Source organism: Shewanella canadensis (genome assembly GCF_003966225.1).
GTDB classification, from domain to species: Bacteria; Pseudomonadota; Gammaproteobacteria; order Enterobacterales; family Shewanellaceae; genus Shewanella; species Shewanella canadensis.
On sequence record NZ_RXNU01000013.1, the window covers coordinates 1 to 115343 of the forward strand.

The 115343-nt window shown below is 47.4% G+C and carries 110 protein-coding genes, 1 tRNA gene, 1 rRNA gene and 2 riboswitches; of the genes, 75 read left to right on the forward strand and 37 right to left on the reverse strand.

Features of this window, described 5'->3' with window-relative positions:
- Nucleotides 1-4 precede the first annotated feature (4 nt).
- From rrf to EKG38_RS18870, 4 genes are all read left to right on the forward strand, one after another.
- Nucleotides 5-120: ribosomal RNA gene (gene rrf, locus EKG38_RS18855) — 5S ribosomal RNA — on the forward strand.
- 105 nt (nt 121-225) lie between these two features.
- Nucleotides 226-302, forward strand: a tRNA-Asp gene (locus EKG38_RS18860).
- A 395-nt stretch (nt 303-697) separates the two neighbouring features.
- On the forward strand, nt 698-949 hold the full coding sequence (locus EKG38_RS18865) for a YkgJ family cysteine cluster protein (RefSeq protein ID WP_012144804.1): 252 nt from the start codon (nt 698-700) through the stop codon (nt 947-949).
- A gap of 22 nt (nt 950-971) precedes the next feature.
- A complete protein-coding gene (locus EKG38_RS18870; RefSeq protein ID WP_126521965.1) occupies nt 972-1427 on the forward strand; it encodes an Rrf2 family transcriptional regulator in 456 nt (151 codons plus the stop codon).
- A gap of 70 nt (nt 1428-1497) precedes the next feature.
- On the opposite strand, the gene EKG38_RS18875 is transcribed toward EKG38_RS18870, so the two are convergent.
- The 4 genes from EKG38_RS18875 to gpmM are packed head-to-tail and all read right to left on the reverse strand — an operon-like array spanning nt 1498 to nt 6220.
- A complete protein-coding gene (locus EKG38_RS18875) occupies nt 1498-2259 on the reverse strand; it encodes a divergent polysaccharide deacetylase family protein (RefSeq protein ID WP_126521967.1) in 762 nt (253 codons plus the stop codon).
- Between the two features lie 33 nt (nt 2260-2292).
- Nucleotides 2293-3498, reverse strand: a complete 1206-nt coding sequence (locus tag EKG38_RS18880; RefSeq protein WP_126521969.1) for a S41 family peptidase — start codon at nt 3496-3498, stop codon at nt 2293-2295.
- 33 nt (nt 3499-3531) lie between these two features.
- Nucleotides 3532-4665 (reverse strand): murein hydrolase activator EnvC family protein, encoded by a 1134-nt coding sequence (locus EKG38_RS18885; protein ID WP_126521971.1) that lies wholly within the window; start codon nt 4663-4665, stop codon nt 3532-3534.
- 10 nt (nt 4666-4675) lie between these two features.
- A complete protein-coding gene (gene gpmM / locus EKG38_RS18890; protein WP_126521973.1) occupies nt 4676-6220 on the reverse strand; it encodes a 2,3-bisphosphoglycerate-independent phosphoglycerate mutase in 1545 nt (514 codons plus the stop codon).
- A gap of 240 nt (nt 6221-6460) precedes the next feature.
- On the opposite strand from gpmM, the gene EKG38_RS18895 reads away from it, so the two are divergent.
- The 7 genes from EKG38_RS18895 (at nt 6461) to EKG38_RS18935 (ending at nt 12957) form a co-directional block, all read left to right on the forward strand.
- A complete protein-coding gene (locus tag EKG38_RS18895; protein WP_126521975.1) occupies nt 6461-6895 on the forward strand; it encodes a rhodanese-like domain-containing protein in 435 nt (144 codons plus the stop codon).
- Nucleotides 6896-7119: 224 nt separating this feature from the next.
- Nucleotides 7120-7608 carry a protein-export chaperone SecB gene (gene secB / locus EKG38_RS18900; protein ID WP_126521976.1) on the forward strand — a complete coding sequence of 163 codons (489 nt, stop codon included), beginning with the start codon at nt 7120-7122 and terminating at the stop codon, nt 7606-7608.
- A gap of 120 nt (nt 7609-7728) precedes the next feature.
- On the forward strand, nt 7729-8736 hold the full coding sequence (gpsA, locus tag EKG38_RS18905; RefSeq protein WP_126521978.1) for an NAD(P)H-dependent glycerol-3-phosphate dehydrogenase: 1008 nt from the start codon (nt 7729-7731) through the stop codon (nt 8734-8736).
- Between the two features lie 137 nt (nt 8737-8873).
- Nucleotides 8874-10058 (forward strand): BaiN/RdsA family NAD(P)/FAD-dependent oxidoreductase, encoded by a 1185-nt coding sequence (locus EKG38_RS18910; RefSeq protein WP_126521980.1) that lies wholly within the window; start codon nt 8874-8876, stop codon nt 10056-10058.
- Nucleotides 10059-10062: 4 nt separating this feature from the next.
- Entirely contained in the window at nt 10063-10515 is a 453-nt protein-coding gene (locus tag EKG38_RS18915) for an NlpC/P60 family protein (protein ID WP_126521982.1), read from the forward strand.
- 479 nt (nt 10516-10994) lie between these two features.
- Nucleotides 10995-11528, forward strand: a complete 534-nt coding sequence (gene mog, locus EKG38_RS18925; protein WP_126521984.1) for a molybdopterin adenylyltransferase — start codon at nt 10995-10997, stop codon at nt 11526-11528.
- A 415-nt stretch (nt 11529-11943) separates the two neighbouring features.
- Nucleotides 11944-12957 carry a GlxA family transcriptional regulator gene (locus tag EKG38_RS18935; RefSeq protein WP_126521988.1) on the forward strand — a complete coding sequence of 338 codons (1014 nt, stop codon included), beginning with the start codon at nt 11944-11946 and terminating at the stop codon, nt 12955-12957.
- 147 nt (nt 12958-13104) lie between these two features.
- Here EKG38_RS18935 and EKG38_RS18940 read toward each other — a convergent pair whose 3' ends face one another.
- From EKG38_RS18940 to EKG38_RS18950, 3 genes are all read right to left on the reverse strand, one after another.
- On the reverse strand, nt 13105-14253 hold the full coding sequence (locus EKG38_RS18940; RefSeq protein ID WP_126521990.1) for an ABC transporter permease: 1149 nt from the start codon (nt 14251-14253) through the stop codon (nt 13105-13107).
- 76 nt (nt 14254-14329) lie between these two features.
- Nucleotides 14330-15064 carry an ABC transporter ATP-binding protein gene (locus tag EKG38_RS18945; RefSeq protein WP_126521992.1) on the reverse strand — a complete coding sequence of 245 codons (735 nt, stop codon included), beginning with the start codon at nt 15062-15064 and terminating at the stop codon, nt 14330-14332.
- Nucleotides 15057-16583 (reverse strand): alpha/beta hydrolase, encoded by a 1527-nt coding sequence (locus EKG38_RS18950; RefSeq protein WP_439332669.1) that lies wholly within the window; start codon nt 16581-16583, stop codon nt 15057-15059. The genes EKG38_RS18945 and EKG38_RS18950 overlap by 8 nt, the downstream gene beginning before the upstream one ends.
- Nucleotides 16584-17379: 796 nt before the next feature.
- Here EKG38_RS18950 and EKG38_RS18960 point away from each other — a divergent pair.
- Entirely contained in the window at nt 17380-19176 is a 1797-nt protein-coding gene (locus tag EKG38_RS18960) for an AMP-dependent synthetase/ligase (protein WP_126521996.1), read from the forward strand.
- A 198-nt stretch (nt 19177-19374) separates the two neighbouring features.
- A complete protein-coding gene (locus EKG38_RS18965) occupies nt 19375-19779 on the forward strand; it encodes an acyl-CoA thioesterase (RefSeq protein WP_126521998.1) in 405 nt (134 codons plus the stop codon).
- 53 nt (nt 19780-19832) lie between these two features.
- On the opposite strand, the gene EKG38_RS18970 is transcribed toward EKG38_RS18965, so the two are convergent.
- Complete coding sequence (locus EKG38_RS18970; RefSeq protein WP_126522000.1) at nt 19833-20090, reverse strand: GNAT family N-acetyltransferase; 258 nt, start codon at nt 20088-20090, stop codon at nt 19833-19835.
- A gap of 38 nt (nt 20091-20128) precedes the next feature.
- Nucleotides 20129-20548, reverse strand: coding sequence for an acyl-CoA thioesterase (locus tag EKG38_RS18975; RefSeq protein ID WP_126522002.1), 420 nt, complete (start codon nt 20546-20548; stop codon nt 20129-20131).
- 105 nt (nt 20549-20653) lie between these two features.
- Here EKG38_RS18975 and EKG38_RS18980 point away from each other — a divergent pair, with 105 nt between their 5' ends.
- Nucleotides 20654-21424: a DUF4344 domain-containing metallopeptidase gene (locus tag EKG38_RS18980; RefSeq protein ID WP_126522004.1), complete on the forward strand. Its 771-nt coding sequence runs from the start codon at nt 20654-20656 to the stop codon at nt 21422-21424.
- Between the two features lie 163 nt (nt 21425-21587).
- Here EKG38_RS18980 and mtnC read toward each other — a convergent pair whose 3' ends face one another.
- The gene (gene mtnC / locus EKG38_RS18985; protein WP_126522006.1) at nt 21588-22265 is read right to left on the reverse strand and encodes an acireductone synthase; all 678 of its coding nucleotides are present in this window, start codon (nt 22263-22265) and stop codon (nt 21588-21590) included.
- 260 nt (nt 22266-22525) lie between these two features.
- On the opposite strand from mtnC, the gene EKG38_RS25250 reads away from it, so the two are divergent.
- From EKG38_RS25250 to EKG38_RS19005, 5 genes are all read left to right on the forward strand, one after another.
- A complete protein-coding gene (locus tag EKG38_RS25250) occupies nt 22526-23020 on the forward strand; it encodes a tetratricopeptide repeat protein (protein ID WP_246033220.1) in 495 nt (164 codons plus the stop codon).
- Nucleotides 23021-23101: 81 nt separating this feature from the next.
- Complete coding sequence (locus EKG38_RS25255; RefSeq protein ID WP_246033221.1) at nt 23102-23326, forward strand: hypothetical protein; 225 nt, start codon at nt 23102-23104, stop codon at nt 23324-23326.
- Between the two features lie 247 nt (nt 23327-23573).
- On the forward strand, nt 23574-24755 hold the full coding sequence (locus tag EKG38_RS18995; RefSeq protein WP_126522008.1) for an alpha/beta hydrolase-fold protein: 1182 nt from the start codon (nt 23574-23576) through the stop codon (nt 24753-24755).
- 219 nt (nt 24756-24974) lie between these two features.
- A complete protein-coding gene (locus EKG38_RS19000; RefSeq protein ID WP_126522010.1) occupies nt 24975-25523 on the forward strand; it encodes a porin family protein in 549 nt (182 codons plus the stop codon).
- 459 nt (nt 25524-25982) lie between these two features.
- Nucleotides 25983-27080 (forward strand): FRG domain-containing protein, encoded by a 1098-nt coding sequence (locus tag EKG38_RS19005; protein WP_126522012.1) that lies wholly within the window; start codon nt 25983-25985, stop codon nt 27078-27080.
- A 253-nt stretch (nt 27081-27333) separates the two neighbouring features.
- Here EKG38_RS19005 and hutI read toward each other — a convergent pair whose 3' ends face one another.
- Entirely contained in the window at nt 27334-28560 is a 1227-nt protein-coding gene (gene hutI / locus EKG38_RS19010; protein ID WP_126522014.1) for an imidazolonepropionase, read from the reverse strand.
- Nucleotides 28561-28755: 195 nt separating this feature from the next.
- Here hutI and hutC point away from each other — a divergent pair, with 195 nt between their 5' ends.
- The 4 genes from hutC (at nt 28756) to EKG38_RS19030 (ending at nt 33681) form a co-directional block, all read left to right on the forward strand.
- Complete coding sequence (hutC, locus tag EKG38_RS19015; RefSeq protein WP_126522016.1) at nt 28756-29457, forward strand: histidine utilization transcriptional repressor HutC; 702 nt, start codon at nt 28756-28758, stop codon at nt 29455-29457.
- A gap of 162 nt (nt 29458-29619) precedes the next feature.
- Nucleotides 29620-31290, forward strand: a complete 1671-nt coding sequence (hutU, locus tag EKG38_RS19020) for a urocanate hydratase (RefSeq protein WP_126522018.1) — start codon at nt 29620-29622, stop codon at nt 31288-31290.
- A gap of 3 nt (nt 31291-31293) precedes the next feature.
- The gene (hutH, locus tag EKG38_RS19025; RefSeq protein WP_126522020.1) at nt 31294-32826 is read left to right on the forward strand and encodes a histidine ammonia-lyase; all 1533 of its coding nucleotides are present in this window, start codon (nt 31294-31296) and stop codon (nt 32824-32826) included.
- Between the two features lie 351 nt (nt 32827-33177).
- Nucleotides 33178-33681: a PaaI family thioesterase gene (locus tag EKG38_RS19030; RefSeq protein WP_126522022.1), complete on the forward strand. Its 504-nt coding sequence runs from the start codon at nt 33178-33180 to the stop codon at nt 33679-33681.
- 146 nt (nt 33682-33827) lie between these two features.
- On the opposite strand, the gene EKG38_RS19035 is transcribed toward EKG38_RS19030, so the two are convergent.
- Nucleotides 33828-34454 carry a DUF3157 family protein gene (locus tag EKG38_RS19035; RefSeq protein WP_126522023.1) on the reverse strand — a complete coding sequence of 209 codons (627 nt, stop codon included), beginning with the start codon at nt 34452-34454 and terminating at the stop codon, nt 33828-33830.
- A 92-nt stretch (nt 34455-34546) separates the two neighbouring features.
- On the reverse strand, nt 34547-35083 hold the full coding sequence (locus EKG38_RS19040) for an outer membrane beta-barrel protein (protein WP_126522025.1): 537 nt from the start codon (nt 35081-35083) through the stop codon (nt 34547-34549).
- 195 nt (nt 35084-35278) lie between these two features.
- Between EKG38_RS19040 and EKG38_RS19045 the strand changes: the two genes are divergently transcribed.
- The gene (locus EKG38_RS19045; protein ID WP_126522027.1) at nt 35279-36538 is read left to right on the forward strand and encodes a mechanosensitive ion channel family protein; all 1260 of its coding nucleotides are present in this window, start codon (nt 35279-35281) and stop codon (nt 36536-36538) included.
- Nucleotides 36539-36796: 258 nt separating this feature from the next.
- On the opposite strand, the gene EKG38_RS19050 is transcribed toward EKG38_RS19045, so the two are convergent.
- Complete coding sequence (locus EKG38_RS19050; RefSeq protein WP_126522029.1) at nt 36797-37423, reverse strand: LysE family translocator; 627 nt, start codon at nt 37421-37423, stop codon at nt 36797-36799.
- An 85-nt stretch (nt 37424-37508) separates the two neighbouring features.
- Nucleotides 37509-38060, reverse strand: a complete 552-nt coding sequence (locus tag EKG38_RS19055; RefSeq protein ID WP_126522031.1) for a lysophospholipid acyltransferase family protein — start codon at nt 38058-38060, stop codon at nt 37509-37511.
- Between the two features lie 193 nt (nt 38061-38253).
- On the opposite strand from EKG38_RS19055, the gene EKG38_RS19060 reads away from it, so the two are divergent.
- Nucleotides 38254-38676: a YybH family protein gene (locus tag EKG38_RS19060; protein ID WP_126522033.1), complete on the forward strand. Its 423-nt coding sequence runs from the start codon at nt 38254-38256 to the stop codon at nt 38674-38676.
- Nucleotides 38677-39226: 550 nt separating this feature from the next.
- A complete protein-coding gene (locus EKG38_RS19075) occupies nt 39227-39640 on the forward strand; it encodes a Tll0287-like domain-containing protein (RefSeq protein WP_126522035.1) in 414 nt (137 codons plus the stop codon).
- Here EKG38_RS19075 and EKG38_RS19080 read toward each other — a convergent pair.
- Nucleotides 39624-40382, reverse strand: a complete 759-nt coding sequence (locus EKG38_RS19080; protein WP_126522037.1) for an NRDE family protein — start codon at nt 40380-40382, stop codon at nt 39624-39626. The two genes, EKG38_RS19075 and EKG38_RS19080, sit on opposite strands and share 17 nt — an antisense overlap.
- A gap of 389 nt (nt 40383-40771) precedes the next feature.
- Complete coding sequence (locus EKG38_RS19085) at nt 40772-42301, reverse strand: ZIP family transporter (RefSeq protein ID WP_126522039.1); 1530 nt, start codon at nt 42299-42301, stop codon at nt 40772-40774.
- A gap of 238 nt (nt 42302-42539) precedes the next feature.
- On the opposite strand from EKG38_RS19085, the gene EKG38_RS19090 reads away from it, so the two are divergent.
- The 4 genes from EKG38_RS19090 to EKG38_RS19105 all read left to right on the forward strand — a co-directional run bounded on the left by EKG38_RS19090 (nt 42540) and on the right by EKG38_RS19105 (nt 49117).
- Nucleotides 42540-43145, forward strand: coding sequence for a YhgN family NAAT transporter (locus tag EKG38_RS19090; RefSeq protein WP_012144764.1), 606 nt, complete (start codon nt 42540-42542; stop codon nt 43143-43145).
- Between the two features lie 408 nt (nt 43146-43553).
- A complete protein-coding gene (locus tag EKG38_RS19095; RefSeq protein ID WP_126522041.1) occupies nt 43554-45710 on the forward strand; it encodes an MGH1-like glycoside hydrolase domain-containing protein in 2157 nt (718 codons plus the stop codon).
- 183 nt (nt 45711-45893) lie between these two features.
- Entirely contained in the window at nt 45894-46217 is a 324-nt protein-coding gene (locus EKG38_RS19100) for a hypothetical protein (RefSeq protein WP_126522043.1), read from the forward strand.
- Nucleotides 46218-46231: 14 nt separating this feature from the next.
- The gene (locus tag EKG38_RS19105) at nt 46232-49117 is read left to right on the forward strand and encodes an immune inhibitor A domain-containing protein (RefSeq protein ID WP_126522045.1); all 2886 of its coding nucleotides are present in this window, start codon (nt 46232-46234) and stop codon (nt 49115-49117) included.
- A gap of 70 nt (nt 49118-49187) precedes the next feature.
- Here the strand turns inward: EKG38_RS19105 and EKG38_RS19110 are convergent, their stop codons facing one another.
- Nucleotides 49188-49751 carry a chorismate--pyruvate lyase family protein gene (locus EKG38_RS19110; RefSeq protein WP_126522047.1) on the reverse strand — a complete coding sequence of 188 codons (564 nt, stop codon included), beginning with the start codon at nt 49749-49751 and terminating at the stop codon, nt 49188-49190.
- A 108-nt stretch (nt 49752-49859) separates the two neighbouring features.
- Between EKG38_RS19110 and EKG38_RS19115 the strand changes: the two genes are divergently transcribed.
- Both EKG38_RS19115 and rlmF read left to right on the forward strand, forming a co-directional pair.
- Complete coding sequence (locus EKG38_RS19115; RefSeq protein WP_439332670.1) at nt 49860-50273, forward strand: flagellar basal body-associated protein FliL; 414 nt, start codon at nt 49860-49862, stop codon at nt 50271-50273.
- A 59-nt stretch (nt 50274-50332) separates the two neighbouring features.
- Complete coding sequence (gene rlmF / locus EKG38_RS19120; RefSeq protein ID WP_126522049.1) at nt 50333-51514, forward strand: 23S rRNA (adenine(1618)-N(6))-methyltransferase RlmF; 1182 nt, start codon at nt 50333-50335, stop codon at nt 51512-51514.
- A 56-nt stretch (nt 51515-51570) separates the two neighbouring features.
- On the opposite strand, the gene EKG38_RS19125 is transcribed toward rlmF, so the two are convergent.
- Complete coding sequence (locus EKG38_RS19125) at nt 51571-51792, reverse strand: hypothetical protein (protein ID WP_126522051.1); 222 nt, start codon at nt 51790-51792, stop codon at nt 51571-51573.
- A 244-nt stretch (nt 51793-52036) separates the two neighbouring features.
- Between EKG38_RS19125 and EKG38_RS19130 the strand changes: the two genes are divergently transcribed.
- Nucleotides 52037-52384: a hypothetical protein gene (locus tag EKG38_RS19130; protein WP_126522053.1), complete on the forward strand. Its 348-nt coding sequence runs from the start codon at nt 52037-52039 to the stop codon at nt 52382-52384.
- Nucleotides 52385-52871: 487 nt separating this feature from the next.
- Here the strand turns inward: EKG38_RS19130 and EKG38_RS19135 are convergent, their stop codons facing one another.
- Nucleotides 52872-53777: a substrate-binding domain-containing protein gene (locus EKG38_RS19135; protein WP_126522055.1), complete on the reverse strand. Its 906-nt coding sequence runs from the start codon at nt 53775-53777 to the stop codon at nt 52872-52874.
- Nucleotides 53778-53864: 87 nt separating this feature from the next.
- Entirely contained in the window at nt 53865-54752 is an 888-nt protein-coding gene (locus EKG38_RS19140) for a formate dehydrogenase accessory sulfurtransferase FdhD (RefSeq protein WP_126522057.1), read from the reverse strand.
- A 253-nt stretch (nt 54753-55005) separates the two neighbouring features.
- Here EKG38_RS19140 and EKG38_RS19145 point away from each other — a divergent pair, with 253 nt between their 5' ends.
- The 13 genes from EKG38_RS19145 (at nt 55006) to EKG38_RS19205 (ending at nt 71042) form a co-directional block, all read left to right on the forward strand.
- The gene (locus tag EKG38_RS19145) at nt 55006-55476 is read left to right on the forward strand and encodes a DUF3305 domain-containing protein (protein ID WP_126522059.1); all 471 of its coding nucleotides are present in this window, start codon (nt 55006-55008) and stop codon (nt 55474-55476) included.
- The gene (locus EKG38_RS19150) at nt 55476-56099 is read left to right on the forward strand and encodes a DUF3306 domain-containing protein (RefSeq protein WP_126522061.1); all 624 of its coding nucleotides are present in this window, start codon (nt 55476-55478) and stop codon (nt 56097-56099) included. Before EKG38_RS19145 ends, EKG38_RS19150 begins: the two co-directional genes overlap by 1 nt.
- Nucleotides 56100-56338: 239 nt before the next feature.
- Nucleotides 56339-58018, forward strand: coding sequence for a 4Fe-4S binding protein (locus tag EKG38_RS19155; RefSeq protein ID WP_185826910.1), 1680 nt, complete (start codon nt 56339-56341; stop codon nt 58016-58018).
- Nucleotides 58019-58028: 10 nt separating this feature from the next.
- Nucleotides 58029-58709 carry a TorD/DmsD family molecular chaperone gene (locus EKG38_RS19160; RefSeq protein WP_126522065.1) on the forward strand — a complete coding sequence of 227 codons (681 nt, stop codon included), beginning with the start codon at nt 58029-58031 and terminating at the stop codon, nt 58707-58709.
- 184 nt (nt 58710-58893) lie between these two features.
- Nucleotides 58894-59094 carry a twin-arginine translocation signal domain-containing protein gene (locus EKG38_RS19165; protein ID WP_012144751.1) on the forward strand — a complete coding sequence of 67 codons (201 nt, stop codon included), beginning with the start codon at nt 58894-58896 and terminating at the stop codon, nt 59092-59094.
- Between the two features lie 36 nt (nt 59095-59130).
- Entirely contained in the window at nt 59131-61980 is a 2850-nt protein-coding gene (locus EKG38_RS19170; protein ID WP_126522221.1) for a formate dehydrogenase subunit alpha, read from the forward strand.
- A 27-nt stretch (nt 61981-62007) separates the two neighbouring features.
- Entirely contained in the window at nt 62008-62598 is a 591-nt protein-coding gene (gene fdh3B, locus EKG38_RS19175) for a formate dehydrogenase FDH3 subunit beta (protein ID WP_126522067.1), read from the forward strand.
- Between the two features lie 60 nt (nt 62599-62658).
- Nucleotides 62659-63666: a formate dehydrogenase subunit gamma gene (locus tag EKG38_RS19180; protein WP_126522069.1), complete on the forward strand. Its 1008-nt coding sequence runs from the start codon at nt 62659-62661 to the stop codon at nt 63664-63666.
- Nucleotides 63667-64575: 909 nt separating this feature from the next.
- Entirely contained in the window at nt 64576-64773 is a 198-nt protein-coding gene (locus EKG38_RS19185) for a twin-arginine translocation signal domain-containing protein (RefSeq protein ID WP_012144747.1), read from the forward strand.
- A gap of 18 nt (nt 64774-64791) precedes the next feature.
- Nucleotides 64792-67647: a molybdopterin-dependent oxidoreductase gene (locus EKG38_RS19190; protein ID WP_126522071.1), complete on the forward strand. Its 2856-nt coding sequence runs from the start codon at nt 64792-64794 to the stop codon at nt 67645-67647.
- A 29-nt stretch (nt 67648-67676) separates the two neighbouring features.
- Nucleotides 67677-68246: a formate dehydrogenase FDH3 subunit beta gene (gene fdh3B, locus EKG38_RS19195; protein WP_126522073.1), complete on the forward strand. Its 570-nt coding sequence runs from the start codon at nt 67677-67679 to the stop codon at nt 68244-68246.
- 67 nt (nt 68247-68313) lie between these two features.
- Nucleotides 68314-69300 (forward strand): formate dehydrogenase subunit gamma, encoded by a 987-nt coding sequence (locus EKG38_RS19200; protein ID WP_126522082.1) that lies wholly within the window; start codon nt 68314-68316, stop codon nt 69298-69300.
- Nucleotides 69301-69704: 404 nt separating this feature from the next.
- Nucleotides 69705-71042, forward strand: coding sequence for a coproporphyrinogen III oxidase family protein (locus EKG38_RS19205; RefSeq protein WP_126522084.1), 1338 nt, complete (start codon nt 69705-69707; stop codon nt 71040-71042).
- A 177-nt stretch (nt 71043-71219) separates the two neighbouring features.
- Here the strand turns inward: EKG38_RS19205 and EKG38_RS19210 are convergent, their stop codons facing one another.
- On the reverse strand, nt 71220-71570 hold the full coding sequence (locus EKG38_RS19210) for a hypothetical protein (protein ID WP_246033222.1): 351 nt from the start codon (nt 71568-71570) through the stop codon (nt 71220-71222).
- A 124-nt stretch (nt 71571-71694) separates the two neighbouring features.
- Here EKG38_RS19210 and EKG38_RS19215 point away from each other — a divergent pair, with 124 nt between their 5' ends.
- Entirely contained in the window at nt 71695-72567 is an 873-nt protein-coding gene (locus tag EKG38_RS19215) for a LysR family transcriptional regulator (protein ID WP_126522085.1), read from the forward strand.
- 45 nt (nt 72568-72612) lie between these two features.
- On the opposite strand, the gene EKG38_RS19220 is transcribed toward EKG38_RS19215, so the two are convergent.
- Nucleotides 72613-72822 (reverse strand): hypothetical protein, encoded by a 210-nt coding sequence (locus EKG38_RS19220; RefSeq protein ID WP_126522087.1) that lies wholly within the window; start codon nt 72820-72822, stop codon nt 72613-72615.
- A gap of 313 nt (nt 72823-73135) precedes the next feature.
- Between EKG38_RS19220 and EKG38_RS19225 the strand changes: the two genes are divergently transcribed.
- The 3 genes from EKG38_RS19225 to EKG38_RS19235 all read left to right on the forward strand — a co-directional run bounded on the left by EKG38_RS19225 (nt 73136) and on the right by EKG38_RS19235 (nt 76400).
- Entirely contained in the window at nt 73136-73693 is a 558-nt protein-coding gene (locus EKG38_RS19225; RefSeq protein WP_126522089.1) for a GNAT family N-acetyltransferase, read from the forward strand.
- A gap of 91 nt (nt 73694-73784) precedes the next feature.
- On the forward strand, nt 73785-74624 hold the full coding sequence (locus tag EKG38_RS19230) for a PfkB family carbohydrate kinase (RefSeq protein ID WP_126522091.1): 840 nt from the start codon (nt 73785-73787) through the stop codon (nt 74622-74624).
- Nucleotides 74625-74942: 318 nt separating this feature from the next.
- Nucleotides 74943-76400 (forward strand): sensor domain-containing diguanylate cyclase, encoded by a 1458-nt coding sequence (locus EKG38_RS19235; RefSeq protein ID WP_126522094.1) that lies wholly within the window; start codon nt 74943-74945, stop codon nt 76398-76400.
- A gap of 19 nt (nt 76401-76419) precedes the next feature.
- Here the strand turns inward: EKG38_RS19235 and EKG38_RS19240 are convergent, their stop codons facing one another.
- The 4 genes from EKG38_RS19240 to EKG38_RS19255 form a co-directional block, all read right to left on the reverse strand.
- On the reverse strand, nt 76420-76971 hold the full coding sequence (locus EKG38_RS19240) for a hypothetical protein (RefSeq protein WP_126522096.1): 552 nt from the start codon (nt 76969-76971) through the stop codon (nt 76420-76422).
- 202 nt (nt 76972-77173) lie between these two features.
- Nucleotides 77174-78457, reverse strand: a complete 1284-nt coding sequence (locus EKG38_RS19245) for an ATP-binding protein (protein WP_126522098.1) — start codon at nt 78455-78457, stop codon at nt 77174-77176.
- A 34-nt stretch (nt 78458-78491) separates the two neighbouring features.
- Nucleotides 78492-79220, reverse strand: a complete 729-nt coding sequence (locus tag EKG38_RS19250) for a response regulator (RefSeq protein ID WP_281277010.1) — start codon at nt 79218-79220, stop codon at nt 78492-78494.
- Nucleotides 79221-79292: 72 nt separating this feature from the next.
- Complete coding sequence (locus EKG38_RS19255; protein WP_012144736.1) at nt 79293-79745, reverse strand: CC0125/CC1285 family lipoprotein; 453 nt, start codon at nt 79743-79745, stop codon at nt 79293-79295.
- Between the two features lie 484 nt (nt 79746-80229).
- On the opposite strand from EKG38_RS19255, the gene EKG38_RS19265 reads away from it, so the two are divergent.
- Complete coding sequence (locus EKG38_RS19265) at nt 80230-80928, forward strand: MOSC domain-containing protein (RefSeq protein ID WP_126522100.1); 699 nt, start codon at nt 80230-80232, stop codon at nt 80926-80928.
- A gap of 67 nt (nt 80929-80995) precedes the next feature.
- Entirely contained in the window at nt 80996-81319 is a 324-nt protein-coding gene (locus tag EKG38_RS19270; protein ID WP_126522227.1) for a DUF4870 domain-containing protein, read from the forward strand.
- A gap of 84 nt (nt 81320-81403) precedes the next feature.
- On the opposite strand, the gene EKG38_RS19275 is transcribed toward EKG38_RS19270, so the two are convergent.
- A complete protein-coding gene (locus EKG38_RS19275) occupies nt 81404-83320 on the reverse strand; it encodes a methyl-accepting chemotaxis protein (protein ID WP_126522102.1) in 1917 nt (638 codons plus the stop codon).
- A 297-nt stretch (nt 83321-83617) separates the two neighbouring features.
- Nucleotides 83618-85267, reverse strand: a complete 1650-nt coding sequence (locus EKG38_RS19280) for an electron transfer flavoprotein-ubiquinone oxidoreductase (RefSeq protein WP_126522104.1) — start codon at nt 85265-85267, stop codon at nt 83618-83620.
- A 227-nt stretch (nt 85268-85494) separates the two neighbouring features.
- Nucleotides 85495-85629: riboswitch (molybdenum cofactor riboswitch) on the forward strand.
- Here EKG38_RS19280 and moaA point away from each other — a divergent pair.
- From moaA to EKG38_RS19350, 14 genes are all read left to right on the forward strand, one after another.
- Nucleotides 85617-86597: a GTP 3',8-cyclase MoaA gene (moaA, locus tag EKG38_RS19285; RefSeq protein ID WP_126522107.1), complete on the forward strand. Its 981-nt coding sequence runs from the start codon at nt 85617-85619 to the stop codon at nt 86595-86597. Its footprint overlaps the riboswitch before it by 13 nt.
- A 181-nt stretch (nt 86598-86778) precedes the next feature.
- Nucleotides 86779-87303: a molybdenum cofactor biosynthesis protein B gene (moaB, locus tag EKG38_RS19290; protein ID WP_126522109.1), complete on the forward strand. Its 525-nt coding sequence runs from the start codon at nt 86779-86781 to the stop codon at nt 87301-87303.
- Nucleotides 87304-87383: 80 nt separating this feature from the next.
- Entirely contained in the window at nt 87384-87860 is a 477-nt protein-coding gene (gene moaC, locus EKG38_RS19295) for a cyclic pyranopterin monophosphate synthase MoaC (RefSeq protein ID WP_012144729.1), read from the forward strand.
- A 9-nt stretch (nt 87861-87869) separates the two neighbouring features.
- The gene (gene moaD, locus EKG38_RS19300) at nt 87870-88121 is read left to right on the forward strand and encodes a molybdopterin synthase sulfur carrier subunit (RefSeq protein ID WP_012144728.1); all 252 of its coding nucleotides are present in this window, start codon (nt 87870-87872) and stop codon (nt 88119-88121) included.
- A 2-nt stretch (nt 88122-88123) separates the two neighbouring features.
- Complete coding sequence (gene moaE, locus EKG38_RS19305; RefSeq protein WP_185826906.1) at nt 88124-88588, forward strand: molybdopterin synthase catalytic subunit MoaE; 465 nt, start codon at nt 88124-88126, stop codon at nt 88586-88588.
- Between the two features lie 49 nt (nt 88589-88637).
- Nucleotides 88638-89453 (forward strand): molybdate ABC transporter substrate-binding protein, encoded by an 816-nt coding sequence (gene modA / locus EKG38_RS19310; RefSeq protein WP_126522231.1) that lies wholly within the window; start codon nt 88638-88640, stop codon nt 89451-89453.
- 3 nt (nt 89454-89456) lie between these two features.
- The gene (gene modB / locus EKG38_RS19315; RefSeq protein ID WP_126522111.1) at nt 89457-90137 is read left to right on the forward strand and encodes a molybdate ABC transporter permease subunit; all 681 of its coding nucleotides are present in this window, start codon (nt 89457-89459) and stop codon (nt 90135-90137) included.
- Nucleotides 90118-91227 carry an ABC transporter ATP-binding protein gene (locus EKG38_RS19320; protein ID WP_126522113.1) on the forward strand — a complete coding sequence of 370 codons (1110 nt, stop codon included), beginning with the start codon at nt 90118-90120 and terminating at the stop codon, nt 91225-91227. Before modB ends, EKG38_RS19320 begins: the two co-directional genes overlap by 20 nt.
- Before the next feature lie 137 nt (nt 91228-91364).
- Nucleotides 91365-91724, forward strand: coding sequence for a NirD/YgiW/YdeI family stress tolerance protein (locus tag EKG38_RS19325; RefSeq protein WP_126522115.1), 360 nt, complete (start codon nt 91365-91367; stop codon nt 91722-91724).
- Nucleotides 91725-91879: 155 nt separating this feature from the next.
- Entirely contained in the window at nt 91880-92416 is a 537-nt protein-coding gene (locus tag EKG38_RS19330; RefSeq protein ID WP_126522117.1) for a PepSY domain-containing protein, read from the forward strand.
- 9 nt (nt 92417-92425) lie between these two features.
- Nucleotides 92426-93103: a response regulator transcription factor gene (locus EKG38_RS19335; protein ID WP_126522119.1), complete on the forward strand. Its 678-nt coding sequence runs from the start codon at nt 92426-92428 to the stop codon at nt 93101-93103.
- Between the two features lie 82 nt (nt 93104-93185).
- On the forward strand, nt 93186-94409 hold the full coding sequence (locus EKG38_RS19340; RefSeq protein WP_185826912.1) for a sensor histidine kinase: 1224 nt from the start codon (nt 93186-93188) through the stop codon (nt 94407-94409).
- A 45-nt stretch (nt 94410-94454) separates the two neighbouring features.
- Nucleotides 94455-95129, forward strand: coding sequence for a TIGR01621 family pseudouridine synthase (locus tag EKG38_RS19345; protein WP_126522121.1), 675 nt, complete (start codon nt 94455-94457; stop codon nt 95127-95129).
- Between the two features lie 23 nt (nt 95130-95152).
- Nucleotides 95153-95317 (forward strand): YqaE/Pmp3 family membrane protein, encoded by a 165-nt coding sequence (locus tag EKG38_RS19350; protein WP_012144718.1) that lies wholly within the window; start codon nt 95153-95155, stop codon nt 95315-95317.
- A gap of 102 nt (nt 95318-95419) precedes the next feature.
- Here EKG38_RS19350 and EKG38_RS19355 read toward each other — a convergent pair whose 3' ends face one another.
- A complete protein-coding gene (locus EKG38_RS19355) occupies nt 95420-96199 on the reverse strand; it encodes a substrate-binding periplasmic protein (RefSeq protein WP_126522123.1) in 780 nt (259 codons plus the stop codon).
- Between the two features lie 146 nt (nt 96200-96345).
- Between EKG38_RS19355 and EKG38_RS19360 the strand changes: the two genes are divergently transcribed.
- The 7 genes from EKG38_RS19360 (at nt 96346) to EKG38_RS19390 (ending at nt 101439) form a co-directional block, all read left to right on the forward strand.
- Nucleotides 96346-96504, forward strand: coding sequence for a DUF2986 domain-containing protein (locus EKG38_RS19360; protein ID WP_126522125.1), 159 nt, complete (start codon nt 96346-96348; stop codon nt 96502-96504).
- A 336-nt stretch (nt 96505-96840) separates the two neighbouring features.
- Nucleotides 96841-98064 carry a sodium/glutamate symporter gene (gltS, locus tag EKG38_RS19365; protein ID WP_126522128.1) on the forward strand — a complete coding sequence of 408 codons (1224 nt, stop codon included), beginning with the start codon at nt 96841-96843 and terminating at the stop codon, nt 98062-98064.
- A 261-nt stretch (nt 98065-98325) separates the two neighbouring features.
- Entirely contained in the window at nt 98326-98610 is a 285-nt protein-coding gene (locus tag EKG38_RS19370) for a BufA1 family periplasmic bufferin-type metallophore (protein ID WP_126522130.1), read from the forward strand.
- Nucleotides 98610-99512, forward strand: coding sequence for an MNIO family bufferin maturase (gene bufB, locus EKG38_RS19375; protein ID WP_126522132.1), 903 nt, complete (start codon nt 98610-98612; stop codon nt 99510-99512). The genes EKG38_RS19370 and bufB overlap by 1 nt, the downstream gene beginning before the upstream one ends.
- Complete coding sequence (locus tag EKG38_RS19380) at nt 99503-100282, forward strand: HvfC/BufC N-terminal domain-containing protein (protein ID WP_126522134.1); 780 nt, start codon at nt 99503-99505, stop codon at nt 100280-100282. The genes bufB and EKG38_RS19380 overlap by 10 nt, the downstream gene beginning before the upstream one ends.
- Complete coding sequence (locus EKG38_RS19385) at nt 100283-100768, forward strand: RNA polymerase sigma factor (protein WP_185826907.1); 486 nt, start codon at nt 100283-100285, stop codon at nt 100766-100768.
- The gene (locus EKG38_RS19390; protein WP_126522136.1) at nt 100765-101439 is read left to right on the forward strand and encodes a DUF3379 family protein; all 675 of its coding nucleotides are present in this window, start codon (nt 100765-100767) and stop codon (nt 101437-101439) included. Before EKG38_RS19385 ends, EKG38_RS19390 begins: the two co-directional genes overlap by 4 nt.
- A 34-nt stretch (nt 101440-101473) precedes the next feature.
- Here the strand turns inward: EKG38_RS19390 and EKG38_RS19395 are convergent, their stop codons facing one another.
- The gene (locus EKG38_RS19395) at nt 101474-102472 is read right to left on the reverse strand and encodes a phosphotransferase family protein (RefSeq protein WP_126522138.1); all 999 of its coding nucleotides are present in this window, start codon (nt 102470-102472) and stop codon (nt 101474-101476) included.
- Nucleotides 102473-102679: 207 nt separating this feature from the next.
- Between EKG38_RS19395 and yecR the strand changes: the two genes are divergently transcribed.
- Nucleotides 102680-102985, forward strand: coding sequence for a YecR family lipoprotein (yecR, locus tag EKG38_RS19400; RefSeq protein ID WP_126522140.1), 306 nt, complete (start codon nt 102680-102682; stop codon nt 102983-102985).
- Between the two features lie 94 nt (nt 102986-103079).
- Here yecR and moeB read toward each other — a convergent pair whose 3' ends face one another.
- The 4 genes from moeB to EKG38_RS19420 all read right to left on the reverse strand — a co-directional run bounded on the left by moeB (nt 103080) and on the right by EKG38_RS19420 (nt 109788).
- Nucleotides 103080-103865 carry a molybdopterin-synthase adenylyltransferase MoeB gene (gene moeB / locus EKG38_RS19405; RefSeq protein ID WP_126522142.1) on the reverse strand — a complete coding sequence of 262 codons (786 nt, stop codon included), beginning with the start codon at nt 103863-103865 and terminating at the stop codon, nt 103080-103082.
- A gap of 82 nt (nt 103866-103947) precedes the next feature.
- Entirely contained in the window at nt 103948-105192 is a 1245-nt protein-coding gene (gene moeA / locus EKG38_RS19410; RefSeq protein WP_126522144.1) for a molybdopterin molybdotransferase MoeA, read from the reverse strand.
- A 367-nt stretch (nt 105193-105559) separates the two neighbouring features.
- Nucleotides 105560-106672 (reverse strand): efflux RND transporter periplasmic adaptor subunit, encoded by a 1113-nt coding sequence (locus tag EKG38_RS19415; RefSeq protein WP_126522146.1) that lies wholly within the window; start codon nt 106670-106672, stop codon nt 105560-105562.
- Entirely contained in the window at nt 106672-109788 is a 3117-nt protein-coding gene (locus tag EKG38_RS19420; protein ID WP_126522148.1) for an efflux RND transporter permease subunit, read from the reverse strand. The genes EKG38_RS19415 and EKG38_RS19420 overlap by 1 nt, the downstream gene beginning before the upstream one ends.
- 264 nt (nt 109789-110052) lie before the next feature.
- Between EKG38_RS19420 and ftnA the strand changes: the two genes are divergently transcribed.
- Nucleotides 110053-110580 (forward strand): non-heme ferritin, encoded by a 528-nt coding sequence (gene ftnA, locus EKG38_RS19425; RefSeq protein ID WP_126522150.1) that lies wholly within the window; start codon nt 110053-110055, stop codon nt 110578-110580.
- Between the two features lie 100 nt (nt 110581-110680).
- Here ftnA and EKG38_RS19430 read toward each other — a convergent pair whose 3' ends face one another.
- Both EKG38_RS19430 and ribB read right to left on the reverse strand, forming a co-directional pair.
- Nucleotides 110681-113911, reverse strand: a complete 3231-nt coding sequence (locus tag EKG38_RS19430) for an EAL domain-containing protein (protein ID WP_126522152.1) — start codon at nt 113909-113911, stop codon at nt 110681-110683.
- A 324-nt stretch (nt 113912-114235) separates the two neighbouring features.
- Nucleotides 114236-114889 (reverse strand): 3,4-dihydroxy-2-butanone-4-phosphate synthase, encoded by a 654-nt coding sequence (ribB, locus tag EKG38_RS19435; RefSeq protein ID WP_126522154.1) that lies wholly within the window; start codon nt 114887-114889, stop codon nt 114236-114238.
- 178 nt (nt 114890-115067) lie between these two features.
- Nucleotides 115068-115331: riboswitch (FMN riboswitch) on the reverse strand.
- Nucleotides 115332-115343 lie beyond the last annotated feature (12 nt).

Genomic DNA, 115343 nt, shown 5'->3' on the forward strand with positions numbered 1-115343 from the left:
TTAGTCTGGAAACCATAGCATTGTGGCCCCACCTGATCCCATCTCGAACTCAGAAGTGAAACGCAATCGCGCCGATGGTAGTGTGGGGTCTCCCCATGTGAGAGTAGGTCATTTCCAGGCGCCTAATTAGCTTTAATCTTGTATAAAGAGTAAAGCGAGTCCCCTAACTTTGACACGTTAGCGACTTAAAAAGAATTTAGTGAAATGCTTCGGCAATTTACTAAAGGAGCGGTAGTTCAGTTGGTTAGAATACCGGCCTGTCACGCCGGGGGTCGCGGGTTCGAGTCCCGTCCGCTCCGCCAACATTACGATAAGCCCTAACAGAAATGTTAGGGCTTTTTCGTGTCTGGATTTTGGCTAGAACAAAGATACGAGCAGAGCGGTCATTCTCGACCATCCATGGTCTTCATGACATTAGTGCCTCCATGCACGTCGTAGTTCAGTTGGTTAGGGCTTTTTATTAGAGATAGTCGGCCTGTCATGCGCGCCGAAGGCACATGGGTTCGGCTTTTGATAAGAGCTAGTCCGCTCAGCCAACATTACGATATGCCCTGGCACTCTCTATTTATGTTCGAGCTAATTTAGTGTGTGTTTTTATTGCAACACCTTGTTTTGTTGTTAATAAATAAGCTTGTTCGCTTTGCTTCTAGTTTCATACCTATAAAAGAGTATAATGCTCTTTTATAGGAGTGGTTTTATGGATTGTCGTCTTGGCTGTGGAGCGTGTTGTATCGCCCCCTCAATAACTAGCCCTATTCCTGGTATGCCTGAAGGAAAGGCCGCTGGTGAACGTTGTGTTCAGTTATCCGAAGACAATCTGTGCAAAATCTTTGGCAGCAAGGAACGCCCGGATGTATGTAGCTCTTTTTCTGCTACTTTTGACGTCTGTGGTAATAGCAACAATGAAGCGCTTAGGCTGATTGCTTTTTTAGAGTCACAAACCAGCTAAATGAAATTTGAGTAGGTGAATCATGCAGTTAACTCGTTATACAGACTTTGGTATTCGCACCTTAATGTATCTGGCTATTCAACCGGATAGAGAAGAGTTGTTTCGCATCTCTGAAATCACTGAAGTATTTGAGCTGTCGCCTAATCATGTCTCCAAGATAGTTCATCATCTTGGTAAGCTTGGATATCTTGAAACTATTCGCGGTAAGAGTGGTGGTTTTCGTTTAGGTATGTCGCCTAAAGATATCAATGTGGGTAAGTTAGTGCGTGTACTGGAGAACTCTTTAGCTCCAATCGACTGCAGTAAGCCATATTGCCGCTTTACTCCATCTTGTCAGCTCAAAGGTGTGCTTGCCGATGCTGTAGCCGCGTATTTAGCCGTTATCGACGGGTATACTTTAGATGATATAGTCAGTAATCGAGATGAGCTTAAGCAGTTACTACCAGAGCTTTCTATTCCGGTATTGCAAATAGCGTAATCTGAGGTTTTATCATTTGCCAGGCGAAATCTTCTCGTTTGGCATTCTTTATTAGATAAGAAAAATACGGTTACTTCAGCCGTATAGCAGAGTCTCCTCCCTTCTTCTCTTTATTTGCAAGTTTGTATGGTAATAAAGATGATGTTTTAACCAGCTCGATACCAGCCTTATCTAACCTGTGAAGGTTACGTTTTAAAAATTTTATTGTTTCAGGGTAAGGGTGCGCTATAGCGACTGCCTGACCTTGCTTATGAGCCAGTGATATCAGGTGTTCGAATCGTTCTTCCAGTGCTGACTGTGACACGTCATTATCTAAAAAAACTTGCCGCCTGAGTAAAGGGATCCCCAGTTGTTCAGCCTTACTGCTGGCCTTTGTGAAACGGGTTGTCATGCTGTCTACGAAATATAGCTCTCTGTGTTTGAGACTCTCCATTACCCACTGCATAGGCTCATCCAGCTGGGTCAATAAGCTTCCCATATGATTGTTAGCCCCTTTTGCATAAGGGATATTATCGAATGCGTTATCCAGGGTATGTTTTAATTCAGCCTCATCCATTACATTTGTTAGCCCACCCGGCCCCATCGTTTTACCATTCAATGCCTGCATAGGAAGGTGTAACATGATTTCGTGTCCCATATTATGGGCTTTTTGGGCAACTTCGGAACCTAAGGGAGTGTGAGGAAGAACTGAGAAGGTGACAGCGTTTGGTAAAGACAGTACGGCTTCATCGGATTGACGATAACCTATATCGTCAATAATGATCGCGACTTGAGAAGCTTCTACATAACCACCTGAAAAACATGCAATAAATAAAACTAAAAGAAAGCGCACAAATATTATTATCTTTTTATACCTTAACGGTATTTATGTATTGGTTTTAATCCATGTGATTGCAGAATCCAGAATCAGATCATCTCTAATTTCATCATGAACCGTATTTTTGTCGATTATAGGCACACTTTCACCGATTGTTACAGTTTCTGCTTCAAGTTTTATATCCGGTTCGATTCCTTTCTTGTTGATATCGTGGCCCTTTGGTGTCGTATATTTTGCTATTGTGAGTTTGATAGCATTACCTTCGACGAGGGTGGGGATCAAGCTTTGGACTGTGCCTTTACCAAAGCTGGTTTCTCCTATAAGTGTTGCTCTGTCGTTTTCTTGTAAGGCTGCGGCGAGAACTTCGGAGGCGGAAGCCGAGCCCTTGTTGATCAGAACTATGATGGGGACCGATGAAAGCATAGTTTGAGGTGAGGCAAAGTAATCGGAGTTCGCATCAAAAAATCGACCCTCTGTTGATACTATTCGTCCTTTGGCTAGGAAGATATCGGCAATTTTAATGGCTTGGTCTAGTAGGCCGCCCGGGTTGTTCCTTAGATCTAATATTAAGCCTTCAAGCCCTATAGGTTGCCATCGAGTCAGCTGCCTTATCATCTCCTCGGTTGAGTTATCTTGAAAACTTGCGAGTCTTATATAGCCTATCTTGTCTTCGTATAGCTTTGCTGTAACAGACTGTACGGAAATAATGCTTGGAACGAGTGTGACTTCAAACACTGAATTCATATTGGAATGAGTTAACGCGAGATTTATCGATTGGTTGTTCTGGCTGTGGTGTTTTATCTCTTTAAGTAATGTCTCCAGTTGTTCCGGGTTAACCTTTTTATCGTTCAGCTTAACTATCTGATCGCCTGCTCTGATCCCTGCAAGTTCAGCAGGTGAACTTGGAAAGGGGGTTATTATCGTTATCTTGTCGTCTTCGGCCGCGATCTCAATACCAAATCCGAAGTACTCTCCCTTGTTAGCATCCCTGATATTAGAAAATGCCTGTTTATCCAGGAAACCAGAATAGGGATCTAACTTGTCAAAAATCCCCTCAATTGCAGCAGAGATTAACTCATCCTGAGTCAGTTCTTTCACGTAATAAGTTTCTATGGTATCGATAACATCGAGTAACAGCGGATAGTTGAGGCGAGGGTGATACTGATCTGCATTTTCCTGACCGGATAAGGTCACCGATAGGCCGAGCGCTAAACCTAAAAGAATGCATGTGATATAACGAATAAACTGTGACATGGCGGCCCCTGTATTTGAGGGCTTATGTCACTCCTAGCGTTTACAATATCTCGCTGGATCGACCGCTTGCCCTTTATGCCTTACCTCAAAGTATAGGCCAGCCTCAGTCTGTCCACCCGAACGTCCGACGAGTGCAATCGTTTCCCCTTTGTTTACAGTGTCTCCGGCATTCTTTAAAAGTGTTTGTGCATGACCATATAAGCTCATATACCCCTTGCCGTGATTGACAACCAACACCATACCAAAGCCTCTTAACCAATCGGCATAAATGATTTTTCCGGCAGCGATGGAGGATATTTGTTGCCCTTCTGGCGCTGCAAGGGTTACCCCCTTCCACTTTACCTGGCCGGAACGCTTGCTACCAAACCCGGATCTTATGCGTCCCTTTGTCGGCCATTTGAGTTTGTTTTTACTCTTTAGCCCTTCCATGCTGGGACTGTTGTTTGTGGCTAATAAGGCTTGTTCCACTACGCGCTTGAGACTCGCCTCCTCAATCTGCAGTTGTTCGAGCTTGGCGCCTCGGCTATTGACCGTTCTTTGGAGCTGAGTAAGCGTGCTCTGGCGTTGGCTCTGTTCAAGGTTGAGCTGTTTCGAATGCTGTTGCTGATTGAGGACTAATTCATTGAGTTTATTTTTCTGCTTTACCTGTTGGTCTTGTATCTCATCGAGCTCCGACATCGTGCCCTGAAGTTCATTGATAGACTTCATTCGGGCATTATTCAGGTATTGATAGTAGGCAAGGAGGCGTTCAATGGTTGCTGGACTCTGCTGGTTTAGCAGCATCTTACTATAATCGTGATTACCTGCTAAGTATGCACTCGCCAGCTGGTTAGACAGTGTATCTTGTTGAGTTTGTTTCAATGCATCCAATTTATCTTGGCGTTGCTTTAGTGCATTTAAACTTTTATCTGTTTCGGCTAACGCGACTTGGGTTTCATTAACTTTTCGAGCTGCTGTGGCAATTGCTTTTTCATCTTGTTTTAGCAATGAGACGAGCTGTTCACGCTGTTTGTTGGTGTCTTGGAGTGCAGACTCTTGTTTACTTATCTGAGATTGAAGTGATTTCAGATCGGATTGACGTTGCTGCAGATCAGATGCCTGAACATAAGATGAAAGTATGATAAAGCCAGCAATAATGCTGGCTTTAATAAAAAAGCGAATATTCACTAGTTAAGAGTTACTCTTCGAGTTTAATTATTGAGCGCCCTGTCATCTCAGACGGCACTTCTTCTCCCATCAAGGTTAACATGGTTGGGGCAAGATCGCTTAATCGTCCATCTTTTTCTATGCTGCCGTTACGTCCGACATAGATCAAAGGGACCAGTTCACTGGTATGAGCCGTGTGTGCCTGACCCGTTTGTTCATCGGTCATCTGCTCGGCATTGCCATGATCTGCGGTGATTAAGCATTCACCATCAACTTTTGCTAATGCCTCGACGACACGGCCGATACAGGTATCCACGGCTTCACAGGCTTTAACTGCCGCATCGAAGCTACCAGTATGGCCAACCATATCGCCATTAGGGTAGTTACAGATAATGACATCATATTTTGTCGACTCAATCGCTTCAACCAACTTGTCGGTCAACTCCGCGGAGCTCATCTCCGGCTGAAGGTCATAAGTAGCCACTTTGGGTGATTGTATCAATATTCGATCTTCACCTTTAAATGGCTCTTCCTTACCGCCGTTAAAGAAGAAGGTCACATGAGCGTATTTTTCAGTTTCAGAGATACGAAGCTGAGTCTTATTGCAGTCTTGAAGCGCCTCACCTAAGGTATTAACCAAATTGGTCGATGGGTAGGCGATGGCGGCCTTAATGTTAGCGGCATATTCAGTCAGCATGACAAAATGAGCTTTTGGAGTAACGTTACGCTCGAAGCCGTCGAAGTCAGCATCAACAAAGCTGCGAGTGATTTGACGGGCTCTGTCTGCGCGGAAGTTCATAAAGATCAGCGCATCGCCATCTGCTAGCTGAGCACTACTTCCTTGATCGTCAAGGATGGCAGAGCTGCCGACGAACTCGTCGTTCTCGTCACGGGCGTAGGCGGCATCGAGGGCTTCTACGGCGTTAGAGTACTGATGTAGTGATTTACCTTCGGTGATAAGTTCATAGGCTTGAGACACACGATCCCAGCGGTTATCACGATCCATGGCATAGTAACGGCCTATGACCGAGGCTACGCGACCAGTGCCTAATGTAGTAAACAGATCATCAAAATGAGCTAAGCTGCCCTTCGCACTGCGGGGAGGAGTGTCACGTCCATCGAGAAATGCATGCAAGTAAACCTGCTTGGCTCCACGTGCTACAGCGAGTCGACACATGGCTTCGATGTGGCTTTCGTGACTATGTACACCACCCGGGGAAAGTAGCCCCATAATGTGTACCGCACCTTGGTTAGCGATGGCCTTATCTATCGACTCGAGCAAGGCCTGATTTTTATCAAACTCACCGTCTTCAATCGCTTTACCAATACGGGTAAGTTCTTGATAGACAATGCGACCTGAGCCGATATTGATATGACCTACTTCTGAGTTGCCCATCTGACCATCGGGTAAACCGACATCTAAGCCAGAGCCGGAAATTAAGCTGTTTGGATATTGGGCGTTGAGTCGATCCAATACTGGAGTGTTAGCGTGGTATACCGCATTTTTTTGCGTATTTTCACGGTAACCCCAGCCATCGAGGATCAGCAATGCCAAGGGGCGTTTGCGTGTAGTCATGGTGGTACCTTTAAGTTTAAAAGAATAAGGTTTAAAAATTTAATTGGCTAAATATTACTACGTAACCCGTAGTTGAAAAAGAAATTTACCTCGATTGCGTTAAGCGTTTTTTATGAGATCTTGATACTTGTCCGCATTCTAGGGTGTTTTGTGGACTAACAACTTGCTGCAATCTACTACTGCGATGGTATACTCTGTGCCCTAATTTTAGTTTCAGCCCCCAGAAGTAGGCATTTTACCATGCAAGAATATATTGAATTTTTGAAAGCTAACCCTATGTTGAGCTTAGCTTGGATTGGTCTATTTGTTGGCCTAATCGTCAGTGTTTTCAAATCTAGTTTCTCGAAAGTGTCTACTGTTGATCATCAACAAGCCACTTTGCTGATAAACAAGCAAGATGCGAAAGTGATCGATGTAAGGGAGAAAGCGGAGTTCAAAAAAGGTCATATTATTGATGCTTTAAATGTTCCGTTATCAGAAATTAAAAATAATCAACTTTCGGCCCTTGAAAAGTCTAAAGCCAGTCCCATTATAATGGTATGCAACGCGGGAATGGTTTCATCTCAAGCGGCACAATTGATGGTTAAGGCAGGCTTCGAATCTGTTTATAACCTTAAAGGTGGAATGGGTGACTGGCAGTCAAATAATTTGCCGGTATCTAAGAGTAAGAAGTAGCGAGTACCGCCGAATATTGCTTTTTGAAGATGTTTTTGATTAGAGTGTCTTCTCTTAAAGATTACTCAGGCATTTAGAGTTAGGTTATAAAACCGTTTTACATGCCTTTTATATAGAAATAACTAAAACCTGGGATGGTGGCTGAGCGCATAAGCCTCAAGTAACAAAAGCCCTATAGATTGGTTTCAATTTTGAAGCCCAATAACTTGGATAGGTAGGAAATTATGGCTGAAGTAGCAAACAACGAACAACAAGAACCGCAGTTCAACATTCAACGTGTTTACACGAAAGATATCTCTTTCGAAACGCCAAACAGCCCAGCAGTATTCCAGAAAGAGTGGAACCCAGAAGTTAAGCTAGATCTTGATACTCGTAGCGCTAAGCTAGCTGACAACGTATTTGAAGTTGTATTGTCTCTGACAGTAACAGCTAAAAACGGTGAAGAAACTGCTTTCCTATGTGAAGTTCAGCAGGCTGGTATCTTCGCTATCAATGGTCTTACTGAGCAGCAACTTGCTCACTCTTTAGGTGCATACTGCCCTAACATTCTTTTCCCATATGCTCGTGAAACTGTAGGCAGCTTAGTTGGACGTGGTACTTTCCCACAACTAAACCTAGCTCCAGTAAACTTCGATGCATTGTTCGCTCAATATGTTAACCAGCGTCAAGAAGGTGCGGAAGAAGCTGCTAAAACTGAAGAAGCAAGCGCTTAATAAGTCATTAAGTAGCAATTCAAAGGTATCTGTTCAGTAGTTCTTTCTACTGCTCAGATAACGGCCATTTCATTTGAATGCTAAGCTCGAATGAAATGGCAATATGTGATGAGTAGTTATATGAAAAACACTGCCGACATTACGGTACTGGGGGCGGGGTCTTATGGCACCGCCCTTGCTATTTCTCTAGCCAGTAACGGACATAGAACACTTCTTTGGGGGCATGAGCCCGAGCACATTGCGAACCTAAAGAAAGATAAGTGTAACAATGAGTTTTTGCCCGGTATTGCACTCCCCGATCTTCTCATTCCGGAAGCTGATTTAGCGACTGCGCTCGCGGCATCTAATAATGTATTAGTCGTCGTACCCAGCCATGTATTTGGTTCTGTTCTATCGCAAGCTAAGCCGCTATTGCGTGATGATGCTCGAATTATCTGGGCAACCAAGGGGCTTGAACCCGAAACCGGACGCCTGCTCCAGGAAGTCGCTCGGGATATTCTAGGTGAGCACTATCCACTCGCCGTATTATCCGGACCCACTTTTGCCAAAGAGCTTGCCGCTGGTTTGCCTACCGCAATTTCTATTGCCGGCACCGACGTGAACTTTATCAAAGACTTGGTCGAGTTGCTTCACAGTCCTAAACGTTTACGTGTTTATGAAAATGATGACTTTACTGGCTTACAATTAGGTGGCGCGGTTAAGAATGTGATTGCCATCAGTGCGGGAATGTCAGACGGCATCGGATTTGGGGCTAATGCAAGAACGGCTCTGATCACCCGTGGATTGGTCGAACTGACACGTCTAGGCGAAGCTATTGGTGCTCAAGGTGCAACCTTTATGGGGATGGCCGGACTCGGCGATCTCGTTCTGACCTGTACCGATAACCAATCTCGCAACCGTCGTTTCGGATTAGCGTTGGGGAAAGGCCTCGATGTTGAAACCGCGCAACAAGAGATTGGTCAGGTAGTTGAAGGTTATCGTAATACCAAAGAAGTTTACACATTAGCTAAACGCCTTGGTGTTGAGATGCCAATTACCGAACAGGTCTACAAAGTGCTTTATCAGGGGGGAACTCCTCATGAAGCGGCTAAAGCCTTGTTAGGACGTGATCAGAAGTCTGAAACTTAAGACCGCTAAGGTCATCGCCATTCATGGCGAAGATGGAATCTTTGCAACGATAAAGATTCCATGTACAGATAAGGGTGCTAAAATAGCGCCCTTTTTTATGGCTGGTTTTTGGCCGATTGTCGTTTGGGAGTGAGTGAGTGAAACATCATGATGTCATCATTATCGGTGCGGGGGCTGCGGGTCTTATGTGCGCAGCAACGGCGGGCTATCGTGGCCGTGATGTATTAGTTCTCGACAATGCCAAACAGGCTGGACGTAAGATATTGATCAGCGGTGGTGGGCGTTGTAACTTCACCAACCAAAAAGTTGAACCGAATAATTTTATCTGTAGTAACGCTCACTTCGTCAAATCTGCTCTGGCCAGATATCGAAGCAGTGACTTTATAGAGCTCGTCGAGCGTCATGGTATCGAATATCACGAACGTGATCATGGTCAGCTGTTCTGTGATGACTCGGCCAAAGAGATAGTGACCATGCTCCTGACTGAATGCGAGTGGGCGGGAGTTCAGATCAAGTTACGCACTGAAATTAGTGAGATTGGTCAAAATGAACAGGGGCAGTTCGAGCTGATCACAGACAAAGAGCACTACACATGTGATTCCCTCGTCATGGCTACCGGTGGACTATCAATGCCGAAGCTTGGGGCAAGCCCATATGGCTATCATATTGCTAAGCAGTTTGGCTTAAAGCTGCTACCGACACACGCAGGCTTGGTCCCTTTTACCTGGCATAGCGAACAAAAGCTGAAGTTCGAACCCCTATCCGGCATCGCCGTTCCTAGTACCATCACAGCTAAAGATGGCACTCAGTTTAGTGAAGCACTGCTGTTTACCCACAGAGGCTTATCCGGGCCGGCTATTTTACAGATCTCCAACTTCTGGAAGGCGGGTGAAACTATCAGTATCAACTTGCTGCCGGGTGTCGATGCCAGAGCCGCAATAGAGCTTGTGTTGGCTAACCACTCCAAACAGAGTCTTCGTAATACATTAAGCCATTGGTTGCCTAAGCGTCTGGTTGAAGCGCTGTTTGATGAAACGCTGCTCAACAAGGCTATGAATCAACTGATCCACAGTGAACTCGAACAGCTTGCTGTCGATCTTGAGTCTTGGGAAATTCTCATGAACGGTACGGAAGGTTACCGAACTGCCGAAGTAACACTTGGCGGCGTGGATACCGACGAGCTGTCGTCGAAAACCATGGAAGCTAAGTCCGTATCCGGCCTCTATTTTATCGGCGAGGTCATGGACGTTAGCGGCTGGTTGGGAGGATTCAACTTCCAGTGGGCCTGGTCATCGGGCGTTGCAGCCGGACAAGCGGTTTAATACTTTGCTAAAACCCTTACTCATCCTCTTGTCTATCTTGCTGTTGAGTGCCTGTGGGAGTCTTCCTTCCGAACCTGATATTAAAGCGTCGAATCAGTTAGAACGTCAGTTAATGGCATTTCATCAAGAGTGGCGCGGTACACCATATCGACTGGGAGGAATGAGCAAACGAGGCGTCGATTGCTCCGGTTTCGTCTCTTTGGCCTATAGAGAGTTGTTGGGACAAGCGATACCCAGAACCACTTCTGAGCAATTAAACTCGGGTGCAAAAGTGTCTAAGGACAGGCTCAAGGCTGGGGACCTGGTGTTCTTTAAAACGGGTTGGACTACACGTCATGTGGGCATCTATTTGAGTGATTCTAAATTCCTGCATGCATCGACGAGCCAGGGGGTGATGATCTCGACACTGGAAAATAGCTACTGGAAACGAAAATATTGGTTGTCCAGACGTTTATAACTCAGCTGTTTTTATAAATACCAGTCGGTATAAAGATATGATCGCTCAGCGAGAATTTAGCGCTTCTGAGGCAAGGTCATTAATTGCTCCTGCATAAATGACATTTGCAACATCCATGTTGCTCGCAACGAGTGAAGAACATAGTTATTCTACGTTTAAGCTCGTTAACACGGCATCAGAAGTGCTAAAACTCGCCTTTCAGGAGTGTTTTTGGCTGCCTACTTCAGTGTTGAATGACTTCAGAAGGGAGCACCATTCCCTTATCCATTCGCCTCGAATTAGTTTGCCAAAAAAACTCTGAGCAGATCACTTTCTTATGCCGATTGGTATAAATATCGGATTAGCTCCCACTTTCAATACGCTTAAAGATATAATAGGCATTAATTATGCTAGTTTAGACTCAACTAATATCCTCCGCTTCGATGCCGTATTATGAATGAGCATCAGTAGGGGGATCTGCTTATTCGATAGGACTGAAGATGACTAAAGCAAAAATCGGTATTGTGACTGTAAGTGATAGAGCCAGCGCCGGAATCTATGAAGATCTTTCCGGTAAAGCGATTATCGACGTATTAAATGAATATCTCACCTCTGAGTGGGAACCGGTTTATGAAGTCATTCCTGATGAGCAAGATGTTATCGCCGCGACCCTGATTAAGATGGCCGATGAGCAAAACTGTAGTCTTATCGTAACGACTGGTGGTACCGGCCCTGCAAAGCGCGACGTGACTCCTGAAGCTACCGAAGAGGTCTGTGACCGCATGATGCCAGGTTTTGGTGAGTTGATGCGCACCGAGTCTTTGAAGTTTGTACCGACAGCTATTCTGTCTCGTCAGACTGCGGGTCTTCGTGGTGATTCGTTGATCGTGAACCTTCCGGGAAAACCTAAGTCGATTCGTGAATGTCTCGATGCTGTGTTCCCTGCAATTCCATACTGTATCGACCTGATGGACGGACCATTCCTGGAATGTGACGAGTCGGTAATAAAGCCGTTCAGACCCAAGGCTAAGTAATAACTTAACTGCTTGTTCGAGAGTCACTTAAAACCTAGGCATTTGCCTAGGTTTTTGTTTTTAGGGAATTAGCCTTTAACAACATGCGTTCTTTCTGTGTGCTAAGTGATAGGCGCTAAAACCTGTGAACATAAGCAGGCTAGGGATAGCGACTAAGTGAGCGAAAACATTTGGCTCAGTGTTAAAGTTTAACCAGAGAAGTAGCGTCCAACTTAAGGCTAGATAACTTAGGCTTAGTAGATAATTTTGTGTTTTTCTCATACATCCTCCGACTCTGACAACTAAAAAGCTAACCTCTTCAACCTACATTCAGTATAAAAACTAGACAAATCACTTGAAAGTGTCATTATTGACAAAATAGAGGCGATTAGTGACATTGTGTCGTCTAGTTTGTTTAAACCTGTAGGGGCATGCAATGAAGAAGATCGTTATCTTGGCTGCGGGTAATGTGGTTGCTGGTGGTATTGTCAGCTTTCTCGATGTGTTCAGCTTCTGTAATACTTATTGGAGAAGAGTGAATCCGGAGGCGAAGGAAGATCTATTTCATTGCCATGTGGTGTCACCCGATGGTCTGGCTGTTAATACCAATCAACAGATACAGATCCCTGCCGTTGGCCTGGATAAACCGGAAGATATTCTGGAGGCCGACGCAGTTATCTTAGCATCGGCCTTTGTGACCAACGCAGAGGAGTTTCAGCAGTACCTTACAGAGTTCAAGCCTCTGTTTGAGCCATTAACTAAGTTTGCCGGCAGCGGTAAACCTGTGGCGGCTTATTGCTCCGGGACTCTGATGTTAGCCGCATCGGGATTACTCGATGGTCGAACCGCCACAACGGTTTGGTGGTTAAAGGAGATGTTTGAACGTAATTTCCCAAACGTTAAGCTCTGCATGGATAAGCTGGTGATCTCCGATGAACATATTCATACCGCAGGGGCGACGACGTCGAACTTGAGCCTGGCACTTCACCTGATTGGACTGCTTGTCGGTGAGCAGGTCGCACATCAGATGGCCAAAATCTTATTGATCGACCCAAATCGAAGTTCACAGCAGCCATTTATGTCCATGGGTCTCTCTATTGGAGTCAATAATCATAAGGATGAGTTAGTCAGAAATATCCAGACCTGGATGCAGCAACACCTACGACAAAATTTTCTGCTCGATGATATTGCCGATAAATTTGCCGTCGGTAAGCGCACCATGATCCGCCGCTTTAAGAAGGCGCTAAACGAGACGCCCGCCAGCTATATGCAGCGTCTCAGAGTCGATGAGGCAAAACGTTTGCTGGAAACGACAGAGCTCGCCTTAGAACAGATAGTCGATCGGGTAGGCTATGAAGATGTGAGCTCATTTCGAAAGCTGTTTATTCAGCTGACGAGTCTGTCTCCCCGAGCGTACAGGCAGAAGTTTAATACTCAGGCTTGCTGTTAAGCTACGAGCATAGAGGCAGAGACAAAGCCTGGATGCTGAAACCAGTTCAGCATGACAAGCTCTTGTCTCCGGCGGAGGCGCAGTATTTTGAGCTCGTGATGTGCAAGGTTTCAGATGACATCAGAGCTCGCAACTGTTGAAAGCCCCCTATAAACCGAAGACAATCTTCTCGCTCTTGAGTGACCTCTCCATGCCAAATGTCAGTCCGAGTGCGATCACCAGCGTCGTGAGTGATGAGAGCAGTAACTGCAACATAGGGATCTCTCTGCCCTTAATGAAGGCGATTAAAGCCTGCTGCTGCCCGGATACGGGTAACCACTGCAAGGTATCTGGGGCTATGTTGTAGCTGGCAGCCATCGATAGCATCATAGGCACGATGAGTACCAGGGTCAGGTAAGACTGAGCTTCCTTAAATGTCTTGGCCATAAATGAGACAAACAGCTGTAGGCTGGCGGCCATGATGGCTATCGGAAGTCCTATCAGGAGCATTAACAGGATGAAGTTAGTGCTGATTGAAACTGTGAAGCCCAGCTCTTGCCAGGGAACGAAGGAGTAGGAGAGTTTAGAGATAATCAGGGTTAACAGGAGTCCCAGCATAGCGAAGACGGTGACGGCCAAGACTTTCGCTAAGACAATATTACGTGTGGAAACGGGATGGCTTAGCAGCAGTGCCAACGAGTTACGCTCACGTTCGCCGGCACTGGTATCGATGGCTAGGTTCATGCCCGAAATAAATACGGCATAGATCATGGTCATCGTCGCCACGCCTAAGATCACGCCCCCCTTAGAGTCCGGCGTCGCCTGATCTTCGACATTGACCTTAATGGGTTGAACCACACGCGGATCGATTCCTCTGGCAATGAGCCTTAAGCTACCCATTTCGGCGCTGTAGGTCTGAAGGTTCTTCTCCAGACGTCTTATCGAGTTTTGTAGCTTCTCATTTGAATTATCGGCGACCAGAGTCACCTCGGCGCTTAGCCCCTTCGCCATCTGCGCGGCATAATCATCGCTGAAGATTAAGCGGATATCTTTGACATCCAGACTCTTGTCCTGGTCGTCGCCATGGGTGATCCCCTGGCTGGATAGGTATTTCACCAGATCTGGTGCTCGCTCACCATTTTCAATCTTGATGTTGAGATCTTCCGGGCTCGACATCTGTCCGATGAGCAGCATAAACATGCCACACATCAACAGTGGAGTACCGATAGCATAATAGAGGCCTGCCATAACGGAGCGTTTGTCTCTTGCCGCATCGATCAGCTCTTTTCTGAGCATAGTCATCATGTTACTCATCATGCTGCTATTCCTTTACTTGCACAGATTGGTTGATATGAAAATAGCGCGTCTTCCGATGTGCTTTCTGAAAGAGCTATCATGCAGCGATGCCCTCATCTGTGCCGATCAATTGAATGAAGGCATCCTCGAGGGAGTCCTTTCCGGTTTGCTCACAAAGCTCATCCGGACTGCCTATAGCGACCAGCTTTCCTTGCGCCATAACAATCACCTGATCGCACAGGGCGGCGACCTCCTGCATGACATGGCTGGAGAAAAGCACACAGTGTCCCTGTGCTTTTAACTCTTTCAACAGGTCTCTGAGCACCCGGGTACTCATGACATCCAAACCGCGTGTCGGTTCATCGAGAATGATGTTGGTTGGCTGGTGGACAATGGCCTGTGCGAGTGCGGTTTTCATTCTCTGACCTTGAGAGAACCCTTTACAGCGTCGGTCTGCAATGTCATCCATATGGAGCTGGCTGAGTACCTTAGCCGTGGCGGCTTTGGCATCGACGCGTGATAACCCATTGAGTTCGGCGAAATAACTGACATACTCTCTCGGGCTAAGACGTTCATAGAGACCAAACGGGTCGGGGAATAGGCCGAGTTGCTGTTTGGCTGCGATAGGAGATTTAGCAACATCGATACCATCGATCTCTGCACTACCCATGTCGGCCTGCAGTAATCCAAAAACGGTTCTTAAACAGGTAGTTTTCCCTGCGCCATTGGGCCCAAGCAGGCCGGTTATCTGGCCATCTTTAGCAATAAAGCTCAAGTCATCCAGGGCTTGAACCTCACCAATACGCTTAGACAGGTTGGATACTTTAATCATTGCTAGCTCCTTGGACTGCGGCCTCTGTAGAGGGGATGGCTTCGACCGTACTGGCATTGAGATAAAAGTTACGCCGCACATCTTTGTCGAGACAACTCTTGTCTAATCCTTCCAGGCTGCCACTATCGACCAGTTGAGCGATAAGGTCGTTACCGCAAGACTGGTTAGCCACGCCATGAGTTGCGTATGGTGCGATAAAATGTTTCGCATTGGTGAGCTTTTCCATGGCTAACTCTCCCCAACTTGGTGGCGTCGCCGGATCTATCTGTCCCGATAGGGCTAAGGTGGGTATATCACTGCTAATCGGTGCCGAGAAGCTGGGGTCGACTGCTGGCATGTTCCAGATGGCACAAGACTTCTCGAAGTTCGTGATCATCTCTTGGCCGAAATAGGTTTGATTAGCCGCATCTCTCTCTGCTTGTGTGAGTCTCTGCCAATCTTCGCCACACACGATGGAGGCATGCATACCCATGGCTATGCCCGTGCTATCGATAGTGAGGGCATAGAGCCCCATAATAGGTTGGAAGTTACCCTTGGCCGCTTCGCTGATGGCATGGGGGAGTAGCGCACGCACGTTTGGCATATAGAGTGCCATTCGAATTGCGCCCATAAACTTAGATCGCGTCATTGTGAGCCGAGTGGATTCACCGGTTAACGGGTCATTCACTTGACGGATTGCCGGTTGTAAAGCCAGCTCAGCATCTACCTTATACAGGTCTTCTTCGAGGTGAGGGAATTGTGCGCCACAGAGTTTATTCTCATCACAATCCTGAATGAGTAGCTCGAATCCCCTGTTGATGGCATTGCCGATAGCGAGCACACTTTGCTGCATGGGAACCACGCCATCTATGGTTACTGTGGATAATACCTGTGGATACTGACGCATGTAGAGCTGCGCCATGCGGGTACCGTAAGAGATCCCATATAGGTGTAGTTTCTGGTAACCCAAGTGTTGGCGGACGGCTTCGAAGTCTTCCAGCGCACTGAGGCTGCCATATTGGGTTACATCGGCATCGAGTTTATCGAGACAGGCCTGAGTTTCTTTGGCGACATCGAAGTCGGCTTCATTGATGGACAGGGCACCCTCAAAACCTTCCCCCTCACAGTTAAGAACATTTGATCGACCCGTACCACGTTGATCGATGAGTAAAATATCTCTCTTCTGTCGAATCTTACTAAACATACGACTGAAACCCGCCGCATTATCTATGGCCGATTGGCCCGGTCCTCCGGCGATGGCAAGAAAGGCTTCTGAGTGTGCGCTGTTTTTGATGGCTGGAAGCACAACATAATGAATATCGATCTGCTTTCCATTCGGTTTTGCGCGATCTTCCGGCACAGTGATGAAGCCGCAATCGAGATGTTCGGATAGGCCGTCGACATAACAGTGGCTGGCTCTACTCTCACCTATTTTTGAATCTTGTTTGGCAAAGACACTGTGGCTCATAACCAAAAAGCCAGTCATTATCATGCTCATGAGGAGCTTTAGGGGGGAAGTGGTTGTGATGGTGTCGGCCATGCTGATTTCCGACTCGTGCGGCTTTCCATGAAACATGAGACCTAAATCCTTTCTTAAATTCATCATGAAAATGATAAATATATTGTGTATCAATACGTTAATACATTGTCGAAGGCTAATGTTAGAGGCCGTAAATGTCAACCCCGATCAGTTATTCGTGCAGACTGGCTGCTACAGGATCTTGTTAAGGCCCGATATGGAGCTTATACCAATTGGTATAAGAAAGTGGTCAACTCAGAGTTATTTTTGGCTGCATAATTCAAGGCGAAAGAGTGAGGGAATGGTGATCCCTTTTGAACTCATTCAACACAGAAGTAGGCTGCCAAAAACACTCCTGAAAGGCGAGTTTTAGCACTTGTGATACTGCGTTAACGAGCTTAAACGTAGAATAACTATGTTCCTCACTCGTTGCCTTGCCTCACAAGCGCTAAACTCTCGCTGAGTGACCACATCTTTATACCGATTGGTATTAGGTAGATATAAGTGACTTTATGAGTGTAGGTAAAACTCTGGTGTAGTGAAAGCGGGCTTTATTATGTAGAAAATGGTGGGTGTTTGACCGAAGACGGTAAATTCAGTTTAAGCTAGTTATAGTTTCGATGATTGTCCATTATTCTTTGTAACGCTTTGTTCATAAAGAGTAAAGCGATAGGTGTGAGATTCAGTCTAGCCACTCATATTCTACAAAACTGTGCGCAATTTAACAAAGTTTGAGCAATTGCTCTTATTTTATTGTGGTTATTAACGTAAAATACCGAAAAAGAGGAACACCTGTACGCTTAAAAGGCCCTGAATTATGTCACTCGAGCAGTATCATTTAACACGTTTAATCAAACAGCAGAGCCAGAAACTTGGTGAAGCTATCGCGCTCGAAGGATTCGAAATGTCGGCCCCTTGGGATCAGGTGAGTTGGCGCTCATTCGATAATATCAACGCCAAGGTAGCCCAGGCATTGATTCAATTTGGCATCGAAGTCCAGGATCGTACCGTAATTTTGTCACAAAACTGTCCCCAGTGGGCTTGTGCCGATATCGGTAGTCTCAAAGCGCGTACAGTCGTTGTGCCTATCTACCCGACGAGTACCTTCGAGCAAGCCAGTTATATCGTGAATGATGCCAAGGCGAAGCTGATATTTGTCGGCGATAAAGCGCATTATGAGATGGCCTGCATGCTGGTTCAGCATTGCGAAAGCTTAACTCATATTGTGGTATTCGATAAAAGTGTTGTCCTTAAGGAATATGAGAGCCATATCTATTTTGACGATCTTCTCACTAAGACGCATTCTACCGAAGTTATCGCCGAATTGGATAAGCGTATAGAAGAGGCCAAGTTAGATGATCTCCTTTCGTTGATCTATACCTCAGGTACGACAGGTGATCCTAAAGGTGTAATGATGGATTATCGTAATATCGCCTCTATGATCCAGAAACATGATAAGGTGCTGGCCTTCACTCCCGGTGATGTTTCTCTTGCTTTCTTACCTCTAAGTCACGTGTTTGAGCGTGATTGGAGTTTCTACGTTTTGAGCCGTGGTGGCCATAACGTCTATCTGCAAAATCCGATGGCAGTAAAAGAAGCTATCGTTGCGGTTCGTCCTCATACTCTCTGTGTCGTACCCAGGTTCTTAGAAAAAGTGTACAGCGCCGTCCAAGACAAAGTGATAAAAGCACCAGAGTTAAGGCAGAAGATGTTTACCTGGGCCATGTCTGTCGGACATCGTCAATCTGAAGTCGGCCAGGGCCGGCATAAGGCGTCTTTGGGTCTGAGCTTGCAGTGGAAGCTGGCTGATAAGCTGGTCTTTAGTAAGCTCAAGCAAGTACTGGGTGGGCGTCTTAAGTTTATGCCATGTGGTGGCGCAGCTTTAGACCCTAACGTCAGCGCTTTTTTCCAGAGTATTGATGTACCTGTTTTATGTGGTTACGGAATGACTGAAACCAATGCCACGATCACCTGTAATACCCTGTCTAACCGTGTGCCAGGATCTAATGGTAAGCCATTGCCGGATATGGAAATTAAGTTAGGCAAAGATAATGAGATTATGGTACGCGGTGGAACTGTTATGCGTGGTTATTATAATCGCCCGGAAGATACTGCTGAAGCATTCGAGGATGGCTGGCTGAAAACCGGCGATGCGGGTCGTATCGATGAAGAAGGTAACTTGTTTATTACCGACAGAATCAAAGAGTTGATGAAAACCTCAAATGGTAAGTATATCGCTCCTCAACGTGTCGAAGGTAAGGTGGGATGTTGTCCTTTCATCGAGCAGGTTGCCATCGTAGCCGATGCGAAAAACTATGTGACGGCCCTGATTGTACCCGCCTTCGAAGCGCTTGAAGAGTGGGCGAAAGAGAAAGGTATTCACTACGAGTCACAAATGGAGCTGTTGCGTAACAGCCTTGTGGTTGAGCACTTCGATAATCGTCTTAAGGAACTGCAGTCAGATCTGGCAGGTTTTGAGAAGATTAAAAAGTTTACCCTGTTACCCGAAGCTTTCTCAATGGAAGCGGGTCTGATCACTCCGACGATGAAGCTGCGTCGTAAGGTGATTTACAACAAGTATGCCCGTGAAATTAAAGCTATGTACGCGAGATAAGGGGCAGCTCAGTAAAAGATAGATATGAAGGGATGCTTAGCATCCCTTTTTTGTATATGAAACATTCGCGGCTAAAGCCGCTCCTACAGTGGAGAACCTCAAATCTGATATGTCGTCGAACAATTGCATCCCGTCGGGTTCTCGGTTAACGTCTTAGCCAAAATAAAAAAACAATAATAACAATAAGGATATTCAGACGTGTCAGAGACTTTCTTTAGCTTAGAGATCCAACCCCGATTCAATGAAACGGATGCCTTGGGGCATATCAATAACACCATCATTCCGGTTTGGAATGAGGCGGCAAGAAAGCCGATATTTGAGATATTTAATCCCGAGTTGGATCTGGGAAAGTGGGATCTTATCGTTGCGGGGTTTAATATCGCTTATCTCTCACCGACCAACTATGGTAGCCCGGTCAGCATCAAGACCTGGATAAGTCGTGTCGGTAATAGTAGCTTCGAGGTGACACAGCAGAGTTGGCAGCTGGGGAAACAAACCTCAGAGACTAAGACGACCATGGTGCATTACGATTACGGCATAGATAAGAGCCAACCACTCTCCGCTGAGATTAAACAGCAGCTCTCTTTGCTAACCGGCGAATAATTGTATTAATTGGTATTAGGGCTGCCAAATTTGAACAAGTACAGAAGCGGGAGTCATAAAAACTTCTGCACGTACCAGCAGCTTGTCTCTATGATGAGTTTTTCAGAGTTGGCCCAGCTTAGTCCATGACGGACCAGCTTCTCGGCTAACCCCTTGCCCCTGAGCTCTGTGGGCACGAAGGTGTGGGTGAAATTAATTCTGCCGTCAAAAAGCTTATAGGACAAGCGGGCTTGTGCTTGTCCTTGTCCTATATTGATAACAAACTCATGTTCATCGATAAGGTGAACAATCTCAATGTCACTCGTGTTCATAATACCGACCTCTCTATATCAGTGGATTAATCTGCCAGTTAGTAGGATTTGAGTGCATCGAGAAGGGCTGGGGTCAGTTCAGCTTTTTTACCCGTCTTAAAATTAAACATCACCACTTGCGAACTGCCTAAGGTGGTCACCGCTTTTTGTGCCTGACTATAGACACTGTAATGCATCATAAATCGGTCTTGCTTGATGTCACTGATGGATACACCTACCAATAAGGTGTCGGGGAAGGTGACCGGACGTTTGTAACGAGCGGTGTTTTCACTGATCACCGGACCGACTTGGGTGCTTTGAAGATCGGCGAGCAGGTTTATCTGAGTAAAAAAATCGATACGGGCGGTTTCGAAATAGCGGAAGTAAACCACATTATTCACGTGCTGCAGTGCATCCATCTCGCCCCAGGCTACCTGTATCTCAGTATAGATGGGGTATTCCTTGATAAAACGTTCCATTTTTGGCCCTTTATTCAAACAGTTGTTTAACTTGTGAGTCAGCATAACAGCATGTCATAGTGGCAACAAGTTCATGAACCTTAGACTTTAGATTTGAGACTCGAGATGAAACAGATACTCCTCGCCTTGATGCTGGTGCTTGTTCCGGCCTATTTTGCCAGTGATGTGGCAGCCCACACTCAGCTGCAGTTTCTTCCCGCCGTGAGTCCTGAAGACAAGCAGGCCCGGGAGGTGATCGAGTCCGTTTCTGAACAGATGCAGCTGCTGTTAGATGATCAGCTTCCGATAAAGCAGAAGTTAACTATTCGGTTTGGTGCTGATGACGGGCCTCTGTTCGATCCCGAAAAGATGCAGATATTGTTTCCCTATCAGTTTGTCACCGAAGTACTGAGTCGCTTCAAAGGCGACAACTATCAGCAAACAGGCGTGACTGCGGTTGAAGCAACTCAGGATGCGATTATGCATACCTTGGCTCATGAATATGGCCATGCTTTTATCTATAGCAACCAGGTGATAGTGCTCGGCAAGGAGGAGGACGCCGTCGATACACTGGCCACGCTACTCCTGCTTAACTCTTTTGATGAAGGTGACGAGATAGCCTTGAGCGCCGCCGATCTCTTCGCCCTTGAGGATGAAGATGTTGAGAGTTTCGATGATGATCATTTTTGGGACGAACACAGCTTAGATGCCCAGCGCTATTTCGCAACTCTATGTCTTATCTACGGCAGCGATCCTGAGAAGAACCGGGAGATAATCTCGAAAGCACAGCTGGAGATGGAGAGAGATAGTTACTGCGAAGAGGAGTTCCTTCGTCAGACGGAAAACTGGGACAGGCTGAAGGAGTTGTACCCGGTAGAGTCGTTATCGAAACAATAAGCTGTTCAGTATTGGAAGATCGTTTGGAAGTTAGTAAGGATGGATATAACGAAGATTTTATACCGTCCGTGGTAAATCTTCATAACTCTCAATAACAAGAAGGCCAGACACAAAAAAGGCATTCTATCGAGAATGCCTTTAGTGATACTCAATTTGAAAAAGCTTAGAAAGTGAGTTCTGTGAAGCTGCCGATCTGCTTATATGTTCCCGTACGCTGACCTGAAGTGCGAACCATTTGCATAGTGCGCATGCCAGCTTCTTCTGCGGCTTTAAGCTCTTCGATCACATCAGAAATAAACAGCACCTGCTTAGGGGCTAAGCTGATGGTGTTAATGATGTTGCAGTAAGCCTGCTTAAACAGTTTATTCCCGGTACGGGTGTCAAAGTGACCGTCGAAATGAGGCGTTAGGTCACCCGCATCACTGTGGCTGAAAAGCAGCTTTTGCGCTTCAGCCGAACCGGAAGAGAAACTATAGAGGCGCATATTTTGTTGCTTAATACCTTCGATAGCCTCGATAAAGTCAGGGAAAATATGACCTGTAAATTCACCCTTGGCATAACCTTGCTTCCAGATTAGGCCTTGAAGTGTCTTAAGTGGCGTCGATTTGCGGTCTTCGGCAACCCATTGTTGCAGGATCTCGATTACTCGGTCGAGTGAAGCCTCTGGCTCTAACGCGATATCTCTCACATCACAGATGCAATTTTCTACCAACACATTGTGTTCATTTTCTTTAAGAAAGTCGGGTAAGGCTTTGGCTGAATAAGGAAAAAGTGTCTCCTTAATAAAGCTAAGATCGGTTGTCGTACCTGCTGTATCTACAACTATGGCTCTGATACCCATAATGTCTGCTTACTCCACAATATCTTGTCTAAAAATGCATCTGCAAAATTTCAATTCAGATCCTAAGCTGAAACGCATAATTTGGCTAGTTAATTATCATCTCTGCTTCTGTTAGATGTGGGAGGATATTGGTGGGTTGAGACTGCAATTGATACGAACATAACCCTATACACAGTGTACTTAAGTTACATTGACTGAAAAGTGAACAAACACTATGCTTTTAAATTGTTCATTACTTCAACGGATAGGGAGTAACAATTATGAAAGGAAGCATTTTTACCTGTACATTAGGATTGGTGGCACTCCTGTGCAGCGGAGCCACATCGGCTAAGATGGAGGTTCACTCCTTGCCCGCTCAAATCATTCCATGTGATACCTCAGATTGCAGCAAAACATTTCAGGAGTACAAAACATTAGCGCGTTATGGCCATTCCGATGCCATGTATACCTTAGGCGAGATCTATCGACACGGTTACGGCACCGAAGTTGATATGCGTTTAGCCACCAAGTGGTATCGGCGCTCTGCAAAGTATGGCAATCCATTTGCTCAGTATAAGGCCGCTATCATCTATCTGCAGGAGAGTGAAAATCAGGATATTGAAAAAGCGATGAGGTACCTGAGAGCCGCAGATAGAGAGGGGCTCGATGACGCAAGCCTTCTGCTCGGCTTGCTCTACTTAGAGGGGGAGTTGATAGAGACGGATCTCGTCAAGGCGAAGGAGTACCTGTCAAAATCCTTTGAAAATGGCCACTAGGACACCATCAATGCCTTAGCTGGCATTAGCCAGGTTGAGTTAGCTCTTAGTGATAAGAAACTCACTCCGGAAAAAGCCCCAATGCCGCAACCTGCTCCCGTTGGAGAGATGGAGGTCATTGAGGTGAGTGCCCCGTCATTGGAGGAGGTGATCACCTATCACATCGCCAGACTTAGGAGGAGGAACCCGGATGTCGGAGCGGCGACGGGAACCATGATTATGGGTCTAACCTGTGCAGAGATGATAGCGTGTAATACCGAGTCTGACCGTGAACGAATGCGAGAGTTTCTGATGTCGACCTGGTAGTAAAGCGCACCGCACCAAACATAAGGGTCATCAAAAGCTGGCCGTTAGGTTATTTTTCAATGTGGTTAAAGGCAGGCACCTTGTGCCTGCCTCTTATATTTTCAGGCGCAATAGTCTAATTGTAGTGAATATATCCTGCCTGAAGTCAGCTCTTCTCCTGCCGGTTTGTAATCACCTGGTGCATGTTGTAGGTTTGTTAACTGCTTTCAGATAGAAAGCAGTTGTTGAACTAATACAGGGAAGGTTCATGCTCAGAAATACCGTTTATATTATTGCTTTGTCTATATCTGGCCTGCTGTTCAGCCCTAAGCTTTTTGCTGAAGATGCAGCGGCGAATGTCCACCTGAGTCAGGTGGAGAAACTCATTGTTTCATCGGAGCAGTTTAAAGAGTCTGCCGAATTTATCGTTACCTTGCCGCCGACTTACAGCAAGAATAGTGATAAAGAGTATGTGCTTCTGCTTGACCTTCACCCGCGCAGCCAGGCCTACCTTAGCGGTATGCATGATTGGATGAGCCATAATGGCGATTGGCCCTGGCTGGAAACCATTATCGTGACAGCGCCCGATGGCCACGCCGGACTGGGTCAGTTGAAGGTGCAAGCTATCGAAGAGCAGGGCAGTGAACTGCTGCTGGACTTTGTGGAGCAAGAGCTGCTCCCGGCAATTGACAGCAAGTACCGAACCAATGGCTTTCGTATCCTCAACGGCTTCACCGGCAATGCTGGGTTAAGCCTCTACACCTTACTCAATCGTCCCAGCCTGTTTAATGCCTATTTTGCCGCGAGTCCGGTACTGAGCAAAGACTTTGCTTACGTTATCAAGGATGCTCCCAAGAAACTCGCCACCATGAAAGGCAAGCCAAGGTTCCTGCTGATGAGCAGCAGTGACAGCGGCTTCGAGAAGAGGCAATTAGCAAGCTTTGCTGAGATGGAATCAATCATAGAGGCGAATGCCACATCGAAACTGGATTACCACATTAAACGCTTCGACGGTACCTACTATATGACTCAGCCTATCCTGGCAACCGCCTATGGTATCGAGCTTCTGTTTAATGATGTTCATCAGGTGTTAAAGCCAGATTCAGAGATCTCAAGCCAGGGCGCGCAAGCAATACTGGCTCACTATCGTTATCTGTCTGAGGAGAAGTATGGCTTCGAAGTTCCCGCCACCGACTCCCTGATAGCCCTGGCCAAAGCCGAGTCGACCAAGGATGCAGCAAAAGGGTTGGCTGTTTACCAGATTGCAGTGAAGGCAGCGCCCGACTCACACACGGCCCATGACGCATTGGCGAACGCCTATGCAGAGGCTGGAGAGTTTGAGTTAGCCATCAAGCATGAGCAGCTGGCGCTGGATAACACCGACCACCCGTTCTGGACCAAGAGATACTCTGAGAGTCTGGCCGCTTTTGAGGATAAAATGCGGCTTTAAGTCGCTTACGCTGGACCTGGTGGGGGAGTTCCCCCCCCCTTAAACCCGTTCTATCTTTTTGCCAAACCTCTCTCCTCATCCGCTCTGGCTTAAAGTCTGCCAGTACCTTCGCGCTGGTTTTTAAATAAGACGTTTTGTCTTTACGTCGGTAAAAGGTTAATATATCAACGATTTTAAGGACATTTACTGATAAGTGAATACACAAATAAAGGGACTGCAATGAAACTCAACTCTCTGTTAACCGTAGGCATGTTACTGGCCGCGACGACACCCGCTCTTGCCGCCGAAGACCTGGGCTTTTACCTCGGTGGCCAGGTTAACCACACCAGTGTAGAAGACAATATCGGTACCTTAGATGAGTCTGCCATAGGGCTCGGCATCTATGGTGGCTACAACTTCAATGACAGTTTTGGCATCGAGACGAGCATTTTTTTGACCGATAGTCTCGTCGATGAGATGGATTTGAGAATAGCGGCGGTGACCATCTCCCCCGTGATTCGACATGCCTTTACCGACAGTGTAACTGGCTATTTGAAGGCGGGTCTGGTAGTCAACAAGACCTACAGCAACGATGACGGTGTTGACGAAGATTATCGAGGCACAGGTTGGTTGTTCGGCGCCGGTGTGGATGTGACCCTGACAGAGTCTCTGGCGTTGCGAGTGTCTTATGAGCTGAGTGAAACCGAGCCGGAATATAGCGAGTTGGAAAATTATTACGCCGATATCAGCTTGAAACAATTTGGCATCGGTTTGCATTACAGATTCTAGCTACCTATGTAACGATCATAGGTCTACTCGTTTTCTGTTTTCCAAACTTTGTTTGGATTAACGTCGTGGAATTCCATTCCACACCAGGGCAAGGAGGACTGCTCGTCCTCGCCCTCCTTGCATCCACCCTAACGCCCCGGCGAAGTTGTGATCCTTCGGTCTTTCTTGAAAAGACCTAGCGTTTCCGATGGGGCATCCAAGCCCCCCGAAAACTAGCCCCACATCCATGTGGGTCTTACGCTATTTTCTACGACACCCTCAGGCAACTTCCAACGGGGATTTATCGTATCTATAGGGGAATTGGGGAGCCTATGATTAGACCTCATTTACTTGCTTCGTCTGGCTTTAAAAACGATTAACTATAATTTCTACATTTGTATTTAGTTGTTCTTGTTTTTTCTTTAAATGAGAGAGGTTATGCTAGGTATATGTTTGTTTTTATTAATATGAGGTGAGTTTGTGAAAGGTCAATGGAGTGGGGTATTCCAAGGGACTAATGAAGGGACTTCAATTGTTCATATTGATGAGTTAGCTAAATCATATTCAGGTGTCGCGTATTTTTTTGATGGAGATAGTACGAAAGTATCTTTAGCAGTGCATTTTGTTTGTCCTAAGGGCGATGGTACTTACTTTAAAGCTAAATCTGTTCAAATTAACCCATTGATGTACGAGTTTCTAACAGAGATTCCTAGAGAGACCGTTAGCCCAGAAGTACAGAGTACTCTGCCAAAAGTTGTTGAAATATCTTTCCAGATAAATGGGAGAGAAGCTGAGGTGCAGGCAACAACTGACATAGGTACAGAGGTAAAAGGAATTTTAACTCAGTCTGTCTGTGATGGAATGTCTAACTTAGTTCCAACCAGAATGTCTTGGAAGGAGTTCAAAGCGTATGTTGTCGGTTCCGAGCACAATTTGTTGTATCGTGGCCAGGCTAAAAGCTGGAAGTTGCAAACAAGTTTTCATAGAAGAGAAAGGTATGATCTTACTCGTTTTTTGAGGGAAGATATAGTGCAGTTACATCGTCTTCTTTCTGCTAAAACCAAGCATGTGTTTGATTTAAGTATTCCTCAAGAGAATGGTGCATTTATTAATTTGGCTCAGCATCATGGATATCCAACACCACTTTTAGATTGGTCTTACTCCCCTTTCGTTGCTGCTTTCTTTGCCTTTAGAGATATACAAAAATCAGAATCAAATTCGACTAATCATGTTCGGATTTTTGTGTTTGATCATGCAACCTGGAGAGGTGTATTTAAACAAAACCAGAACTTAACTTCTGGGCAGAGAAATTTATCAGTAATTGATCTTTTAGCTATTGAAAATGGGCGAATGGTTCCTCAACAAGCAACTACAACTTATACCAACATAGCTGATATTGAATCTTATCTTATTGAGCGTGAGGAAATGTCAGGTTATAAATTTTTGTTGGCAATTGATATTCCATATACAGAACGAGATCAGGTCATGAAAGAGTTAACGCTAATGGGCTTAACTGCTGGTTCATTATTTCCTGGTTTAGATGGGACATGTGAGGAGTTAAAAGAGAAGATGTTTTAGATACTCAAAAATACTAAATCGAAGAGATAGATAACTCGGTGTAAGTGCGGCCGAGGACTTCGATTTCAGGGATGAAATCGCAGAGCGCCCATGGACGGGTTCACAGCGTGCCGAGGAAGTGCTTACACATAAGCTCACTGCAAGTGATTGATACAAATAAGGCCATGGGTATCATGGCACGAAATCAAATACCCATAACGCCAGATGAAACCAACCCAAACGATGAGTCTGCCTCATCGCTTAGGCAATCAAATCACTGATGTACCAGCTGGCCATTCTTGACCACCTCAAGGCACACACCTACGCCATATGAGTAGGCTAATGCCGCTGGTGTAGTGATATCCCACAAACAGAAATCAGCCTGCATCCCTTCGGCTAATACGCCGACATTATCCTCGATCCCTAATGCCTTGGCGGCATTGCGTGTCATACCCGCAAGCGCCTCCTCTGGTGTCAGGCGGAACAGGGTGCAGCCCATGTTGAGCATTAACAGACTCGAGCAGAGCGGCGACGATCCCGGGTTGTAGTCGCTGGCCAGCACCATGGGCACCTTATGTTTACGCAACAGCTCAATCGGGGGCATCTGCGTCTCACGCAGAAAGTAGAAGGCACCGGGGAGCAAGGTGGCGCAGGTGCCACTTTGACTCAGGGCTATAACGCCGGCTTCATCGAGGTATTCGATATGATCTACCGACTTGGCACCGAGCCCGGCGGCCATAGCCGATCCTCCCAGGTTAGAGAGCTGCTCCGCGTGAAGCTTGATATCGAGTCCGGCATTCTTTGCAGCCGTTAATACCCGCTCGGTCTGTTCGACACTGAAGGCAATATTTTCACAGAAGACGTCGGCCGCATCGGCCAGGTTTTCCTTGATAACGGCGGGTAGCATCTCGTCGATCACTAAGTCCACATAGCCTTCGACGTCGTCTTTATACTCAGGTGGAATGGCGTGAGCACCTAAGAAGGTGGTTTTCACATCGACGTGATGATGCTTGCCGAGCTCACGGGCGACGCGCAGCAGCTTGAGTTCGGTCTCTGTGTCCAGCCCATAGCCGGATTTTATCTCGACCGTGGTGACGCCCTCTTTCGCCAGGGCGTTGAGACGTTTTCGGCCCAGCTCAAAGAGCTCGCCTTCGCTGGCTTCACGGCAGGCTTTTACGGTGGATATGATACCGCCGCCGCTACGGGCAATCTCTTCGTAACTGGCGCCTTGCAGGCGAAGCTCAAACTCGTTGGCCCGGTTACCTGCGAACACTAAATGGGTGTGAGCGTCGATAAGTCCCGGCGTGATCCAGGCGCCTTTACCTCTGTAAACCGGTGTTGACAGAACATCGAATTCGGGTAGTTCGGAGCGAGGACCAACCCAGGCTATCTTGCCCTCTTTTACCGCAACGGCTGCATCGGTTATCGCTCCGTAAGGCGCTGATACAGAAGGAGACATAGTCGCTACGTTGACGTCAATCCAGACCTGATCCCAAGACATATTTTTCCCTCACTCTTGAAGTGTTCATGTTCTTTCGGAAATAAAAGTTGTGATCCAACTTGTATTTACTTGTATATACAAGCTAGGATTATAGCGGTAATTTTCATCGTTTGAAAAGCGTTATTGGTCAAAGAGAGGTTTCTAGATTCTAGAACCTAGCTCCTTATACCGCAAAATAAAGAGCAAAGGATTGGTATGGCAACGCCCAAGTTTGCAGAGATAAAGCAGTATATTTTGGCCCGCATCGAATCCGGTGAATGGGAAGAACACAGTCGTGTTCCCTCAGAGAACCAGATGGCAGAGCTGTTTGAATGCAGCCGAATGACGGCGCGCCGTGCGTTAACTGAATTGACCGACGATGGTGTGTTAGAGCGCTCCCAAGGCCTGGGTACCTTCGTCGCCGAGCTTAAATCTCAGTCCTCTATGATGGCCATTCGCAATATTGCCGATGAAATTAAAGACAGGGGCCATGGCTATAGCGTTAAACAACTTGAGCTGACTCAAACTGAAGCGACAGCACCGATAGCCATCGCCTTGGGGCTGGAGACGGGCAGTCCGGTCTTCTACTCGGTACTGGTGCATTGCGAGCAGGGCGTGCCTCTGCAGCTGGAGGAGCGTTTCGTTAACCCAAAACTGGTGCCCGATTACCTGCAGCAGGATTTTACACTGCAGACTCCCCACGAATATCTGTCACAGGTTGCCCCCCTTACCGAGGCGCGCCATACCTTAGAAGCCGTGGTGGCCAACGAACATAATCAAAAACATCTGGAGATAGAGGCGAGTGAGCCCTGTTTGCAGATCATTCGTCGTACCTGGTCGCGCAAGGGCGTGGTGAGCTACGCCAGGCTGATCCATCCCGGGTCACGATTCAGATTAGGTGGTCATCTGACTTTCTAAATCGATCTGCGGCGCATTTCGATTGATGCCACTGCGTGGGTAAGGATTAGCAAGAGAGACAAGAATAAGTACAAACATAACTAGAACAACGCGGCTCTCTACTCTCTATAAGTTAAGAGCAAGCAATACAAGCAACAACAAATTGAAATGAGGTTATGCAAGATGGATAAGAGACACGATCCAAGCCGTCGCATCATAGCGCCACACGGCACAAAGTTAAGCTGTAAGAGCTGGTTCACCGAAGCGCCTATGCGTATGTTGATGAACAATCTGCATCCGGATGTTGCCGAACGCCCGGAAGATTTGGTGGTCTACGGTGGTATCGGGCGTGCGGCCCGTGATTGGGAGTGCTATGACAAGATAATCGAAGTGCTGCAGCGCCTCGAAGAGGATGAAACCCTTCTGGTTCAGTCGGGTAAACCTGTTGGTGTTTTCAAGACCCACAGTAACGCACCACGCGTGATTATCGCCAACTCTAACCTGGTGCCACATTGGGCAAACTGGGAACACTTCAACGAGCTGGATAAGAAAGGTTTGGCCATGTATGGCCAGATGACGGCGGGTTCTTGGATCTATATTGGCTCTCAAGGAATCGTGCAGGGCACCTACGAGACCTTTGCCGCCATGGCTAAAAAGCATTTTGGTGGCTCATCTAAGGGTAAGTGGATCCTGACAGGTGGCTTGGGTGGCATGGGTGGTGCTCAGCCGCTGGCCGGCACTATGGCGGGTTACTCAGTGTTGACCTGTGAAGTGGATGAAACCCGTATCGATTTCCGTCTGCGTACTAAATATGTAGATAAGAAAGCCACGAGTCTCGATGAAGCTCTGGCGATGATCGATGAAGCGAACAAGAGCGGTAAGCCTGTGTCTGTGGGTCTGCTTGCCAATGCAGCCGATGTGTTTGCCGAGTTGGTTGAACGCGGTGTAACCCCGGATGTGGTGACCGATCAGACGTCGGCACACGATCCTTTGAATGGCTACCTGCCACAGAACTGGACACTCGAATACGCCGCCGAGATGCGTAAGAAAGATGAAGCGGCAGTGGTTAAGGCGGCGAAGCAATCTATGGCTGTGCAAGTCAGGGCTATGCTGGCTCTGCAAGCCGCAGGCGCTGCGACGACCGATTACGGTAACAATATTCGTCAGATGGCATTCGAAGAGGGTGTCGAAAACGCATTCAATTTCCCAGGTTTCGTACCTGCCTATGTGCGTCCGCTGTTCTGTGAAGGTATTGGACCATTCCGCTGGGTTGCACTTTCAGGTGATCCTGAAGATATCTATAAGACAGATGCCAAGGTTAAAGAGCTTATTCCTGATAACCCACAACTACACAATTGGCTGGATATGGCCCGCGAGCGCATCGCGTTCCAGGGACTGCCATCGCGTATCTGTTGGGTTGGCCTGAAAGACCGTGCTCGTTTGGCCTTGGCCTTCAACGAGATGGTAAAAACGGGTGAGCTTTCTGCGCCGGTTGTCATCGGTCGTGACCATCTGGACTCTGGCTCTGTTGCCAGCCCTAACCGTGAAACAGAATCTATGCTCGATGGCTCGGATGCGGTTTCAGATTGGCCATTGATGAATGCACTTCTGAATACGGCGAGTGGCGCGACTTGGGTATCACTGCACCATGGCGGTGGTGTGGGTATGGGCTTTAGCCAACACTCGGGTGTGGTTATTGTCGCAGACGGTAGTGATGAGGCAGCGGTTCGATTAGGCCGTGTGCTATGGAATGACCCTGCGACAGGTGTGATGCGTCACGCCGATGCCGGATACGATATCGCTAAGAAATGTGCAAAAGAGCAGAATTTAGATCTGCCGATGCTGGAGAAGTAATTGATGAGTCATTTAGTATTAAACCCTGGAACACTGACCCTGTCTCAAATCCGCGAGATCAGTCGTGGAAAAGTAAGCCTGGAGCTTGCCGACAGTGCGATTAATGATATCAACACCAGTGCTGGCATAGTCCAGAAGGTGTTAGATGAAGGCCGCACGGTTTATGGTATCAACACCGGCTTCGGCCTGCTGGCGAACACTAAGATCGCGGCCGATGATCTGCAGTTGCTACAGCGCTCAATCGTGTTGTCACACGCCGCAGGTACCGGCCAGTATATGCAAGATGCGACCGTGCGTTTGATGATGGTATTGAAGATCAACTCGCTGAGCCGTGGCTTCTCGGGTATTCGTCTCGAGGTGATTAACTTCCTTATCGCATTGGTTAACGCCGAAGTGTACCCATGTGTGCCGGAAAAAGGCTCCGTGGGCGCATCGGGTGACTTGGCTCCTTTGGCTCATATGTGCCTGCCGTTACTCGGCGAGGGTGAGATGAGCTACAAGGGACAACTCTTGAGTGCCAAAGAGGGTCTCGAGATCGCCGGCCTTAAGCCTATCGAACTTGCCGCGAAAGAGGGCCTGGCCCTGCTTAACGGTACACAGGCTTCGACGGCGTTAGCCTTAGAGGGCTTATTTAACGCCGAAGATCTGTTCGCGGCCAGCTCAGTCATCGGTGCCATGAGTGTCGAAGCCGCCATGGGCAGTCGTAGTCCGTTCGATCCCCGCATTCACGCAGCCCGTGGGCAGAAGGGGCAGATCGATTCCGCTGCCGTATTCCGTCATCTCTTGGGTGAAGATTCTGAGATCAGCTTGAGTCATGTGGACTGTGAGAGGGTGCAAGATCCTTACTCGCTGCGTTGTCAGCCCCAGGTACTCGGTGCGTGTTTGACTCAAATTCGTCATGCAGCAGAAGTGCTGGGCACGGAAGCGAACGGCGTTACCGATAACCCACTCGTGTTCCAGGATACCGGAGACATCATCTCGGGTGGTAACTTCCACGCCGAGCCAGTCGCCATGGCGGCTGATAACTTGGCGATAGCTCTTGCCGAGTTGGGCTCTATCGCGGAGCGTCGTATCGCACTGCTAATCGACCCTAACTTGTCTAAGCTACCTCCGTTCCTGGTGGAAAATGGTGGGGTGAACTCAGGCTTCATGATCGCCCAAGTGACAGCGGCGGCGCTGGCATCGGAGAACAAGACCTATGCTCATCCGGCATCTGTCGATAGTTTACCGACCTCGGCAAACCAGGAGGACCATGTGTCTATGGCGACGTTCGCGGCGCGTCGTCTGCGTGATATGACTGAAAATACCCGCGGTGTGTTGGCTATCGAGTTGCTGGCATCGGCACAGGGGCTGGATTTCCGTGCACCACTTCAGCCGAGTGTTGCTGTCGCTAAGGCGAAGGCCGAAATACGTGAGTTGGTGACTTACTACGATAAGGATCGTTTCTTCGGCCCGGATATCGAAGCGGCAACTGACCTGCTGATCACGGCAAGCTTCAATGCTTACCTGCCAGACGGGATCCTGCCAAGTTTGTAAGCTATCAGGCTTGGTTGAAAGCTAGAGTTGAAAGGGCCTTAGGGCCCTTTTTTGATGCCTGTAAATCTGCTGGTGAGACATTTAGCTGAGACTTCGTTCTTGAGTTTAGTTTCATCTGTATTTATTGCCTGCAGCAGGTGCCGCATAGGGATGTGCCAATGTCGCGATCACACGGCCAACGATGTTCCCGACATAATGACGGCATTCCCTATATCCCTATAGGTCAGATGTGGAAGAAACGACCTTTTATCCTAATACTCCATTGGTCTTAAGGCTTTTGTCTGTGTTGTGCTCGATAGGGGATTGCACTAGTTTGAGTGCATGGGAATTGGTCAATTATTGGAGTACGACATGAGCAATCTTGCCTTTCAGGATAGCTACCCGGAGGAGTTGAGTCACTGCTATGGCTGCGGCAAAAATAACTCCCATGGTCATCAGTTGAAGAGTTACTGGGAGGGTGATGAGACGCGAGCCGTATTTATGCCGCAAGCGTTTCATACCGCCATTCCCGGTTTTGTCTACGGCGGACTGATTGCGTCGTTAATCGATTGTCATGGGACAGGTAGTGCGTCGGCTGCTGCCTATCGGGAGCAGGGACGAGAGTTGGGTTCTCTTCCCGAGCAGCGTTTTGTCACTGCCGCACTCAATATCGATTATCTGGCTCCCACGCCCATGGGCGTCGAGCTTGAGCTTCGTGGAGTGATCCGTGAAGTGAAGGCACGAAAAGTGGTACTGGACATTACGCTGAGTGCCGTGGGGAAAGTCTGTGCCAAGGGGCATATGGTGGCAGTAAAAATGCCAGAAAGCATGATGAACTCAGGTGTCACCGATGAAGAGACATTGAAGGCTGTCTAGTTGAGATTGTCTGATTGAAGACTATCTCATTAAAGACTATCTCATTAAAGACTATCTCATTGAAAAATGCCGAATTGAATTCGACCCTGATTTAAATATTCAGGGTCATTCTCTTCGAGTAAACAGACTGACTCTGACTGGCGGGATTACATGCGTGAGTCCATCTCGCCAATCTTGAGGCTCATCAACTCTTTAGTCCATTGAGCCTTGTCTATGCCCTCTATCCAGAAGGTCTTGCTCTGGCGTTGTTCACCCTGACGCAGGTAGGTGTTGGCCATTCTGAATATTGCCTTCCATACCTTGACCGTCTCGGTTTTTAACTGCTTACCACTGTCATCGAATAGAGTGATATCGAGTTCTATCACCACGTAATTCTCTGAGCTGGTACTGGCCAGGTCGAAGGTCAGACCGAGTCTGTTGTTTTCGTCCCATTCACTCTTCAGTAAACTGACTTTAACGCCGGACTTTGCCGTGTTATTTAGCAGAGCCGAGTTTTCCATCGCGCTCTCTGTTAACGCATTAGCCGTTGTGGTTATTGTCGTTACCTTCGCGACGGTTGCAGCAGAGCTTACTTCTGAACCTGTCTGAGTCGTCACGGTAGGAGCTACTACGGGTTCCTGAGTCTTGAGTATGACGTATTCCCAGGTGAAGTCGTCATTTAACCTAACGGTTGTGCCATTTTCCAAGGTGATTTTAGCGACCTCATCGGCCATGACCGGAACCGTAAATATCAGCAGTGCCAGTGAAGTGTATAGCCGCAGTAGTTTATGCATGAGATTGAACCTAATAAAGGAGATGGCTATAGCATATACAAAAGGTGAGCAGATTTCATATAGGGCGAAGGATTTTAAGGCCTATATCGACCCTACATGGCATAGCCGATGCTGATCACCGCGGATTCAGAGGCTGAGTTGTAACCTGCACCGATCATCAAACCAAAATCCATCATATATCTGAGGCCGATTTCCGCTCCCCAGGTGGTATCGGACTCCTCCTCCCATACGGGCTCACCATCGACAATGAAGGGAACGATATTATTGGTGTAGTGAGATTCATGATTATATGAAGTTGCGCCGCCATACAGGCTGAAGTTGCTGGTCAGGCTGTAACTGAGTCCAAAACGCCACATGGTGTCCTTGGTGTAACCCTCTCCGGGCTCAGGGACATTTAAATCTTCTTTTTGGCTGGCCGCATAACCGATATAGTAACCCCAGCTCGCGTAGTCTCTATCGTAGTGGTAGGGGGCGAAGGTGACACCATACATGTTATTTGCCGCAGGGATATAATCGAGGCTTACACTCATTTTAGGTTTAAAGGGGGAATCGGTCTCTGGTGATAATTGATTCGCCGTTGCCGTTAAGCTGGTGACAATGAGGCCTAAGGCGAGTAAATATTTTTTCATCTGCAGCATCCGATTTCGACTTTAAAGCTGGATTGTTGTTAAACTTTTAGCTGTAGTCAATCAAGAGTGCTAAAATTTCTTTTAAAATAGGCGCTTGTAACTTGGTTGTGTCTTGTTTTGTACACTATTGTTTCGGCTTGCGAGCGATGATTTAACAAAAGTTATCCTGGCTCCAGTCTCTAAGGGAAGGTTATTGTGGATCAAGAATTAAGATTACAGATCTCTCAGTGGTTATCGGACTGGGGGGTCAATAGTACGCCATCGGATGGGGTTTCCACATCGGTATTGGTCTTCGCCAGTATGGTGCTGGCAATGATCGCCTACCTGATTGTCAGGAGGGGTGTCGTACATACGATGAATATCGTCATCCAGCGCTCTAAGGTTAACTGGGATGATATCTTCATGCGGCACAATGTGTTGGAGAAGTTTTCCTATATCGTACCGGCCATGGTGCTCGATCTTCTTTTACCTATCGCACTCACCGAACACCATCTGATGAGCTCTCTGTTCGATCGTCTTCTGAGTGTGAGTATCGTTATCATACTTATCCGTGCGGTATATAGCGCCCTGGACGCGTTTAATGAGATCGCCGATATTAATCTGGTCAGTCGACGGCTTCCCATAAAGAGTTTCGTGCAGCTGTTTAAGTTGTTTCTCTTCTTTGTGGCGATCATCATCTCCATCTCGGTTATCGCGGATCAGTCTCCGCTCTACTTCCTCAGCGGTTTAGGTGTCGCGACCGGTTTGGTGATGTTGGTCTTCAGAGACACCATCTTAGGTTTTGTTGCTGGCATACAGCTGGCGGCGAATCGCATGGTGAGCACCGGCGATTGGATCCAGATGGATAAGTATGGTGCCGATGGTGCGGTTGAAGAGGTCTCTTTGACTACCGTTAAGGTGCGTAATTGGGATCAGACCATCACTATGATCCCCGCCTATGCCCTGGTATCTGATGCGTTTAAAAACTGGCGCGGCATGTCTGAATCCGGTGGTCGACGCATTAAGCGTTCTGTCGCCATCGACATTCACTCGATCGGCTTCCTCTCTGAAGAGGAGAGAGTTCGCCTGAGTAAGATCAATTATCTTAAAGCTTATTTTGCGGCTAAGGATGAAGAGTTAGCCGATTTCAATAGTCAGGTCGACGATGCCGATATGCCTGTTAATAGTCGACATTTAACGAATATCGGTACTTTTAGGGCCTATTTGAAGGAGTTCGTGAGTAATCACGACAAGATCCATAAAGATATGACCCTGCTGGTGCGTCAGTTAGCGCCGACATCGGAAGGGGTACCTATAGAGATCTATATCTTTACCAACGATACCCGTTGGGGGTTCTATGAAGGAATTCAGGGGGATATCTTCGATCATATCTTTGCCATATTACCCGAGTTCGGCTTGCGAGCCTTCCAGGGACCGACTGGCTCAGATATCAGGAGTTTGAAAGCCTCCATGTAGGAGCGGCATTAGCCGCGAATGTTTCAGGGATGGAAAGCCGTCATTCTGAACTGGTTTCAGGGGCTGGTGCTCTTAGGTCGTCATTCTGAACTGGTTTCAGAATCCAGCTTTTGACTTACACGCTTGAGGCTTGCGAATTAAAGAGCAGATCCCGGCCAGAAGCATCGCCGGGATGACGAACGTTTTTTGTTGTTTGCTACTCGTTATTTTTCTTTCAGCATTTGCTCGCAACTCGCAACTCGCAACTGATCACTGCTCTTACCCTTCTCTCGTTACCAGTATTGCCGCTAGCGTGATAAACACGCCACCGCTGGTTCGGTCAAACCAGTGCAGTTTATTACTGGTCTTAAGTGTGGGGGCCAGTACATTGGCCATGCTGGCATAGAGCATCACAAAACTGAAATCGACTACGGCCCAGGTGACCGCCAGCGTTGCTAGCTGTGGTCCCTGTGGGGCAGTGATATCGATAAACTGTGGAAACAGGGCACCAAAAAACAGTAGATCCTTTGGGTTACTTATTCCGACTAAGAAGGCCTGTTTGAACATCTGTTTAGGGCTGCCTTTCCCCTTGATATGTTGAAGATCCAAGCCTTTCGCGCTGGCCTTGGTGAGCAAGAGCTTTATTCCCAGAAATATCAGATAGGCTGCACCACAGTATTTTAAAATCGTAAAGCCATACTCGGTTGCGCTTAGCAGGGCACCGAGACCCGCGGCGGATGCCGCCATTAAGATTAGGGCTGAGGTGACACTGCCTAATGCCGTGGCTAAACTGCGACTCTTGCCATAGTGAATTCCATGACTCATCGATAATACGGCCATTGTGCCGGGAGCGATGGCAATGAGGAGTACCGCGAAAAAATAGAGCAGCCAGGTATCGAAGATCATAGATTGTATAAAATCGTGGGTGATGACCGCACTATAGCGGCCAGTGGTTTAATAGGCAATCCTGGTGTTTAAAAACTCGTCCGTATCAGGGCTGGAAATCAGGTATAACCTTAGTGTGACGTCCTTTAATCGCGCGGTAAAAGGTGATGATCTGATCCATATCCTGCTGCATATCGTCGGTGGTTGGGGTACCTTGCGGAATGATCACCGTTTTATTGCCAAAATCTAAGCCTACGGTAATTATTGGGACTTGTGCCTTGGTCGCAATATGGTAAAACCCGGTTTTCCATCGTTTAACCGGACTCCTGGTGCCTTCCGGCGCTAATGCCAAACTAAAATCGGGATCTGAATTGAAGATTTGTACGACAGCATCGACTAAATTATTGCTCTTGGTTCGGTCAACGGGCCTGCCGCCGATGGCTTTAAAAAACCATCCCCAAGGTGGTATAAACAGTTGATGTTTTCCGAGAAAGTTCACCTTAGCTCCCAATGCCCCACGTGCCAAAACGCCTATGATAAAGTCCCAGTTGCTGGTGTGTGGACCAACGATAGCGACAAACTGACTGTCGGTCGGGAGTGTACCTGAGATAGTCCAGCCAGTTAACTTCAAAACTAATTTGCAAAATTGTTGAAACATATAAAAACTCAATGCTATTTAAAATGAAATCGGCTTCATTATATCGATTGGTATTACAGAATGCCAAGGTGCGAATTCGTTAGTTGAGATAGTATATACTTAAGCCACTTCTCGACATGCTGAATTCTGCATGTCGAGGTCCTTTGAGTATATAATCAATAATACAACCAATCGCGCACATTTGGAGAAAAGCATGTTTAAAAAGGGATTTTCAGCCTTATTGATGCTACTTGCGTTTAGCGCTACCGCGGTGCCAACCGATGATATCGTTCAGATATTATCGATGCAGGAGGATGCCTGGAATCGTGGTGATCTCGACGGTTATATGCAGGGATACTGGCAAAGTGACAAGATGCGTTTCGTCTCAGGAAAGAAGTTTCGCTATGGTTGGGAAGAGACGTTAGCGGCGTATAAGAAAAACTATCCGGATAAGGCGACACTGGGCACCTTAAAGTTCACCATCAAAGACACCAAGATGCTCAGTAATTATGCGGCGATAGTGGTTGGGCGCTGGCAGCTTACCCGGATAAAGGATCAGCCCAATGGTGTGTTTACCCTGCTGGTTGAGAAAATTGATGACCGTTGGGTGATCACCCACGACCACACTTCAAATTAGCCTGCTACCCTAATAACCTGTTGCAGTAACAACTTGCTGTTGTAATAGACTGCCTTGTAGCAAACAGGGCTTGCACTAACCATTAGTTTTATCTAATATCACTTTCGTGATTAGAAAAAACTAATGGAGTAGTCCCCAATGAATCAATATCGCAGCCCGTCCATCCTCGCTATAACTCTCTTAATCTCCTCCTTTTTGGTGAATGCTTCCGAAGAGTTACATCGGGATGCTTTGGGCTTGGTTAAACAGTTCGGCGCTACCTTGAAGCCTCAGTTTATACCAATCGGTATAAGAAAGTGATCTACTCAGAGTTGTTTTTGGCAAACTAATTCAAGGCGAATGGATGAGGGAATGGTGCTCCCTTCTGAAGTCATTCAACGCAGAAGTAGGCAGCCAAAAACACTCCTGAAAGGCGAGTCTTAGCGCATCCGATGCCGTGTTAACGAGCTTAAACGTAGAATAACTATGTTCTTCACTCGTTGCCTTGCCTCAGAAGCGCTAAATTCTCGCTGAGCGATCACATCTTTATCCCGATTGGTATCTACAGGCTATGCAGCAAGGAGGACCGCTAAATGCTGTCGATGTTTGTGCCATTAAGGCGCCTCAAATTGCCCGGGATCTCTCCGAACAATCCGGTTGGAATATCCGCCGGGTCAGCCTGAAGAATCGTAATGCGAGTGCAGCTGCTGACGCTTGGGAACAAAGCGTACTGGAGGAGTTTGAGTTGCAACTTTCCGCCGGGAAGCCGTCGAAAGAGTTAGAGTATGGAGCGCTTGTTGACGGAGAATATCGTTTTATGAAGGCGCAGGTCACGACGCCTCTCTGCCTTAAATGCCATGGCAGCAATCTCGCCCAACCCCTGCACGAAAAGATAAAGATGCACTACCCCAATGATCTCGCCTTAGGTTATCAAGCTGGCGAAATTCGGGGGGCATTCAGCCTTTCGTTTAAGCCGGAACCATAAACACCTGACGGCCAAGGTTTCTGCCTTTGCCGTCATATCTGACTTCGATGAAGCGGGTCTTGCCCTGCTTATCCTGTAATATGATGCTGGTGGAGCGGGTGCCGTACTCTTCGTGGCGAATAAATATTGAAGAGAGGAGTCGCTCCCATTCGACACCTATACCGGTTTGAGGTAGATCAAAATCGCCGGCCCGGGTTTCATCCTTCATGATGCTGATTAACTCTTCAATATCGGGCTCTGCCGATTCGGTTATCAGTTTTTCCAGTGCCAGGCTTCCCCTTGCCATCTTGGGCCAGATATCATCCAGGGCTCCGTTGCTGATCGAGTGAAAGCCCGGGGTTAACAGGGTTAGCCCTTTCGCGGCGCTGTTGAAGCAGTAGAGTTCTTTGGCATGGCCGAAGATTAAGTTGAAAGGGTTGTAGTTTTCACTGTGCTCTCTAAGCCAGCTCACCGTGAGCGGATCATGTCGTTTAAGTGCCTTAATCACTAACTCGCCACGGCTTCTCATATTACTCTTCTGATTCATCGGGTCGCGTAGGTTGGTCAAGGCCGAAAAGTCACCCTCTTTATTGATCCCGAGCCAACTGCCACCCGCTTCAAGGTCTTTACCCGCTAACACTTCACTGTCAGATTTCCAGAAATGGGCTGGCTCGGTGGGACGGTGATGAAACTCGTCCCTGTTAGCACAGACAATCAAGGGGTATTCGGAGTGTTGATTCAGGGCAATAAAGAGAATGCACATGGCTGGTTATCTCTAACAAGGTGATGTTCCTAAGTTAGCCTCGAATGGAAATTAAAGCTATGGGAAAAACTCTGAGGTAAAGAAAGCCACGAGTATCGAGTTTCGAGTGAGATAAAATTAAAAGCTAGATCCAGGCTAAAAGCATCGCCGGGATGACGGGCAGTGAATCTTGGTCTTGGAGGATTAGCTATGGCTGGAGTGGGACATTCTCGACTGTAGGAGCGGCTTTAGCCGCGAATGTTTCCGGGCTGGAAAGCCGTCATTCTGAACTCGTTTCAGAATCTAGCTTTATCTAATTAGTTGAATTCCTGTGCCTAACTGCTAGATCCCGGCTAAAAGCATCGCCGGGATGACGGGCAGTGAGTCTTGAGCTTAAAACTATCTCAACCCTAATGCTTGTGCTCATGGGAGTGGTCATGTGCCTTAGGCTTTAACAGCATGATCCTCGCCATAAACTTTCTTGGGCCTAAGCGTAATAAGCTTGCCGCAAACAGAGTGGCCAGGATGATCAAGGATACTGTGTTTATCGGGTCTGCCAGGGTCATGATGGCATGCCATTGAGGCTCTATTATGGCCGTCATCAGTGAGCAGGTAAGTACCAGAGTGATAACGAGAACCCTGAGTGTCCAGTTCATCAGCTTTAACTGGGCAAGGTTAAAGATCGGCGCCGCGATCAAGGCCAGCATTACCGCTGGCATACTCCAACCACTATAGGCTAACGACAGAGCCAGTACCGCACCACCTAAGTTACAAAAACGCATCGGTAAAAACAGCACGAGTAACACGGCAACTTGAATTGCCGGATTAGCTAAAGGAACTGCCGGATGACCAATGAGATTGGCGAGAATTAAGCTTAGTAGTATCCAGGGCGCACTTCTGTCAATGAGGTGGGCGAAACCGAAACGCCAGGGAGATTTTGGCAGCGAGAGATGCGGATCGGTTGGCTCAACCTTAGCCTGCGTGAGTAGCGCTCCGAGTAGCGAGAGGCCGATCAGCTGAAACAGGGCAATAAGCGGGCCCAATAAAAGTGCGGTAATAATCAGGGCTTCCGGCCCTGCTAATCGTTGTAACCATCTTTGACCCAGCTCCGTATTGTGTGGAGACAAGCCGAAATTGAACCTGATGGCCGCAAAGGTATAGCTGAGCAGTAATACCGGTGCCAGTGTTAGCATCCAATCACCCAGTTGCTCAGTGCTGTGACTGTGATGGTGGTGTTCGTGTCCGCCTGAGTCCATCATTAGCAATACGAACAATAAGCCGATACCGAGTAGGCTGCCGATCCCGGCGTGGTATTCATATTTGCCTTGTTTATCTTCATGACTCTGACCATGGGGTTGGTGCAGTACAACATGAAGAATAGAGCCTGTGACAAAGGCCTGCAGGTACACGGTATTATCCAGACTCAAATGAGCGAGGAGCTGTTCACCGGCAAAGTATCCAACGCTGGTCAGCAGCATCATGCAGCCAAGAACCACCATGGCCCAACGTGCACCCACTTGCGGCTTCAGCAACCACCAGATGGCTAAACCAACAGGGAGTCGATGAAGTATGACCCCTAAGGCCAGTAGAATCGAATTCTCATTTTGCTGAGCCAATACCATGGCCCCGCCGTCTGTGATGGTATGCAGCAGCAGTCCACCTATTCCGAGAATAAGCGTCAGATTATGGGTGACTTCAGAGTATCGGTGGAAGAGTCGTTCACTGGCCGTGGGCCCCCAGAGGCCAATGATGACAAAGATGATGGCAAGGAATCCGCCATGCTCCAGGAGTTCGGGTAAAATATGAACCAGCACTAAACCGCCTAAGGAGACGAATATAAATCCATCCAGGCCTTTCTGGAGTCCGTTTTCTGCCGTGAAAAAGCGATAGAAAATAGGACCTAACAATAGTGCGATACAACTGGCTAGAAGATAGAGCATGATTTCTTAAGAGGAGGCCTTGGAAAACGACACATAGTATACCAGTCTTGAGACGAATAAGTAGAATTTACACACAGAACAAAAAAACGACATGCTGAGGGTGAATATCGAGCAGAAATAGATGAGAATGTCGCCTGTTTCTGTGAGTTGTGAGCTTGCTGGTGTAATTTGTCTATGGAAGTGTTTGAGAAAGGTTATAGAATATAGGGATATATTGGCCTCTCACTAAGCATGTTTTATGGATATCTTTTCCGCCGCAGTTATGTTGTTTCTCATCATGGATCCCTTAGGGAATCTACCTATTTTTGCGTCGATACTGCGTCATATTGAGCCCAAGAAACGCCGTCGGGTACTGATTAGAGAGCTGGTATTTGCACTCGTTATTATGCTGCTATTTTTGTTTGCCGGTGAAGCCATTCTAAACTTTCTGAACCTAAAATCTGAGTCGGTGAGTATTGCCGGCGGTATCATTTTGTTCCTCATCGCGATCAGGATGATCTTTCCTCAGCCGGGTGGTGTCGTTGGATTGGCGGCGGGTGAAGAGCCCTTTATCGTGCCCATGGCCATCCCCTTGATGGCTGGCCCCTCGGTGTTAGCCGCACTGATCCTGTTAGCTCACACAGACAGCTCCCGTATGATGGACTGGACCATAGCCCTGCTGGCTGCATGGGGTGCGAGTGCCGTCATTCTACTCTTCTATAAAGTATTCACTAAGGTACTCGGAGAGAAGGGGCTTACGGCGGTCGAACGTCTGATGGGTATGGTACTCGTAATGATTTCGGTGCAGATGTTCCTGGACGGCATTGCAGATTATATGTCTCACATAGGCCAGGCCGTCCCATAAACTACATTGTAGGAGCGGCTTTAGCCGCGAAGGTCACAGGGGCTGCTCCCGGCTAAAATCCTCGCCGGGATGATGGGCTGATCACTTTAATTCTTCACCGTCATTCTGAACTGGTTTCAGAATCCAGCTTCTGATTTCTCTATTCCAAAAACTAGATCCCGGCTAAAAGCATCGCCGGGATGACAACATAGTTTTTGTTGCTTGTTACTCTTTTTCTTTTTTATCATCTGCTCGCCACTCGCCACTCGCCACTCGCCACTCGCCACTCGCCACTCGCACCTTTCTCCGCTCTGTCTTGAACTTATAACTTACGACTAAAAACTTACCACTTTCTTTTCTCCCTCTTGCATCAAGAGTAGCTTCTCGACATAATCTGGATATTGTATTCAATTGATCTTTGGTTAGTTCATGCTCTCTTGCCTCTTGCTCTGTATTTCAAGCCTCACGACACAGACTTCTGCCGATTATCATGATCTGCTTCCCTATCAAGGAACCCCGACCTCTATGGAGGAGCGGGACAGTAGGGGAAACTTGGTTATCCCGGCTACCTACGTGGATCAGGGGGCATGGCACGGCTTTCATCTCCCCGACACCCCTGAGTATTTTGGCAGCTTTACCGGCCCTCTGTTTATCGCCCAAGAGTACAGTCTTCATCTGAGTGACAGCCTGCAGAGGTTGTCGCTTAAAAACATGGATAGTGGGCAATCCTTAGATTTTGCTCAGGCAACACAGAGTCAGATCTATAGCCGCCCCGATGCATTAGTTCAGCAATTTCGATGGCCCGAGCTCTCACTGGAGATGAGTCTGAGTTATAGCGATAACCGTACATCGGTGATCCGTACCCGGCTCATTAATAACACCATGAGCCCGCAACTCTGGCAGTTAAGTTGGTCCGGCGTCCCTTTTAGCTCTCATCCAAAATTTCCTGAGCATAGAGTCATTAAGCGGCTCGATAGCTGGAAAACGGGAATTAGATGGCATCTTAACCCCATCATGGAGACCTGGCAGATGCAGTTAGCCGATGCCGAGTATGAGATCTGGTTCGATCGTGAGATGCAGATCGAGCTGTTACGGGATCAGGGCTATCGAGCGTCTACGTCGACAGTCTCTCTGGCAGCCGGTGAAAAGCAGGAGTTTTTGAGTGCCCAGCGTTATTTTCATACTCAAGCCGAGCGCATCTCGCATCAGCCGCCGCAGTGGAATGAGATAGACAGGGCACTGGATACCAATCGAGCGCGCTGGCAACAGAGAATCGACCGGGCTATCTCGGGCGGTGATCTGGCTTATCGTAAAATGGCCGTGAAGAGCATGCTCACCTTGATGCATAACTGGCGCAGTCCGGCCGGCGCACTGCTGCATGATGCGGTAACACCATCGGTCACCTATAAATGGTTCAATGGCGTCTGGGCGTGGGATAGCTGGAAGCAAGCGGTGGCCTTGTCCCGTTTCGATACCGAGCTGGCCAAGTCTAATATTTTGGCCATGTTTGATTACCAATTTACCGCCGAGGACAGGGTGCGGCCACAGGATGCCGGCAGCCTGCCCGATGCAATTTTTTACAATAAAGATCCGGCTCGGGGCGGAGAAGGGGGTAACTGGAATGAGCGCAACGGTAAACCGCCGCTGGCTACCTGGGCGGTGTGGGAAATTTATCAACGCAGTGGCGAGCTTGAGTTTGTTGAGCTCATGTACCCGAAACTGGTGGCCTATCATCAATGGTGGTACCGCAATCGCGATCACAATGGCAATGGACTCGCCGAATACGGTGCTAACCTGCATCCGGCACATCTCAAAGAGGGTAAACCGCTGCGCGAGGCGATTATCGAGGCGGCCGCATGGGAATCGGGAATGGATAATGCCCCCAGATTCGATGATGATGCCAGCGTGCAGGTGCTGGAAAACCTTGACGAGAATGGCAAGCTCATAGGGTTTTCTCTGTCTCAGGAGTCGGTGGATCTTAATGCTTACCTGTTTGCTGAAAAAGACCTGCTGGCCAGGATGGCTAAGTTGCAAGGGCTCGATAGGGAGTCTAGCCGCTGGGCGAGTGAAGCGGCTCATTTGAAAGAGCTCATTCAGACCCGCATGTTCGATGAGCGCAGTGGCTTCTTCTATGACTTAAGATTCGATGATTCAGGCTCACATAAAATGACAGATGCCGGAAAGGGCGTTGAGGGCTGGATACCTCTATGGGCCGGCGCCGCCTCTGCCTCGCAGGCAAAGCTGATGGTAGAAAGACATCTGACTGAGAAAGCCTTCGCAACAAAAATTCCATTCCCTACGGTCAGTGCCGATAGCCCGAAGTTCGCCGCGACTCAGTATTGGCGTGGTCCGGTTTGGCTGGATCAGGCCCTGTTTGGGCTAATGGGACTTAAAAAGTATGGTTACGATAAGGAAGCCACACGTCTTGCAACACGCCTGGTGGATCAAGGCGAGGGGATCCTTCAACAGGCGCCCATCAGGGAGAATTATGATCCGCTAACCGGCAAGGGGCTGCACTGCACTAACTTCAGCTGGTCGGCGTCTGTGCTGCTCTTGATCTATGAATCATGGCTGAGTCGGCCGTGAGGCTAATATAGTCAGTTCTGTTTTCCCGAATTAGCCGCCCGCTGTACGGTATAGAGGATAAAACGATCAATTTCGACGGATTAAGCGCAAAGCTAGGTAAAGACCGGATAAATGTTGACGATAAGCTGTGAAACCGCCCCTCAGGCTGTTACAGTTTTGTGAGTTAATGTTATTGGGTGTGCTATGAAAACCGTCCTCTCTTTATTTGCCTCCATCATCTCCGTGGCCTTGGTGTCAGGCATGCTGACGGCCTGTGCTTCGGGCCCAGACGACAGGAGTTCGTCGGCTAACGATGCACTATCCGATGCGCCTGTTAATAATCAGAAACAGATATCCCCCTGTGGCGCCATGCCGCCCATTAAAGATCGGTCTAAACTTAAACAAAGCCTACTGGAAAGGGGGCTGATAAAAGAAGAGATGAGCCTTGATGAGACCGACAGAGTCGTTGCCGAATATATCAGTAAAAGACAGCAAGCCTTCGAGCATTGCCCGAAGAAGAGAAAGTGAAAATAGGTGTTCAGATGAATAGAAAAAACGGTGTTAATCTGCTTTCTACGCTCGGGTTATCCCTGCTCCTTGCAATGAGTGGTGTTATCTCTCTTCCTGTCGCCGCCCAAGACGGGAGCTCGGCGATCGATAACCCCTCATCCGGGACATTGGCCGATGCCGGAGTCATCAATAAAGAGCAGATCCTCTATTGGTTAATCAAGCGAGGTGAGCTGTCTGCCGAAGCGAGTGAGGCCGAAAAGCGCTCCTCAGTCGCAGCATTTACCCAGCGTGCGACAGGTTTTCAGAGTAAGGGAGGGCTCGTAGAGGCGGAATTTGAAAAGTTAAGACTGAAGTCGAGCGCTAATGCTAAGGCTCGCAGGAGTCCTTTATTGGGATCCGTTGAAGTCTTTGCCGATGCCGATATCACCAAGACCGTTAAGGTGTTGGGAGTATTAGTCGACTTTCCCGATCTTCCCTATGACGCTAATCGACTCACTGCCAGCGACACCCCTATGTTTTATTCCAGTTATCCGACTTCTCATTATCGGGATCTGATGTTTTCGACTTCAGGTTTTACCGGCCCTCAGGGGCAAAACCTAATGACCGGGTATCAATATTATCAGGCGGTTTCGGGTGACAGTTTCTTTTTTACCGGGGACGTCAAAGGCTGGGTAACGGCGGATAATAACGCCTCATTTTATGGTGGCAACGATGTCGATAACAATGATAATGACAAGGCGGTGCCGGATCTCGTCAAAGAAGCAGTGACTAAGGTTGTAGCGGGCATGACAGCATCTGAATTAGCCAGTTATGACGTTGAAGACCCCTTCGATATCGACGGCGATGGAAATTTTGATGAATCCGATGGCGATATCGACCATGTGATGCTGTTTCACTCCAGTGTCGGCGAAGAGGCGGGCGGTGGCGTACTCGGGGCCGATGCTATCTGGTCTCATCGTTTTTTCGTCTACACAGGCGGTAATCCGGGCTACACCATCCCGGGAACCGGTAAGAAAGTCTTTGGCTACACCGTGCAGCCCATAGACGCCGCAGCGGGTGTCGTGGTGCATGAATTTGGCCATGATCTGGGCTTGCCCGACGAGTATGACACCACTAACACGGGTGATGGCTCACCCGTGGGGTCTTGGTCGGTGATGTCGGGTGGTAGTTGGACCGGGGATATTCCCGGGGCCCAGCCAACCGATTTTAGCCCCTATGCCAAGTCATATCTGCAACAAAAGTATAAGGGAAGATGGATAACGGAACAGGAGATATTACTCGATAATATCCCCAAGAGCGGTCTGGATGTTCAACTGGTCGAAGCGGTGAATCATGCGCAGATAAATCAGATATCGATTCCTCTGCCCGCTGCTGCTATTCCGTTTAAGCAGCCCTATGGTGGCAGCTATCAGTACTATTCCGGTCAGGGGCACCTTATCAATAATGCCGCCTCATTCGAGGTCGACCTCCCAAGTACAACCCCCCTTACCCTGAAGATGAAGGCACACTGGAACATTGAGCTTGATTATGATTACGCTCAGGTGATGGTCGACGGTGTCGTCATTGCCGGTAATCACACTAAGGCGAGCAACACCATCAACGGGGCCAGAAATATCATCACCGGCACCTCGGCCGATATTGGGGGTGCAGAGGGACCCGATAACTGGGTCGATCTTGAGTATGATCTCAGTGCCTATGCCGGTCGAACCAATGCTCAGATAAGTATCATCTATCGTACCGATGAGGCCGTTGGGGATTACGGACTGGCTATCGATAACCTGGTTATCATGGTGGCAGCCTCACAGGTTTACCTTGATGATGCGGAAACACCGGCCACCATGAATTTAGCCGGTTTTTCCAGAATAGAGAGCGAGCGTCCAGGTGATTCACGTCGTTATATCATTCAGCTACGTAGCCATAACGGTGTGGATGCGGGTTTACCCAGCCACTCTTACGAACCCGGAGTCTTACTCTGGTTAGAGAACTTCAGTTACTCAGATAATAACTCGAGTGAACATGCCGGCGTGGGCTTAATCGGCGTTGTCGATGCCGATCAGAATCTGATCGGCAACAATAGTACAGATATACAGATCCGCGATGCCACATTTAGCATGTTCAATCAGTCGAGCTTTTTCGGCGATGAGCACCTGACCTCAGTCTCTCTGTTCGATGACAACTTGGATTACAGCGCACCACTCAAACCTCAGGCAGGCATATTGCTGCCTGAGCTGGGTCTGACTATGGAGGTTGTAGCGCAGAGTACCGACTCGAGTACGGCTACTGTACGCTTGAAATATGGTGAAGGTGTGACCCCTGAGCCTGAGTTGCTTAATGCCTCAATTACCGCTCAGCAAGTGGCGGGAACCGTAAGCTTCAGCGCTGCTGTGAGTGGAGGAGAGGGTAGTTACACTTATGCCTGGGAGTTTGGTGTCATTGGTGCAAGCAGCATGCTGGCAAATCCCACCTACACCTATAGTGAGTCAAATGACTATGCGGTCTCTCTGGTTGTTACCGATAGCGTAGGTGCGACAGCCAGTGATCAGCTGTTAATTAACGTTCAGGTTCCTCCTACCGCGAACTTTAGCTATGTCAGCGATAATCTTAGCATCACACTGAGTAACGCCTCGAGCGCGGGAGTGGGTGAACTCAGCTACCTGTGGAGTTTCGGAGATGGACAGACGAGTACCTCGGTATCGCCCAGCCATACCTATGCGAATGAGGGTAGCTATACGGTCTCGCTTAGGGTGACCGACGAAGCTAACAATGTGAGTACCCACTCTATTTCAGTCACTGTGACGGCTGCTGTGGTGACGCCACCTGTGATTCCATCGACTGATTCGGGTTCAGGCGGAGGAAGTCTGGGTTGGTTTAGCCTTGCACTAGTCGCGATGTTAGGTTTCAGAAGACGATACAGTTAGCGAGTAGGCTCAGACTTAGAGATAGAAAACGCCCTCGGGGGCGTTTTTTCATTTCTGTTCGTCGATGTGATTATAGGTTTTCAATCGCCTGACGGGCTGCGGGCAGGAAGGTCTCACCGACGATAAGCTGCTCGCCTTGATATGAGAAGTAGCGTCGACGCCCCCATAACTCTTGTGTGAGAGGCTGGTGGAGCGATTCGATCAGATCAGCCAGCTTCTGACAAGGGGTGAAGTGCGCTACCTCAATTTTACCCGGTGTAAACTCATTGTTGGTATAAAGCAGTTCACCCAGAGGACGGGTACCGAGATTTAACAGCTCATTTTTTTTCTTATCCAGCAGGCTACCCGGGATTAAGGTTCGGGCGAAAACCCAGGGTGTCCCATCCAGAGAGAGCAGGACTTCACGGACCCAAACCTTGTTCTGATTTGGAAATTCGTTATCGAATGGGACTAATGTTCCCTCACCGAGCACCTTAACTTCAAATTCATCACAGTAAGAGCGTAATTTTTGAGTTAAACTCTCAGATGAAAGTAACCAATCGGTTAAAGGTGATTTGGGCAGGTCGATGGTTTTTTCTGGTGAAAACCACTGAATTGATTCACCATAGGGGAAGCTTAACCTAGTCACACTCATTTAATTCTCGGTACAATACTGGCTGGCAATCTGGTGCAGTCTAGCATGCTGGAATATGATAGTCAGAAAGATCAGCAGGCATTTGTTACACAAGAGTAGGAGTCATTCTTGAAAATTCAAAAATTAGCATCGCTACTGCTTATTTTAGTCGCGACCGTTTTAAGCTTTGGTGCTTATGCCGAAGATGGAGATATTGTAGATAACTATGCCTATTATGGCTTCGAACCCGATCTCATCACCAATTATATCTCTACCGGTAAGAAGATGGGCTTTGTACGTATCGGTATCGAGCTGATGGTGAAAGATCCCGACGACTTGATGGCCCTCGAGCATCATGATCCTCTGTTGCGAGCCGCCATCCTGGAGATCATGGGAAGCCAGACCGCCGATAAGGTTAAGTCGCTGACCGGACGCGAAGAGATCAGACGTGAATGCTATGACACCGTCAATCGTCTTATCGAACGGGAAACCGGCAAGGCCATTATCGTCAACCTGCTTTTCACTAAGTACCTCTACGATTAGATTTTTCACCTCCCTCTACTGCTGCCGTTAGTGTCTCGACTGACGGCATAAGATCCCATATGACTAAGCCCACTCAAAAACAGAACAGCAAGAAACCAATCACTCAGAAGCTGGCCCGACGAAAGAAGCCTGCAGGCAAGCGACAAGCTAAGCCTGAAGCAAACCTCGATACAAGAGGCAAGACCGAAACGACGACTGAGAAAAAAGGCCTCCATGAGCGAAATCTGCACCGGGACGGCTATGACTTCGAGAAGTTAATTGAGGCGACTCCGGCGCTTAAGTCTTATGTCAGGCCGAATCCTTACGGTAACCTTTCGATAGATTTTGCCGATCCCTTAGCCGTTAAGGCATTGAACCTGGCCCTGCTGCAACTTCACTATCGGGTTAAGTATTGGGATATCCCGGCAGGATTTCTCTGTCCTCCCATCCCTGGTCGAGTCGACTATCTTCACTATGTTGCCGACCTGTTGGCCGGAGTTGACTCGAACATTCTTGAGGATAAAAGTGATGAGCCAAAGGCGGGACAAAATGTCCCATACGCTTCTAGCCCTAAACCTAAACCTCAGAAAAAGATGAAGATTAACGCCCTGGATATCGGCACCGGCGCCAACGGCATCTACCCGATACTCGGCATTCAAGCCTACGGCTGGCGATTTGTCGCCAGCGATGTGGACCCGTTGTCGATAGAGAACGTCAATCGGATTGTCGGGCAAAACAAGGCCTTGCAAGGCAAGTTAAAGACACGGCTACAAACCGATCATCAAAAAGTGTTCCACGGTATTATTTATGCCGATGACAGATTCGATATCACCCTCTGTAACCCGCCATTTCACGGGTCTCTGAGTGAGGCGAGCGAAGGTAGCCTTCGTAAGGTGAAGAACTTAGCCGCTAACCGGGCGGCGAAGGGACATAAGCCCGAGCCAGCTGGCAGTGAAAAACTCCCTGCCAACGAGCTTAACTTCGGTGGCCAGAAGGCCGAGCTTTGGTGCGTGGGCGGCGAGAAGCTGTTCCTCTCTAACATGATCCGCGAGAGTAAAGATTTTGCCACCCAGTGTTTGTGGTTCACCAGCCTGGTATCGAAGAAGGAAAACCTGCAGCCCTGCTACGCCGCACTGGAAAAGGCGGGGGCGGTAACGGTGAAGACAATAGATATGGCACAAGGCAATAAGCTTACCCGAGTTTTGGCTTGGAGTTTTTTGACTCCATCACAAAGGGATCTTTGGGCAAAATACCGGGGTTAAGTGTCGCTCTTAACCTTTGAGCGGTTTATTTATCAGGCTTCGCCTGACCCTGATAGTTAGACTTCGTCTAACAACTTGAGATGAGTGATTGTATCACTCTTCGGCTTATCAGCCGAGAAACGTCGTGGGTTTTCCACCCACACCCGAGAGAAAGGGAGGATCAACAGCAATCCCCCCCTCTCCCAACTCCCCATGCCGCCCCTCACGAAGTTACATGCATTGAGTACGGGCCTCGGTGTATTTTCGAAAATAACTATCGCCTCATATTCGCCATCCATGGCTCACCTAAGGCTATCTCGGCATCCATGCCTCAATCACGTGATTTTCTTTAATCCTCCTCAGCAACTTCCAACGGGGAATAATCGTATCCGAAGGATTACTGCGTGTGCAGAGTGTTTTGATATCTGTTAGGGAAGTCTAAGCCTTGTAAAAATCTTATAACTAACATAAATTCAATTGGATATGTCACGCGTTTTGCCAGTTGTGTATACGCGTTCTGTAGCTTTTTTCATAGGTGAATCAATGCTTAATCGAGCAGTATTAATAATAAAATACAAACAGCCAGCTGTTGATTGGATTAATCAAGTTGATCCATATGACTCTTCGAAGATGACTCTAAAATCGGCTAATGAAGAATCTAGTGTTTACTTAATTGATCAAGATGCAGCCGATTCACCTGAATCTCTCAGGAGCTGGATCGAATTGAATCTTGAGGCATTATTTATAGACGAACTTAACGGTTGGTACACAGAGGAGTCATTATGGCCTACTGACCTGAATGTGGAGCTATTTAATCGTTGGTTTACTATCGAGTGTCACACAGTTATTACTGATACTGTAGGCACGCCGATTGTCGATGATGGAATATAAACGGGTTCGTAACAGTCGGTTTTGTCTAGTTTTAAGTGACGAATAAAGGGGTCGTAGCCTTTTAAACATTAACGCCAAATCGAAGAGGTTGATAACCCGGTGTAGATGCGGCTGCGAGCTTCCAAAACATGGATGTTTTGGCAGAGCCTACAGGGAGTGTATTCACGGCGTCTCGCAGAAGTGTCTGCACTTAAGCGAGCCGCAGGCTATTAATAACAAAAAGGGTCAATGTTTAAAATGACCCAATTAAATATTCAACCCCGCATCGCGCCCAACAAAAAGTTACTTCAATAATTGTTAACCGACAACCCCTAACAGCGTTAGCGTCGAATAGGCCGTAGGCCGTCTGATAGCGAAGCGTCGTCTTGGCTTCACCAGCCTCGCCCCTAGAACCTGAAACCTCGAATCTCGAATCAATAGCGAAGCGTCGTCTTAGCTTTACCAGCCTCGCACCTCGTCCCTAAAACCTAGAACCTAGAACCTTCAGTTAAGAGGGATTCCACAGCAACTGTCCACAGTCAGTCAGATCATATCCACCTAAAGTGGCGGCCAGTTGGCGTGTTTGGCTGCTGGCAAGCATATCGAACAGATGCTGTAGCTGGCGGCGGAAGTAGATCCCTTGTGGCATGACGAAGTCGAAGGATTCGGTGATCAGCGGAATAAAGCTGAGGCCACTCTCCATGGCAACCGATTTGCAGCCGAAACCGATATCGGCATCGCCACGAGCGATAAAGGCGGCGAGTTCACGCTCGCTGTAGGCGGTGACATTGGCGTTAAGATGAGACAGGGCGGCGCCCTGCTTCATTAGCCAATGTTCCAGATGTTGTTGACTGCCTGCACCAGCCTGTCTGTCGACCCAACGCCAGGGCAGCGAGACAATCTTCTCCTCCTCCTGACATTGTTGCAGCATATCGTTGCGCACCATCAGCCCCTGCTTACGGGTATAGCCGTGAACCATGACCCACTGTTGGTGGTTGGCATAGCCCTTAAGCAGTGCCGGGTGGCGAATGTTACGTTCATCGACGCTGCCCCAGTGCAGTGTGCAGACATCGGCATAGCCGCGGGACAAGAGATCTAAGCCCATTCGTGAACCGGTCGAGCTGTAACTGATCAAGTCGCTCTTACCAATCTGAGTCATCAAGCGGGAGACCAGCATAGACAGCAGAGGGTCGTCGCTGCCGGTGATGTGCATACGATCTGACAGCATGCCGCTGTGGCAAGAGTCCATGATCCAGCGATCGATCAGAATCTTAGGAAACAGCCATTTACCCGTGATTTTAGTCGCGGGTAAGACTCTGTCGTTCGCCATGGCATAGACCTTTTTTTCATTAAGATCTAAATACTCAGCGACCTGTTTTGCGCTCATATAGACGAGTTCGCTTGGTTCTGTCATTGCTGTTCCTTACGGAAGAGTTCTACGGGAGAACTCCTGAAAATATATTTTATCGTGTTCAAACTGGTATCCGTTAACTCGTTTCTGTTAACTGGTTTTAGCCGGGCGTTTAGGTGGCATCGCATCGAGTTCGACATTTTCGGCGCCATGGTAGATGAGGAAGTGCTTGCCTTTTGCCCTGGCAATCATGGTGATGCCGAGTTTCTGTGCCAGTTCCAGTCCCATCTGAGTTGCGCCGCTGCGTGACAGCACGATGGGAATGCCCATCTTAGCCACTTTTATCACCATCTCTGAGGTCAATCGCCCTGTGGTGTAAAAGAGTTTGTTATTGCCTGTGTCTTGCTTCAACCACATCTCACCGGCGAGCGTATCTACCGCATTATGGCGACCCACATCTTCGACAAAATCGACGATTTGATCGTCCTGACACAGTCCACAACCATGAACCGCGCCAGCATTCTTGTAGGTTTCATTATAAGTGCTGATATTTTTCAGCAGGCTATAGATCATGCTCTGTTTGAGTTGAGGTTGAGGCAGAACGATATCATCGAGTCCATCCATGAAGCCGCCGTAAACCGTGCCCTGACCACAGCCTGTGGTGACTGTTTTTTCAGAGAGTTTCTCCTCTAAGTCAGCCGTACTTTCCGATGTGATAATGGCTGCCGAGTTCACATCCCAGTCAACAATCACAGACTCTAATTGCTTAAGGTCGGAGATGAAGCCTTGGTTTTTCAGATATCCCAGCGCAAGGGATTCGGCTCGGGCACCTAAAGTCATCAAGGTAACGATAGGGCGCCAGTTGAGGTAGACAGTCAGCGGGCGTTCGCAAGCAATATGCTTCTCGACTCGTTCTCCATTCTCATCTATGGCGTTAACGGCAATGGTTAGCGGCACAGTGGTATCGGTTTTAATTAAGCTGGGTTTGTGCTGGCTCAAGGCTGGACACTCATTTTGAACATTCGATGGAGAGAGCATAGCAATAATTGTACCTAGGTTTGGATTCCTCGCCCCAATGCGTGATCTCTCTCATTCTACGTTTCGAAAGCGTCCTTTTATGTCCTAACCTGAATTGCATATAGGACAAATTGTCCTAATCTTAGTCGGGAATTGATGATCTAGCTCAAGTTATCTCAACCTTTAGGCTGGCATGTATATTGCTTTACTAGGGATAGAGTTCTTTAGCTGGCCTGTCATCTCGACACGCCTCTACAGGCAAGACGGAGACTAAATGCAACATACCGAAAGCCAATGGCCTATGCACGTTTCTCTTAAAAAAGTAGAGAAACAAGTTGGACGCTGGACCTCTGTGACTTGGGAGCTGGATCAGATATTACCGGCGACTCACCAGGCACCGGAAGGCGCCAAAGTCGTAGTGCTTGAACTACATAAAGATGAGCGCGCGAGTTACCGTTTAAATCTGGATATGGACAACGCCATGTTGTACATCGTCTGTGATGAGCTGGAGGATGGAACCTGGGTTCCGGCTGCGGTCTCTGCCGATCAGAATGTCGCCGCAGGTTGCCTCGAAGGTGACACGCCAGTACTTAACCTGCTAATGCCTGGTGCTATCGCATGTTGGATCGAAGCCTTTATTACCCGTCACGGTGAGGTTGAGATCTGCGCCCATCGTCGTAAGCATGTAAATCGCCGCAAGAATGAAGGTCCAAGTAACAATAATAACTTTGGGCAGAGAAACTGATGAGCGATAAACCTAGCGGATTACTTTCGCGTTGGAACCTTCGCCGCCAGCAGGTGGCCGATGAGCAAGAAGCGGAAAAAAAAGCACTGGAGACTGCAGAGCAAGCCGAAGCATCAATCCAGGAAACTTCGCTTGAAGGCTCTTCGTTTCAAGATGCGTCGACTGAGGCATCGGCAGAGTCCCAAGCGGAAGATAAAATTCTTTCTGCCGAGGAGTTACCGGATCCCGAAAAGATTGAGGTGGGTGGCAGCTTCGCGAGTTTTATGGCCGACAACGTCGACCCCACCGCTAAGGCCGCAGCGCTGAAAGCCCTCTGGAAACAGCCGCAATACAGTGAGATTGATGGTCTGCTCGAATACGCCCTCGACTACAGTAACCAGCCTAAGTTGACACCAGAGCACTCAGCCGAAATCGCCAAGAAAATTTTCCGTCATGTCACTAAGGACAAGGAAGAGGAGCAAGAGGGCGAAGAGACATTGACTGCCAAACTTGATACCCAAGCGGAGGAGATAGCGGCTCATTCAGGTGAAGAAGTAAGCGGGGACATTTTGGACGTCCAGAGTGATGACTTGACCCAAAATGAACCACAAAAGCAAGATGAATCCAAGGTGACGGTTTCTTAACGTTATTTTAGAGAAGTTTAATAACCATAATTTTGGTATGTGAATTGCTGTAGATAGGGCTATATAAAGTTTGCAGATAAAAGCAGACATAGAAAGCCAGCAGATGAATATAGGTAAAGCTAGCGTAGATTTAACATAGCGCACTTAAAAGGTTTCCCTGATGAATTGGGAGAAACAGATAGCAACCTAGCTGACAGCAACAGCCAAATACTGTTCAGGAACGCAACGTGAGCAAAAATTTGAATAATGATACCCAGGTTGAACTCAAAGCAGTTCGACAGCAGGTGTTGGCCAATACTCAGATCCTTCAGAATCTGATCCCGCCAACCGTAAGTTATACCACCGAAGGGAACGTGCTAATCATAGGGCCGGAAGATCTGGCTCGTTTAGCGGCGGACAAATTGTCTAATATGGGCAAGCTTGCCATCTTGGCTAATGAGTCAATCACCAGTCAGGATGAAGCGCACCTCGAAAAGGTCATGAGCTCGGCTGAAAATGTTGAGAGCTTTTACAATAAACTCATTGAGATTAAAGGTTTCCTCGGCCAGTTTCAGGTTAAGGTCGACTCAGGTTCAGACGAGGCTTCTGATGCCAACGCCGTTGAACTTAGTATGGTGGCGATACGTAAAGCCCACTTCGATCTTATCCTGGATTTGAGCCAATCGCCTTGCATCAACCTTGAGATGCTACCCGCTGGATACTTCTACGTCGGGCAGGATGAGGCTAAGTTAGCCGACGCCATCGCCCAACTTCCCGATCTGATAGGTGAGTTTGATAAGCCACGCTACGTTAAGGTGAATAGTGAGATCTGTGCTCACAACCGTAATGGTATCGATGGTTGTAACCGCTGCCTGAACTTCTGTCCTGCCGATGCGATTCAAAGTATCGACAAGATGATCGAAATTGACCCTTATCTGTGCCACGGTGCCGGCAGTTGTACCAATGCGTGTCCAACGGGCGCCATCAGTTATGATCTGCCAACGCCGCAAGCCCTGCACTCTTATCTGCATAAGTTAGTGACTCGTTTTCGTGAGCAAGCGCAAACGGCGCCGGTTATCCTTTTCCATGATGAAGCGAACGGTGCCGCACTCGTCGGTGCCGATCTACCGGGAGCCGTCATTCCCGTTGCTCTGGAAGAGATAACGGTTGCAAGCATGGATCACTGGATGTCATCTCTTGCCTGGGGAGCACGTCAAATTTTGGTGTTAAACACCGAAGCGACGGCGCCGACTCTGACGCAGATGCTGAAAGGTGAACATAAGTTAGCCAACGATATCTTAGATGAGATGGGCCAACCACAGCGTATCTCAGTTATCGATGAGTCGAGCATAGGTGATCTTGCCGCACTGTTGGAAACCAGTTCGAACTGGCCAGTGATTGTTCCCGGTGAGTTTGCTGCCACGACAAAGCGTAACACCCTGTATGCGGCTATTGACCATCTCAATGAGCAGGCGGCGTCGGTGGATACCTGCTTGAGCCAAAGCAATATTCCTTACGGTATCGTCAGCATCAACAGCGACAAATGTACCTTATGTCTCTCTTGTGTTTCAACGTGTCCGACTCAGGCATTAACCGATGGTGGTGATAAACCTGCGTTACATTTCGTTGAGCAAGATTGTGTGCAATGTGGTCTGTGCGAGTCGGCTTGTCCCGAGAAGGTGATCAGCCTGACACCGCAAATGAATTTTGATAAAGCGCAGCGTCAGCAGCGTCAAACCTTGAAAGAGGAAGCCCCATTCGATTGTATTCGTTGTGGTACCCCTTTCGCCACCCAATCCATGGTGCAACGGATGCTGGAAGTCGTCGGTGGCCACAGTGCCTTTAGCGCTAACATCGAACGATTAAAGATGTGTAGCGACTGCCGGGTAAAAGATATGTTTGAAGACATCCTTCAAGATCCTGAACAGCAACTGCGATAAGAGTTTAGCTATGACCGAATTAGTAAGAGAAGTATCAGAAAACGATCAGTTAAGAGCCGACATCTATCAGCTTTTGGCAGCACTACTGCGTAGTCAGCCAAGCGCTGAGTTATTGCAATTTTTAACCAATCTTGAAGTCGATGCACAAGACGATAGCGAGATGACTAAGGCTTGGTTATCACTGAAATTAGCGGCTAATCAGTTTACCAGTGAGCAGCTTGAAGAGGAGTATTTCAACATCTTCTATGGCGTAGGCAGCGGTGAAATTATGCCTTATGGCAGCTGGTTTATGACGGGGTCATTGATGGACAAGCCATTAGCCCTATTACGTCAAGACCTTCAGCAGTTAGGTTTCGAGCGCGAAGAGGATGTCAAAGAGCCTGAAGATCACGTTGCTGCACTATGTGAAGTGATGGGCACCTTGATTCTTGAAGCACCGGGCTATCGTCAGTTGGCCTTCTATCAGCGCCATATCGGTAGCTGGATTGAGCGCTTCTGCACTAACTTAGCCAAAACACCGAGCGCCGCATTTTATGCGACCGTGGCTCAGTTGGCTAAGTCCTTCTTCGAGGTTGAGGCAAACGAATTTGAGCAACTTCAATTGGACATCCCTGTGAATTGTCCCGGCTCTGAAGCTGAAAAAGTTGAAGCGGAAAAAATTGAACCTACTACCAGTGAGCTAGCTTCTTAAGTAGTGAGCTGGTTATGGGTTGAACATGAGCATCAACTTGAGGTGAGTTTGAAGGTTAAGCCACCGTGTTAAAAGCAAACAAGTTGATGTTATAAAATCGAGGGTTCGCCCTCAAAAGTAACCGGGTCATCGAGTCGTTGGCCCACATTTTAACGAAAATCTAAGCGAAAACTTAGGAGACACTATGAAGAAGCAAGCTTCCGATATGGGTCGTCGTCAATTGCTAAAGGCATTGGCAGTCGGCAGTGCGGCTGGTGCAGTTGCAACTGTCAGTGGACAAGCTCTTGCCGCATCACCAAGCGTTGAACCAACAACAGCTAAAGGTGATGGTTATCAAGAGACTGACCATGTTCGCAGTTATTACGCGTCATTACGTACCAAGTAATTACGCCATAAGTAAATAACATTAGGAGAGTGTGTGATGCGATTAACCCGCAAAACAGACCAGGCTGAAACCGCTAAAAAGCCAGCCCTAGGTCTAAACCGTCGTCAGTTCCTTCAGTCTGCAGGTCTTGCAACTGGTGGTATTGCTGCGGCATCAATGCTTGGCGCAGGAATGATGCGTAAAGCTGAAGCTAAAGAAGTACCCCATAATGCGCCAACTGAAATTAAGCGTACTATCTGTTCTCACTGTTCAGTAGGTTGTGGTATCTACGCCGAAGTACAAAATGGTGTCTGGACAGGTCAAGAGCCTGCATTCGATCACCCATTCAACGCCGGTGGTCACTGTGCCAAAGGTGCTGCCTTGCGTGAGCATGGCCATGGTGAGAAACGTCTTAAGTACCCAATGAAGCTGGAAGGCGGAAAGTGGAAGAAGATCTCTTGGGATCAGGCGATTGAAGAAGTGGGTGGAAAGGCATTGGATATCCGTAAGGAATCTGGTCCTGATTCAGTATTCTTCATGGGTAGTGCTAAGTTCTCAAACGAACAAGCGTATATGTACCGTAAATTCGCAGCGATGTGGGGCACGAACAATGTCGATCACTCAGCGCGTATTTGTCACTCTACCACTGTAGCCGGTGTTGCTAACACTTGGGGCTATGGTGCGCAAACTAACTCTTTCAACGATATCCGCAACGCAAAAGCGATGATGTTCATCGGGTCTAACCCATGTGAAGCGCATCCGGTTGCTATGCAGCATATCCTTGAAGGTAAAGAACGCGGTGCGAAAATCATCGTCGTCGATCCTCGTTTCACCCGTACAGCAGCTAAGTCTGATGAGTACGTTCATATCCGCCCGGGTACAGATATTCCTTATATCTACGGTCTACTTTGGCACATCTTCGAAAACAAGTGGGAAGATCAATCTTTCATCGACCAACGTGTATACGGCATGGAACGTATCCGCGAGGAAGCTGCTAAGTGGAATCCTGCCGAAGTTGAAAATGTGGCTGGTGTTCCTAAAGAGCAGATGTATCGCGTGGCTAAAATGCTGGCAGAGACTAAGCCTGGTACCGTAGTTTGGTGTATGGGTGGTACTCAGCATCACGTCGGTAATGCTAACACTCGTGCCTACTGTATCCTTCAGCTTGCTCTGGGGAACATGGGTGTTGCCGGTGGTGGTACTAATATCTTCCGTGGTCACGATAACGTACAGGGCGCAACCGATTTTGGTCTGCTGTTTGATACGCTACCTGGCTACTACGGTCTTAAGACCGGCTCTTGGAAGCACTGGTGTAATGTTTGGGATCTGGATTATGAGTGGGTTAAGAACCGCTTCGATCAAGAGGAACATTTAGGTCAGGTTCCTATGAACTCGACCGGTATTCCATGTTCTCGCTGGCATGACGGTGTACTCGAAGACAAGTCTAAGATTGCACAGAAAGACAATATCCGCATGGCATTCTTCTGGGGTCAATCGGTTAACACTGAAACCCGTGGCCGTGAGGTGCGTGAAGCGCTGGATAAGATGGACACAGTCGTTGTTGTCGATCCGTTCCCGACTATGGCCGGTGTGATGCACAACCGTAAAGATGGCGTATATCTGCTGCCTGCATCGACTCAGTTTGAGACTTACGGTTCTGTTTCTGCATCTAACCGTTCACTGCAGTGGCGTACACAGGTTATCGAGCCATTGTTCGAGTCTAAGCCAGATCACGTGATCATGTACAAGCTTGCTAAGAAGTGGGGCATCGAGAAAGAGTTCTGTAAGCATATTAAGGTTAACGGCGATGAGCCATTGATTGAAGATATGACTCGCGAATTCAACAAAGGTATGTGGACCATCGGTTACACAGGCCAGAGTCCAGAGCGTTTGAAGATGCATCAGGAAAACTGGGGCACCTTCGATATTAACTCGCTTGAAGCGCCAGGTGGCCCAGCTAAAGGTGAGACTTACGGTCTGCCTTGGCCTTGTTGGGGCACGCCAGAGATGAAACATCCTGGTTCACAGATTTTGTATCGTACAGGTCGTGAAGTGAAAAACGGCGGCGGTAATTTCCGTGCTCGTTATGGTGTTGAGCATAATGGTAATAACATCTTGGCCGAAGGCTCTTATCCTAAGGGTTCAGAGATCAAAGATGGTTACCCAGAGTTTACCGCAGACATGCTTAAGCAACTTGGCTGGTGGGATGATCTGACTCCTGAAGAGAAGAAGCACGCCGAAGGTAAAAACTGGAAGACTGATATCTCCGGTGGTATTCAGCGTGTGGCTATCAAGCATGGTTGTATGCCTTACGGTAACGCAAAAGCGCGTTGTATCGTTTGGAACTTCCCTGATGATATTCCATTGCACCGTGAGCCACTGTATACGCCTCGTCGTGACTTGGTATCTAAATACCCAACTTACGAAGACCGTATGGTTGCTCGTCTTCCTACCCTGTATAAGACAATTCAGGATCAGGACTTCGCTAAAGATTTCCCAATCGCATTGACCTCTGGTCGATTAGTGGAATTTGAAGGTGGTGGTGAAGAGACCCGTTCTAACCCTTGGTTAGCTGAACTTCAACAAGAGATGTTCATCGAAATCAGCCCGGGTGATGCGGCGGATCGTGGTCTTCGTGACGGTGACGATGTTTGGGTTCACAGTCCGGAAGGCGCAAAAATTAAAGTTCAGGCCATGGTAACTCCACGCGTGATTAATGGTGAGTGCTTTATGCCATACCACTTCGCGGGTGTATTCGAAGGTGAAAGCCTAGAGAAGAATTACCCTGAAGGCACAGTACCATATGTGATTGGCGAATCGGCTAACACTGTATTGACCTACGGCTATGATGTTGTGACTCAGATGCAAGAGACTAAGTCTAGCTTGTGTCAGATCACCAAAGCCTAACTGAACTTGATGAGGAGATAAGCCATTATGGCAGTCATGAAATTTCTGTGTGACACCAAACGCTGCATCGAGTGTAACGGTTGTGTCACAGCTTGTAAGAACGAAAACGATTCCGCTCTCGAGTGGGGTATTCAACGTCGCCGCGTAGTAACAATTAACGATGGTGAGCCAGGTGAAGCATCTCTTTCAGTGGCTTGTATGCACTGTACCGATGCACCTTGTCAGGCAGTTTGCCCTGCAAACTGTTTCTACAAGACTGAAGACGGTTTAACGCTACACAACAAAGATACTTGTATCGGTTGTGGTTACTGTCTATACGCCTGCCCATTCGGTGCGCCTCAGTTCCCTAAGAAGGGTGCTTTTGGTAGCCGTGGCAAGATGGATAAGTGTACTTTCTGTGCCGGTGGCCCGGAAGAGACTCATTCAGATGCTGAACGTCAGAAGTACGGTTCAAACCGTCTGGCTGAAGGTAAGTTGCCTATGTGTGCTGAACTTTGTGCAACTAAGTCGCTATTAGCGGGTGATGCAGATATCGTTTCAAGCATCTATCGTGATCGTATTGTTGCACGCGGTAATCCAAATGCGATATGGGGTTATACCCCTAAGACTGGCGCGTAGGACAAATAGGGCTGTGAACTCAGTTCATGGCCCTGTTACTAGTCCGATAAAGGAGTGAGTATGTTATTAAAATCACTGCGTGGCCTGTTTGCTTTGCTGGTTTTACCTTTTGTTTTAACTATGGGGTTAGGTTTGAGCACATCGGCGCTTGCCGTCGATGATCAAACCAGCCAACAGATGGCCAATAGCAGCGAGGTCGATCTATGGCATGCTGTTAAGGCTGGCGATTCTGGTTATACCACCAAGAAGGGCGTTGAAAGTGGCGTTCTGATAAACGTATCGGCTATAGAGGCAACTGAGATAAAGAATCAATACCTCACTCCAGCGATGGGGTTGGCGGTATTGGGTGTATTTGGTGCTTTCATCGTCTTCTATTTTGTTAATGGTCCCTCTAAGTTAAGTAAGGGCTACTCAGGCAAGATGGTATTACGTTGGTCTAAGGCTGACTTGTGGATCCACTGGGTATTAGCTATCTCTTGTCTGGGGCTGATACTTACAGGTATCAACATCATGCTGGGTAAACATATTCTAGAGCCTTATGTGGGTGAAGGAATGTGGGCCGGACTGATTTCTGCTAGTAAGTTTATCCATGATTACGTGGGCCCTGTGTTTATCATATCTTGGATCTTGTGCGTCGTTAAATGGATGCCTCTGCAGACATTTAAGATGTATGACCTTAAGTGGTTCTTAGTCGTTGGTGGTTACATCAACTTCGGTCCATTCAAGGGTAAGCATCCTGATAGTGGTTTTGCTAATGCCGGTGAGAAGATGTGGTTCTGGACACTTACCCTGTTCGGGCTGTTCATCAGTGTTTCAGGCATGATGTTAGTCTTGCCTGGCTTAGATCTTCCTCGCGAAGCATCTTTTGCGGCACTACTGATACACGCTATCAGCGCGATCATTATCATCGCATTTACTATCGTACATATTTGGATGGCGACAGTATTGAGTGAAGGTGGTATGGAGTGTATGAAGTCTGGTTATTGTGATGAGAACTGGGCCGTACAACACCACAACCTTTGGTATGATGAGATCAAGGCTAACGACACGTTGGAATATAAAGATTAGGCTTTAGTGTCGAGCTACGAGCTACGAGCTACGAGCTACGAGCTACGAGCTACGAGCTACGAGCTACGAGCTACGAGTCTTAAGCTGTAAGTCATAAGTAAAAGCGCCTCGGCCTAATAAGCCGGGGCGTTTTTGTATCTGGCTTTTGGAGTTGTGATTTTAGTTTCAGCTGTTGGTAGAAATAGAGAGGAAAGAGCAGCTTCGCTGTTGAGAACCGGGCACTCTTAGCAAGAGCAGACACCACAACCTTTGGTATGATGAGATCAAGGCTAGCGGCACGTTGGAATACAAAGATTAAGTATGCAGTTCCTAGGTACTAGAACCTAGGAACTCAGATAAAAGCCTCAGTTGATATCCTTCACTGAGGCTTTTTTATGTCTGGTAGCTGGTTGTTCATTTTTATCATCTGCTCGCAACTTTCTCTGCTCTGTCTCGAACTTAAAACTTACAACTTTTCACTCTTCTATTTAATCTTCGAGCCCGCAGTTGTCTTTGCTGCCTTTTTAGTCACTTTCAGAATATTGAATCCTGCTCTTGAAACCCATTCCTAATTACGCATTCTCTTAAGTATCAACAGATTGAGCATACAAGCTGATAACAAGTGTAACTCGGATTTTATTGCAGATTTATGCAATAAAAATGAACTAATTTCCAAAACATGATTCGGTTAACACTTTAGAGAAAGGGCCGCTGTATTCACGATCTGAATTGGATTTAGATCAATTTTTAAATTCTGAATTTCTCCTATATTGCGCGGGTAATTTTGGGATGCTTCTAATAAATAATGACTTTTTACTTTTTGAAAACTAAGGATTAACCATTCGGCAACAGTCGTTTGGAAACCACATTTTTCTAAAAGTAATCTGGCTATTACTAATAACGAGTATTCCTTTCACACCAGGAGCAAATATGAAGAAGCAACAGCCTGATCTAAATCGCAGATCTTTGCTGAAAGCACTCACTATCGGTGGTACGGCAACAGCCGCACTCGCCGTAACAGGTGTCAGTGCCGCTCAAGCAACAGAAAGCAATGTAAGCACTAAGAGTGCTGATGGCTACCATGAAACTGCTCACATCCGCAGTTATTACAATAGCTTGCGTAGCTAAATTAGGAGAAATCGAGCGATGCAATTAACTCGCAAATCCAACGCGGCACCTAAAGTTGAAAAAAAATCTTTAGGGATTAGCCGTCGTCAGTTTATGAAGCATGCAGGTATCACTACCGGTGGTATTGCAGCGGCTTCACTTTTGGGTACAGGCATGATGCGTCGTGCTGAAGCCAAAGATGTCCCTCACAATGCTCCGATCGAGATCAAGCGTACCGTTTGTAGTGCTTGTGCGGTAGGTTGTGGTCTATATGCCGAAGTACAAAATGGTGTTTGGACAGGTCAAGAGCCTGCATTCGATCACCCGTTCAACAGCGGCGGACACTGTGCTAAAGGTGCTGCACTGCGTGAACATGGTCACGGTGAGAAGCGTCTTAAGTACCCAATGAAGCTTGTCGATGGCAAGTGGAAGAAACTATCTTGGGAGCAGGCTTTCAACGAAGTTGGCGACCAGATGCTGGATATCCGTAAGGAATCTGGTCCAGATTCACTTTACTTTATGGGTAGTGCTAAGTTCTCGAACGAAGGCTGCTACATGTATCGTAAACTTGCGGCTATGTGGGGCACGAACAACGTCGATCACTCAGCACGTATTTGTCACTCTACCACGGTAGCCGGTGTTGCAAACACTTGGGGTTACGGTGCGCAAACTAACTCTTTCAACGATATTCAGAATGCAAATGCAATCTTCTTCATCGGGGCAAACCCGGCCGAAGCGCATCCTGTTGCTATGCAGCATATTCTGCTTGCGAAAGAGAAGAACAACGCAAAAGTTATCGTTGTCGATCCACGTTTCTCACGTACTGCTGCTCACTCTGATCTGCACTGTGCACTGCGTCCTGGTACCGATATCCCATTCATCTACGGTATGCTTTGGCACATCTTTGAGAACGGCTGGGAAGATAAGACATTTATCCAAGAGCGTGTGTTCGAGATGGAAACTATTCGCGAAGAGGCGAAGAAGTTCCCACCAAAAGAAGTTGAGCATATTACCGGTGTAAGTGAAGAGCAGGTTTACCAAGCTGCTAAGCTTATGGCCGACAATCGTCCAGGCACCGTAGTTTGGTGTATGGGTGGTACTCAGCATCACGTAGGTAATGCCAACACTCGTGCTTACTGTATCCTTCAGCTTGCGCTGGGTAACATGGGCGTTAAAGGTGGTGGTACTAACATCTTCCGTGGTCACGATAACGTACAGGGTGCAACTGACTTAGGTCTGCTGTTCGATACGCTACCTGGCTATTACGGTCTTAAGACCGGCTCTTGGAAGCATTGGTCTCATGTATGGGATCTTGAGTTTGATTGGGTTAAGAACCGTTTCGATCAGAACTCATACCTAGGCCGTATTCCAATGAACACGCCTGGTATTCCTTGTTCTCGCTGGCATGATGGTGTGTTAGAAACGCCTGAGAAGCTAGCTCAAAAAGATCGTATTCGTATGGCGTTCTTCTGGGGACAATCGGTTAACACCGAAACCCGTCAACGTGAAGTACGTGACGCACTGGATAAGATGGACACTGTAGTGGTTGTGGATCCGTTCCCAACTATGGCGGGTGTTATGCATCGTCGTCAAAATGGTGTTTATCTACTTCCTGCGGCAACTCAGTTCGAAACTGAAGGTTCAGTATCTAACTCGGGTCGTAGCCAACAGTGGCGTGAGAAGGTTATCGAGCCATTGTTCGAGTCTAAGACTGACCTTGAGATCATGTACCGTCTGTCTCAGAAGCTTGGTTTCGCCGACGAATACACTAAGCGTATAGCTAAAGATGCCAATGACCTTCTGGTTATTGAAGACATCACTCGCGAGATTAACCGCGGTATGTGGACTATCGGTATGTCTGGTCAAAGCCCAGAGCGTTTGAAGCTGCATACCCAAAACTGGGGTACGTTCAGCAGCAAGACGCTTGAAGCGGAAGGTGGTCCTGCGAAGGGCGATACTTACGGTCTACCTTGGCCTTGTTGGGGGACGCCGGAGCAGAAGCATCCAGGTACTCAAATCCTTTATAACACACACAAGCATGTGCTTGAGGGTGGCGGTAACTTCCGTGCTCGTTTCGGTGTGGAATACAAGGGTAAGAACCTGCTTGCCGAAGGTAGCTTCTCTAAAGGCGCCGAGATTCAAGATGGTTACCCGGAGTTTACCTCTGAGATGCTTAAGCAACTTGGCTGGTGGGATGACCTTACGGCGACCGAGAAAGCCGAAGCTGATGGCAAAAACTGGAAGACCGATCTTTCCGGTGGTATCCAGCGTGTCGCTATGAAGCACGGTTGTATTCCTTATGGTAATGCTAAGGCGCGTTGTATCGTTTGGACCTTCCCGGATCAAGTGCCTGTTCACCGTGAGCCGCTTTATACGCCACGTCGTGATCTTGTATCTAAGTATCCAACTTATGATGACATGCAAGTTCATCGTCTGCCCACACTGTACAAGTCAATCCAAGAGAAAGACATGACAGGTCAGTATCCACTGGCATTGACCTCTGGTCGTCTGGTTGAGTATGAAGGTGGTGGTGAAGAGTCTCGTTCGAACCCATGGCTTGCAGAGCTTCAACAAGAGATGTTTGTTGAGATCAACCCAGGTGATGCTGCCGATCGTGGTATCCGCGATGGTGATACCGTGTGGTTAGAAGGTGCTGAAGGTGGCCGAATCAAGATTAAGGCTATGGTGACACCTCGCGTTAAAGCTGGTGTTACTTGGATGCCTTATCACTTCTCTGGTGTTATGCATGGTGAAAGCCTTGCAGCAAACTACCCGGAAGGTACGGTTCCTTATGTTATTGGTGAGTCAGCTAACACTGCATTGACTTATGGTTATGACCCTGTGACTCAGATGCAGGAAACCAAGGCATCGCTTTGTCAGATTGAAAAAGCGTAAGTGCAGAATAAGCTAGGAGAAATGCCGTTATGGCTACAATGAAATTTTTGTGTGATACCAAGCGCTGCATCGAATGTAATGGTTGTGTCACTGCTTGTAAGAACGAAAACGACTCTGCTCTGGAATGGGGCATTCAACGTCGCCGCGTTGTGACTATCAATGATGGTCAACCTGGTGAAGCATCTCTTTCAGTGGCTTGTATGCACTGTACCGATGCACCTTGTCAGGCAGTATGTCCTGCGAACTGCTTCTATAAGACTGAAGACGGTTTAACGCTACACAACAAAGATACCTGTATCGGTTGTGGTTACTGCTTATACGCTTGCCCATTCGGTGCGCCTCAGTTCCCTAAAAAGGGTGCCTTTGGTAGTCGCGGCAAGATGGATAAGTGTACTTTCTGTGCCGGTGGTCCTGAAGAGGATCATTCAGATGCAGAGCGTCAGAAGTACGGTTCAAACCGTATCGCTGAAGGTAAACTTCCAATGTGTGCTGAGCTATGTGCGACTAAGTCGTTACTTGCGGGTGATGCTGAGATTATCTCGTCAATCTACCGTGAGCGTGTTGCATACCGTGGCTCTAAAAATGCAATCTGGGGTTAATCCCTAGTCTGTATTCAGCCCAAAAATCCACGCCATGGCGACATGGTGTGGAAGATAAGGATGTAATATGAACAATTGGTTCAAACAGATTGGCTTAACTTTAGTGCTGATGTTTAGTGCTATTGGCCTAGCTCAAGCTGGCTCCTCACAGGGAGCTGAGCAGCCTGTTGCTACTGATGGTCAGATTTGGTCTCAGTTAAAAGCGGGTGCCACAGGTGTTACTACCTCTCATGGTGAGTTTCACAATCAGCCGATCAATACCTATGATCTACGAGTTTTAGAGCTTCGTAGTGATCTGTTAGCTCCAGCATTAATGGCTGCGCTATTTGGTATGATCATCATCTTCGTCCTGTTTATCAAAGTGAATGGTATTTCTAAACTTCACGGTGGTTTCTCAGGCAAGTTGGTGTATCGCTGGTCTAAGTTTGATGTATCGATTCACTGGTTAGGTGCTATTCCTTGCCTGTTATTGATTCTGACGGGTCTTACTCTGTTGGCAGGACGATTCTTCTTCCAGCCGTACATCGGCGAAGGTTTGTGGGCAGGCTTTGTCTACGCGGCTAAGCAAGTGCATGACTTCATGGCTATCCCATTCATGTTGGGTTGGGCGTTGATGGTCACCTTGTGGGCTAAAAACCAGTTGCCTAAGATGTATGACCTTAAGTGGATGATGGTGGTGGGTGGTTACATCAACTTCGGTCCATTCAAAGGTAAGCACCCGGATGCCGGTTTTGCTAACGCGGGTGAAAAACTCTGGTTCTGGGCCTTTGCTGTCTTTGGCCTGGTTATCTCAGCGTCTGGCATGTTGCTGCTATTCCCGAACTTGTTCGAGCCTAGCCGTACACTGAGCCTGATTGCACTCGTGCTTCACTCTGTCAGTGCCATCATCATTACTGCTTTCTCAATCGTCCATATCTTTATGGCAACGGTTATGTCAGAAGGTGGTATGGAGTGTATGGTTTCTGGATACTGTGATGAGACTTGGGCAAGCCAACACCACAACCTTTGGTTCGATGAGATCAAAGAGAAGGGTACGCTTAAGTATAAAGATTAGTACCTAGGTTCTAGAAACTAGAATCGATTTTATTAAAACACCTCGTTGGGTAACTAGCGGGGTGTTTTTGTTTTTATAAAGGCTTGAGGTTGGAGTTGGACATCCTTCAGATAGGAGCGGCTTTAGTGCGAATGTTTTATAAGAAGATTTGAATGCTTTACGCAAGAGCAGTTTTCAGTCACTCAGTTGTGTTAATCGCTAAAACATGACTTGCTTAACAAAAACCTCTAGATTTCCTTGTTAGGTGACAGTAACTTATAACCAGTTCACGTTTTGGAACCTTCTCAAATGATACTTTTATACCTCAAAGTGGTTTTTTTATTTACCGGGTATCATTCGTAAATTTAGAGTGTTTTTCTTCAATTTTCTGACGCTACTCATAGATGGCTCAGGTAGGAATCTTTATGTCTTCAATTATTCAAACGGCTAGCAGTGAAATCATTAAACCTTATGAGGCTGATATCACTGTGCCCAACTGGATGCTTAGCTCTATGGAGCGAGTGATGCAGTTCTATGTGGATAAGAATCTACGACTGGATACTCAGTCTGCCGACATGATGCCTGCGCCGGTTGAAGGCAAGAAGTATATGCTCTATGCACATATTCCTTTCTGTCATACGCTCTGCTCGTTTTGTACCTTCCATCGTTTTATCTTCAAAGAAGATAAGGCGCGAGCCTATTTCGTCTCCCTCAGAAAAGAGATGGATATGGTTAAGGCGCTAGGCTATGACTTCGAGTCTATGTACATTGGCGGTGGCACCACGACTGTACTGGAAGATGAGCTTGCCCGCACTATTGAACATGCCAAGACGCTATTCCCGAGCATTAAAGAGGTCTCCTGTGAGTCGGACCCTCAGCATCTGGATAGCCCAGGCTTTAAACAGCTCGAAGGTCTCGTAGACCGTATGTCTATCGGTGTTCAAAGCTTCAATGATGATATCTTGGCGATGACCGGCCGTATCGAGAAGTTTGGCTCGGGTCAGCAGACCTTCGATAAGATTATGGCGGCGAAGGAGCTGTTTCCGATCATTAACGTGGATCTGATCTTTGGTTTCCGCGGACAAACCGATGAAGTGATTCAATATGATCTGGATATGGCAGCGAAACTCGATCCACGTCAGATCACGACCTATCCTCTGATGATCACCCACCAGACCCGTAAGAGTGTGAAGGGTAAACTGGCAGCTCCTCAAGGTGATATGGCACGCCAGTATCGTCAGATCCTCAATAGTCTGAATGGGCAATACAACCAGCTTTCAGCCTGGGCGTTTGGTAAGACTAACAACGAAGGGTTCGATGAGTATGTCATCGATTATGATGAGTACTTAGGTGTTGGCTCTGGGTCATTCAGTTTCCTGGATGACACCCTATATGTGAACAATTTCTCACTACGAAAGTACCAGGAGAATATCGCAGCGGGCCGCATGGGCGTAGAGCAACAGAAGAACTACAGTAAGAAAGATGTGATGCAGTATCGCTTCCTGCTGGGCATGTTCTCCGGTCGCCTCTCCCGTAAGTATTTCCGTGAGACCTTCGGGGTAAACTTAGACACGGCGCTGTTTAAAGAGATGACCTCGATGAAGGTGATTGGCGCAATTAAGAACGACCCGACCGATCCGGATAATCTCATCGTCACCGATAACGGTAAGATGATGGGCCTGTTGATGATGAAAGAGTTCTACTCAGGTATGGATAATGTGCGCGCTCAACTGCGTAAGCCGCTGAAGCCTTGTGACATGTAGTCTGTATACTCTGAACTAAAAGGTTGAAGCTTTGCTTCAACCTTTTTTTTGTCTTCAGTATTGTTAGCTAACGATGCTTTATCAGGACACAAGCAATAGTCATTTCTCTATTTAAGCCCCACTAAGAGTTCTGCGGTGACTACTGCCGTCGAGGTGGTGAGGTTTAGTTAACTTAATTCAACTGCTTAGCGTGAGTTTTGATGATTGTTGTTGGGGGGGGAAAACATCTATGGCAACGGTGTTGGGCTCTATTAAGCTGATTAGGTGGGTGAGTGAAGCCGTTGGTGCCATTAGAGCGTTGGAGTTGTGGGCGGCCTCGACGCTATCCCAGTAATAGAGTTGTAACCATTGGCTAGGAGCTCCAGACTCTTCAGTGTTTATTTCTGTGGTCTCTTTTAATGAGAGAGATTGGTACCTGAAACCAGGGACTTTTTCTAAGTCGGATACCATCTGTGCTACTGCATTAACCATTTGTCGTTGCTCTATACCGGCCTTCGCTGTCCAGCTTACGGTTTCTATCGTGTACATCAGCTACTTCCCTTATTTATCCGTTTTTGTATGAATTGATATTGTGTTGCGGAGAGTCTAATTGTTATTGTGAGGAAGATAATCTACCGTTTAATTAATTATTAATTTCTTAAAAGGAAATAATGTGGGGCCATTTGAGAAGGCACAGATGTTCAAGCTCGTGGTTGATATGGGGTCAATGGTGGCGGTGGCTAAGGCTCTGAATATCAGCCCATCGGCAGTGAGCAAACGGCTGGCAGAATTGGAGGCGAGTCTGGGAGTTCAGCTGCTTAAGCGTTCTACGCGTAGCTTGGCAGTAACGGAAGCCGGAGAGCACTTCTATCGAGAGGTGCGACACATAGGTAGTCAGTGGCAAGCTTTGATGGATGAGACCGTCTCCTTGGGAGAGTCACCTAGCGGTAGCCTTACAGTTGCCGCGCCTGCACCTGTCCTGAGTCGAGTATTGATGCCCATGTTACCAGGATTTAATGCCAGATATCCCGATATCAAGCTGGTATTGCAGTCGGTTGATTACGACAGCCTCCCTCTGCGAAGTGCTGATATCTCTCTGGCAAGACATATTGATAACTTTGATTCGGGGACGTTCGTTGGTGTAGCGCTTTGTGATTACCATAATAGCCTGTTTGCCTCACCTGAGTATGTTGCTCGCAATGGGATGCCTGAGACCTTGGAGCAACTGCAGGGGCATACATGTCTCTGTTACGGTAAAGAGAGCAAATCTTCTGTTTGGCAGTTCTCAAGTGGTGAAAGCGTAGAAGTTAATGGCACCTTAGTGAGTGATAATACTGAGGTGATTGTCGAAGCTGGCGTGCAGGGGATAGGTATCGTTTATATTCCGCAGATGATAGTGCAGAGGGAGCTGGATAGTGGGCGCTTAATACCGATCTTGAGTCAGGCCACGAGCCAGCATTTCTCGATGTGGGGCTATTATCAAAAGCTCTCTTATCTTCCTGTTAAAATTCGGACTTTTGTCGATTATTTTCGTCAGTCTTGGTAGTGGCCTTTTGGGAAGCGATCAATCAAGCTGCTGGATTCAGCTTACCTACTCCGATCGTGCGTACCAAGTTGCCTGCTTACCGGAGAGCTTGAGCCACTTTTCTAGGCTAACGACTTCGTTGCGTATCTGCCTGATGAAGGGGTCATCGTAGTTGAGGCGATCAAACTCCTGCAGACAGGCTTGATAGCGCTTGAGTTTGCTCTCAGGAGAGCCTGCAAGCTCAAAATATTCTTCCAAATTAATTATTGAGTCCATTCAACAATCCTACATCCGTTGTGAAACTCTATATTAGCCATTTAAATTGAAGATTAGGAGGTAGTGGAAACGGATTGAATGAGTTGAGCCAATATCAATTTTCATTAAGTGTTTGAAAATTAGCTGCCTGCTCGTTTTCTCTTCTCTTCGTTAATCATATTTCGTTGGCCATATCTGGCAGGGTATTGAGAGATCTCTTACAAAAAGACGGGTTAACCTCACCTACTAATGGCTGGAAGGCTTCGTAAGGTCTTGTTGCTAAAATTTTCTTTTCAGGTAGTTTGGAAGCTTGATATACGTTTTGGAGTTGTAAATGAAACCACTGTTCCAGACTGAACGCATTATTTGCAGAGAGTTCGAGTCTGCCGATCTTGAGGCATTTGCCGAGTATCGTGCCCTACCAGAGGTCGCGCGTTATCAGAGCTGGAGTGAGTACAGTTATCAGGATGCGTTGACTCTATATGACAATATGAAGAAAGTGCCCTTCGCTACTGTGGGTCACTGGTTTCAATTGGCGATTGTGACTAAAGGAGATAAAGATTCTCAACAGATGCTGGGGGATCTTGCCGTCCATTTTATCGATGGAGAGCAGATTGAGATTGGCTTCACCTTTGCCCCGAATTTTCAGGGGCAAGGCTATGCATCTGAGGCTGTTTTAGGGCTGTTGGCTTATCTGTTCAGCGAATTAAAACCCCATCGGGTTATTGCAACTACAGACTGTGACAATGTTCCTTCGTGGTTATTGCTCGAGCGGGTAGGGCTTCGTCGAGAGGCGCATTTCATCGAAAATATTTTCTTTAAAGGGGCTTGGGGCAGCGAGTTTCAGTATGCCATGCTAGCCTCCGAGTGGAGAACGGGGTTTGAAGGCTAGTGAGCTAACGCTCTTTTCTACTATTTGGGAATATGCGTCTAGCTTGTATTCCTTTACCATCATTAGATGATACCTATTTTCTGGAGCCTCAATGGCTAATATCCTTCTGGTTGCTAACTTGAATTGTGATCGAATCCTAGAGCTCGATAAACCTCTGCAGACGGGTGGGCGATTTCACTATCAAGATGGAGGACAAAGGTTGGGTGGCGGTGGAGCCAATACCGGGCTGGGACTGGTGTGGGCAAAACATAGGGTTGCATTAGTAAGCCAGGTCGGTCGCGATAAGATTGGTGATTGGTTGCTTGCCGAAGCAAGCACTCAGGGGATCGATTGTCACCTTATTCAGCGCCATGAGGAGAGCAGCTGTGAGATGTTGTTGGTGATGACTCCCGATGGCGAGCGAACCATTATTCGTCCACAAAGGCCTGTCTTTGAGCTGCCGGCTCCTCCTGTCTGGGATCAATGGGATGCCGCATATTTTAATTCATCGGCAGAAGGCTCGGTGAGTTGGGCTAAAACGGCGTTGAATCATTGTTTAGTACTGGCACAACTTGCTAAGGATGAGCGTCTCAGACCCTGCCATATTTTGATCGCTTCTAAAACCGATATGCAGGGACGAAGTGAACTTTCTAATTGGGAGTATGGCAAGAGTATTGCCGGTGAGTCGCTAAAATACTTTATCGTGACCGATGGGGCCGATGGCGCGTATTTGTATACTCAGGACGGATGCCAAACCGTCCAGGCGGTGACATCTGACGTAGTCGATACAACCGGGGCGGGGGATGCCTACGCTTCCGGACTTATCCATGGGTTAGTGACAGGTCTAACAATTATCGATTCGATGAATGAGGGCGCGATCTGGGCCGCATTTGCCGTTGCGACGCCGAGCTCTATTCCCGGAGCCGCACTGAAACAGTACCTGAATGGGTGAGCTCAGGCTATCGGCTTAATGCTATAACTTTGCTTAGCAGAGAAGGGCGCCTGTCATAAATTTATCATTTCCCGGTCATTTGCCTGTGACATCCGCCCTTTATTGTTTGCGATATGGATTCCCCTAATGGTCTCCTTTCATAGTTTTTAGCTGTTTTTCATCTGTTTGCCCCGTTCCTCAAACGGGGCATTTTTTTATCCGATTAACTTATCGTTTCATGTCCTGACTCATTTACGACTATGCTTAAATTCAATGCCATAGATTCGGTATTTAGTGGGGGACATGCCATGTGGAAGGTAAGCAATAGGATAATTGTAGATGGGTAAGACAATTTGGAATGATAAGAGAAAATTCGTCTGGATCCTTTCCGTTCTGCTCTTTGGTGCTTTCATCGCGACCAGCGGGATCAGTTATCAGGTTGCGCATAGTTCCCTGAGTGCGCAAATTGAAGAAAATACCTTACCCCTGACCAGTGACAATATCTATTCGGAAATTCAACAAGACCTGTTGCAACCCATATTCATCTCTTCACTGATGGCACAAGATACTTTTGTTCGTGATTGGGCGATTAATAAAGAGCAAGGTCCCGAGAAGCTGATCCATTACCTTAGAGAAATTCAAGACAAGTACGATACCGTGACCAGTTTTTTCGTATCTGAAAAAACCAGAAATTACTATCACTCTTCAGGCATTCTGAAACAGATCAAAGACATTGATCCTGAAGATGCATGGTATTTTCGGGTTCGGTCACTCGCCAGCTCAGAACTTTACGAAATTAATATAGGTCCAGGTTCCACCGACGCCAAGCAGACTGTCGTGTATGTGAATTATAAGGTCTTTGATTTTGAAGGCGGATTTATTGGTATTACCGGGGTAGGTCTTGCGGTAGAGAGAGTGAGAACCTTGATTGAGCGATACGAGAAACGGTACAACAGGCATGTCTATTTTGTTGATCGAGAGGGGCGTATAACCCTTCATGGTGAGGCATTTTCCGGGGGGAAGACAATACAGGATACAGAGGGGGTGGATAAGTTAGCGACACGAATTCTGACCAGTCCGAGTGCGTCCCTGACCTATATGAGGGGTGGTAAAACGGTCTATCTCAATAGCCGTTTCGTCCCTGAGTTTAAATGGTACCTGATGGTTGAACAGGAGGAGGTCGATAGTGAGAAGAAATTATTAACCACCTTTTGGGCGAATCTTGCCATCAGCTTTATTGTGACTATCGGTATTTTAATGGTCGCAAACTTAACCTTGGGGCGTTACCAGAGAAAACTGGAGTTTATGGCTTCGACAGATAAACTGACGGGTGTTGCCAATCGGCAAATATTCGAAGAGTATTTTGCAAAGGCGATGGCCGAGGCCGATGAGAGCGAGTCTCCGGTTTCAATTATATTGCTCGATATCGATCTCTTTAAGAGGGTGAATGACACTTATGGCCACAACATAGGTGACTTGGTGATTAAAACGGTGAGCAGCGTATTGAAAAACCAGCTAAGAGAGAAGGATGTGGTTTGTCGCTGGGGAGGGGAGGAGTTTCTGCTATTGCTACCCAACCTGGAGTTAAGTCACGCCGTCGACGTCGCGGAGCGGATCCGGGGAAAGATTGCCAAGCGAAAGATCAGGGTCAATGAGCATGAGATTTGTGTGACAGTGAGCTCTGGCGTTGCGGAATATAATCACACCGAGAAACCCAATGAGCTGATAAATCGTGCCGATGTTGCTCTTTACCAGGCAAAAGAGTTGGGGCGTGATCAGGTGGTTCTATCCCATTGAGTGGGGGTTATTCCCTGCCTTAATTGCAGGCTGCCGATTCAATATTTGAATGACGTTGAGGCCCAGCTATAAGGGTCTTGTTGAAAACGACTCTTGCCGTGAAAGATTCTGAGCCATTCCGCTCTTTTAGTTTACTGATAAAGATCTGATTATTTTTATCTTGAGCAATGGAGACATCGGTGGAGGCATATATATTGTCGGCCTTGTTTAAGGATGTGATATCAAATTTCTGGGAACCAAACGGGCTTGAATCAAACGGGCTAAAATCAAATTGGCCTTCATACACACTCAATTGGCTCGTCGGCTGTCCCTTAGCATGATTGAACCCCATCACTACGATTCCATTTTCGTAGCTCACAATGAGCGCCGTGTGAGTGATATCTATGAGGTGAATCGGGTGGCTATGGTTCTTGAAATTGAGAGCTAAAGCTTGCCGCCTATGATGATACTCTTCGAGGCTGTTACCTATATCATCCGGCGCAATCAGGTGCGGCGCTATCAGAGGAGCTTGTGCCTCCTTGTTGCTAAGCGTTGCGGCGATTAGCATTGTGGTGAGAATAACAGATTTCATATGGCCTCCTGCATTGAAAGTTCATTATGCTGAGGATATAAAAGCTAAACCAGAATGAGTATGTATGAGTTTGTATGCCTATCCCAGACATAGGCCGAATCCATTCTCTAGAGAAAAGGTACGGTGCAAGTAGGCTTTAATGGCGACTCATTAACAGAGTGATGGAGGAGGCTTGTACATGTTTATAGCCTTCGGGTGAGGGTTATAATGGCAGCTTGATATTGAAACAGGCTCCGCCCATCTTGCTGTCAGAGATGTAGATGCGACCCTTGTGCTGCTTTATGATCTGCTTAGTGATCGCTAAACCCAGTCCATGTCCGCCGCTTTGTCTGTCTCTCGACTTATCAAGGCGAACGAAGGGATCAAAAATTGAATCTCTCTCTTTAACGGGAATATTAGGGCCGTCATTTTCAATAGCAATGTGAAGTTCTTCCGGGCTTGCCTGTAGCGATATTCTTACCTCAGAAGCGGCGTATTTATAGCCATTACGGATGACATTCCCCAGTGCGCGCTGCAGTGCTCTCACTGATACCGGGGCGATGCAGTTATCTCTGACATCCAGTGTGAGTTTAGCCTCGGTTTCAAACTGAAGGTGGTTAAGCTGCTTTTCCAGCAGGCTTCCTATGTCGGTAGGTTCCAATGCTAAGCTGGTATCCAGGCGTTCCAGCTTAGAGAAGTGCAGTAGCTCTTCGACCATGCTGTTGAGTTCATTCAGATCCGATTGGATCCCTTCCAGATGAGGCATTTGGTCGGGGCGCACCTTTGAATCATCGAGCATATCCAGATTACATTGAATGCGGAAAATGGGTGTTCTGAATTCGTGTGCAACGGCGTTAGTCAGGTTTCGGTTACTACTGATAAGTTGTGAAATTCGGTCGGCCATAATATTGAAAGTTTGATTTAGTTTACCCACGTTATGGAACATCTTGGTCGATGCCCTGGCGGTAAAATCGCCATCGGCGAAGGCGATATAGGTTTTCTCCAACCGACGTAACCTTCTGGCTAGAAAGAAGAGCACGATAAAGGTGATGATAGCGAGTGCCGTACAGATCTCAATTAGTGTAAGCCACTCCTTATCACTTATCTGCTGCATAAAAGGAGAGCTCATATCAGAAGCTACCCGATAGACTTTTTTCTTATCGCCAAAGGTGAAGTAGGCAATATTCTCATCGGCATCTTCGATAAAAAAATGTCTCTCTGAGAGGTGAGATTTTATCTCATCACTAATTTCAGAACTTGTTGTTTCATATGTCTCTAAGGTTAGGTGCATCTTCTCCGTGAACTTTTTAAATGAACGCTCGGCTTGGGCTTGGCCTTTGAGTTCGGCGATCTTTGTCAGTAGACCTGCGGTTGCCGAGATGTCATTGCCGAATGAAATTTCTTCAATCTCATCGGTAGAGAAAAGCTCAAACTGATCCATCGCTATCATGGCGATAAAAAAGGTGATTAAGATGATTCCATAAGATAACAGAAACAGTCGCTTCATCGGTTTTCCTAACGATTAATAGATCTTGATACCATTACCAACGGTCCGGTACAAACAGATAGCCCTTAGCCCTGACTGTGATAATTTTTCTGGGAAGGGCTGGGTTGTCGCCGAGCTTCTTGCGTAATACCACTATCTTGTTATCTATGGTGCGATCTATGCCATCGTATTCGATACCGCGAATCGTCTTGACCAAGAAGTCACGGGATAAGACTTCGTCGGCATGGGTCGCGAGTAACCACAACAGATCGAACTCACTGCTGGTGAGCTTGGCATCGAGTTTTGCCAGGCGACACTGTTTACGCTGATTATCCAGATAGAGCTCACCAAATGTGAGCTCTTTAGATATTGGCTTTGTACAGTCGGTATTGCGCCTGAGTAGCATGCGTAGTCTGGCGAGAAGTACCCTAGGTTGCACAGGTTTGACGACAAAGTCATCGGCGCCCATCTCGAGTGCGGCGACCTGATCCATATCGTCTTCACTGGCGGTAAGAAAGAGCAGCTTGCCACTGTATTGAGGTTGGATTTGACGACAAATCGTAAAACCATCCACATTCGGCAGCATAAGGTCGAGGATCACAATATCAGGCTGTTTATCAATGATGGTGGCGACGGCATCGGCACCATCATTGACGCAAGTGACCCGAATATGTTGCTTCTCTAAGTAACATGAAAGCAGTTCACTGATCTTCTCATCATCTTCAACGAGTACGGCGGTTATATTGTTCATCTCTTCCGGGGGCTGCTGCGATATCTTTGGCAAATTTAGCACTCCTTGTCGGTATCCGACAGAATTATTGTCAGTAAATTGAGCTATAGGTACCAAATCTTTAAACTAGCTATCGAATTTAATCTTGTTAAGAATGTAGCGTGTATCGTAAACCCGTGACGTTTTTTCTGTTTTCTCGGTTAATCCGGTGACTTCGACGATGACAGAGGTTTCATTTTCGATATTCCCTAAACTATATAACCAGTCATCGCCCTTAAAGCCGACACCACCACTGGCTACCGTGTCTTTGTTGTTTTGCTCACTGCTGAGAACAAAGTAAGGATAGTTGGCGCCATCGGCTAACTCGGCGGCTTTTCGCAGCATATATTTTCTGGCAAGTGCACGATCGGTATGAGTGTTTCCGACAAAGCCGATTTGCCAGCTATCTTCGGCGATCTGGGTGATATCGAAGCCCTTGCCGAAACTCCAAAACGATTTTTGGGTATCGTAGGAGGTGGCGCAGCCAGAAACGGATAAAATAACAAATGTGCAGATCGCAATGCGGCGAATAAAGTTCATAATCTAGCCTTAAGTAAGCTGGTCGTTTAATATTGGTACCATTATCTTTGTTGGTTCAGTTGAGAAACAGACTCACTTTGTATGGATATGTCGGCTTTGTGTTTGAGTGTGCAGAGTCATACCAATCGGTATAAAGGTGTGGTCACTCAGCGAGAATTTAGCGCTTGTGAGGCAAGGTCATTAATTGCTCCTGCATAAATGACATTTGCAACATCCATGTTGCTCGCAGCGAGTGAGGAACATAGTTATTCTACGTTTAAGCTCGTTAACGCCGTATCACAAGTGCAAAAACTCGCCTTTCAGGAGTGTTTTTGGCAGCCTACTTCCGTGTTGAATGAGTTCAAAAGGGATCACCATTCCCTCACTCTTTCGCCTTGAATTATGCAGCCAAAAATAACTCTGAGTTGACCACTTTCTTATTCCGATTGGTATCATAGGTCGAATTTTTGTTTATTTTTGTTTAATAATAATGGAGAAGAATTAGATGTCGAAAGGTGTACTCGTCAATCGGCTGTCTGGACTGTATCTGGGCAGTGAGACCCGTCTTGAGTCTGGAATTCCCAGCGGCATAGATCAAAAAATTGCTGCTACCGAGTTGGATGTCAGGATTGAGACGGTATTAGGGGATGCACAGGCCGATCCTCGTCACCACGGCGGGCCGGATCGTGTGTTACATCATTTTCCCCGTGAGCATTACGGGCAATATCGTCGCTGGGATATGATGGCTCAGTTTAAGGATGCCCCTGCGATGGGGGAGAACATCAGCACTGTTGGTTTGGATGAGAGCCAGGTCTATATCGGTGATATTATCGCTATTGGAGATGTTGAGCTGCAGGTGACTCAACCCAGATCGCCATGTTTCAAGTTAAATAAACAGTTTGGTCATAAAGAGTTTGCTTATGCTATGCAGACCAGTGGTCTATGTGGCTGGTTCTATCGTGTGCTTAAGCCCGGTCAAATATTTCATGATAATGGCGTCTCATTGATCGAGCGTCGCAGTGACATCAGCGTTCGGGAAGCGATGACTCTCTATTTTGCACCTGAGTTTGATGCTCGCGCCTATGACAGGCTGGCTTCCTGTGAAGGCCTTGCTGCCTCTTGGGTAAATAGCTTACAAAGAAGATTAGACACTCAAAAAATTGAGGACTGGCAGATGCGTCTGTTTGGTCCGCAATCAGGTTAAATCATTTATTCAGGGAGAGGAAAAGGTGACAGATCAAACGCAAGCGTTGACGCAAGATGAGAAAAACATGGGGATCGTGGTACATGTCGCCAGTTTTGCCGGTTACATCATACCGTTTGGAAGCGTACTCGGACCCTTGATCGTTTGGCTGATGCAGCGGGAGATCCCGTTTGTCGATGAGTGTGGGCGTAATTGCCTAAACTATAAGATCAGCATGATGATCTATGTGATGATTAGTGTTGTACTGATGTTTGTGGGTATAGGCTTTATTCTGGTTGGATTTTTGGCGGTACTCGATATCGTGCTGACGATTATTGCAGCTATGAAGGCCAGTGAGGGAATATGTTACAAGTACCCCTTGTCGATAAAATTCTTAAAAACCAGCCATTAAGATTCTATCATTTAAGTGTACAGAATTTTCTTAAGTCCCTAGGTTCTAGAACCTAGGAACTTAAGTTCATGAACTCAAACTGTTTTATACCTTAAAGCCCGCCACCAAAGTGTCCAAACGATGAGCTAGTTGGTTGAGTGATTGGCTCGCTTGAGCAACAGCTTCAGACGTGTCAGCAGTTCTTTGTGTAATGTCACTGATCTCGGTGACATTACGGTTGATATCTTCAACCACGGTTGACTGTTCTTCAGTCGCTGCAGCCACCTGAATGTTCATGTCTGTAATTTGACCAATTTGCTCACTGATCCCCGATAGCGACTGACTCGCCTCATCGACGGCTGTTACACCTTCAATCGAGCGAGAACGACTCTGCGTCATGGCGTCGACCGCTCTGCTGGCCTCAGACTGCAACTTATCGATCATGATCTGTACTTCGTTGGTCGACTCTGCCGTGCGTGAGGCAAGGTTACGAACTTCATCGGCAACGACTGCAAATCCACGGCCCGCTTCACCTGCTCGTGCCGCTTCGATTGCGGCGTTAAGCGCGAGTAAGTTGGTCTGCTCAGATACGGCGCGGATTACATCTAAAATACCGCCAATCGACTTAGTATGAGTCGCTAAAGATTCAATGACCTCTCCGACTTGTTCTACATCATTCGACAGTTGGTTGATTGTATCGCGAGCACGTGTGACGACAACCTGACCTGTATTGGATTCTGTATCGGCATTTTTTGCGGTATCGGCGGCCTGAGCGGCATTACCGGCGATTTCGTTAACCGTTGCTCCCATCTCATTGATGGCGGTAACGACCATCATGGTCTGATCTTTCTGTAATTGACTATCGGATAGGGTTTGCTGTGCCTGATTGGCGACATCTTTAGCCGATAGGCTTAATTGCTCACTGGTTTCGGTTACTTCAATAATAGAGGCTTGGATTTTACTGATGAAGCTGTTAAACCCTTTTGCGAGCTGAGTGAGTTCATCATTCCCTTCGACGGGGAGGCGTTGACGCAAGTCACCTTCACCTTCACCAATATCTTGCAACATAGAGGCGACGACTGAGATGGGGCGACTGACTGAGCCGGCAACAAAAGTGGCCAATACGATAAAGCCTGCGGCAATCAGCAGTGTCCAGATTAAGATCTTGTAGGCCGATTCTTCAAGCAGGGCAAAAACTTCACCTTCCGGTACCTGTGCAACCAAATACCAATCCATCGATGGGATATAACTACTGGCGACAAGCATAGTCTCACCATCGACTTCGGTTTTTAATAAACTAAAGTCGCTGCGATTAAGCAGGCTATTGGTGTTGCTGTCTTGATAGAAGCTATTGAGATCGGCACTGCCGATTTTAGACGTATCTTGGTGTAATTTTACCTGGCCTTTAGCGTCGACAAGGTAGACAAAGCCCGTCTTTTCAATTTTAAAGGAGGCGAGTAACCTGACCATATCATCGAGTGACTTCGCCAGACCGACTAAGCCACGGCCATTAGGTTGTTGATAGTTGATGAACAGCTTCACATCGCCATTAGCTTCGGTAAAGACATTGAGCATGCGCTCTGTGCCACTGTTTTTATAATCGAAGAACCAGCCATCTTGAGAGGGAGTGAGCTCACGCAAGAAACCGTCCTGAGTATAATAGGCGGCAGTTTCGCGATCTGCGAATGATGCTTGTGCCAAACCATACTGCTGGCTGATATCTTTAAGCTGGTTAGTGACTAAGCTTTCACTTTCTGCAGGTCGTCCATCTTCTAACCATTGGATTAACATGCGGCTATTTGCAAGTTGCTCGGCGGCATTCATTAAGGTTGAAATATCGAGTTCAACCTTGTTGCGGATCTGCTGTAGCATGTTTGGCATCTCAGAGCCTAGCATTCTCTGCTCTACAATGTCCTTCGCACTGCGCTGACTGAGCACCCCGACCAGAATAGTGGATAACAACACGGCGAGCGTCACCGTAAGCAATATCTTTTGTTTAATTGTGAGCATATTAAATTTCATAGTTAGCAACCTGCTTATTTCTGAACCGATTGGAATTCGGTTACCAAAGTCATGGAGCCTGTGATCTGGTAATAAAAAATAGGTAATCCTAAACAGTATTATCGAGCCGTTTAGATATTAGTTTAGTAGGATTTTGGATTTTTTTTCTGAAAGAAAAATTAGCGTTTGCTTGTTTTGTAACGCTTTTATTAGAGAAGAGAAGTATGGTTATTTTTTGACTTGATTGCAACGCTTTATTTGGGGTCTTCGTTGAAAAGCGCGCACATGTGTGCGCGCTTTGATTTGTAATTTATTGAACTACATATTGGGGTAGTTTGGTCCACCGCCACCTTCAGGGGTGACCCAGATGATATTCTGGCTGGGGTCTTTGATATCGCAGGTTTTACAGTGAATGCAGTTTTGAGCATTGATCAGAAACTTGCTTTCACCTTCCTCTTCGATAACTTCGTAAACCCCTGCAGGACAATAGCGCTGAGCGGGTTCATCAAACTTAACTAAGTTTACGTCGATAGGAATGCGTGCATCTTTCAGTCGAAGGTGACATGGCTGATCTTCTTCGTGAAAGGTATTTGACAGGTAAACTGAAGAGAGTTTATCGAAACTCAGCTTTCCGTCAGGTTTGGGGTAATCGATCTTACTATAGCTGTTTACGTCTGCCATTTGAGTATGATCGGGTTTCTCATCCCTTAAGGTGATAGGAAATTTACCATCGAACCAATTTTGGTCAATATAGTTGAAGGCGCCACCGAGGTAGGTACCAAATTTATGCATTGCCGGGCCGAAGTTACGTGATTTATATAACTCATCCTGTAACCAGCTCTCTGTGAACCTGTCATTGAAGCAGTCGAGATCTTTACCCCCCTCAACCCCAGCCAGAAGCGCCTGTGCGATTGTTTCTGCCGCCAACATGCCGCTCTTCATTGCGGTGTGAGTACCTTTGACCTTAGCAAAGTTCAAGGTACCGGCATTACAACCAATAATAAGCCCCCCGGGGAAGCTCATCTTAGGCAGAGAATTTAAGCCACCCTTAGTGATAGCGCGTGCGCCATAACTTAAGCGTTCACCCCCGGCTAAGAATTTTGAGATGACCGGGTGAGTCTTATAACGCTGGAACTCATCGAATGGGCTCAGGTGTGGATTTTGGTAATTCAGATCGACAATAAGGCCCACTGCGATTTGATTATCTTCAAGATGATAGAGGTAACCACCACCCGATGCGCCTTCTGTTAACGGCCAGCCGCCAGTATGAACTACCTTACCTTGTTCATGCTGTTCGCTTGGGACTTTCCAGATCTCTTTAAAGCCTAAGCCGTAGTGTTGTGGCGTCTTGCCATTATCTAAGTGGTATTTCTCGATGAGTTGCTTGCCTAAATGGCCCCGGCAACCTTCACCGAAGACAGTGTATTTTGCGTGAAGCTCCATGCCTGGCTCAAAGCTGTCTTTAGGCTCTCCATCGGCACCAATACCCATGTCACCTATTAAGATACCCTTTACACTGCCATCTTCATTAAAAAGCAGTTCACTTGCCGGAAAGCCCGGAAATATTTCGACGCCAAGCTCTTCGGCGCGTTCGGCGAGCCAGCGAGCCAGGTTGCCTACGCTGATAAGGTAGTTACCTTCATTATGCATAGTTTTGGGCAGAAGAGAGTGAGGCATGGCGCGTGAATCTGTCGCCGAACTCAACATATGGATTTCATCAGATTTGACGGCTGTGTGAAGTGGTGCGCCATTTTTATGCCAGTCGGGGAATAGCTCACCCAACACTTTAGGCTCAAATACCGCGCCTGAAAGAATATGAGCTCCAACCTCCGAGCCTTTTTCTACAACACAGACAGTAATTTCCTGACCACTGTCTTTCGATACCTGCATTAGTCGACACGCTGTAGCCAGTCCCGCGGGGCCGGCTCCAACGATGACGACATCAAACTCCATCGATTCGCGTTCCATCACTTCACCTCTAGTCTGTCACTTCTCCCCGTTAAACGGGTGTTTTAATCAGTCCTTCCACCATACCGCAAAAATGAGCAATGGCACAGAGTTTAAACAGTGATTGCCGTCGGTCTGATACTAATTATGTATGTGAAGGGTGTCACAAAATGTTAACGCCTGATTGATCTTAAGCAAGGAATACAGCATTTCCGCTATGGATTGAATTTGAAATAGGTCTATAATCAGCCCTGACGGTTCTCCGAGCTTTTTGTCCTACGTCAACAGATACGGACGCTAAGCCGTGGCAATAACGCCACCGGGGTGTGAACAGAAATGCTCTCACCTCCCCTTACTTGGAAAGGTGATCATGTCCCAACTACAAGACAAATTTGGTCGAAGATTTCACTATTTGCGTATGTCTGTTACCGACGTTTGCAATTTCAAATGCACTTATTGCCTCCCTGACGGTTATCGCCCAGATGGACGATCTAAATTTCTCGCGTTAAGCGAAATAGAAAATCTGATCGCCGCTTTTTCAGAGGTCGGTACTCAGAAGATCCGTATCACAGGTGGCGAGCCCACTCTGCGTAAAGACTTTACCGATATCATTCGAGCGGTTGCCGACAACGATAAGATTAAGACCATTGCGACGACAACCAATGGCTATCGTTTAGAAAAACATGCTAAAGAGTGGTATGACGCCGGGTTGAGACGGATTAACGTCTCGGTCGACAGTTTAGACCCTAAGATGTTCTATCAGATCACCGGCGAAAATAAGTTCGATGAAGTGATGCGCGGGATTGATGCCGCACTCGAAGCCGGTTTCGAGCGGGTGAAAATTAATGCCGTACTGCTCAAAGGGCTGAACGATAAAGATCTGCCACGTTTTCTGCACTGGATTAAACATACCCCGATAGACTTGCGTTTTATCGAGTTGATGGAAACGGGTCTCGGGCACGATTACTTTCAAGCACACCACTTGGCTGGAGCCGATATAAAGTCGCAGCTCGTCGAACAGGGCTGGACCTATGATCAGCCTGCAGCCGATGATGGTCCCGCTCAGAATTTTAGTCATGAGGATCACAAAGGCCGCATCGGCTTGATCATGCCTTATGAGAAAAACTTCTGTGCAAGTTGTAACCGTTTACGGGTCTCTGCAAACGGCAAACTCCACTTATGTCTGTTTACCGAAAATGGCGTCGATCTCCGAGACCTGCTTCAACATGAGAGTCAAAGGGCTGAGCTTGTTGAGCGTCTTCATGGACAACTCGCACAGAAAAAAGAGACTCATTTCCTCCACGATGGCATCACAGGTGTGACTCAGCATTTAGCTTCCATCGGCGGCTAATCGATGAAAGGGGGGCAAACTTATACTTTTTATAAGTGCCGCCCCAAAATGACTCTGTGTTTCACATCTATCGGTAGTTAATCATTTCATGAGCTGCTTCAAGTACTTGATGCAGGGTGATGAGTATAATTTCGTCGTTAAACATAGAGTTACTATCAACTACAGTTTAAGAGATTAATTTATGGGACACTGCACTAATACCCAATTTGTACCATTAAACATCGCTGTGCTCACCTTGTCTGATTCCCGTGACTTTAGCCGGGATACCTCCGGACAATTTCTGGAAGATAATCTGCTCGAGGCCGGTCATACACTTGTCGACCGTAAGTTGATAAAAGATGATAAATACGAGATCCGCTCTGTATTGTCTCAATGGATAGCATCGGATGAGGTGCAGGTCATTATCACTACCGGCGGAACCGGATTTACCGTGCGTGATAATACTCCTGAAGCGGTCAAACCCTTGTTCGATAGAGAAATTGAGGGCTTTGGAGAGCTGTTTCGTCATGTCACTTATACCGAATTAGGCACAGCGACGGTGCAGTCGAGAGCACTGGGTGGTTTTGCTAACCAGACCGCTATCTTTTGCCTGCCGGGTTCGACCGGAGCTTGTCGTACCGGGTGGACCAAAATAATCAAAGAACAGTTAGATGCAACACATAGACCCTGTAATTTTGTGATGCATGTGAAAAAAATATCGGGTTAAGTCGTAGTCTCGGTAATGCTAAGTAGCAATACCGAGTGAGTTTTCTATTTGAATTGCGTTAATGTAAAAGGTCAAAACTGATGTCGAATGAATTTACTCATATCAACGCCGATGGCAATGCTCATATGGTTGATGTGACCGAAAAAGCGGTAACTGAAAGAGAAGCCAGAGCGGAAGCCTATATCGAAATGGCAGCTGATACCCTGGAGATGATCATGAGCGGTAGCCATCACAAGGGTGATGTGTTTGCGACGGCTCGTATTGCAGGTATTCAGGCTGCAAAGAAGACCTCGGATCTTATTCCACTGTGTCATCCCTTGATGTTGACTAAGGTGGAGGTCGAACTTGAGGCTCAACCTGAATTTAACCGCGTGCGTATCACCAGCCTGTGTAAGCTTTCGGGTAAGACTGGTGTTGAGATGGAAGCATTAACGGCAGCATCTGTTGCGGCTTTGACCATCTATGACATGTGCAAAGCGGTTCAGAAAGATATGGTGATCTCACAGACGCGTCTGTTAGAGAAGCGTGGCGGTAAGTCTGGTCATTTTAAGGTATAGAGATTAGTTATGATAAACGTATTATTTTTTGCGCAGGTTAGAGAATTATTGGGCGAAAGTGGTCTTCAGGTCGAAGCGACCGATGAATTGAGCTCTGCAGAGACTCTGCGCGCAGCACTCGCTGCCAAAGATGAAAAATGGGGCCGAGTGTTAGCCTCCGATAAGTTGCTTGTTGCCGTAAACCAAACCATCAGTAGTTGGGACACGCCAGTGCAAGATGGCGATGAAGTTGCCTTTTTCCCGCCAGTTACCGGGGGCTGATCATGTCCTCGAATATGAATAAGGTTCTGGTACAAACTGAAGATTTTAGCGTACCTGAAGAGTACGCTCTGATTGCCGATGATAACAGTGATGGAGCAGTGGTCACTTTTGTCGGTAAGGTCAGAGATTTTAATGATGGCAGTGTGGTTACCGATCTGACGCTGGAGCATTATCCAGGCATGACAGAAGCCGTATTAAACCAGATTGCCGTAGAAGCGCGTGAGCGCTGGCCGTTAAATAATGTGACCATTATTCATCGTGTAGGCACTATGGCACTGGGTGAGCAGATTGTGTTTATCGGTGTGACCAGTGCTCACCGTAAAGCGGCATTTGCAGCTTGTGAGTTCTTGATCGACTTTCTTAAAACCAAGGCTCCTTTCTGGAAGCTGGAAGCCGGTGAAAGTGGTAAGAGCTGGGTAGAAGCTAAAGACGCCGATGAGCAAGCGGCTAAGATGTGGAATAAGTAGCTTTTACTTGGGTTATCTTTAAGGCTTGGCATATTTCGGGAAGGAAATGATGAGGAAGTTGAAAGGGCTGGTTGCGCTTTGTGTTGCAAGTTTACTCTTGTGTTCAGGTGTTATGAGTGTGCAAGCTGCGGGTCGCGATATACCTGCGATTGCGGCGGCATCTAATATTAAGTTTGCTCTCGATGAAATTGCCAGACAGTTCACTCAAGATACCGGTGAAAAAGTAAGGATCTCTTACGGTTCCTCAGGTAATTTTGTGGCACAGATTAAACATGGCGCTCCTTTTCAAATGTTTATGTCGGCCGATGAAAAATATACCCATCAGTTAGCCCTATCTGGGGCGACGGTCGATGAAGGTGTGCTTTATGCGGTTGGACGATTAGCCATTGCGGCACCGAAAAATTCTCCGCTGGAGTTAGACTCGGAGCTCCGTGGCCTTAAGTCTCTAATGGAAGCCGGTAAGCTGCAACGTTTTGCCATTGCTAATCCGGACCATGCACCTTATGGCGAGCGTGCACGCGAGTTGTTGCAGAATATGGGTCTTTGGGAGTCTATTGAGCCTCAGCTCATCTATGGTGAGAATGTCTCGCAAGCGGCTCAGTTTGCCATCAGTGGCTCGACCCAAGGTGGTATCATTGCGCTCTCTTTAGCGATAGCCCCTCAATTTCAAAAGATGGGTCACTATCAGGCGCTGCCAGCCGAACTGCATGCTCCATTATATCAACGTATGGTGCTCACTAAAAAGGCGGGTACAACGGCTAAGGCATTCTATGCCTATCTGCAAACCGAGACTGCTCGTAAGATATTTAGCGAGTTTGGGTTTGGTTTACCAGACTCATCCCCCTTTACTAAGTCGGGTGATTAACGGATGGATTGGGAAGCGCTCTGGTTATCGATTAAGCTGAGTAGTGTCACCGTACTTATTTTGATCCCTTTCGCCATCTTGCTTAGCCGCTATCTGGCTTATCACCACTTTACCGGTAAGTCGTGGGTGGAAGCCTTGATCATGGTGCCATTGGTGCTGCCGCCCACAGTGATTGGATACTATTTGCTGGTGGGGCTTGGCAGTCAGTCATGGCTTGGACAGCTGCTGGAAGAGCTATTAGGCCATCAGCTGGTCTTTCATTTTTCCGGTTTGGTCGTTGCTTCCATTTTAGTCAATATTCCCTTCGCGGTTCAACCGATACAGCGTGCCTTCGAGGCGGTGCCTGAAGATGTTCGGGATGCGGCAGCGTGCTGCGGAATGAGTCGAATGAAGGTGCTTTTCAAGATTGAGCTCCCTATGGTGTGGCCTGGAGTGTTGACCGCTTTGGTACTGTGTTTCTCTCATGTCTTAGGCGAGTTTGGTGTCGTCCTGATGATGGGTGGTAATATCGCCGGAGAAACCAAGACCATCGCAATCTCCATCTATGACAGTGTGCAGGCATTCGATTTTACCAGTGCCGGGCAGATGTCTCTGGTGTTACTCGTTTTTGCTGTAACCGTATTGGCATTTACCACCAGTTTGTCCAGACGCATAGGAGCGGCGCATGTCTCAAGACGTCGGTGATCTTTATTGTCGTATTAAACAAGATAAGCAGATCAGGCTCGATGCTGAATTTACCTGTAAGGCTGGTGAGGTCATGGCGGTTGTTGGCCCTTCCGGTGGCGGTAAATCTACTCTGCTTCGAATGATTGCCGGTCTGAATCAACCGGAATCGGGTGAGATCCGCTACGGAGATACACCCTGGTTTAAAGGTGATGCTAAGGTTAACCTGACGCCTCAACAGCGGCATCTGGGTTATGTGCCTCAACATTTTGGCCTGTTTCCTAACTTAACCGCGCTTGAAAATGTAGTTGCCGCGCTAGATCATATTCCTAAGTCCGAGCGGATCCCCCGTGCTAAAGAGTGGCTGGAAAGGGTGAACCTTCATGGGTTGCCCGATCGTTTACCTGCCAACCTGTCCGGCGGACAAAGGCAGAGGGTGGCGTTGGCCAGAGCGCTGGCGCGAGAGCCGTCGGTACTCTTGTTGGATGAGCCATTTTCTGCCGTGGACAGAGAGACCCGTGAGCGTCTCTATCTTGAGCTGGCCAGACTTAAAGAACAACTCTCTATTCCCGTTGTCATGGTGACTCACGATCTTAATGAGGCGTTACTGCTTGCCGATAATATGATTTTGATAAGTCAGGGTAAGATGTTGCAACAGGGAATACCTCAAGAGGTATTGACTCGTCCTCGTAATGAAGCGGTTGCCAAGCAGATGGGGTTGCGTAACCTCTTCGATGCTCATGTGATTGCACAGGAGGAGGAGCGTCAGATCACCTGGTTGAAGTTTGGTGAACACCTGATAGCCAGCACCTACTTCGACAGCTTAGCCGTCGGGACTAAAGTGCGTTGGGTGATCCCAAATCAGGGCATACGATTTAACTCGATTAAACAGGGCAGACTCTGCCGCAGCTTTAATAAGTTAGATATCACCATAGACTCGATGTTGACTATGGGGGAAACCGTCAGAATCGTCGCAAGTGTTAAGGGAGTGCGTCATCAGATTAATGCCGAGGTGCCGCTGCATTTGGCATTAAAGCTTGAGTTGGCAAAAGGGGTTAATACAACAGTCGCCTTAAAGTCTGAGTTGATCCATATTCTAGAGCATCAATAGGTAAGACGTTATTTCCAGGCGATAGGTGGTAACCGATATTGCCTGATCTCATTTATGATCAAACATTAATCTGGTTTCCATCTCTCCTTTACAGTTAAACGCATAAGATTAGCCTTAACTTAAACGGAGAACTCAAAATGCCTAAAAAATTAACTGGCTCTATCATTTTATCTTGTGTATTAACCTTACCTGCATTCGCAGCCTATAACGGCCCAGGCGTTAATAGCCATGCAAACACGGCGGCTGAAGCTGGTAAAGCGAAAGATGACACCCCAGTAGAGTTGACTGGACATCTGGTTAAAAGCTTAGGCGATGAAAAGTACCTTTTCCGGGATACGACCGGCGATATTGAGGTCGAGATTGATGATGCGCTTTGGCGTGATATCGAGGTCTCCAGCGATACCACTGTAACACTCAGAGGCGAGGTCGATGATGAGTGGCAAGGTATCGAGATTGAAATTGACAGTATCGACCTGATTAACGAATCGGGTGTTTAGCCATTGAGTCATCCTATAGAGTCTGTAAGCATTGAAACTGCATCGACTCGGATAGGCTCAGTTGAAGTGAAATTGGCAGTAGAATTATCTGAACGGTAACGGTTTTTTCTTTATTGATATAAGATGAAACGAGTATAAATGATAACGGAGGAGCGATGGCTCGTTGGCTAGTTAGTTTAGTTCTTTTTTCAAGTACCGGTTTTTCGGGCGCATGTCTGGCTGGGGCCTCGGTATTGGAACTGCTCTCAGATGGGCAAAATATCTCTCCGCAAACATTTATGCTGCAAGTCGAGAAAGACTATCCCGGTGTAATAAGCGAATTTGAAATAGATGTCGAGAAGGGTGAGCTAATCTATGAGATTAGCGTAATAGATACCAGTGCTGAAACCATCACAGAATTTGAGTTCAGAGCCAAAGATGGCCGACTGATCCATCAACAGGTTGAGTCTTTAGAAGCAGATGACAAAGATGAGCTTAAAGCTGTGAGTGTGATGGAAGGTGAGTCATTAACTTTTAGTTATCTGGTTAAACAGGCGATGGCTGATAGCCAAGCGCATATTGTGGAAGCCCAACTGGATCACGACCTTAATATCAGCTATCTGGAGTTAAAACTGTTAGATGGAAACGGTAAGAGTAAGGTTGCATTCGATATTAAAACTCAACGTCCTCTACCAATGCTTAAATGGAACTAGGTTACCTGTATGAAAATTTTACTTGTTGAAGATGATGCAACCACCATCGAATATGTGGTTAAAGGCTTTATGGAGCAGGGGCATAATATCGAGACCGCAAGTGATGGTCATCAGGGCTTGCTTCTCGCGACGAGTATGAAGTATGACCTGGTGATATTAGATCGTATGCTACCTCAACTTGACGGGTTAAAGTTACTTGCAGCACTCAGGGCTACAGGGAGTCAGACACCGGTATTGATCCTTTCGGCCCTAAGCCATGTCGATGAGCGTGTAAAAGGCTTGAGAGCGGGTGGCGATGATTATATGACTAAGCCGTTTGCCTTCTCTGAGTTGCTTGTGCGTGCCGAAAAACTGATGCAGAGAGGCTTTTCTCAGCCTGCCGATACCGAGCTGTCCGTGGGAAACCTGGTGATGGAGTTGCTTACCCGAAAAGTGACCTTAGACGGCACCGAGCTTATGTTGCAACCTAAAGAGTTTCAACTGTTAAAGTATTTAATGGAACACCCAAACCAAGTTATTAGCCGCACATTGTTATTCGAAGCCGTGTGGGATTACCATTTCGACCCCCGTACCAATGTGATTGATGTTCATATCGCTAAACTCAGACGTAAATTTGAAGAGCTGGGATTTGGTGAGTTGATTGAAACCGTTCGAGGTGCAGGTTATCGCCTCCGCCAAGGGCATTAAGCCATATCAGAGTAGTGCCTGGCGCATTACCATTATCTTTTCGGCTCTTGTTACCTTAATCATAGGTACCTTGCTCTTTGGCATGTATCGACAATTGATGAACGAGCAGGAGCTGCAGACAGATCAACATCTGGCAACGGAGAAAGCCCGCTATCAACAGATGGCACTGACCTTAGATCGAAGAAGCTTCGGAATACAGGTCAAGACAGCTGATCCTAAAACCGCTCTTGTCGTATGGCGTAATTCATTCGATCTGGTTGGCGCATTAAGTTTAATGCCCGATGATATGCCGATGCTGCCTCAAACCCGTGAGTTCCCGATATTGACCGGTGGCCCGGATAAGCTACACATCCTCACCGGCGGCTTAGTCATGACCCGCTATGGCCCGGTATTGATCGCCACACGTACCGACCAGCTCGCGACTTTGATAGACAGATTTGTTAATGCTGCCATCACGGCTCTGATGTTAACCATAGTGCTAACACTAGCCTTAGGCTATCTGTTTTCTAAGGCGATTTTACGCCGCCTTGTGCAATATAATCGTCTGAGCCGTCGCATCGAGCGGGGGGAGTATTCGACACGTTTTCCTGTCAGTTGGCGTCAAGATGAGTTCGATATGCTGGCCAGCAAGTTTAATCGGGTGCTGGACACGTTGGAGAATAATCTTACGGCAGTGAGGGGGGCGACAGACAACATTGCCCACGATCTTAGAACGCCTCTGTCACACTTAAGGATAGGTTTAGAGCAGCTGCCTGACAGGTCCTGTGAAGAGTTGCCCGAAGCCTGTGCCATATTGACCGAGAAGTTAGATCATTGCCTGGCGACGTTCGATGCCATGCTCTCACTGACCCGTATCGAAGAGGGGCAACAGACATTAGAGTTACAGGAGCTTAGTCTTAAGCTTTTATGTGAAGACCTGTTTGAGATGGCCGAAGCCATGGCTGAGATGAATCAGCAGACTCTTTCGGTGACCACGGGAACAGACGTTAAATTAACCGGTGACAAGTATCTCCTGTTCCAGGCCCTGTTTAATCTGGTCGATAATGCGATCAAGTATGCGGGTGAAGGCGCGCATATTGAGATAGTGCAGCAGGGCAGAGAGATACAGATCCGCGACAATGGCCCCGGTATTCCCAGCGAAGCGAAAGATAGGGTCTTCGAGCGTTTGGTAAGGTTAGACCCGAGTCGCCACAATCAGGGCACAGGGTTAGGGTTATCGTTAGTGAAAGCGATTTTGGCCAGACATGATGCACGGATTAAGTTAATGGATAACCAGCCAGGGCTAATCGTTAGTATTACTTTCTAGCGCACCAATATTTTCTTTTATATATAGACAGTGAGCAGACGATAGATGTACCAGATAATTGCAGATGAAGCAGATTTTTTAGTGATATCTAAATCCCACGATGTCCACTTTCACAGCCAGGATGGGACGGCAGGGGTTATGGCCCAGGTTGAACAAGATCTCGGAGTGAAACTCTTCTCAGTTCATCGACTCGACACCCTGACTTCCGGGTTATTGTTGTTTGCCAAGAGTCGTCAGGCCGCTGCGGAGTTTACGCAACTTTTTACTGAACATAAGGTTCAGAAATATTACGTAGCGATAGCGAAAGGAAAACCAAAGAAGAAGCAAGGTTGGGTGGTCGGAGATATGGCCAAATCTCGTCGCAGCATGTACAAGCTAATGCGTACGATGGAGAACCCTGCGATGACACAGTTTTTTTCTCAATCTGTTGCCGAAGGCGTTAGGTTGTATCTGCTTAAACCTTTGAGCGGAAAGACCCATCAATTAAGGGTGGCACTTGCCAGTATCGGTGTGCCAATTTTAGGTGATCGGCTTTATGGCGGCGGCGAGGCTGAACGGGGCTATCTGCATGCTTTTAGCTTAAGTTTTATCTTTCGCGCTAAGGCGTACCAATACTTGAACTACCCGGCGAAAGGCGCTGAATTTACAACTCCTGATGCAATTAAGCAGTTGCAAATATGGTCGGAGCCTGAGAAGTTAGATTGGCCAAAACGAAAATGAATTATTTTTAGGGAGATCTCTTAATGGACACCAATAAGTTATTACTCATTATTATCGCTATCTTGCTACCACCTGTCGCCGTATTCCTGAAATCGGGTGTAGGTAAAGACCTGTTGATTAACATCATCCTATGCTTGCTCTTCTTTATTCCTGGTCTGCTGCATGCGCTCTGGGTTGTGACTAAGTAACCCGAGTTCAGGTTAAGTAACCTGCTCAAGTAGAGGGTGTTTGACAGATAAAATGCAGCCAAATGGCTGCATTTCTATTGAGAGGCTGTAGGTCTGTACCGATTAGTCTATCTCTCCTGTAACTATTTTCTCATAGATGCCATTCGAGTGGATAATCTCTATCCCCTTATCTAATGCCTTTGCGAGTGCTTCAGAGCCTGGATGTTTTCGAGAGAAGGCAAGGTGGATTCTGCTCTCTTTATTCGGGAAGCCTCTGTATAAGCTTGTTGAGTCCAACTTCATCTTATTCAGGGTGTACTTTGCCACCTCATCGTACATGATCACGGCATCGACTCTGCCAGCGAGCAATATATTGATGAGTTGAGTCTGACTGGAGACCTTAAGCTCTCTGAATCTGTGCTGCTCATGTTCAAATGTCTGCCCATATTCGTAGCCGAAAATCCGTCCAACTTTAAAATCGTCAGGAAGATCGTTAATGTTGGCGTATTGATCCCCATCTTCCGGACGGAAAAAGAATGAGGATTTAGCAATGAACAGGGCTGAATTGCCAAATAGATAAATAGCCTCAGTGGAGGCTTGTTTGCTCACATTAAACCCGCCAACGACATTGCCACTCTTAATACCGTAAAGCACTCTTGCGTAGGGTAACACCTGGATTTTCGGTGTAATACCAACGGCCGAAAATGCATGTTTTACTATGGATGTCGACAGGCCCTCTCCCATTTCGTCGGCATAGGGAGGCCAGCTATTTTCTACCGCTATGATAGGAGATCGTGTCGTTTCCTGAGAGAACGTTTGTCGCTCTGCGGCTGAGCTAGTTAAGCTAATCAGAAAAAGAATAACGGGCAGAGTCGCCAGAGAAAAGTGTACCTGTATTGTCATGGCAAGGCTTAAAGTTAATAGTTCGTTTAAGTAATGCTAATATAAATCTGGTGCAGTGCAAATAAAAGATGGCGTGTGCATTTAGGTATTATGTGCCCTGCTGATATATAATGGCCGGCTGATTAAAGCGTTGACCGGGCCGCAAGATGAATCGAAAGAAAAAGATCAACCAAACACTCAAAGGCAAAGCGAAAAAAGCCAACGCCAAGCTGCACGGCCATAATAAGCCCAAATATATCTCTAAAGATGAGCGCGCCAGACTCGCCTTAGAGGAGCAACAAGAGAGTATTACAACAGCAGATTGAGCTAAATCCGAGCATATCCAGATAGGGTTCCTGCCATATATGTCTGTCAAACACCTTCAGCCCCCCCGAATGCTTGATTGTTAATTCACCTTTGTGGTGAATTATCATCCTAACAATGTATTTTTCCCTCTTTATTTGCGACGAATATGCCCTTTTGCTAATTCGGCAATACCGTAAACATGGAGAGTTGTGGCAGAATGCCCGGCTGTCTCATCATAAGTGCCGAACATCTCTCTTTGTTCAGCGCTGACCGAAAGAAAGTAAAGTTATTGATAGCCTGAATTTTGATGTTTCAGGTTAACGTAGTTTGGCTTTACATATTCAAATAGGAGTTTCATGAATACAGTTTATTCAATAGGTGAACTAGAGTCGTTCTTAGTGGCAATTTTGGTGCTTTTCATTGGCCATTTTGTCAATCGTCACGTTGCCTCATTCAGGAAATATAATATTCCTGAACCTATCGTCGGTGGCCTGATTGTCGCCGCGATCATCACAATTCTGCACTTTAATAATGTTGCATTGGAATTTACTCTGTCGATGCAAAACACCCTGATGCTGATGTTTTTCAGTACGGTTGGTTTAGCGGCAAGTTATAAGTTATTGCTCAAGGGAGGCAGTAAGGTCTTTATCTTCTTAGGTATCGCTTCCCTCTATATCGTGATCCAAAATGCTGTCGGTGTCAGTTTAGCTACGACGCTGGGGTTAGAACCTCTTATGGGGCTCATTGCCGGTTCCATCACCCTATCGGGTGGTCATGGAACAGGGGCGGCGTGGGCACAAACCTTTTCAGACACTTATGGCATTAATACCCTCGAGTTCGCCATGGCTGCGGCTACCTTTGGCCTGGTGATGGGCGGGATAATCGGTGGTCCGGTTGCCCAGAGGCTAATCAATAAGAATAACTTACTCTCTTCATATGGCGTAGGCGGTAACCATCACAAAGATCACCCGGATCTCCTCACCTACGATCAGTTAGAAGAGGACAGAGTGACGGCTAAGAGTATCCTCGAGGTACTCTTCCTGCTGCTCCTATGTGTAGCGGGGGCTAAGTGGATCGGTTCGCTGGTGTCCACTATGGATATTGGTTGGCTGAAAATGCCAGACTTTGTCTATGCGCTGTTTTTAGGCGTGGTGATCACCAATATCACTGAGTTATCTCGTGGTTATAAGATAAACAGTGAGAGTGTCGATGTCTTGGGGACGGTCTCTTTATCTCTGTTTCTGGCTATGGCATTGATGAACCTGAAACTTTGGGAAATATTCGATCTTGCCGTGCCTTTATTGATAATCCTGTTGGTGCAAACTATCACCTTAGCGTTCTTTGCCTATTTCGTGACGTTCCGATTGATGGGAAGTAACTACGATGCTGCCGTGATGGCTGGTGGTCATTGTGGTTTTGGTATGGGAGCAACACCTACGGCCGTAATGAATATGGGCGCGCTCGTTTCGAGAACGGGTCCGTCGCCACAAGCCTTTATGGTAGTACCTATCGTCGGAGCTTTCTTCATCGATATTGTGAATGCGATTATTCTGCAGGGCTACTTAAGCTTTGTCGGTTAAGCCTAAACTAAAGCTATAGCGCAAGTGCTCCCAAATATTCTTAATGATGTTTGGGAGCCGATACAGATAGAAAGCACTTCTTATACCGATTGGTATATGAGGTGCTTTTTTGTTTCCGTTCTCAACACACCTCTACAAACCAGCTAAAAATCCAGACTCCTGAACCGGAAAGAGACAAATAATTTACAATCGGTGCAATCAAACAGGGTCTAGTATTCGTTATAGAGATGAACACTTCATTTTCTATAAGGACAGAACGATATGAACTCTACTAACAAAGCCCTCGGATTAACTGTGGCAGGTATTTTGGCTGCGGGAATATCCATGGGGGCCAACGCGGTTCCTGAACAGCCCACGCAGTGGGAAAAATGTGCGGGTATTGCCAAGGCTGGGGCAAACGATTGCGGTGCGCTCGATGGCAGTCATGGCTGCGCCGGACAAGCTAAGACTGACAACTTACCCAATGAGTGGGTCTATGTGCCTGCCGGAACGTGTGAAAAGATCACTGGCGGCATCGTTAAAGCCGTGAAACCGGCTAAATCCTGATGAAGCGGGGGAGTCTGAACGGTGCAGGAATTGGCCTGCGCATCCCCCATGTGCAGCAGATCTTAGCTGCCGATGAATCCGATATTCCCTGGTTTGAGGTATTAGCGGATAACTGGTTAGTCGAGGGAGGGCTGAATAAGCAGATGCTCGAGGCCATTGCCGAACGTTACCCTCTGGTGCTTCACAGTGTAGGGCTATCCTTAGGTGGTTTACCCGCCATAGACCTGGACTATCTGGCACAAATCAGAGCGTTAAAGGAGGCTACGGGCGCCCTCTGGTATTCAGAGCATGCGAGCTTCTCTGGTAATGCCGGGCGTAAGGTACCCGATCTCCTGCCCTTACCCTATACCGAAGAGGCGGTGAAACACCTGAGCCGACGTATTATTCAGGTGCAGGAGTTTATGGGTGAAAGAATTCTGCTTGAAAACGTGTCTACCTATGTAAGTTGTCAATTTAATGAGCTGACCGAAGGTGAGTTTCTCGCGGCGGTAGCGAAAGAAGCCGATTGCTATCTGCTGTTAGATATCAATAACGCCTATGTCACGGCTAAGAATTTCAATCAGGATATGCAGGCATTTATGGAGGCTATTCCGGTGGAGCGGGTGAAACAGATCCACCTCGCGGGCTTCCATGATAAGGGGGACTTCTTGCTCGATGCCCATAACCATCCGGTAGACAAAGAGGTATGGCAGGAATTCGAGCATTTTATTGCCAAAAATGGAGCCATACCCAGCATGATCGAGTGGGATAATGACTTGCCACCACTGGAGAGATTGCTCGCCGAACGAAATATCGCAGCGGCTATATTACAGGCCGCCGATGATAATCGGCTCTCGAGTGAGAGCCAAAGTGGTTCTCGCAGGAAAGCTGAGGGAGACAGAGGAGTAGGGCAATGCGTTTAGCTCAATGGCAAAACTCATTTATGGAGGCGCTCGGTCCGGAAGGCAGTGATGAAGAGTTTCTTTCACTGGTAAATCCCCGTGAGTCAGCCCGATTAGAGATATACCGTAATAACACCCTGCAGGCCTTAAAGGCGACCTTGATTAAGGCCTTTCCTATCTGTGAGCGGGTTGTCGGCGAGAGTTGTTTCGCTAAGATGGCTCAGGATTACCTTAACGTTAACCCTATGCTGGAGAGTAATCTTAACCATTATGGTGAAGGTTTCCCCCGGTTTATTGAGGAGATACTTGAAACTAACTCAGCATTTAATGGACTCGAATATCTCCCCGAGCTCGCTCAACTCGAGTGGCTGCTGCTTAAAAGTTATTATGCTGCGGACGGTCGTTCCTGTCTCGAACTGGCTGAAATAGCAGGGCTTAGCGAACGACAGCAAGAGAATATCGTTATGATATTGCGCCCCGATATTTTTATCCGAAGTTCAGGTTTTCCTCTATATGAGATCTGGCAGAATCATCAAGAGTGCAATGCTCAAGAGCACAGTGAACATGTTGAGATTGAGATGCCCCAGGAGCGTTATCATTTCTGTATCTATCGAGATCCCTTTAAACCCAGAGTGGAGCGCATATCCCGCCTCGGGTATGAGCTGTTAATGGCGTTCGATGCCGAAGAGACCTTAGGGGAGATGACGCAGGCGACTTACGATATGACGCCCCTACCGGAATTCATCGCCAAGGGCTGGATATGTGGGTTTCGCATGCGAGAGCCAGGGTAGATGTTGTCTCGTGAGCAGCTTCAAGGCCTGTATCGTTACTGCTTCTGTTTAACGAGAGAGCGTGGCGGTGCCGAAGATCTGCTGCAGACGTCGCTGGAGAAATGGATTCGACGGAATAAAGAGGTTGAGTATTCCCATGCCTACATAAGGAAGATCATTCGTAATCAATTTGTCGATGATTGCCGTCGCAAACAGAAGGTGGCATTCGAGTCTATCGAAGAGCATGCGCCGATTTTACTCGATGAAACGTCTTTAGAGACATTGCAGATACAGCATCACCTCATTGAACAAGTGCTTAATTTATTGAACTCTGCCGAACGAGAGGTGCTCTACCTGTGGGCCATCGATGGCTTTAGCGCATCAGAAATCAGCGAAGATCTTAATCAGCCCCGAGGGACTATTCTGTCCCGTTTACACCGAATAAAGCAAAAGGTTGCCGATGCGAGCGAAGAGCAGAAGAGACGTTTGTCCGGGGCGTCATCATGAACAAAAAAATTGATAAGATGGATACCTCATTTAAACAGTCGGCAAAGCAGTTTATCGAGCAGCAGCGTCTCGATGATGAAAAACTGACGAAATTTGAGCATTTGCTGTCGGGTCATATGGCAGAGGAGTCACCGGTAGAGTCATCATTCGATAATAGTAAAGGGCAAGTCGAAGATGTCAGTAACTCAAAGGTGCGCCTGAGATCTTATATGGCTCTGGCAGCCAGCCTTATTTTAATTTTGACCTTGAGCCTCAATTTTTACCCAGAGGAACCCGTAATGAGTTGGAAGATTGCCGATGAAGTGGCGATGAACCATATCAATATGAAGCCCCTTGAAATCGATTCTCAGAGAATCGAGCCAATACGTGAGTATTTTACCGAACTGGATTTTTCAGTTGTGAAGTCTAGCCTATTCTCGAAGCAAAATAACGAGTTGCTCGGCGCCAGATACTGCTCAATTCAAGGTGTTAGCGCGGCTCAGATCCGTTATCAAACAGATACCGGAAATAAAGTGACGCTTTATGAGGTGGGTTATGATGCAGAGCTTTACGGGGAGCTGCCGCATATTGAGTCTGGTGAGCAAGCTTTAGAGGTCTATGTAAAAGGGATAAGGGTATTGCTTTGGGTTGAAAAGGGGCTATTAATGGCCGAGGCTCAAAGTATTGATTGAGCCTCGCATATCAGGCTGATGTAGAGCGGACTCCTCATAGCGGGAAAAATTTTGATTCCAGAGCTTGCCAACGGGGTTCATCGGCGCAATGGGGAACATGATGGAGCAGATAATTGAGATCGCCTGTGTGTCTTAACTGGCTCAATACCATCATATGTTGTTGCAAGCCGTTACCCCGCTCTTCCCGGTAACCATAGCCGTCGAGAAAGGCGTGGAATATCCCGGGCTCTCCCTGTGCAAACAGTAGGGCTGGAGAGGCAAACTCAAACAGTGGATCGGGGCAGACGAGGGCGTCACCAAAATCAAAAATTCCTACGAGTCGATAATGACCCGCATGAGCTGCCACCAGCAGATTTCCCGGATGTAGATCGGTATGGATCAGGTGCATCTCCCCGCTCTTCAAAAAGATATCGAGTCTGGAGATATGCTGATCCAGATAGGAGGTTAAACACTCAAGCAGGGCGGTGGGAACCTGTTGTTTCTTGCGTTTCTCATAGCAATGCTTTCTCTGTAACCGAACGAATTCCGGCCAATCCAGTTTTATCTCTGGGATCTCGGCTACATCGAGTCGATGTAGCCGGGCACTGAACTGACCGAGAGCATGGGCTATCTCCACTTTATTTTCCAAGGTCAGCGTATCTATTACCGATGACAACATTACCCCTTCGAGTTTATCTATGACTAAGTAGAGCCAGTTATCGACCTCTCCCGAGTAGAGCAATTTAGGTACGGCGATTCCTAAATCTTGACCATTGAGTAATTTGAGGCTGTGATATTCGCTCTGAAACTGGCTGTGCCAGTTTGGTGCGAGAACCTTAACGATATAAGCTTGCTCTTCGCTTTGCTCAGAGTTCAAAGTTAGCTCAAACACTGGATTTGTGCCTTCGAAGTTCTGAGACACTTGGGAGACAGTTATGTTGTGCCGGTCTATGATGATATCGAGCAGAGGCTGCCAATCATTGAGCCGCCAGTGGTCGCAAATATCGCAAGCCTCATCATAACTAGGGTTGCGGGGTAATCTTGTCAATGGCATCGGGCGTATTCCCTTCTCTTCATTTGTCTATGCTGCTTTAGTGTTTGTGAATAAGTCACGACTTAGAGATCACAACATGTAAACCTGATTGTAACATTTGGTGGGGGATTTGTGATTTTGTTGGTGTTAAGGAGGAAAGTGGCTTTAGAGGCTGCTCGTTTAGGTTAGTATGCGGCGATAATTCTACTTATTTTGATATGGCCTAATATGAGTTTAATGTTAAAGGTATCGATAGCGGCGGCAGTCCTGTTGACCGTCTCGGGTTGTGCGACTCAGAATGATTGGGAAGCGGTGGGTGGCTCAAAGGGGGATGCCGTAGTGCGGCTAAGCTATGAGCTTAGGGCCTTAGATAGCCATACTCCTGATGAGAGCGATGGGATTAGGTTGGCTAAGCAGCGCTGCGGCTACTGGGGATTTTCCGGTGCTAAGCCGTTCGATGTGGAAACCAAGAGCTGTGCCGATGAGCAATGCCGCTCTTACATTATCACCAAAGAATATCAGTGCGTTGACTGATTGATCATTTAAGCCATTGATTGAGCGGCGATTAGATAGTGGCTTATCTAATCGCACCGTCTCAAGGTTGGTTTCCGGTGGGCTTGCGGACCTGCTACTTCTTAGTTTCTTGTTTAGAACAGACTGAACAGTCGGCCTGTTTAGCTATCTTCATCTCGCGAAACTCCATCGTCATGGCATCGATCATTAAGATGCGACCGATGAGTGGTTTGCCCATATTCGAGATGACCTTAATGGCTTCGGTGGCTTGTAAGCAACCTATCATGCCGACGACCGGTGCCAATATCCCTGACTCGACGCAAGTGAGCATTTGTTCACCAAATAACTGGCTGAAGCAGTGGTAGCAAGGGTGCTCACCTTGATAGTCAAATACTGTGACCGTCCCTTCCATGCGGATGGCGGCGGCGGACACCAAAGGTACCTTGTGAGTAAAGCAGTTTTTATTGAGTTGCTCGCGTACCGCCACGTTATCGGTGCAGTCCATTACCAGGCTATGTTTGGCGACTAGCTCATCCAATTCAGGATCGTCGAGCACCGCGTTGATAGTGTCGATCTGAATATGGGGGTTGAGCTGGCTTAGGGCCTCTCTTGCCGATTCAACTTTTGGCTGGCCGACATTCTTGTCCTGATGCAATACCTGACGCTGAAGATTAGAGATCTCAACGGTATCGAAGTCGACGATGGTCATCTGCCCCACGCCCGCAACGGCAAGGTATTGAGTGGCTGCACAGCCAAGACCGCCAGCGCCTATAACCAGAACTTTTGCGAGTTTTAGCTTCTCCTGTCCGTCGAAATCCATCGCCTTGATGGAGATCTGTCGACTGTATCTGAGCATCTCACTATCGGACAAAATCTCATCGGTATCTTGGGTCGAGCTCATATCACTTTATTCCTGAACGAATAATGAAAATTCTTGTGTTAGTACCTATTTGCTAAGCACTTATTCTAGCTAAGCAGTTATTCTAGCAAAGTACTGAATTAAAAGGTTCAACCGTGACCATGGTGCCATCGGCGGTGTTGCCCTGTTCCTGACTTAAGATCACGAAACAGTTGGCTAGACTCATAGAGGTGAGCATGCCAGAACCTTGGCCACCGGTAATGCAGACTTCGGCTTCACCATTTTCATTACTGCTCAGGATGCCACGCTGATATTCGACGCGACCCGGGAATTTACGTAAATTACCCTTGAGCTTTGCTTTTAACTGTAATGGCTTAGATTGAGGCAGGCCCTGCATCTTATTCAAAAGTGGCCAAACGAGTTTATAGAAGGTCACCATAGAGGAGACCGGGTTACCGGGAAGTCCGCAGAAGATGGCTTTTCCTAAGTGACCAAAGGCGAAAGGCTTGCCTGGTTTGATGGCCAGTTTCCAGAAGGTGACCTCTCCCTCTTCGTCCAGGATCTGTTTCGTGTAGTCCGCATCACCGACAGACACGCCGCCTGAGGTCAGTACCATGTCGGCATTGGCCGAGGCGTTACGAAAAGCATGACGTATCGCTTCCGGGTCGTCTTTAATTACTCCCATGTCGATCCATTCAACATTGGCACGGCTCAATAGACCCTGAATGCTGTAACGATTGGAGTCGTAAATCTGTCCCGGTGCGAGTTCGGTGCCAACCGGGCGCAATTCATCTCCGGTGGAGAAGAAGGCAACTTTTACCTGACGGGTGACTCGGAGTTGGTTTGCCCCAATCGTAGCCAGCACTCCCATCTCAGCTGCACCTATCTGAGTACCGGAAACGAGTACCTTGCCGCCGGTTTTTACCTCTTCGCCACGGTAGCGTACATTGGCACCCTTAGCTTTAGGTGCTTCAATGAAGATTGAATTCTCTTTAGCTTCGACCTTCTCCTGCATCTGCACCGTGTCGTATCCATCCGGAACAGGCGCTCCGGTCATGATACGAATACAGGTGTTGGCCTTAGGTACCCCTTCAAATGGGTGCCCGGCAAAGGATTGACCTATCAGTGTCAGACTTTCATTACCGGCAAGATCGTCGAAACGGAAGGCGTAACCATCCATAGCTGAATTATTAAAAGGAGGAAGATCGATGCTAGAGGCTAAATCTTCAGCCAGAACGCGGCCTAAGGCGTGGGAGAGCTGCACAACTTCAGAATCATCTACTGGGTTGACCTGCTTGAGAAGTAGGGCGATCGCTTCATCTGGATGCATAAGACTTGGTTGAGAACATGGATCTGCTTTACTGGGCATCGGGCTACCTTAAGATACGTGAATACAGGCGAATTGAGTAAAAAAGTTGTCGCTCATTATGCCACGGTGAATCAAGAAGGCCATGATCTCAACTGCAGTTTTTTATCGGTATGAATAAGAATTGTATGAAATTGTTTTTGAGAGGAATACGACTGCATCCATGCCGTCGTATATCGAAAGCATTCAACGTTGCATAAAGGGCTTTGCCCTTTGCTTTAAACATCAGTCGCACTACGTGAGCTACTCAGGATTTCCACTTCTGCTTTGCATTGTCTTAAAAGGGGACAACCATTTCTTCATCAATGCCCTTGAATTGAAAACCCTGAGGGGCTCTGAATTGATTACATATGTAATGCAGTTGGTATTCTTAGCCAGCAGTTGCGACCGCCGCTCCCGGGAGGGGCTGAAGCTTAACTTGCTGACCATCCTGTAAGGTTTCGGCGCCACGAATAACGACAGTGTCACTATCGGTCAGGTCGCCATTGACGGCAATCCAGTCACCTTCACCATCGCCGAGTTCGACCGGGATCTTCACCGCCTTATTGTCTGTGTCTATCTTAAACAGGTAGGCCCCCGCCGAGCGAAGTACGATAGCATCCCTTGGCACTAAGGTGGTGAGCTGCTTAGGTGCGATAGGCAGAGCCAGAGAGACGAGCTCGCCAACACTGAATGCATCTTGCATTTCGATTGGGAGATCGATGCGAGCCTCGAAGGTTTGTGAGCGAATATCCGATACCGGGATCAGGCTGCGTATATTGGCGTGAAACTCGCCTTCCGTGTGATAGATATGGAGCTCATCTCCCACCTTTACCCGTCGACTGTGCTTCAGAGGAGCATGTAGTCGTATCTCTAAGTTGTCGGGATCTGTCATAGCGATGATTGAGACAGAGCGGCTAATATCTTCACCGGCTTGGTGTTTGCGTTCGGTGATGATTCCCGAGAAGGGGGCTTTAACTTCGGTGCGGCTAAGATCATCCATGATCATCTTCAGCTTTATCTGTGCAAGTTTAAGGTTAGCTGCTGCCAGATCTCTGTCCGAGCGTGACTTGTCCAATTCAGTTTCGGAAGCGCTTTTGCTGGCGATCAATTTTTGCAGGCGTCGATATTCGCGCTCAAGCCGGGTCAGACCGACCTGCTCATACTCTATCTGGGCTTCCTGTTGTTCTTTTTGTAGTGATAGCCGAGTCTTTTCCAGTGTCGCGACCACCTCTCCCGCCTTGACTCGGGTGCCCGCCTCCTGCACCCACTCCAGTTTGCCCTCTATGCCTGCGGTTAACTCTGAGCTACTACGGGAGTGTACCGAACCTATGACCATAATTTTAGGTGATAGCGCCCGATTCTCTACCGAAACGACACTGACTAAGCTGGGGGGCGTTTCCTCTTTTTTATCACCTTCGGCAGCGATGACTGCGTGGGGGGAGAGCAGTGACAGAGTCAGTGATAATGTGACAATCGTTGGGATAAAAGTAAGCAGTTTCATCACTTGGCTCCGGAGTCGGTTGCAGTAGAGTGAGTTAAAGGGTTGTGAGTGGTTTGAGTGTTGCGTGCAGACAGGTGCGTTAACCTCAATAGACTCGGTATTAATATCAGGGTAAACAGCGCGCTGAATGTCATGCCGCCAACAATGACTGCCGCGAGTCCCCGGTAGATTTCGCTACCGACGCCAGGCACCAGCATGAGTGGCAACATGCCAAAGATAGAGGTGAGTGTACTCATATAGACAGGGCGTGCCCGCGTGGCAACAGCCTGATAGATAGCGTCGTCGATATTGAGTCCGTCCCTGGTTCCCTGGCGCGTCTGATCGACTAACAGGATGGCGTTGTTGACTACTAAGCCCAACAAGATGATGAAGCCGATCATCGTCAGTAGATCTAAGCTTTGAAAACTAAACAAGTTTAGTAGTCTAAGGCTAAGTACGCCACCACAGATGGCCAATGGCATAGAGAGCAGTACCAGCAGGCTGTCTTTAGCCGATTTAAACATGGCAGACATCAGCAGGAACAAAATGACGACCGCCAGAAGGAAGTTAGCCCCCATATCTTTTATTGTTTGGTCCAGTTTGTCGGCACTGCCACGGAACTTGAGTGAGCTGTTCGTCGGCAGGCTGGCCTTCAGGCTGGGAACCGCCTTCTCATTGATGATCTCCAATGCTTCATCCAGTGACATATCGGCTGGTGGAAATATCAATAAGCTGACGCTGCGTTTGCCATTAACTCTCTGCAGCTGAGTCGGGCCTACTGTGCGTTTGATTTTTGCCAGTTCACCTATTGTCTGAATGCCAGCGGCCTGGGTATAAACTGGTGTTGCCGATAGTTGCTCCGGGACTTGCCATTTGGGGCCTTTTAACAGGATATCCATGCGTTCGTTACCATCGAAGTATTCTCCGACAAACAGGCCGGAGGTATAGGCCCGAATGGCGTTGGCGATTTGGGTTCTATCGACCCCGGCCTGAGCGAGTCGTCGCTCGTTAGGAATAAGCTGAAGCTCGGGCTGCGCCATGGATAATCCCGGCAGTGGTCGTACAACGGCGCCGGGAAGTGCATCGGTGATCAGCTTCATGCCTTTACCGGCAGATGTCATCAAGGCTTCCATATCGGGTCCTTGCAGATCGATATTGATAGCCCGGCCGCCGTTAAAACCAAACTGCAGCAGCGAACCTCGGTTGGTAAATGCCTGGGTATCGGGCAGGCCGATTAATATCTCATCGTTTAGAAGTTTGATCATCTCATCGGCTTGTGAGGGATCTTCAGGATAGATAAATAGCACGTTAAATGCAGAATACATGGAGAAGTTATAGCCTTTGATATAAGGAGATTTTTCCTTATCGTAGTAGGGCTTGAGTCGCTCAATAATCACATCGCCCACCTCTTTCTCTAAGGTTTGTACGTTGGAACCGGGAGGTAATGAGAAGAAGGCAAATATGCCATCTGAGCGAGCTTGAGGCAAAAAGTCCGGACGCGGCATTAATGCAAAGGTCATGATGCCACTGCCAATGATCAGAAGGGCACACCAGATGGAGGCCCGTTTTTTATCTCCGGTGAGCGTGCGAATAAGCCGGGTCAGTTTGGACCATAAGTCCGGCCTGTTCATCTGCGGGGCCGCTTTCTCGGGGAGTTTTAGCCACAATAGACTAAAGACCGGAATTAAGGTGATTGCACTGATAAAGGATGAGACTACGGCAACCGAGAGTGTGAGGGCCAGGTCGGAGAAGAGTTGCCCCTCCACACCGGGCATAAAGAGTATGGGAACAAAAATGGCGACCGTGGTGGCCGTCGATGCCATGAGTGCGCCCTTTACCTGTCCGGTGCCCTCCTCAATTGCCTGCCTGAGCCCGCTGCCTTGCTGCAGTAGTCGTACAATGTTCTCCTGAACAATAATGGCGGCATCGAGTACTAAGCCGACGGCAAAGGCAAGGCCGGCCAGAGAGATCACATTCAGGGTTCGGCCCATGGCCTCGAGAGAGAAGAAGGCGATAAGCAGTGCGACAGGAATAGTCGAGGCGATCATTAGGGTCGCACGGAAGCTGCGCAGGAAGGCGAATAGGATCACTAAGGCTAATAGTACACCTATCGCCAAATTGCCTTTAACCAATAAGATGGCGCGTTTGATATGTATGGAGGCGTCGAAAGATAGATCCATGACCAGACCAGCCTCTTTCAAAGCCCCGGCATTCAGTTCGTCGATAGCCCTGTTCACACCGTTGAGTACGGTAACGGTATTGGCATCGAAGGTACCTTCGATAGTCATATAATAGGCCGGATAGCCATTACGCTTAGTAAAGCCCTGAACCTCGGCGCTTGAAACTGAGACGTCGGCGAGCTCGTTGATGTACACCGGGCGTCCATCGTTATAGGTGACGATTAGGTCACCTAAATTCTCCGGTGTGTATTGGCCGATAAATCTCACCATGTATTGGCGACGACCTACGTTTGCCGTACCGCCTGAGATGTCGGCGGCGCGTGATAAGGTATTCCGCAGCTGCTCCAGTGTAATACCCAGTGCAGCGGCGCGATAAGGATCAAACAGAATGTGCAGCTCTTTAGGGCGCCGACTCTGCAGTTGTATGCTCCCGACCCCGGTTATCTGCCTGAGTCTGGGCTCTACAATATCATCGATCAATTTTTGGTATTTTGCGAAATCGGTATCCGGATTATCGGGTGCCATGCGAATGAGTAATGAGGCCAGATTGGGAGTGCCTCCACCGCCACCGACATTAATAAAAGGCTCATTGGCGTCCAGCGGGCGAGGCGGGGTTTGATTGAGGGCGTTGATCACATTGATCATCGCCTCTTGCATATTGTTTCCCACCTCAAAAGTTAATGAGACCCGACCAAATCCTTGGGAGATATTGGATGTCATCTCTACCACACCGGGAACCTGTCTAAGGACATTCTCCTGAGGTTCTATGATGTTAGATTCCATCTCCTGCGGCGCCGCTGAACGCCAGTTGTTGAAAACTGATATTTGTGGACGCTGAATATCGGGCAGTAACTGAATAGGTAACTTGGCGATGGCCAGGACACCAAAAATGGCGATCAGCAATAAGGTGACTAAGGTGCCTGCGGGATTATGGGTACTTATTCGAGTCAAATTCATTGTCTTTCCTGACACTTAGAGAGTCTGTGGGAATGGCTCTCTTTCTTTGAAGGTCATTTTTCTAATGACAGATAGTAGAAGGTAAATGTTAACAGGTCTGCATCATTTGGTTAGCAAATGTTACTAAGGTGGTGTCGGGCTAAGTTTTTACAATCTTTAATGATAACTATTAGTATTTGAGAAACAGTGGTTTAAGTAAATTTCATTGCATTTTCACTCCAGCTTGATGACAATGACTTAGCCCAAATAGTGATAGGAATTAAAATGCTGGCACAAACAATGATTGATCAATTAAACGCTCAAATTAATGTTGAGTTTTTCTCTTCAAACCTATATCTGCAGATGAGCGCATGGTGTGAAGACAGAGGTTTCGAAGGTGCGGCTAAGTTTATGCGCGCTCATGCAGACGAAGAGATGCAACATATGCAGCGTCTGTTTACTTATGTTAGTGAAACAGGCGGTATGCCGTTGCTTGGTGCAATCGAAGCACCACAGTCAGAGTTTGCTTCTTTGTTGGCGTTATTTGAATACACCTATGAACATGAGCAGATGATAACCAGTAAGATTAATGCACTCGCTCATGCGGCTTTCACTAATCAAGATTACTCTACCTTTAACTTCCTTCAATGGTATGTCTCTGAGCAGCACGAAGAGGAGAAGTTGTTTAAGTCGATTGTCGATAAGATACGTTTAGTCGGTGAAGATGGCAAAGCCCTGTTCTTCGTCGATAAAGATCTGGCTCAGATGGCTATCGAAGAGTCTGCCAGTGTTATGACTTCAGCGGGTGCATAATCTCTTGATTGGCTAGCGTTGCCTGATTCAGAGCCGTTCGCATGATGACTAAGGAGCAGATTTTCTGCTCCTTTTTGATCTCTTAACGCTATTGATATCTCTAGAGCGCCGAGCACCTTTTCAGCTCAACTTCTTGCGCCGGTTTCAGGTTGTCGACCAATAACTCGGTCAGTTCATCGATAGGACGTGGTCTGGAGATCAGGTAACCCTGCCCAAAATTACAACCCAGGTTTTGCAAGAACTCCCACTGCTCCTCGGTTTCTATGCCTTCGGCAACGAGTTGCAACTCTAAACTTTGCCCCATCATCACAATCGCCTTGATCAGATTGGCATCCGATTGGCGCTCCAGCATATTATCGACAAAGCTCTTATCGATCTTAATTACCGAGATAGGAAAACGTTTGAGGTAACTCAGTGAGGAGTATCCGGTACCGAAGTCGTCAATATAGATATCGATACCGAGATCACGAATAGCCTCCAGTTTTTGCTGGCACTGCTCGGTATCATCCATCAGCATAGATTCGGTGATCTCAATGTGCAGGTATCGAGGCGCTATCTTGTGTCTTTTCAGCATACTGTCCAGCAGGGTATCAAAGGAGATCTGATTGGAGTTGATAAGCTGTCTGCCTGAGACATTAATCGCCATGTTGATCATAAAGCCATTAGCATGCCAGTGGCTTAGATCTGTGAGGGCTTGCTGCAATACCCATTCACCTATGGGTTCGATGAGCCCGGTTTCCTCGGCAACAGGAATAAACTTATCCGGTGAGATGAGTCCGTACTTGGGATCGCGCCAGCGAATAAGCGCCTCGACGCCAATAATGCTTCTATCATCCATATTGACTATGGGCTGATAGAACAAGCAAAACTCTTCCTGTAGAACGGCGTGTCTGAGGCGTTGCTCCAGCTGTACTCGTTCCAGCATATTGCTGTTCATGTCTGCAGAGAAGTAGCGGTAACTGTTGCGGCCATCGCCTTTTGCCTGATACATCGCCGTTTCGGCATTGCGAGTCAGCAGTTCTCCGTCATCTCCATTTTCAGGAAATAGGCTTACACCTATGCTGGCAGAGATCATCAACTCATTATTACTGAGTCCAAAAGGTGAGGATAGGTGGTCAATCACATTTTCGACGAACTGACGTACCTCATTTCTCTGTTTCACATTGGAGAGAATGATGACGAACTCGTCACCACTGAGGCGGGCGACAAAGTCATGTTTACCTAAAAGTGACTCTAACCTGGCGGCGACCAGACACAGGAGTTCATTGCCAACCGCATGGCCATAGATGTCATTGGTATACTTAAAGCGGTCGAGATCAATAAAAAGAATGGCAAGTTGTTGAGACTGCTGTTTTGCAACAGACATCTCTTGTTGTATTTTCAACGAGTATTGGTGGCGATTGGCCAGATTCGTGAGTGGATCATAATTCGTCTTATACCAGATATCTTGCTCATATTTTTTACGATTACTGATATCGAGGAAAAGGCCGATATGATGGGTGATCTCACCCGCTTCATCTCTGACGACTGTGATGGCTAAATATTCCGGGTAAACTTGACCATCTTTACGCTTATTCCAGATCTCACCTTCCCATTTGTCTAACTCTTTCAATGACTTCCACATGGCATCATAGAAGTGATGTGGTTGTTGGTTGGAGTTTAATACGGATGGGTTTCTGCCTTTCACATCTTCCAGGCTGTATCCGGTTATCTGGGTAAATGCGGGGTTAATCAGTTCAATGTGGTTATCTCTGTCGGTAACCATGATCCCTTCTGCAGAGTAATCGAATACGGCCGCGGCCAAATTAAGCTGACGGTTGGCCTTGAGGCGCTCCTTAAGCATAAGGTTAAGTGCTTGAGACATCCGGGCAATTTCATCATTACCTCTGACCGGCACAGTAAGCTCCAGATGAGGATCGTGGGCCATCTTCTGCATATCGTTTGCGATACTTGCAATACTACCGACCAGGTTTCTCACCATGCTACGTCCCAGAAGGAAAAGCAGTAGAATAGTAAACAGAGCGGTTAGGATCCCTGTCACGAGATAGATGATAGATTGATTTTTTTGTTGGGAACTGAGTTTGGCTACCTCGTCTGTGATCACCGAGCTGACCCGGTGCAGATGATTGATTCGCTCGCTGGCAATTTCCCACCAAACCTCACTGTCGACGCTGGGGGCTTGATACTGAAGGAGTGATAATGCGTTGAGCATAGGTTCGTCGTCTATACGTATCCGGTTATCTTGCTCCGCTATAGTGAGCTTTTGCTGTTTGAGTATCTGCAGCTGGTCGATATGTATGTCGTAGTTATTAATGGTCTCTGCAATCTGTTCGATCGCACTAATCTGTTTATCGGTAAGATCTGAGTGCTGTCTGAACCTGGCTAGCTGAAAGTTTATCTGTTTTAGATTTTTATTGAAGCTATCGAGATATTGTTGATCTCCTCTCAGGAGATAGTTCTTGAAGTCATGAATCAACCCGCCATAGCCCATAGATACACTCATCTCTTGTGCCTGTTCGATCAGCTCTATCTGAGTCTTGACATGCTGGCGCATAAGAAGATAGTCGAGATTAGACTTACTAGCTAATAAGTCTTTGATTAATATTCTGTTTTCATCAATGGCTGTCGATAATAGCTGAGAGACGGCGTGATCTAATTCGTGCTCTATCGTATTTATGCCGATATAGGCGCCGGCTTCCATAAGATTTGCCGATAGCAGCCGATTCATGAGACCACGCTCTTTTCCTGCTAACTCCTGGATCATGAGGACATTGATCAGATCGTTATAGGCTCTTGCCTGCGGGACATCTTCGGTCTGCTGCTGTAGTTGGGAGATAAAGATTAATAGCTGATGATTGAACTCTGAGTAGAAGTGAAACGATTCCTTTTCCAGCTTCCTGGTGACATCTTCACGGACTAAGATAATCTCATGACTCATGGTTTTTATTTGATTCAAGCTGTCCCGCAGGGGAGCAATCTGGTTTTGATTGCCTTTTAGCGCCCGGTATAGTTGCTGAATAGCCTGACCTGTCAGCAGGTGAGATAAGTGCTTATCGGTATTGACCCTTTGGGTTGTAAGTCTTTTCTGATACTTGTCACCTGCACTGCCTATATAGCCTGCGGAGAGTCCGCGTTCTTTTTGTAGTTCGAAAATCAGGTTTTCAACTTTTTGAGTGATCTCTATAGCGAGTGAGTTTTTTTGAGCGGATTGATAGCTGTCTGCCAGATGCAGCATGCCCATAGAGCCAAACAGAGTCAGTAGCAGCATGGGAATTGAAGCAAACAAAATTAACTTTTGTTTTAAGCTAAGCCAATTCATTACTGATGACATTAAAGTGCTCCGTGCCAGTGTTGTTCTACGGCGTTTTTTGGGGGCTATCGCGACCGTAAAATATTGAGTCACGGATAAATATCATAGCTTTATACTTGTGTCTCAGTTATTTAATGGAAGTCTAATCTAGGTCACGGTTTTATATGCAGGGCGTCAAATATCCGACTAAAGCATTATTTTTGCTATATTTATTGTTAATAACATATGTGATTGTTTTATAATCAGGACAGTGGGTTGCCAATAACCATAATTATCATATGGTTATTGGCAGTAAACAAAAAGCAGGGGGTTCTGCTTTTTGTTTAGTTTTCTACTACAACGAGATTAACTGGCTTTGGCCATCATAGACTTACGGTATTCGACAATATCTTCGATGGTCAAAACGGGAAGCTCATGTTTCGCCCCGAAGCTGATGATCTCAGCCAGTCTGGCCATGGTGCCATCAGGGTTAGTAATTTCGCAGAGTACGCCGGCTGGCTTCAACCCTGCGAGTATCATCAAGTCGATAGTCCCTTCCGTATGACCTCTGCGAGTCATTACGCCACCGGGTTGAGCGCGAAGTGGGTAGACATGTCCGGGACGAGCCAAGTCATCGGGTTGTGCGTCGTCAGCAATGGCGGCTTTGATTGTGGTCACACGATCGGCGGCAGAAACACCCGTAGTGACTCCCTCTTTTGCCTCGATGCTAACCGTAAAGGCGGTGCCATACTGGCTCGAGTTATTTTCAACCATCGGAGGAAGGGCTAAATGCTTAACCCTTTCATCGGGAAGACAGAGGCATACTATGCCGCTACCTTCACGAATAAGCAGTGCCATCTGTTCATTGGTTAGTGTTTCGGCGGAATAGATGAGATCGCCTTCATTTTCTCTGTCTTCATCATCGACAACGAGAACGCCGCGACCTTGCTTGAGAGAGGTTAGCGCTGTTTCGACACGTTCGATAGCGGTGCCGAATGGGGATAGTAATGACTGATTCATGGTTTAAAATCCTTAAAAAACTACATTAGGTTTTCCAGAATCAGGGCGTGCAGAAAATGACACCGACATTGCAGATACAATGAGGGTATGAAATAAGAGGTGGACACGGTATACACTGAACGAGAGGCTGAGGTGGCCCTTCGAGTCTCTGTCAGATTCAGTGCACTGCCATTCCATCTTACATTCTCTTTCATCCGGACTTAGACTTGCTACTTAAGAAAAAGTCTTTAAGTAGAAAGCTCATTACCGTCGGCTCTGGAATTGCTCAGTTCCCAACGACAACAAAGTCTAATTGAAAACCAAAATCACCAGATCTGCTGACCCCAAACTGACTATCTGCGAAGATATTAAAGTCGGTTTGGGCGCTCGCGGGCTTAAGTTTCAGGCTATTCTGAAAGCTATCACCGCCGGTGGGGAGTTTCACCCCGCCCTGAGAATTTACTCGCGTATCAGA

What these genes read in the sequence shown, in the direction of transcription:
- EKG38_RS18865 (WP_012144804.1), top strand. Translation starts at nt 698, where the DNA reads ATGGATTGTCGTCTTGGCTGTGGAGCGTGTTGTATCGCCCCCTCAATA.
- EKG38_RS18870 (WP_126521965.1), top strand. Translation starts at nt 972, where the DNA reads ATGCAGTTAACTCGTTATACAGACTTTGGTATTCGCACCTTAATGTAT.
- EKG38_RS18880 (WP_126521969.1), bottom strand. Translation starts at nt 3,498, where the DNA reads ATGTCACAGTTTATTCGTTATATCACATGCATTCTTTTAGGTTTAGCG.
- gpmM (WP_126521973.1), bottom strand. Translation starts at nt 6,220, where the DNA reads ATGACTACACGCAAACGCCCCTTGGCATTGCTGATCCTCGATGGCTGG.
- EKG38_RS18895 (WP_126521975.1), top strand. Translation starts at nt 6,461, where the DNA reads ATGCAAGAATATATTGAATTTTTGAAAGCTAACCCTATGTTGAGCTTA.
- secB (WP_126521976.1), top strand. Translation starts at nt 7,120, where the DNA reads ATGGCTGAAGTAGCAAACAACGAACAACAAGAACCGCAGTTCAACATT.
- gpsA (WP_126521978.1), top strand. Translation starts at nt 7,729, where the DNA reads ATGAAAAACACTGCCGACATTACGGTACTGGGGGCGGGGTCTTATGGC.
- mog (WP_126521984.1), top strand. Translation starts at nt 10,995, where the DNA reads ATGACTAAAGCAAAAATCGGTATTGTGACTGTAAGTGATAGAGCCAGC.
- EKG38_RS18935 (WP_126521988.1), top strand. Translation starts at nt 11,944, where the DNA reads ATGAAGAAGATCGTTATCTTGGCTGCGGGTAATGTGGTTGCTGGTGGT.
- EKG38_RS18940 (WP_126521990.1), bottom strand. Translation starts at nt 14,253, where the DNA reads ATGATGAGTAACATGATGACTATGCTCAGAAAAGAGCTGATCGATGCG.
- EKG38_RS18945 (WP_126521992.1), bottom strand. Translation starts at nt 15,064, where the DNA reads ATGATTAAAGTATCCAACCTGTCTAAGCGTATTGGTGAGGTTCAAGCC.
- EKG38_RS18950 (WP_439332669.1), bottom strand. Translation starts at nt 16,583, where the DNA reads ATGGCCGACACCATCACAACCACTTCCCCCCTAAAGCTCCTCATGAGC.
- EKG38_RS18960 (WP_126521996.1), top strand. Translation starts at nt 17,380, where the DNA reads ATGTCACTCGAGCAGTATCATTTAACACGTTTAATCAAACAGCAGAGC.
- EKG38_RS18970 (WP_126522000.1), bottom strand. Translation starts at nt 20,090, where the DNA reads ATGAACACGAGTGACATTGAGATTGTTCACCTTATCGATGAACATGAG.
- EKG38_RS18975 (WP_126522002.1), bottom strand. Translation starts at nt 20,548, where the DNA reads ATGGAACGTTTTATCAAGGAATACCCCATCTATACTGAGATACAGGTA.
- EKG38_RS18980 (WP_126522004.1), top strand. Translation starts at nt 20,654, where the DNA reads ATGAAACAGATACTCCTCGCCTTGATGCTGGTGCTTGTTCCGGCCTAT.
- mtnC (WP_126522006.1), bottom strand. Translation starts at nt 22,265, where the DNA reads ATGGGTATCAGAGCCATAGTTGTAGATACAGCAGGTACGACAACCGAT.
- EKG38_RS25250 (WP_246033220.1), top strand. Translation starts at nt 22,526, where the DNA reads ATGAAAGGAAGCATTTTTACCTGTACATTAGGATTGGTGGCACTCCTG.
- EKG38_RS25255 (WP_246033221.1), top strand. Translation starts at nt 23,102, where the DNA reads ATGCCGCAACCTGCTCCCGTTGGAGAGATGGAGGTCATTGAGGTGAGT.
- EKG38_RS18995 (WP_126522008.1), top strand. Translation starts at nt 23,574, where the DNA reads ATGCTCAGAAATACCGTTTATATTATTGCTTTGTCTATATCTGGCCTG.
- EKG38_RS19000 (WP_126522010.1), top strand. Translation starts at nt 24,975, where the DNA reads ATGAAACTCAACTCTCTGTTAACCGTAGGCATGTTACTGGCCGCGACG.
- hutI (WP_126522014.1), bottom strand. Translation starts at nt 28,560, where the DNA reads ATGTCTTGGGATCAGGTCTGGATTGACGTCAACGTAGCGACTATGTCT.
- hutC (WP_126522016.1), top strand. Translation starts at nt 28,756, where the DNA reads ATGGCAACGCCCAAGTTTGCAGAGATAAAGCAGTATATTTTGGCCCGC.
- hutU (WP_126522018.1), top strand. Translation starts at nt 29,620, where the DNA reads ATGGATAAGAGACACGATCCAAGCCGTCGCATCATAGCGCCACACGGC.
- hutH (WP_126522020.1), top strand. Translation starts at nt 31,294, where the DNA reads ATGAGTCATTTAGTATTAAACCCTGGAACACTGACCCTGTCTCAAATC.
- EKG38_RS19030 (WP_126522022.1), top strand. Translation starts at nt 33,178, where the DNA reads ATGAGCAATCTTGCCTTTCAGGATAGCTACCCGGAGGAGTTGAGTCAC.
- EKG38_RS19035 (WP_126522023.1), bottom strand. Translation starts at nt 34,454, where the DNA reads ATGCATAAACTACTGCGGCTATACACTTCACTGGCACTGCTGATATTT.
- EKG38_RS19040 (WP_126522025.1), bottom strand. Translation starts at nt 35,083, where the DNA reads ATGAAAAAATATTTACTCGCCTTAGGCCTCATTGTCACCAGCTTAACG.
- EKG38_RS19050 (WP_126522029.1), bottom strand. Translation starts at nt 37,423, where the DNA reads ATGATCTTCGATACCTGGCTGCTCTATTTTTTCGCGGTACTCCTCATT.
- EKG38_RS19055 (WP_126522031.1), bottom strand. Translation starts at nt 38,060, where the DNA reads ATGTTTCAACAATTTTGCAAATTAGTTTTGAAGTTAACTGGCTGGACT.
- EKG38_RS19060 (WP_126522033.1), top strand. Translation starts at nt 38,254, where the DNA reads ATGTTTAAAAAGGGATTTTCAGCCTTATTGATGCTACTTGCGTTTAGC.
- EKG38_RS19075 (WP_126522035.1), top strand. Translation starts at nt 39,227, where the DNA reads ATGCAGCAAGGAGGACCGCTAAATGCTGTCGATGTTTGTGCCATTAAG.
- EKG38_RS19080 (WP_126522037.1), bottom strand. Translation starts at nt 40,382, where the DNA reads ATGTGCATTCTCTTTATTGCCCTGAATCAACACTCCGAATACCCCTTG.
- EKG38_RS19085 (WP_126522039.1), bottom strand. Translation starts at nt 42,301, where the DNA reads ATGCTCTATCTTCTAGCCAGTTGTATCGCACTATTGTTAGGTCCTATT.
- EKG38_RS19090 (WP_012144764.1), top strand. Translation starts at nt 42,540, where the DNA reads ATGGATATCTTTTCCGCCGCAGTTATGTTGTTTCTCATCATGGATCCC.
- EKG38_RS19095 (WP_126522041.1), top strand. Translation starts at nt 43,554, where the DNA reads ATGCTCTCTTGCCTCTTGCTCTGTATTTCAAGCCTCACGACACAGACT.
- EKG38_RS19100 (WP_126522043.1), top strand. Translation starts at nt 45,894, where the DNA reads ATGAAAACCGTCCTCTCTTTATTTGCCTCCATCATCTCCGTGGCCTTG.
- EKG38_RS19105 (WP_126522045.1), top strand. Translation starts at nt 46,232, where the DNA reads ATGAATAGAAAAAACGGTGTTAATCTGCTTTCTACGCTCGGGTTATCC.
- EKG38_RS19110 (WP_126522047.1), bottom strand. Translation starts at nt 49,751, where the DNA reads ATGAGTGTGACTAGGTTAAGCTTCCCCTATGGTGAATCAATTCAGTGG.
- rlmF (WP_126522049.1), top strand. Translation starts at nt 50,333, where the DNA reads ATGACTAAGCCCACTCAAAAACAGAACAGCAAGAAACCAATCACTCAG.
- EKG38_RS19125 (WP_126522051.1), bottom strand. Translation starts at nt 51,792, where the DNA reads ATGGATGGCGAATATGAGGCGATAGTTATTTTCGAAAATACACCGAGG.
- EKG38_RS19130 (WP_126522053.1), top strand. Translation starts at nt 52,037, where the DNA reads ATGCTTAATCGAGCAGTATTAATAATAAAATACAAACAGCCAGCTGTT.
- EKG38_RS19135 (WP_126522055.1), bottom strand. Translation starts at nt 53,777, where the DNA reads ATGACAGAACCAAGCGAACTCGTCTATATGAGCGCAAAACAGGTCGCT.
- EKG38_RS19140 (WP_126522057.1), bottom strand. Translation starts at nt 54,752, where the DNA reads ATGCTCTCTCCATCGAATGTTCAAAATGAGTGTCCAGCCTTGAGCCAG.
- EKG38_RS19145 (WP_126522059.1), top strand. Translation starts at nt 55,006, where the DNA reads ATGCAACATACCGAAAGCCAATGGCCTATGCACGTTTCTCTTAAAAAA.
- EKG38_RS19150 (WP_126522061.1), top strand. Translation starts at nt 55,476, where the DNA reads ATGAGCGATAAACCTAGCGGATTACTTTCGCGTTGGAACCTTCGCCGC.
- EKG38_RS19160 (WP_126522065.1), top strand. Translation starts at nt 58,029, where the DNA reads ATGACCGAATTAGTAAGAGAAGTATCAGAAAACGATCAGTTAAGAGCC.
- EKG38_RS19165 (WP_012144751.1), top strand. Translation starts at nt 58,894, where the DNA reads ATGAAGAAGCAAGCTTCCGATATGGGTCGTCGTCAATTGCTAAAGGCA.
- EKG38_RS19170 (WP_126522221.1), top strand. Translation starts at nt 59,131, where the DNA reads ATGCGATTAACCCGCAAAACAGACCAGGCTGAAACCGCTAAAAAGCCA.
- fdh3B (WP_126522067.1), top strand. Translation starts at nt 62,008, where the DNA reads ATGGCAGTCATGAAATTTCTGTGTGACACCAAACGCTGCATCGAGTGT.
- EKG38_RS19180 (WP_126522069.1), top strand. Translation starts at nt 62,659, where the DNA reads ATGTTATTAAAATCACTGCGTGGCCTGTTTGCTTTGCTGGTTTTACCT.
- EKG38_RS19185 (WP_012144747.1), top strand. Translation starts at nt 64,576, where the DNA reads ATGAAGAAGCAACAGCCTGATCTAAATCGCAGATCTTTGCTGAAAGCA.
- EKG38_RS19190 (WP_126522071.1), top strand. Translation starts at nt 64,792, where the DNA reads ATGCAATTAACTCGCAAATCCAACGCGGCACCTAAAGTTGAAAAAAAA.
- fdh3B (WP_126522073.1), top strand. Translation starts at nt 67,677, where the DNA reads ATGGCTACAATGAAATTTTTGTGTGATACCAAGCGCTGCATCGAATGT.
- EKG38_RS19200 (WP_126522082.1), top strand. Translation starts at nt 68,314, where the DNA reads ATGAACAATTGGTTCAAACAGATTGGCTTAACTTTAGTGCTGATGTTT.
- EKG38_RS19205 (WP_126522084.1), top strand. Translation starts at nt 69,705, where the DNA reads ATGTCTTCAATTATTCAAACGGCTAGCAGTGAAATCATTAAACCTTAT.
- EKG38_RS19210 (WP_246033222.1), bottom strand. Translation starts at nt 71,570, where the DNA reads ATGTACACGATAGAAACCGTAAGCTGGACAGCGAAGGCCGGTATAGAG.
- EKG38_RS19220 (WP_126522087.1), bottom strand. Translation starts at nt 72,822, where the DNA reads ATGGACTCAATAATTAATTTGGAAGAATATTTTGAGCTTGCAGGCTCT.
- EKG38_RS19225 (WP_126522089.1), top strand. Translation starts at nt 73,136, where the DNA reads ATGAAACCACTGTTCCAGACTGAACGCATTATTTGCAGAGAGTTCGAG.
- EKG38_RS19230 (WP_126522091.1), top strand. Translation starts at nt 73,785, where the DNA reads ATGGCTAATATCCTTCTGGTTGCTAACTTGAATTGTGATCGAATCCTA.
- EKG38_RS19235 (WP_126522094.1), top strand. Translation starts at nt 74,943, where the DNA reads ATGGGTAAGACAATTTGGAATGATAAGAGAAAATTCGTCTGGATCCTT.
- EKG38_RS19240 (WP_126522096.1), bottom strand. Translation starts at nt 76,971, where the DNA reads ATGAAATCTGTTATTCTCACCACAATGCTAATCGCCGCAACGCTTAGC.
- EKG38_RS19245 (WP_126522098.1), bottom strand. Translation starts at nt 78,457, where the DNA reads ATGAAGCGACTGTTTCTGTTATCTTATGGAATCATCTTAATCACCTTT.
- EKG38_RS19255 (WP_012144736.1), bottom strand. Translation starts at nt 79,745, where the DNA reads ATGAACTTTATTCGCCGCATTGCGATCTGCACATTTGTTATTTTATCC.
- EKG38_RS19265 (WP_126522100.1), top strand. Translation starts at nt 80,230, where the DNA reads ATGTCGAAAGGTGTACTCGTCAATCGGCTGTCTGGACTGTATCTGGGC.
- EKG38_RS19270 (WP_126522227.1), top strand. Translation starts at nt 80,996, where the DNA reads ATGGGGATCGTGGTACATGTCGCCAGTTTTGCCGGTTACATCATACCG.
- EKG38_RS19275 (WP_126522102.1), bottom strand. Translation starts at nt 83,320, where the DNA reads ATGAAATTTAATATGCTCACAATTAAACAAAAGATATTGCTTACGGTG.
- EKG38_RS19280 (WP_126522104.1), bottom strand. Translation starts at nt 85,267, where the DNA reads ATGGAACGCGAATCGATGGAGTTTGATGTCGTCATCGTTGGAGCCGGC.
- moaA (WP_126522107.1), top strand. Translation starts at nt 85,617, where the DNA reads ATGTCCCAACTACAAGACAAATTTGGTCGAAGATTTCACTATTTGCGT.
- moaB (WP_126522109.1), top strand. Translation starts at nt 86,779, where the DNA reads ATGGGACACTGCACTAATACCCAATTTGTACCATTAAACATCGCTGTG.
- moaC (WP_012144729.1), top strand. Translation starts at nt 87,384, where the DNA reads ATGTCGAATGAATTTACTCATATCAACGCCGATGGCAATGCTCATATG.
- moaD (WP_012144728.1), top strand. Translation starts at nt 87,870, where the DNA reads ATGATAAACGTATTATTTTTTGCGCAGGTTAGAGAATTATTGGGCGAA.
- moaE (WP_185826906.1), top strand. Translation starts at nt 88,124, where the DNA reads ATGTCCTCGAATATGAATAAGGTTCTGGTACAAACTGAAGATTTTAGC.
- modA (WP_126522231.1), top strand. Translation starts at nt 88,638, where the DNA reads ATGAGGAAGTTGAAAGGGCTGGTTGCGCTTTGTGTTGCAAGTTTACTC.
- modB (WP_126522111.1), top strand. Translation starts at nt 89,457, where the DNA reads ATGGATTGGGAAGCGCTCTGGTTATCGATTAAGCTGAGTAGTGTCACC.
- EKG38_RS19320 (WP_126522113.1), top strand. Translation starts at nt 90,118, where the DNA reads ATGTCTCAAGACGTCGGTGATCTTTATTGTCGTATTAAACAAGATAAG.
- EKG38_RS19325 (WP_126522115.1), top strand. Translation starts at nt 91,365, where the DNA reads ATGCCTAAAAAATTAACTGGCTCTATCATTTTATCTTGTGTATTAACC.
- EKG38_RS19330 (WP_126522117.1), top strand. Translation starts at nt 91,880, where the DNA reads ATGGCTCGTTGGCTAGTTAGTTTAGTTCTTTTTTCAAGTACCGGTTTT.
- EKG38_RS19335 (WP_126522119.1), top strand. Translation starts at nt 92,426, where the DNA reads ATGAAAATTTTACTTGTTGAAGATGATGCAACCACCATCGAATATGTG.
- EKG38_RS19340 (WP_185826912.1), top strand. Translation starts at nt 93,186, where the DNA reads ATGTATCGACAATTGATGAACGAGCAGGAGCTGCAGACAGATCAACAT.
- EKG38_RS19345 (WP_126522121.1), top strand. Translation starts at nt 94,455, where the DNA reads ATGTACCAGATAATTGCAGATGAAGCAGATTTTTTAGTGATATCTAAA.
- EKG38_RS19350 (WP_012144718.1), top strand. Translation starts at nt 95,153, where the DNA reads ATGGACACCAATAAGTTATTACTCATTATTATCGCTATCTTGCTACCA.
- EKG38_RS19355 (WP_126522123.1), bottom strand. Translation starts at nt 96,199, where the DNA reads ATGACAATACAGGTACACTTTTCTCTGGCGACTCTGCCCGTTATTCTT.
- EKG38_RS19360 (WP_126522125.1), top strand. Translation starts at nt 96,346, where the DNA reads ATGAATCGAAAGAAAAAGATCAACCAAACACTCAAAGGCAAAGCGAAA.
- gltS (WP_126522128.1), top strand. Translation starts at nt 96,841, where the DNA reads ATGAATACAGTTTATTCAATAGGTGAACTAGAGTCGTTCTTAGTGGCA.
- EKG38_RS19370 (WP_126522130.1), top strand. Translation starts at nt 98,326, where the DNA reads ATGAACTCTACTAACAAAGCCCTCGGATTAACTGTGGCAGGTATTTTG.
- bufB (WP_126522132.1), top strand. Translation starts at nt 98,610, where the DNA reads ATGAAGCGGGGGAGTCTGAACGGTGCAGGAATTGGCCTGCGCATCCCC.
- EKG38_RS19380 (WP_126522134.1), top strand. Translation starts at nt 99,503, where the DNA reads ATGCGTTTAGCTCAATGGCAAAACTCATTTATGGAGGCGCTCGGTCCG.
- EKG38_RS19385 (WP_185826907.1), top strand. Translation starts at nt 100,283, where the DNA reads ATGTTGTCTCGTGAGCAGCTTCAAGGCCTGTATCGTTACTGCTTCTGT.
- EKG38_RS19390 (WP_126522136.1), top strand. Translation starts at nt 100,765, where the DNA reads ATGAACAAAAAAATTGATAAGATGGATACCTCATTTAAACAGTCGGCA.
- EKG38_RS19395 (WP_126522138.1), bottom strand. Translation starts at nt 102,472, where the DNA reads ATGCCATTGACAAGATTACCCCGCAACCCTAGTTATGATGAGGCTTGC.
- yecR (WP_126522140.1), top strand. Translation starts at nt 102,680, where the DNA reads ATGAGTTTAATGTTAAAGGTATCGATAGCGGCGGCAGTCCTGTTGACC.
- moeB (WP_126522142.1), bottom strand. Translation starts at nt 103,865, where the DNA reads ATGAGCTCGACCCAAGATACCGATGAGATTTTGTCCGATAGTGAGATG.
- moeA (WP_126522144.1), bottom strand. Translation starts at nt 105,192, where the DNA reads ATGCCCAGTAAAGCAGATCCATGTTCTCAACCAAGTCTTATGCATCCA.
- EKG38_RS19415 (WP_126522146.1), bottom strand. Translation starts at nt 106,672, where the DNA reads ATGAAACTGCTTACTTTTATCCCAACGATTGTCACATTATCACTGACT.
- EKG38_RS19420 (WP_126522148.1), bottom strand. Translation starts at nt 109,788, where the DNA reads ATGAATTTGACTCGAATAAGTACCCATAATCCCGCAGGCACCTTAGTC.
- ftnA (WP_126522150.1), top strand. Translation starts at nt 110,053, where the DNA reads ATGCTGGCACAAACAATGATTGATCAATTAAACGCTCAAATTAATGTT.
- EKG38_RS19430 (WP_126522152.1), bottom strand. Translation starts at nt 113,911, where the DNA reads ATGTCATCAGTAATGAATTGGCTTAGCTTAAAACAAAAGTTAATTTTG.
- ribB (WP_126522154.1), bottom strand. Translation starts at nt 114,889, where the DNA reads ATGAATCAGTCATTACTATCCCCATTCGGCACCGCTATCGAACGTGTC.